At 38.0% G+C, this 115,343-nt stretch carries 99 protein-coding genes and 1 pseudogene (1 of these 100 running past the window's edge); 47 read left to right on the top strand and 53 right to left on the bottom strand.

The genetic code is table 11. The features are described 5' to 3' along the window. The first annotated feature begins 167 nt into the window (after positions 1-167). Positions 168-1,505, top strand: coding sequence for a dihydrolipoyl dehydrogenase family protein (locus tag PO903_RS16620; RefSeq protein WP_273594011.1), 1,338 nt, complete (start codon positions 168-170; stop codon positions 1,503-1,505). A 101-nt stretch (positions 1,506-1,606) separates the two neighbouring features. Here PO903_RS16620 and PO903_RS16615 read toward each other — a convergent pair whose 3' ends face one another. Further along, entirely contained in the window at positions 1,607-2,473 is an 867-nt protein-coding gene (locus PO903_RS16615) for a MurR/RpiR family transcriptional regulator (RefSeq protein WP_273594010.1), read from the bottom strand. 313 nt (positions 2,474-2,786) lie between these two features. Between PO903_RS16615 and PO903_RS16610 the strand changes: the two genes are divergently transcribed. Continuing rightward, a complete protein-coding gene (locus PO903_RS16610) occupies positions 2,787-3,773 on the top strand; it encodes a Gfo/Idh/MocA family protein (RefSeq protein ID WP_273594669.1) in 987 nt (328 codons plus the stop codon). A gap of 138 nt (positions 3,774-3,911) precedes the next feature. Here PO903_RS16610 and PO903_RS16605 read toward each other — a convergent pair whose 3' ends face one another. Both PO903_RS16605 and PO903_RS16600 read right to left on the bottom strand, forming a co-directional pair. Then, on the bottom strand, positions 3,912-5,408 hold the full coding sequence (locus PO903_RS16605; RefSeq protein WP_273594009.1) for a glycoside hydrolase family 43 protein: 1,497 nt from the start codon (positions 5,406-5,408) through the stop codon (positions 3,912-3,914). 124 nt (positions 5,409-5,532) lie between these two features. After that, positions 5,533-6,360 carry an AraC family transcriptional regulator gene (locus PO903_RS16600; RefSeq protein WP_069328848.1) on the bottom strand — a complete coding sequence of 276 codons (828 nt, stop codon included), beginning with the start codon at positions 6,358-6,360 and terminating at the stop codon, positions 5,533-5,535. 147 nt (positions 6,361-6,507) lie between these two features. On the opposite strand from PO903_RS16600, the gene PO903_RS16595 reads away from it, so the two are divergent. The 8 genes from PO903_RS16595 to PO903_RS16560 all read left to right on the top strand — a co-directional run bounded on the left by PO903_RS16595 (position 6,508) and on the right by PO903_RS16560 (position 13,202). Continuing rightward, entirely contained in the window at positions 6,508-7,278 is a 771-nt protein-coding gene (locus PO903_RS16595) for a sugar phosphate isomerase/epimerase family protein (RefSeq protein WP_069328849.1), read from the top strand. Between the two features lie 60 nt (positions 7,279-7,338). Further along, positions 7,339-8,358, top strand: coding sequence for a Gfo/Idh/MocA family protein (locus PO903_RS16590; RefSeq protein WP_069328850.1), 1,020 nt, complete (start codon positions 7,339-7,341; stop codon positions 8,356-8,358). Positions 8,359-8,693: 335 nt separating this feature from the next. Continuing rightward, positions 8,694-9,395 carry an SDR family oxidoreductase gene (locus PO903_RS16585; RefSeq protein ID WP_273594008.1) on the top strand — a complete coding sequence of 234 codons (702 nt, stop codon included), beginning with the start codon at positions 8,694-8,696 and terminating at the stop codon, positions 9,393-9,395. Between the two features lie 95 nt (positions 9,396-9,490). Next, a complete protein-coding gene (locus PO903_RS16580) occupies positions 9,491-10,069 on the top strand; it encodes a TetR/AcrR family transcriptional regulator (RefSeq protein WP_069328853.1) in 579 nt (192 codons plus the stop codon). 217 nt (positions 10,070-10,286) lie between these two features. Then, positions 10,287-11,033 carry a carboxymuconolactone decarboxylase family protein gene (locus PO903_RS16575; protein WP_273594007.1) on the top strand — a complete coding sequence of 249 codons (747 nt, stop codon included), beginning with the start codon at positions 10,287-10,289 and terminating at the stop codon, positions 11,031-11,033. A gap of 75 nt (positions 11,034-11,108) precedes the next feature. Then, a complete protein-coding gene (locus tag PO903_RS16570) occupies positions 11,109-11,504 on the top strand; it encodes a cupin domain-containing protein (RefSeq protein WP_069328854.1) in 396 nt (131 codons plus the stop codon). Between the two features lie 67 nt (positions 11,505-11,571). Beyond that, entirely contained in the window at positions 11,572-12,429 is an 858-nt protein-coding gene (locus tag PO903_RS16565) for an aldo/keto reductase (protein ID WP_273594006.1), read from the top strand. A gap of 221 nt (positions 12,430-12,650) precedes the next feature. Continuing rightward, positions 12,651-13,202, top strand: coding sequence for a TetR/AcrR family transcriptional regulator (locus tag PO903_RS16560; protein WP_273594668.1), 552 nt, complete (start codon positions 12,651-12,653; stop codon positions 13,200-13,202). A 104-nt stretch (positions 13,203-13,306) separates the two neighbouring features. Here the strand turns inward: PO903_RS16560 and PO903_RS16555 are convergent, their stop codons facing one another. Continuing rightward, entirely contained in the window at positions 13,307-13,876 is a 570-nt protein-coding gene (locus PO903_RS16555; protein ID WP_273594005.1) for a TetR/AcrR family transcriptional regulator, read from the bottom strand. Between the two features lie 162 nt (positions 13,877-14,038). Between PO903_RS16555 and PO903_RS16550 the strand changes: the two genes are divergently transcribed. From PO903_RS16550 to PO903_RS16525, 6 genes are all read left to right on the top strand, one after another. Beyond that, positions 14,039-14,479 (top strand): nuclear transport factor 2 family protein, encoded by a 441-nt coding sequence (locus PO903_RS16550; protein ID WP_273594004.1) that lies wholly within the window; start codon positions 14,039-14,041, stop codon positions 14,477-14,479. 360 nt (positions 14,480-14,839) lie between these two features. Further along, on the top strand, positions 14,840-16,369 hold the full coding sequence (locus PO903_RS16545) for a glycoside hydrolase family 43 protein (protein WP_273594003.1): 1,530 nt from the start codon (positions 14,840-14,842) through the stop codon (positions 16,367-16,369). Between the two features lie 108 nt (positions 16,370-16,477). Next, positions 16,478-17,191 carry a beta-glucanase gene (gene bglS / locus PO903_RS16540; protein ID WP_069328860.1) on the top strand — a complete coding sequence of 238 codons (714 nt, stop codon included), beginning with the start codon at positions 16,478-16,480 and terminating at the stop codon, positions 17,189-17,191. A 277-nt stretch (positions 17,192-17,468) separates the two neighbouring features. Next, the gene (gene gdhA, locus PO903_RS16535; protein WP_273594002.1) at positions 17,469-18,842 is read left to right on the top strand and encodes an NADP-specific glutamate dehydrogenase; all 1,374 of its coding nucleotides are present in this window, start codon (positions 17,469-17,471) and stop codon (positions 18,840-18,842) included. 509 nt (positions 18,843-19,351) lie between these two features. Beyond that, on the top strand, positions 19,352-20,653 hold the full coding sequence (locus PO903_RS16530) for an NCS2 family permease (RefSeq protein ID WP_069328862.1): 1,302 nt from the start codon (positions 19,352-19,354) through the stop codon (positions 20,651-20,653). Positions 20,654-20,943: 290 nt separating this feature from the next. Further along, positions 20,944-22,299 (top strand): glucoamylase family protein, encoded by a 1,356-nt coding sequence (locus PO903_RS16525; protein WP_273594001.1) that lies wholly within the window; start codon positions 20,944-20,946, stop codon positions 22,297-22,299. Positions 22,300-22,369: 70 nt separating this feature from the next. Here the strand turns inward: PO903_RS16525 and PO903_RS16520 are convergent, their stop codons facing one another. After that, complete coding sequence (locus PO903_RS16520; protein ID WP_273594000.1) at positions 22,370-22,900, bottom strand: TetR/AcrR family transcriptional regulator; 531 nt, start codon at positions 22,898-22,900, stop codon at positions 22,370-22,372. A gap of 196 nt (positions 22,901-23,096) precedes the next feature. On the opposite strand from PO903_RS16520, the gene PO903_RS16515 reads away from it, so the two are divergent. The 6 genes from PO903_RS16515 to PO903_RS16490 all read left to right on the top strand — a co-directional run bounded on the left by PO903_RS16515 (position 23,097) and on the right by PO903_RS16490 (position 32,229). After that, a complete protein-coding gene (locus PO903_RS16515; RefSeq protein ID WP_273593999.1) occupies positions 23,097-24,062 on the top strand; it encodes a poly(ethylene terephthalate) hydrolase family protein in 966 nt (321 codons plus the stop codon). Positions 24,063-24,312: 250 nt separating this feature from the next. Continuing rightward, a complete protein-coding gene (locus PO903_RS16510; protein WP_069328866.1) occupies positions 24,313-24,786 on the top strand; it encodes a hypothetical protein in 474 nt (157 codons plus the stop codon). A gap of 192 nt (positions 24,787-24,978) precedes the next feature. Beyond that, positions 24,979-29,742 carry an S-layer homology domain-containing protein gene (locus tag PO903_RS16505; RefSeq protein ID WP_273593998.1) on the top strand — a complete coding sequence of 1,588 codons (4,764 nt, stop codon included), beginning with the start codon at positions 24,979-24,981 and terminating at the stop codon, positions 29,740-29,742. 678 nt (positions 29,743-30,420) lie between these two features. Continuing rightward, a complete protein-coding gene (locus tag PO903_RS16500) occupies positions 30,421-31,032 on the top strand; it encodes a CPBP family glutamic-type intramembrane protease (protein WP_273593997.1) in 612 nt (203 codons plus the stop codon). Positions 31,033-31,189: 157 nt separating this feature from the next. Continuing rightward, positions 31,190-31,834, top strand: coding sequence for a sugar O-acetyltransferase (locus PO903_RS16495; RefSeq protein ID WP_273593996.1), 645 nt, complete (start codon positions 31,190-31,192; stop codon positions 31,832-31,834). 38 nt (positions 31,835-31,872) lie between these two features. Continuing rightward, on the top strand, positions 31,873-32,229 hold the full coding sequence (locus PO903_RS16490; RefSeq protein WP_273593995.1) for a hypothetical protein: 357 nt from the start codon (positions 31,873-31,875) through the stop codon (positions 32,227-32,229). 86 nt (positions 32,230-32,315) lie between these two features. Here PO903_RS16490 and PO903_RS16485 read toward each other — a convergent pair whose 3' ends face one another. After that, positions 32,316-32,975 (bottom strand): helix-turn-helix transcriptional regulator, encoded by a 660-nt coding sequence (locus PO903_RS16485; protein WP_069328869.1) that lies wholly within the window; start codon positions 32,973-32,975, stop codon positions 32,316-32,318. Between the two features lie 268 nt (positions 32,976-33,243). On the opposite strand from PO903_RS16485, the gene PO903_RS16480 reads away from it, so the two are divergent. Together PO903_RS16480 and PO903_RS16475 are read left to right on the top strand one after the other, a co-directional pair. After that, positions 33,244-34,560, top strand: a complete 1,317-nt coding sequence (locus PO903_RS16480; RefSeq protein ID WP_273593994.1) for an MFS transporter — start codon at positions 33,244-33,246, stop codon at positions 34,558-34,560. A 20-nt stretch (positions 34,561-34,580) separates the two neighbouring features. Next, positions 34,581-35,828, top strand: coding sequence for a macrolide family glycosyltransferase (locus tag PO903_RS16475; RefSeq protein ID WP_273594667.1), 1,248 nt, complete (start codon positions 34,581-34,583; stop codon positions 35,826-35,828). A 254-nt stretch (positions 35,829-36,082) separates the two neighbouring features. Here PO903_RS16475 and PO903_RS16470 read toward each other — a convergent pair. Then, positions 36,083-36,400, bottom strand: a pseudogene (locus tag PO903_RS16470) (GNAT family N-acetyltransferase); the annotation flags it as partial. Between the two features lie 108 nt (positions 36,401-36,508). On the opposite strand from PO903_RS16470, the gene PO903_RS16465 reads away from it, so the two are divergent. Next, a complete protein-coding gene (locus tag PO903_RS16465) occupies positions 36,509-37,174 on the top strand; it encodes a GntR family transcriptional regulator (protein WP_273593993.1) in 666 nt (221 codons plus the stop codon). A 17-nt stretch (positions 37,175-37,191) separates the two neighbouring features. Continuing rightward, a complete protein-coding gene (gene ilvD / locus PO903_RS16460; RefSeq protein WP_069328873.1) occupies positions 37,192-38,883 on the top strand; it encodes a dihydroxy-acid dehydratase in 1,692 nt (563 codons plus the stop codon). Between the two features lie 207 nt (positions 38,884-39,090). On the opposite strand, the gene PO903_RS16455 is transcribed toward ilvD, so the two are convergent. Continuing rightward, positions 39,091-39,375 (bottom strand): hypothetical protein, encoded by a 285-nt coding sequence (locus PO903_RS16455; RefSeq protein ID WP_273593992.1) that lies wholly within the window; start codon positions 39,373-39,375, stop codon positions 39,091-39,093. 400 nt (positions 39,376-39,775) lie between these two features. Between PO903_RS16455 and PO903_RS16450 the strand changes: the two genes are divergently transcribed. Both PO903_RS16450 and PO903_RS16445 read left to right on the top strand, forming a co-directional pair. Then, positions 39,776-40,585: a hypothetical protein gene (locus PO903_RS16450; RefSeq protein ID WP_273593991.1), complete on the top strand. Its 810-nt coding sequence runs from the start codon at positions 39,776-39,778 to the stop codon at positions 40,583-40,585. A gap of 4 nt (positions 40,586-40,589) precedes the next feature. After that, positions 40,590-41,315 carry a hypothetical protein gene (locus PO903_RS16445; RefSeq protein WP_273593990.1) on the top strand — a complete coding sequence of 242 codons (726 nt, stop codon included), beginning with the start codon at positions 40,590-40,592 and terminating at the stop codon, positions 41,313-41,315. 460 nt (positions 41,316-41,775) lie between these two features. On the opposite strand, the gene PO903_RS16440 is transcribed toward PO903_RS16445, so the two are convergent. From PO903_RS16440 to PO903_RS16390, 11 genes are all read right to left on the bottom strand, one after another. Beyond that, on the bottom strand, positions 41,776-42,054 hold the full coding sequence (locus PO903_RS16440) for a hypothetical protein (protein WP_273593989.1): 279 nt from the start codon (positions 42,052-42,054) through the stop codon (positions 41,776-41,778). 88 nt (positions 42,055-42,142) lie between these two features. Further along, a complete protein-coding gene (locus PO903_RS16435; RefSeq protein ID WP_273593988.1) occupies positions 42,143-43,240 on the bottom strand; it encodes a glycosyltransferase in 1,098 nt (365 codons plus the stop codon). A 27-nt stretch (positions 43,241-43,267) separates the two neighbouring features. Next, a complete protein-coding gene (locus PO903_RS16430; protein WP_273593987.1) occupies positions 43,268-44,797 on the bottom strand; it encodes a phytoene desaturase family protein in 1,530 nt (509 codons plus the stop codon). 50 nt (positions 44,798-44,847) lie between these two features. After that, on the bottom strand, positions 44,848-46,245 hold the full coding sequence (locus PO903_RS16425; protein ID WP_273593986.1) for an aldehyde dehydrogenase family protein: 1,398 nt from the start codon (positions 46,243-46,245) through the stop codon (positions 44,848-44,850). Then, entirely contained in the window at positions 46,232-47,740 is a 1,509-nt protein-coding gene (locus PO903_RS16420) for a phytoene desaturase family protein (RefSeq protein ID WP_273593985.1), read from the bottom strand. Before PO903_RS16420 ends, PO903_RS16425 begins: the two co-directional genes overlap by 14 nt. A gap of 70 nt (positions 47,741-47,810) precedes the next feature. Further along, the gene (locus PO903_RS16415; RefSeq protein ID WP_273593984.1) at positions 47,811-48,701 is read right to left on the bottom strand and encodes an alpha/beta hydrolase; all 891 of its coding nucleotides are present in this window, start codon (positions 48,699-48,701) and stop codon (positions 47,811-47,813) included. A gap of 1,214 nt (positions 48,702-49,915) precedes the next feature. Further along, a complete protein-coding gene (locus PO903_RS16410; protein WP_273593983.1) occupies positions 49,916-50,905 on the bottom strand; it encodes a hypothetical protein in 990 nt (329 codons plus the stop codon). Positions 50,906-51,698: 793 nt separating this feature from the next. Beyond that, positions 51,699-52,706: a GTP pyrophosphokinase gene (locus PO903_RS16405; RefSeq protein ID WP_273593982.1), complete on the bottom strand. Its 1,008-nt coding sequence runs from the start codon at positions 52,704-52,706 to the stop codon at positions 51,699-51,701. 698 nt (positions 52,707-53,404) lie between these two features. Then, positions 53,405-54,364 carry an L-threonine 3-dehydrogenase gene (locus PO903_RS16400; protein ID WP_273593981.1) on the bottom strand — a complete coding sequence of 320 codons (960 nt, stop codon included), beginning with the start codon at positions 54,362-54,364 and terminating at the stop codon, positions 53,405-53,407. Between the two features lie 37 nt (positions 54,365-54,401). Then, positions 54,402-55,592, bottom strand: a complete 1,191-nt coding sequence (locus PO903_RS16395) for a glycine C-acetyltransferase (protein WP_273593980.1) — start codon at positions 55,590-55,592, stop codon at positions 54,402-54,404. A 510-nt stretch (positions 55,593-56,102) separates the two neighbouring features. Then, on the bottom strand, positions 56,103-56,864 hold the full coding sequence (locus PO903_RS16390; protein ID WP_273593979.1) for an MBL fold metallo-hydrolase: 762 nt from the start codon (positions 56,862-56,864) through the stop codon (positions 56,103-56,105). 178 nt (positions 56,865-57,042) lie between these two features. On the opposite strand from PO903_RS16390, the gene PO903_RS16385 reads away from it, so the two are divergent. The 3 genes from PO903_RS16385 (at position 57,043) to PO903_RS16375 (ending at position 60,508) form a co-directional block, all read left to right on the top strand. Beyond that, positions 57,043-57,510, top strand: coding sequence for an Lrp/AsnC family transcriptional regulator (locus PO903_RS16385; RefSeq protein ID WP_273593978.1), 468 nt, complete (start codon positions 57,043-57,045; stop codon positions 57,508-57,510). 164 nt (positions 57,511-57,674) lie between these two features. Beyond that, positions 57,675-57,989 carry an ArsR/SmtB family transcription factor gene (locus PO903_RS16380; protein ID WP_273593977.1) on the top strand — a complete coding sequence of 105 codons (315 nt, stop codon included), beginning with the start codon at positions 57,675-57,677 and terminating at the stop codon, positions 57,987-57,989. Continuing rightward, positions 57,986-60,508, top strand: coding sequence for an FAD-dependent oxidoreductase (locus PO903_RS16375; RefSeq protein ID WP_273593976.1), 2,523 nt, complete (start codon positions 57,986-57,988; stop codon positions 60,506-60,508). Before PO903_RS16380 ends, PO903_RS16375 begins: the two co-directional genes overlap by 4 nt. 118 nt (positions 60,509-60,626) lie before the next feature. Here the strand turns inward: PO903_RS16375 and PO903_RS16370 are convergent, their stop codons facing one another. The 5 genes from PO903_RS16370 to PO903_RS16350 form a co-directional block, all read right to left on the bottom strand. Further along, positions 60,627-60,971, bottom strand: a complete 345-nt coding sequence (locus tag PO903_RS16370) for a darcynin family protein (RefSeq protein ID WP_137224308.1) — start codon at positions 60,969-60,971, stop codon at positions 60,627-60,629. Positions 60,972-61,049: 78 nt separating this feature from the next. After that, on the bottom strand, positions 61,050-61,628 hold the full coding sequence (locus tag PO903_RS16365) for a Crp/Fnr family transcriptional regulator (RefSeq protein ID WP_502921649.1): 579 nt from the start codon (positions 61,626-61,628) through the stop codon (positions 61,050-61,052). 247 nt (positions 61,629-61,875) lie between these two features. Further along, positions 61,876-62,547: an NAD(P)H-dependent oxidoreductase gene (locus PO903_RS16360; protein ID WP_206665607.1), complete on the bottom strand. Its 672-nt coding sequence runs from the start codon at positions 62,545-62,547 to the stop codon at positions 61,876-61,878. 203 nt (positions 62,548-62,750) lie between these two features. Further along, complete coding sequence (locus tag PO903_RS16355; RefSeq protein ID WP_137224302.1) at positions 62,751-63,197, bottom strand: MarR family winged helix-turn-helix transcriptional regulator; 447 nt, start codon at positions 63,195-63,197, stop codon at positions 62,751-62,753. 295 nt (positions 63,198-63,492) lie between these two features. After that, positions 63,493-64,194: an SDR family NAD(P)-dependent oxidoreductase gene (locus PO903_RS16350; RefSeq protein WP_273593975.1), complete on the bottom strand. Its 702-nt coding sequence runs from the start codon at positions 64,192-64,194 to the stop codon at positions 63,493-63,495. A 335-nt stretch (positions 64,195-64,529) separates the two neighbouring features. Here PO903_RS16350 and PO903_RS16345 point away from each other — a divergent pair, with 335 nt between their 5' ends. Beyond that, positions 64,530-64,994 carry a hypothetical protein gene (locus PO903_RS16345; RefSeq protein ID WP_273593974.1) on the top strand — a complete coding sequence of 155 codons (465 nt, stop codon included), beginning with the start codon at positions 64,530-64,532 and terminating at the stop codon, positions 64,992-64,994. Positions 64,995-65,063: 69 nt separating this feature from the next. On the opposite strand, the gene PO903_RS16340 is transcribed toward PO903_RS16345, so the two are convergent. Then, the gene (locus tag PO903_RS16340) at positions 65,064-66,275 is read right to left on the bottom strand and encodes a multidrug effflux MFS transporter (protein WP_273593973.1); all 1,212 of its coding nucleotides are present in this window, start codon (positions 66,273-66,275) and stop codon (positions 65,064-65,066) included. A gap of 194 nt (positions 66,276-66,469) precedes the next feature. Between PO903_RS16340 and PO903_RS16335 the strand changes: the two genes are divergently transcribed. Further along, on the top strand, positions 66,470-67,369 hold the full coding sequence (locus PO903_RS16335) for a LysR family transcriptional regulator (RefSeq protein ID WP_273593972.1): 900 nt from the start codon (positions 66,470-66,472) through the stop codon (positions 67,367-67,369). A gap of 1 nt (position 67,370) precedes the next feature. On the opposite strand, the gene PO903_RS16330 is transcribed toward PO903_RS16335, so the two are convergent. Next, positions 67,371-68,060, bottom strand: a complete 690-nt coding sequence (locus PO903_RS16330; RefSeq protein ID WP_273593971.1) for an NAD(P)-dependent oxidoreductase — start codon at positions 68,058-68,060, stop codon at positions 67,371-67,373. Between the two features lie 193 nt (positions 68,061-68,253). Here PO903_RS16330 and PO903_RS16325 point away from each other — a divergent pair, with 193 nt between their 5' ends. From PO903_RS16325 to PO903_RS16295, 7 genes are all read left to right on the top strand, one after another. Continuing rightward, complete coding sequence (locus PO903_RS16325; RefSeq protein WP_273593970.1) at positions 68,254-68,832, top strand: TetR/AcrR family transcriptional regulator; 579 nt, start codon at positions 68,254-68,256, stop codon at positions 68,830-68,832. A gap of 131 nt (positions 68,833-68,963) precedes the next feature. Continuing rightward, positions 68,964-71,750, top strand: coding sequence for a hypothetical protein (locus PO903_RS16320; protein WP_273593969.1), 2,787 nt, complete (start codon positions 68,964-68,966; stop codon positions 71,748-71,750). A gap of 11 nt (positions 71,751-71,761) precedes the next feature. Continuing rightward, positions 71,762-73,033, top strand: coding sequence for an efflux RND transporter periplasmic adaptor subunit (locus PO903_RS16315; RefSeq protein ID WP_069327576.1), 1,272 nt, complete (start codon positions 71,762-71,764; stop codon positions 73,031-73,033). Next, positions 73,030-73,725, top strand: coding sequence for an ABC transporter ATP-binding protein (locus PO903_RS16310; RefSeq protein WP_137224280.1), 696 nt, complete (start codon positions 73,030-73,032; stop codon positions 73,723-73,725). Before PO903_RS16315 ends, PO903_RS16310 begins: the two co-directional genes overlap by 4 nt. After that, the gene (locus PO903_RS16305) at positions 73,722-74,891 is read left to right on the top strand and encodes an ABC transporter permease (protein WP_273593968.1); all 1,170 of its coding nucleotides are present in this window, start codon (positions 73,722-73,724) and stop codon (positions 74,889-74,891) included. Before PO903_RS16310 ends, PO903_RS16305 begins: the two co-directional genes overlap by 4 nt. A 51-nt stretch (positions 74,892-74,942) precedes the next feature. Then, complete coding sequence (locus PO903_RS16300) at positions 74,943-76,412, top strand: sensor histidine kinase (RefSeq protein ID WP_273593967.1); 1,470 nt, start codon at positions 74,943-74,945, stop codon at positions 76,410-76,412. Further along, positions 76,409-77,101, top strand: coding sequence for a response regulator transcription factor (locus PO903_RS16295; protein WP_273593966.1), 693 nt, complete (start codon positions 76,409-76,411; stop codon positions 77,099-77,101). The genes PO903_RS16300 and PO903_RS16295 overlap by 4 nt, the downstream gene beginning before the upstream one ends. 85 nt (positions 77,102-77,186) lie before the next feature. Here the strand turns inward: PO903_RS16295 and PO903_RS16290 are convergent, their stop codons facing one another. The 4 genes from PO903_RS16290 to nfsA all read right to left on the bottom strand — a co-directional run bounded on the left by PO903_RS16290 (position 77,187) and on the right by nfsA (position 80,982). Continuing rightward, positions 77,187-78,290 (bottom strand): Gfo/Idh/MocA family protein, encoded by a 1,104-nt coding sequence (locus tag PO903_RS16290; RefSeq protein ID WP_273593965.1) that lies wholly within the window; start codon positions 78,288-78,290, stop codon positions 77,187-77,189. Beyond that, a complete protein-coding gene (locus PO903_RS16285; protein WP_273593964.1) occupies positions 78,283-79,632 on the bottom strand; it encodes an NtaA/DmoA family FMN-dependent monooxygenase in 1,350 nt (449 codons plus the stop codon). Before PO903_RS16285 ends, PO903_RS16290 begins: the two co-directional genes overlap by 8 nt. Positions 79,633-79,712: 80 nt before the next feature. Beyond that, positions 79,713-80,150: a MarR family winged helix-turn-helix transcriptional regulator gene (locus PO903_RS16280; protein WP_069327583.1), complete on the bottom strand. Its 438-nt coding sequence runs from the start codon at positions 80,148-80,150 to the stop codon at positions 79,713-79,715. Between the two features lie 91 nt (positions 80,151-80,241). Continuing rightward, positions 80,242-80,982, bottom strand: coding sequence for an oxygen-insensitive NADPH nitroreductase (nfsA, locus tag PO903_RS16275; protein ID WP_273593963.1), 741 nt, complete (start codon positions 80,980-80,982; stop codon positions 80,242-80,244). Between the two features lie 210 nt (positions 80,983-81,192). Here nfsA and PO903_RS16270 point away from each other — a divergent pair, with 210 nt between their 5' ends. Then, complete coding sequence (locus PO903_RS16270; protein WP_273593962.1) at positions 81,193-81,564, top strand: winged helix-turn-helix transcriptional regulator; 372 nt, start codon at positions 81,193-81,195, stop codon at positions 81,562-81,564. Positions 81,565-81,713: 149 nt separating this feature from the next. Next, complete coding sequence (locus PO903_RS16265) at positions 81,714-82,901, top strand: macrolide family glycosyltransferase (RefSeq protein ID WP_273593961.1); 1,188 nt, start codon at positions 81,714-81,716, stop codon at positions 82,899-82,901. Between the two features lie 42 nt (positions 82,902-82,943). Here the strand turns inward: PO903_RS16265 and PO903_RS16260 are convergent, their stop codons facing one another. From PO903_RS16260 to PO903_RS16215, 10 genes are all read right to left on the bottom strand, one after another. Beyond that, a complete protein-coding gene (locus PO903_RS16260) occupies positions 82,944-83,903 on the bottom strand; it encodes an SDR family oxidoreductase (protein ID WP_273593960.1) in 960 nt (319 codons plus the stop codon). Between the two features lie 235 nt (positions 83,904-84,138). Next, positions 84,139-85,086: an AraC family transcriptional regulator gene (locus tag PO903_RS16255; RefSeq protein WP_069327588.1), complete on the bottom strand. Its 948-nt coding sequence runs from the start codon at positions 85,084-85,086 to the stop codon at positions 84,139-84,141. A 148-nt stretch (positions 85,087-85,234) separates the two neighbouring features. Beyond that, entirely contained in the window at positions 85,235-87,295 is a 2,061-nt protein-coding gene (locus PO903_RS16250) for a serine hydrolase domain-containing protein (protein WP_273593959.1), read from the bottom strand. 144 nt (positions 87,296-87,439) lie between these two features. Continuing rightward, positions 87,440-88,726 carry an ATP-binding protein gene (locus PO903_RS16245; RefSeq protein WP_069327590.1) on the bottom strand — a complete coding sequence of 429 codons (1,287 nt, stop codon included), beginning with the start codon at positions 88,724-88,726 and terminating at the stop codon, positions 87,440-87,442. 3 nt (positions 88,727-88,729) lie between these two features. Next, complete coding sequence (locus PO903_RS16240) at positions 88,730-89,473, bottom strand: LytR/AlgR family response regulator transcription factor (protein ID WP_273593958.1); 744 nt, start codon at positions 89,471-89,473, stop codon at positions 88,730-88,732. Beyond that, the gene (locus PO903_RS16235; protein ID WP_273593957.1) at positions 89,474-90,526 is read right to left on the bottom strand and encodes a BtrH N-terminal domain-containing protein; all 1,053 of its coding nucleotides are present in this window, start codon (positions 90,524-90,526) and stop codon (positions 89,474-89,476) included. It abuts the gene before it with no gap. Next, positions 90,504-91,085 carry a beta-sandwich domain-containing protein gene (locus tag PO903_RS16230; protein ID WP_273593956.1) on the bottom strand — a complete coding sequence of 194 codons (582 nt, stop codon included), beginning with the start codon at positions 91,083-91,085 and terminating at the stop codon, positions 90,504-90,506. The genes PO903_RS16235 and PO903_RS16230 overlap by 23 nt, the downstream gene beginning before the upstream one ends. Positions 91,086-91,267: 182 nt before the next feature. Then, positions 91,268-91,735, bottom strand: a complete 468-nt coding sequence (locus PO903_RS16225) for a DinB family protein (RefSeq protein ID WP_273593955.1) — start codon at positions 91,733-91,735, stop codon at positions 91,268-91,270. A gap of 790 nt (positions 91,736-92,525) precedes the next feature. Continuing rightward, the gene (lipP1, locus tag PO903_RS16220) at positions 92,526-93,464 is read right to left on the bottom strand and encodes a LipP1 family hormone-sensitive lipase (RefSeq protein ID WP_273593954.1); all 939 of its coding nucleotides are present in this window, start codon (positions 93,462-93,464) and stop codon (positions 92,526-92,528) included. A 116-nt stretch (positions 93,465-93,580) separates the two neighbouring features. Then, on the bottom strand, positions 93,581-93,820 hold the full coding sequence (locus PO903_RS16215; protein ID WP_273593953.1) for a YkuS family protein: 240 nt from the start codon (positions 93,818-93,820) through the stop codon (positions 93,581-93,583). A 171-nt stretch (positions 93,821-93,991) separates the two neighbouring features. Here PO903_RS16215 and PO903_RS16210 point away from each other — a divergent pair, with 171 nt between their 5' ends. Beyond that, positions 93,992-94,723 carry a spermidine synthase gene (locus PO903_RS16210; RefSeq protein WP_273593952.1) on the top strand — a complete coding sequence of 244 codons (732 nt, stop codon included), beginning with the start codon at positions 93,992-93,994 and terminating at the stop codon, positions 94,721-94,723. A gap of 127 nt (positions 94,724-94,850) precedes the next feature. On the opposite strand, the gene PO903_RS16205 is transcribed toward PO903_RS16210, so the two are convergent. The 4 genes from PO903_RS16205 to PO903_RS16190 form a co-directional block, all read right to left on the bottom strand. Continuing rightward, the gene (locus PO903_RS16205) at positions 94,851-95,978 is read right to left on the bottom strand and encodes a 5-methyltetrahydropteroyltriglutamate--homocysteine S-methyltransferase (protein WP_273593951.1); all 1,128 of its coding nucleotides are present in this window, start codon (positions 95,976-95,978) and stop codon (positions 94,851-94,853) included. Between the two features lie 23 nt (positions 95,979-96,001). Further along, a complete protein-coding gene (locus tag PO903_RS16200; RefSeq protein ID WP_273593950.1) occupies positions 96,002-96,934 on the bottom strand; it encodes a LysR family transcriptional regulator in 933 nt (310 codons plus the stop codon). Between the two features lie 209 nt (positions 96,935-97,143). Beyond that, entirely contained in the window at positions 97,144-99,387 is a 2,244-nt protein-coding gene (locus tag PO903_RS16195) for a putative bifunctional diguanylate cyclase/phosphodiesterase (protein ID WP_273593949.1), read from the bottom strand. 412 nt (positions 99,388-99,799) lie between these two features. After that, positions 99,800-100,540 carry an SDR family oxidoreductase gene (locus PO903_RS16190; RefSeq protein WP_273593948.1) on the bottom strand — a complete coding sequence of 247 codons (741 nt, stop codon included), beginning with the start codon at positions 100,538-100,540 and terminating at the stop codon, positions 99,800-99,802. A 138-nt stretch (positions 100,541-100,678) separates the two neighbouring features. On the opposite strand from PO903_RS16190, the gene PO903_RS16185 reads away from it, so the two are divergent. Beyond that, positions 100,679-101,509: a helix-turn-helix transcriptional regulator gene (locus tag PO903_RS16185; RefSeq protein WP_273593947.1), complete on the top strand. Its 831-nt coding sequence runs from the start codon at positions 100,679-100,681 to the stop codon at positions 101,507-101,509. A 327-nt stretch (positions 101,510-101,836) separates the two neighbouring features. On the opposite strand, the gene PO903_RS16180 is transcribed toward PO903_RS16185, so the two are convergent. Then, entirely contained in the window at positions 101,837-103,375 is a 1,539-nt protein-coding gene (locus PO903_RS16180) for an acetate--CoA ligase (RefSeq protein WP_273594664.1), read from the bottom strand. Positions 103,376-103,587: 212 nt separating this feature from the next. Here PO903_RS16180 and PO903_RS16175 point away from each other — a divergent pair, with 212 nt between their 5' ends. The 3 genes from PO903_RS16175 to PO903_RS16165 all read left to right on the top strand — a co-directional run bounded on the left by PO903_RS16175 (position 103,588) and on the right by PO903_RS16165 (position 104,877). Then, positions 103,588-103,902: an ArsR/SmtB family transcription factor gene (locus PO903_RS16175; RefSeq protein WP_069327612.1), complete on the top strand. Its 315-nt coding sequence runs from the start codon at positions 103,588-103,590 to the stop codon at positions 103,900-103,902. Positions 103,903-103,971: 69 nt separating this feature from the next. Further along, positions 103,972-104,403 (top strand): DMT family transporter, encoded by a 432-nt coding sequence (locus tag PO903_RS16170; protein WP_083243468.1) that lies wholly within the window; start codon positions 103,972-103,974, stop codon positions 104,401-104,403. Positions 104,404-104,415: 12 nt separating this feature from the next. Then, positions 104,416-104,877, top strand: a complete 462-nt coding sequence (locus tag PO903_RS16165; protein WP_137224245.1) for a DMT family transporter — start codon at positions 104,416-104,418, stop codon at positions 104,875-104,877. Between the two features lie 168 nt (positions 104,878-105,045). On the opposite strand, the gene ascB is transcribed toward PO903_RS16165, so the two are convergent. The 8 genes from ascB to PO903_RS16125 all read right to left on the bottom strand — a co-directional run. Beyond that, entirely contained in the window at positions 105,046-106,509 is a 1,464-nt protein-coding gene (gene ascB / locus PO903_RS16160; RefSeq protein ID WP_273593946.1) for a 6-phospho-beta-glucosidase, read from the bottom strand. Between the two features lie 63 nt (positions 106,510-106,572). Then, entirely contained in the window at positions 106,573-108,471 is a 1,899-nt protein-coding gene (locus PO903_RS16155) for a beta-glucoside-specific PTS transporter subunit IIABC (RefSeq protein ID WP_273593945.1), read from the bottom strand. Positions 108,472-108,603: 132 nt separating this feature from the next. Next, on the bottom strand, positions 108,604-109,446 hold the full coding sequence (gene licT, locus PO903_RS16150; RefSeq protein WP_137224239.1) for a BglG family transcription antiterminator LicT: 843 nt from the start codon (positions 109,444-109,446) through the stop codon (positions 108,604-108,606). A gap of 175 nt (positions 109,447-109,621) precedes the next feature. Next, entirely contained in the window at positions 109,622-112,024 is a 2,403-nt protein-coding gene (locus PO903_RS16145; protein ID WP_273593944.1) for a bifunctional diguanylate cyclase/phosphodiesterase, read from the bottom strand. A gap of 300 nt (positions 112,025-112,324) precedes the next feature. Beyond that, complete coding sequence (gene rhaD / locus PO903_RS16140; protein WP_273593943.1) at positions 112,325-113,185, bottom strand: rhamnulose-1-phosphate aldolase; 861 nt, start codon at positions 113,183-113,185, stop codon at positions 112,325-112,327. A 222-nt stretch (positions 113,186-113,407) separates the two neighbouring features. Beyond that, positions 113,408-114,034, bottom strand: a complete 627-nt coding sequence (locus tag PO903_RS16135) for an RraA family protein (RefSeq protein WP_273593942.1) — start codon at positions 114,032-114,034, stop codon at positions 113,408-113,410. Positions 114,035-114,096: 62 nt separating this feature from the next. Continuing rightward, positions 114,097-114,912, bottom strand: coding sequence for an IucA/IucC family C-terminal-domain containing protein (locus tag PO903_RS16130; protein WP_273593941.1), 816 nt, complete (start codon positions 114,910-114,912; stop codon positions 114,097-114,099). Beyond that, on the bottom strand, positions 114,893-115,343 hold the 3' portion of the coding sequence (locus tag PO903_RS16125; protein ID WP_273593940.1) for an ABC transporter ATP-binding protein. 359 nt of this gene lie beyond the right edge of the window; 451 of the gene's 810 nt are visible here — the last part of the coding sequence; the start codon falls outside the window, past its right edge — the gene reads right to left on this strand; its stop codon occupies positions 114,893-114,895. Before PO903_RS16125 ends, PO903_RS16130 begins: the two co-directional genes overlap by 20 nt.

Genomic DNA, 115,343 nt, shown 5'->3' with positions numbered 1-115,343 from the left:
TTCGCAATAAAAAGGAGTGCAGACTTGGTTTGTACTCCTTTTGTATATCTAATTATCATTAACCCCAATTAATCGTGTGCGATTGATTGGGGTTGCTTTTGGTTAAGGTATAGATAACCAATCATATTCAAATATATCAATAACATTCGAAAATGGAGGAATATATAATGAGTAACTTTGATGTTTTATTTATCGGTAGTGGTCAAGGCGCGTGGAATGCGGCAATGCCACTAAGTATGTCAGGTCAAAAAGTAGCTATTATCGAGCGCGACAAAATTGCGGGAGTATGTACGAACTACGGTTGTAACCCAAAAATTATTTTGGATGGCCCTATCAAAGTGATGGAAGATGCTCAAACATATCATGGAATCGGTATGACAAGTGAAATGAAGATCAACTGGTCTGAATTAATGGCTCATAAAAATAAAGTTCTAGATGCATTACCTGTGATGTTAGAAGAAAATTTCAAAAAAGCAGGCATTGAAGTGATCAAAGGTGAAGCATCATTTGTAAATGAAAAAACGGTTGCTGTTAACGGTCAAGAATACACAGCCGACAAAATTGTTATCGCAAGCGGTCAACGTCCAACACCACTAGATATCCCGGGCAAAGAGTACTTAAAAACAAGCAATGAATTTTTATACTTAGAAGATCTTCCAGATCATATTGTATTTGTAGGTGCTGGTTATGTATCTATGGAGCTGGCTTCTATCGCTGTCAAAGTAGGAGCGACTGTACATGTGATTCAATCATCCGATCATATTCTGAATGAATTCCATCAACCTTATGCTCAAAAATTGCTTACAAAGATGCAACAAGACGGAATTCAATTCCATTTCAATGAAAAATTAAGCAAAGTGGAACAACAAGGAGAGCAATTACAGATCACTACAGAAAAAGGTCTAACCTTAACGACCCAATTAGTTATTAATGCTACAGGACGAGTACCGAATGTAGAAAATCTAAATCTTGAAGCAGCTGGTGTGGAGTATAACAGCAAAGGTATTATCGTTGATGAGTATCTACAGACGACACAAAAAGGCATTTACGCAAGCGGAGATATTCTTGATAAAAAACAACCACGTCTAACACCAACAGCTGTATTTGAAGCGAAATATCTAGCAGCTTCTTTCTTAGGTGCTCAGACTCAAGCTATTGAATATCCACCGATCGCTACGATTGCTTTTACAGTGCCACGGATTGCACAAATTGGGGTAACGATTGAAGAAGCAGAAGCGACAGGACTTACTATTAAGCCGATTGATCTAGGCAAACAATGGGACTTTGCAGGTCGTAATGAAACAGAAGCTCATTTGAATCTGGTATATGATCAAGAGCAAAAACTTGTAGGTGCGACAGCATACAGTCAGGAAGCACTTGAGATTATTAACAGCTTAACTCCTATTATCACATTAGGATTAACCTCTAAAGAGGTAGACAAATTGATCTACGCATTCCCTTCTTTTGAAACGATGATTCCAAGATACATGCAAGAAACGAAATAATGTATAACACAAACACCCCTACTTTGAGAGCAGAGTAGGGGTGTTTTGTGTACGCACTATATTAATGTATTCAGATGAAAGATGGTTTTTCTAGTGATCCTTTAGATATCATCGATCATATCACTACGATTGAATTTGTGTAATGATTCTTCGGTGTTCTTCATATGATGTTTATAATCGATTTTGTACATACAACCATAGATCACATTGAGTACATATTCGAGTGCAATCTGTGAGGAAAAGGTGCCGATCTTCGCTAGCTTGACTTCATCGTCAGGAAGCTCAATACAGATCGTACTGGATCTAGCTAATTCGCCTTGATGATTCGCTGTAATCGTAACCCAAGGAATCTGTTCCTGCTGTAAGTAACGAGACACTTTGATATAGCTAGGTGAATTGCCATGATACGTTAAAAATAGTGCACAATCACGAGGAGTCACATTCAGTGTATGATGCGCCCATTCGGACAGCTCTGTGGCAATCACAACATACTTATTGATTTTAAATAGTTTATTTTGAAAACTTTTGGCACGAATCTGTGAATCGCCTAGAGCATAAATAAAGATGCGTTCCGCTTGATCTAGTAACTCTGCTGTCTGTGAAAGTGACTTATCCTCGATTAAAGCCAGATTTTTATCAATCGTATTCTTCATTAGATCAGCGATTTCTTTAGCGATCTGTAGTGAAGATTCGCCCAGATTAAAAGGATAATTCACATTCACTTCAGACTCTTGTCCTTGCTGTTGTTGAAATTCGCGTGCTAGACAGATCGTAAATTCTTTGAAACCAGATAATCCCACCTTCTGTGTTAAGCGATGGATTGCCGAGTGAGAAGTATATGTAGCTTTGGCTAATTGCTGAATATTCAAATGAAGCATCTGTTCTTGATGAGTCAAAATATACGCAGCAATACTTTGCTCATTGGGTGTAAAGTGATCCATCTCCGCTAATTGTGAAAGTAATCTCAAAAACTCAACTCCAGTTCTTACAAAATACTTATATGGTATAACATTTTAGGATATGAATTGAACATTTTGTTCAGAAATTGTCGGTGATGTAGGCTAATAAATGGTCAAATATCCCGTTATGTGTCTGTTTTAATTATCTTGTGGATTCTTCTTTTATAATAAAGAAACATGTATATGAATAACCAGTCAATCATGGGCAATACGCAATAATCTCTCTATGCAATCTACACCGATAATAGCACAGATAGGAGGAACGATCATCAATCAACCAAAAGCATAAACATATTAGAACAAGAATAGAGAGGGTTATATGATGAAGTTAGGGATTGTAGGATCAGGAATGATTGTTGAAGATGTACTTAGCTTTATTAAAGATATTCCAGCGATTCGTCTACAAGCGATCTGTGCGAGAGCAGGTCATGAAGAGAAATTAGCCCAGTGGCAAGTTCAGTATCAGATCGCTCAGGTGTATATAGAGTATGATCAATTGCTTGCGGATCAGCAGGTAGATACCGTTTATATTGGACTGCCTAATCATCTGCATTATTCTTACGCCAAGCAAGCATTAGAACAAGGCAAACATGTGATTTGTGAGAAACCTTTTACATCGAATCTACAAGAGTTGCTAGAACTTAAAGAAATTGCTTTGCGTCAACATTTGGTACTGGTTGAAGCGATCTCTAATCAATATCTCAAAAATACGATAGCGATCAAAGAGCAATTAAAGACACTAGGCGATATCAAAATCGTACAGTGTAATTATTCTCAATTCTCGTCACGTTACTCCAGGTTCAAAGCAGGGGAGATGTTACCCGCGTTCAATCCTGCGATGTCAGGCGGAGCGTTAATGGATATCAATTTGTATAATATCCATCTAGTGGTTGGTTTATTTGGAGTTCCCAATGTAGTACATTACCATGCCAATATAGAGCGTGGTATCGACACCTCAGGTATATTGCTACTGGATTATGATCATTTCAAATGTGTATGTATAGGTTCCAAAGATACGAATGCACCTAATCAAACGCATATTCAAGGCGATCAAGGTTATATGACGATTGAAGGTTCGACTAATATCATGGATCATTTCGATTATGTCGCCCATTCAAAGCCTGCTGTACGAGTAGATGTCAAAGACCATCCTCATCGTATGTATGATGAATTTGTCGAGTTCGAACGGATCATTCAACAACAAGATTTGCTCAAAGTGTCTGAAATGCTTGATCATAGCGAGAAAGTAATGAATGTAATTGAACAAGCCAAATCTTCTGCTGGACTTGTATTTGGCGCAGATGTATAAGCCTCTCAAGCCATAATGATGTACTCCTAATATCACCAACAAGTCAAAAAGAGTACCGATCCTTGAATTTCAAGATCGGTACTCTTTGATTTTGTTCAAATGTATTCAATTGGAGTTGATTTGCTTATAGAGGCGTTCCTAATCGATATATTCACATTTGAAATTTGAAAATACAGCGGGATGACCTGCTTGTTGATGAGTAGCATACAATCCAATCAGCACACCTGTAAATCCTCCGGCAACTTCTGAAGACAGATACTTGGTCTGAGCTGTTCCTAGTAGAATTTCTTCACCTTCGATAACAGTAAAAAAGTGATAACAGGTCGGTTCAGCTTTGATAAGTAGTGAAGCACTATTACTTGTTAATACAACTGTTTGCTGTACCGATTTGATATCTTGCGTGTTGAGACGTTCGATCACTTCATAGTGATCCTGTTGCCCACGTATCGCTAACTCATAATGATGATGTTCATCCATATACAACGTTATGCCTGCTTCTCCATCGGTAATCTCCACATCACAAGTGATCACTGCACGGAAATCTTTTTGACGTAGACCGATAAAGGTTGGAGAGAGGGGGTGATCCAGTGTAATATCAGTTCCTGTTAGCATCAGACTATGATCAGTGAATTGATAGTTTTCAGTCTGCGGGAAGCGAAGATAACACCAATCGAGATTCCAATTCGTATTTTCAAACGTGAATATCCGCTGCTCATGTTGAATAATATCATTTGATATCCGATCGGTCTCAAAGCTAGATCGTGTTGTCCCATTATGCCCGGCGGTAAACCAACCTTCTTCATCAAATGTCACCGGCGTAAGAAAGACTTCACGTCCTAGATGATGATACGTCAACCATTGACCGATCTGACGAAATCCCAGATGATACAACCACCAATTCCCATTATTATCTTCGATCAGATCTCCATGACCCACAGCCTGTAATTCATAACCACCTAGATTGCGATTGGTTAAGACGGGATTATGTGCATAAGCTTCAAATGGACCTGACACAGACGTTGATCGTGCATAGGTCGCCATATGACCATATTCTGTACCACCTTCAGCTACGAGCAGATAATACCAATGGTTGATTTTGTACATATGTGGACTTTCAATATAGCGACCCCCTGAACCTTGCCAGATCATACGACTAGGTGTTAGCTTTTCACCTGTAGTGATATTAATCTGACACTGGACTACACCATGAATACCATTTTCATCTTGTCCATTACTCATAAAATACGTCTGATCTTCTTCAAAATACAAATCAGGATCAATACCGCCTTGATCCACTTCAATAGGCTCAGACCATTCCCCATAAATATCATCTGTCCAGACAAAAAAGTTCTGACGTGTGCTGTCATTGGTCGTTACCATATAGAATCGACCCTTATAATGACGTAGAGTAGGAGCGAACACACCTCCTGAACTTTTCACTTCACCTAGATCCACTTGAGTCGTACGAGTTAGACAGTGACTGATCTGCTTCCAATTGATTAGATCTTGGCTTTCAAAAATCGGTACACCGGGAAAATACTGAAAAGTACTGGTTGCTAAATAATACGTATCGCCTACTTTACAGACACTTGGATCAGGGTAAAAGCCTTTAATAATAGGATTATTATATTTCATAATAGATCACCTATGTAGAATGGATCACCAGCGTAACCATCGTACAGTTTCCTTTCCAGAGTAATATGACAGACTGATCATAGCATGATTACGCTTTCAAAAAAAGAAGATAAGGCATACTGCCTTATCCGTTCATTTGTTCTACCTTGTAGAGTTCTATTATAGGGTTAGACGCTCTGTATTCTACAGGAGACATACCGAATTGATTACGGAACACACGGTGGAAATAAGAATAACTGGCAAATCCACATGTCTCTGCAATATGTTCAAGTGTCATTTCGCTATATTGAATTTGCTCAATTGCAGCTTTGAGACGAATTTCAATCGCATATTGGATCATCGTTTTCCCATAATGTTCTTTAAATAATTTGACGGCTCTTGAAAGGCTAAGCCCTGCATATCTGGCGGCTTCTTCTAATTTAAAAGTCACTGTAGCATGTTCTTCGATAAACCGCTTTAGCAAAAGGGTTGCTGAGCCTTTACGATTCATTTGTACTGTATCGCTAATCGCACGATCAATATACAGACACAAGCTACGTAACAGTACATCTTCTAATTCAGTATCTTCTTCAGGAAGACCGCGCCGCTTTTCCAATAAAAGATTGTGCCATAATCCGATCAATTTACTTTCGGTTCCAATAGAGTATACAGTAGAGCGTGGTTGGCGTTGCCACCATTCATCGATCCATGTGCCTTGACAGAACAAGTAATAATCACCGCTAGATAATCCATCTTTTTTAGCCGGTTCTTGTACAACCAGATGATAATCATCTCCCGGTTTGAGTAACAGCAAATCGCCACTTTTTAATACATAACGATTTCCACAGGTGAAAGCTTCACAACTGCCCTCTGTCTGTAAGCGGAAAATGTAATGTTGTAATCCACTTTTTATATGATGATTGAATGCTTTGTAATGATATGAATGATCACAGATCAAAAGAGATGTGTCCAAAATAATCCCCCTAGCTAAAAGTTGAGCAAATAGTTCATGTTTTTACGATATTGTGTATGTTCATTTTAGCGTGTCTTGTTCTAAAATAATAGATGAAAGATAACTCTTACACATAGAATAAAAATAATCCAAAGAGGTGCTTTTGACATGACAACATTAAATATTGGTCTGCAATTATTTACACTCCGTGATGAGACAGCTAAAGATTTCCCGGGAACGTTACGTAAAGTTGCTGAGCTTGGCTATCAAGGTGTAGAATTTGCAGGTTATGGCGATATTCCGGCTGAAGAAATGAAGGCGCTTTTAGACGAACTTGGACTCAAAGGATTCAGTAGCCATGTTCCTTTACAATCGATGCGCGATAATTTGCAAAAAGAAATCGATTATTTAAAAGTAATCGGTGCTCAGTATATGATCTGTCCTTACATTATGCCAGAAGATCGTCCGCAAAGCAGTGAAGAATGGGGCGCATTATTTACAGAGTTACAACAATTTGGTGCAGAAGCAAGCAAACAAGGATTAACGTTTGGTTATCACAACCATGATTTTGAATTCCACGGTGCATTCAAAGACACGAACGCCTTTGATGGTATGTTTGCTGAGACGACTCCAGAAGCTGTACAAGTAGAAATGGATGTATGTTGGGTACAGTTTGCAGGACAAGATCCGTTAGAATATATTCAAAAATATGCAGGACGCTTGCCACTTCTTCATCTTAAAGACTTTGACAAAGATGAGCAGGGTCAAATGAAAACATTAGAATTAGGACAAGGAATTGTAAACTTGCCACAAGTGATTGAACAAGCAGGTAAAGCAGGCGTACAATGGCTCATCGTAGAACAAGATGTGTGTCAGAATCCACCACTTGAAAGCGTGTCCAACAGTTATAACTGGCTTAAACAAAATTACTTAAATTAATCGAATATCTGTCATTACACATACATCCAATCGATATCCAATAAAAGGAGACTATTATTTATGAATAAGATCAAAGTAGCTGTATTTGGTTGCGGAGCTATCGCTCAGCGCAGACATATTCCAGAATATGCAGAAAATCAACATGTCGAATTGGTCGCTTTTGCCGATCCTAACCTTGAACGTGCACAAGAAATGGTTGAACTATACGGCGGTAAAGCGTATGCAAGCTATGAAGAAATTTTGGCTAACGAAGATATCGATGCAGTCAGTGTATGTACACCGAACTATTTGCATGCTCCAATGACGATTGCAGCGGCTAATGCCGGTAAACACGTATTGGTTGAAAAGCCGATGGCTTGTTCGATTGAAGAAGCAGAGCAAATGATCGAAGCTGCTCACAAAAATAATGTATATTTGATGGTTGGACATAACCAGCGCTTAATGCCTCCTCACGTGAAAGCGAAAGAAATTTTGGATTCTGGCAAATTAGGTAAAGTCCTAACGTTCCGTACCTCTTTCGGACATCCAGGTCCTGAAGCATGGAGTGTAGACGGAGCAGATAGCTGGTTTTTCCGTAAAGAAGAAGCTATTATGGGCGCAATGGGCGATCTAGGCGTACACAAATCCGATTTTATCCGTTACTTGTTAAATGATGAAGTAGCTGATGTTGCTAGCTTTATTGGCACATTGCACAAAGAAGGTACAGAAGTTGATGATAACGCAACTTGCTTGTTACGTATGAAGAGCGGAGCAATCGGAACACTGGTAGCAAGTTGGACACAGTACAAAGGTGGAGACAACAGTACAATCTTGTGGTGTGAAAATGGTGTGATGAAGATCGGTACTGTGGAAGGTAACGAAGTCATTGTAGAATTAACAGATGGAACAGTAGAAACGTACCAAGTAGGTATGATGTCTACCAATGAGAAACAAGTTCCAAGTGGCGTTATTGATGCATTTGTAGAGTCTATTACTACGAATACACCTCCTACAATTTCTGGCGAAGAAGGTTTGCGTGCCGTTAAAGTGATTTTAGGTGCTTTTGAATCACAGAAAACAGGACGTGTCGTACAATTGTAATCTTTTAGTAAATAGTGCAGAAAGACCGTGACTTCTCTATAGAAGCTCGGTCTTTTTTTATATTTAACTACGTAGAACTACATTCTTAGTTATTCATTTGTTTATATGGAATAGAAATACAAACGTGACTACAACAAAACTTCTATATTTAGGGGGCATAGAAAAAGAACTTCAAAATAATAGTTGACTGATCGTTCTTAAATACACTATACTTTATTCATTGGGAACGATCATTCTCGAAAGAGTTTACTTTTAACTTATTCATAAAGTATTCGTAAGAAATTATTTTTTTAACCAATTGAGAACGATCATTCTATATGAGGAGTAGTGAAAAAATGGATATTTCAAAACAAGTTGTTATCGTTAGTGGTGCTAATCGAGGTTTGGGTAAACAGTTGGCTCTTGAGCTTTTGGCAAGAGGAGCTAAAGTATATGCAGGAGCAAGAAATCCAGAATCTGTCGATCTACCAGGAGCTATTCCATTACAATTGGATATCACCAATCCTCAATCTGTAATGACAGCCACTGAAATCGCAAGTGATGCAACAGTGCTTATCAATAATGCAGGGTCATCAACAGGAGCTTCTTTATTAACAGGCAGTTTAGAAGATATTCATATCGAATTTAATACTCATGCGTTCGGAGCCCTTTCGATGATTCGTGCATTTGCACCTGTTATTGAAAAAAATGGCGGAGGTTCAATCCTAAATATCTTATCTGTATTGTCTTGGGTTAGTACAGGTCAAGAAGGTGCATATGCTGCTGCCAAAGCTGCTGAATGGGGATTAACGAATGTGTTACGTCTTGAATTAGCGCCTAAAAATATTAAAGTCGCTGGATTACACGTAGGCTTTATGGATACCGATATGACTACTCATGTGGATGCACCAAAATCGTCTCCACAAGACATTGCTAAAATCGCAATTGATGGAATCGAAGCTGATCTTTACGAGATTATTGCTGATTCTATCAGTCAACAAGTGCAACAAGGGCTTGCTGGAGGAGTTCCTGCTCTATATCCACAACTATTTCAATAAAATCGGATCGTTAATCTATCAATACATTTCCTATTCGAAGCTTTCTTTACTTAACGTTCTCAATATGTTACATTCTTCGTATTGGGGGGAGTTTTGTGTCAAGAAGCAAAGAATTTGACGTTAATGAAGTATTAGATAAAGCTATGATTTTGTTTTGGGAACAAGGTTATGAGAAAACATCGATGAGTGATCTAGTCACACATATGGGTATTCATCGTAGAAGTTTATATGATACATTTGGTGATAAGCACTCACTATTTCTGCAAGCAATCACTCGTTATATGGGCAAAGTGCAAGCGAATCTCACAAGTGAAATCAAGCCGTCCCAAACGGCAACAGAAGCATTATATGCTATTTTTCAATTTATGGTTACAGATCAAGAGGATTTGCCATCCGGTTGCTTGTTAGTCAATTCAGTAACAGAACTGGCTGCCCGCGATGCAGAAGTAAATGCCAAGTCGATCGAATCATTTAAAGGAACAGAAGATATGCTTGAACAGATTATTCTGTGGGGTCAACAGGATGGCGAATTCACTACCAAACAGAGTGCTAAAGAACTAGCCGAATATCTGCATACCGTGTCGATCGGTATACGCGTGATGGGAAGATCTTCTGTAGACAAAGCCAAGTTATTGCATATCGTAGATGTATCTATAGACTTATTAAAAAGTTAACATTATATATTAATAAATTATTTATACATTTAAAGTCGCTCATGCAGCGGCTTTTTTTGCGTTATACGGGTCATAATATTCACCTCTAAAGGCATTAAGAGAATTAGGCAATCATTTAAGATAATCGGTATATTAAGATAAGGGTCTTATGAGTCATAATAGTCATATGGGGAAAGATACTATGACTTACATCAATACAAAGAAAGGATGTAGATATATGGATAATCATTATACTCATGAGAAAATGTTCCCAAATAATTTATCACCTTTAGCGCAAACAGATCCTGAATTTATGGAGCGGTTTGAACATTTTGCATACCATGAAGTAGTGAATCAAGATGATCTGGATGATCGTACTCGAATGATGGCGATCATCGCTACATTAATCGGATGCCAGGGAATCGATGAATTCAAAGGTATCCTTCCAACTGCCCTTCATGTAGGTGTCACTCCTATAGAAGTCAAGGAAATTGTATATCAGTCTGTAGCTTATCTCGGCATAGGACGTGTTCTACCGTTTTTACATGCTACTAATGATATTTTGACTGCGCAAGGTGTAGAGTTGCCTTTGCCTTCTCAATCAACTACTACTATCGCCAATCGTTTAACAGCAGGTATTCAAGAACAGGTAGATATTTTTGGTGACCACATGCAAGACTTTTGGAAATCAGGTGCGGAAGAAACTCAGCATATTAATGAGTGGCTAGCAACTAATTGCTTTGGCGATTATTATACTCGAACAGGTTTGGATCATTTGCAAAGAGAAATGATTACGTTTTGCTTTCTAGCTGCACAAGGAGGTTGTGAACCTCAATTAATCAGTCATGCGACCGCTAATATGAGGCTCGGTCAGAATAAATCTTTTCTGATTAAGATCATTTCTCAGTGTCTTCCTTATATCGGGTATCCACGTAGTCTCAATGCGCTACGATGTGTAGAAGAAGCCTCTCAGAAATCAGAATAACGAGATCGATGATTCGTTTGCAGTATTTGATTGTAACTACTATATAGAACCATAAATAGAAAGTAGGGATTGATGATGGAAAATGAACAATTACAAAACAGTACTATTTTTCCTTTAGGTGAAAAAGTAAAAGCCAACTTTGTAGGCGATGCTTATTTGCAAATGGTCTTTACAGATGCGACTCCTTTAAATACAGCGATTGGTAATGTAACCTTCGCTCCGGGTGCCCGTAATAACTGGCATTCCCATCATGTGGGTCAAGTGTTATTAGTCACTGGTGGTAAAGGATGGTATCAAGCCGAAGGACAGCCTGCTCAAGCGCTTCAGACCGGTGATGTTGTGAATATTCCAGCTCATGTAAAACACTGGCATGGAGCAACTAAAGACAGCTGGTTTGTTCATTTAGCGATGACTCCAGGAGAAACCGATTGGCTAGAGCCGGTAGAAGATGAGTGGTTCAACCGTTTATAATACAACAATCTTATAAATTGCTACTGTACAAAATAGAATTTCAAAATCATAGATGAGGTGAATCAATATGGAATACGTAACATTAAATAATGGAGTTAAAATGCCGATTTTGGGATATGGTGTGTATCAAATTCCCGATCAAGCAGAATGTGAACAATGCGTACTGGATGCTATCAGCGTAGGGTATCGTTCAATTGATACTGCTCAAGCTTATAGAAATGAAGAAGCGGTTGGTCGTGCAATTCAGAAGAGTGGAGTGCCTAGAGAAGAATTATTTATCACCACTAAAGTCTGGATTTCCAATGCAGGTTATGAAAAAGCGAAAGCTTCTATAGACGAATCTCTTCGCAAGCTTCAATTGGATTATCTGGATCTACTGTTAATCCATCAACCGTTTAACGACTATTATGGGACTTACCGTGCTATGGAAGAGTACTATAAAGCAGGCAAAATCAAAGCGATCGGAGTCAGCAACTTCTATCCTGACCGCTATATTGATCTGGTGAAATTTGCTGAAGTGGTACCTGCGGTAAATCAAGTCGAGACCCATGTCTTTAACCAACAAGTCAAAGCGAATGAAATTATGAAAAAATACAATACACAGATTGAATCGTGGGGTCCTTTTGCAGAAGGTAAAAATGATCTATTCACTAATCCTACTTTACAAGAAATTGGGGAGCAATATGGTAAATCGACTGCTCAAGTTGCCTTACGCTTTTTGATTCAACAAGGGATAGTCGTCATTCCCAAAACGGTTAACAAAGAGCGAATGGAACAAAACTTTAACGTGTTTGATTTTGAATTAAGCGCGCAAGATATGGAAAAATTAATCGCTTTAGATACAGAGAAAAGTTCATTCTTCTCTCACTCTGATCCAGCAACGGTTGAAATGTTAACCGATTATGCTAAAAAGGGATTGGAATAAGATCAATACTAACAGCATGCATAGTTATAGCATCGGATAACGTACAGAAGCTAGTAGAGTTGCTTTTAAAAAGCACTTTACTAGCTTTTTATGTATACCTATTAGAAAGAGTATTATAAAATAGACTACAATTGATGTTTTTACGACAACTGTCTATAATTTATAATCAATGTGTTGCATGTGTATTGTGAATGATATAGAGAAGGATGTGTTGAGTTCTGATTGTTAAAGTAGATCGAAGAGTACTGCGCACCCAAGAAGCGATTAAGAAATCACTTTTGGAACTGATGTCAGAAAAGAAATTCGATAGTATTACGATTCAAGATATTGCAGATCGAGCCAATATCAATCGTGCTACAGTGTATCTTCATTATCTGGATAAATTTGATCTGTTGGATAAAATGATTGAGGAGCATATTGTGAATATGTCTACGATCTGCGAGACAGAAGCTGATCTCGACTGGTTCGAATCCACAGTACACTGTATCGAATACTTAGAAGAAAATTATTTATTCTTTTCGACTATGTTAGCGAGTGAAGGAGCTTCTTTTTTCCGTAATCAATTTGTAGAACATAATATTAAAGAGTTCAAAAAAGATATCGATATCACTACAGGAAAAAATAAAGGGCAGAATGAAGAAATCCTTGCCGAGTTCGTAGCTAATGCTTATGTTGGCGTAGTGGAATGGTGGATCAAAAATGAGATGCCTTACTCACCTAGAGAAATGGCAGAAAAAGTAGGCGATCTATTGGAAAGAGTTGTAGAATCTTAAATCTAGGGCTCTAGCATAATAACTCATCACATCAAAAAGAACGACTCCATATAGGCAGTCGTTCTTTTTTGTCGTAGAGACGTAACGGAGTAACAAAGTTGAAGCTAATGAATGACTTGATTACGCTTTAATAGTCCCCACAATTGATCAGATATCTCATCAGGTGACTGAGGCATCTGATTGACAATCCACCATTCGATCGTGCCTACAAAAGCAGAAGCCATAAAATGAGTAATAAATTCTTTATTATAGGGTTTATTATCATCTTCCATATTAATATGCATTCTAATATTCTCGATCACAATATCCAGTAAGCGCTGACGGAAAGTAGGAACCCCTTTATTCGCAAACATAGAAGCATAGAATGTATAGTGTTCTTCAAAATAATGAACAATCGGGAGCAACGAAGATTGTAATAGATCGATCGTGTCTCCATTAGCATCAATGGTTGTACTTACCATACTCATTTTATTCAAGTAGACCTCGATACACCGATCCAGTAAATCATATTTATCTGTGTAATGAAAATAGATCGTCCCTCGATTTACATTAGCTCGCTCAGCAATTTCATTGATTGTAATCTCTTCGAAATTCTTTTCCGCAATCAAAGAAAGAAACGATTGAAAGATAGCATCCTTTGTTTTGACGATTCTTCGATCTACTTTTGTACTCATGTCTATTCCTCCATTCCAAGATATCTAACAGATCGATGGCTTCTGTTGAATATCCTACAAAAAGCGCTAGATTAACGATTGAACGTATTCCAATACTTCTTATAATAAGCAATAGGACGTACATCTGCAAAACAAATATACCATTTAAAGGAGGGTGACATCATGTCACTAAAACGTTTAGAAGCCGTATCCGAATTAAGAAGCTTGGTCGATGATTATGCCATTTTAACTGATGAGAAGAAGATTTCAGAGCAAATGAATTTATTTACACCTGATGCGAAATTTACTATTTATATAGGTGGTCAATTGATTTCAACCATCACTGGAACAGAATCATTAGAAAAAGAATTTATGACCCATGTGAATGAGATCAAGTGTTATTTTACTATCAATGGACAGCATAAAGTAACCGTGAATGGAGATACTGCCGAAGGAATCGTATTTTCGCAAATGAAAGTCATTCGAGAAGAACAGGGAGTCGATATTCTATCCGATTATAGTATTCGATATGATGACGTGTATGTACGTCAAAACGGAACATGGTTAATACAAGAACGCACAGAATACATGATTATGATTGAATCTAGACCATTACAATCTTAAACTAAAATCCTAAACAAAAGAGCTGATGGATAACTTCCTCGGCTCTTTTTTACGTTATTTTCTTATTGGTTTTAGATAGCGTTATTTTTATATGTCAGAATGTTGTTATATTGCATAGGTCATGTTATGATTATGCCGAATAAAACATTATCTTCAATTTAATACATATTTAACCTTTTTGAATTTACCCATGCGCTGATCTTCTTGGATGCGCTTTTTATATGCATGCAAATGTAAGCGTTATCAAAGTGTATTTTAATGTCTATTTTCTCGCAGGTACAAGTCTGAGTATATTCTTTGCTATACACAAAGTAACGAATATCTCAGCTTTATACCATATAAAATAACGGAGGTATTCAGATGATCAGAAAATGTTTCGGTTTGTTCCTTGCTTTCGCTTTAGTATTCAGTGTCTTTTCTACATTACCTGTAGATGCTGCAAATCGACCATTAGCCAAGCTTCCTGGTAATTCCAATCCTTTAATGGATCACAAATTAGGAGCTGACCCTTATTCATTGGTCTATAACGGAAGAGTCTATGTTTATATGTCCAGTGATACCTACGTGTATAACAGTGATGGCTCGATTAAAGAAAATGATTTTAGTTCACTTGATCGTATTCAAGTCAGCTCTTCCGCAGACATGGTCAATTGGACTGATCATGGAACAATACCTGTTGCTGGAGTAAATAACAAAAATGGTGGCAAAGGTATAGCGAAATGGGCTGGCAATTCATGGGCTCCAGCAGTAGCTACCAAAAAAATAAATGGTAAAGATAAATTCTTTTTATATTTCGCTAATGGTGGATCAGGAATTGGTGTTTTGACCGCAGACTCACCGATTGGACCATGGACAGACCCACTTGGCAAAGCGCTATTAACCCAAAGTACACCGGGCATGGCAGGAGTAACATGGCTTTTCGATCCTGCTGTTCTTTTAAATGATGATGGTACAGGATACTTGTATAGCGGAGGCGGTATCCCTAATGAATCTAATCCAGCTTCTATCGCTAATCCAAAAACAGCTAGAGTGATCAAATTAGGAGCCGATATGATCAGTGTCAATGGTAGTGCGACTACAATCGATGCTCCGTATATGTTTGAAGATTCAGGGATTCATAAATACAACGGAAAATATTACTATTCGTACTGTATCAATTTTGCCGGTACCCATCCTGCACAATATCCAGCAGGGGAGATCGGTTATATGGTAAGTGATAATCCGATGGGACCTTTTACGTATAAAGGTCATTTCCTGAAAAATCCGTATAACTTCTTCGGCGTAGGTGGGAACAACCATCATGCTGTCTTTAATTTTAAAAACGAATGGTATGTCGTATATCATGCGCAAACCGTAAGCAAAGCTCAAATTGGCACAGGAAAAGGATATCGTTCTCCACATATCAATAAATTAGTACACAATGCAGATGGCAGTATTGCTGAAGTACAAGCGAATATGGCTGGAATCGCTCAACTATCGAATATCAATCCTTATACCCGGGTGGAAGCAGAGACGATTGGATGGCAAGCAGGTATTGCTACAGAGCCTACACAAGCAAGCGGTGGCCCGATTAGCAATCTCAATGTAACCAATATTAATAATGGAGATTGGGTCGCTGTAGGTAGAGCAGACTTCGGTTCTAATGGAGCCAAAACATTCAAAGCGAATGTAGCGACGACGGGTGGAGGCAATATTGAAGTACGACTGGATAGTGACACAGGTCCTCTGGTAGGGACTTTGAAAGTAACTTCCACTGGAGGTATGCAGAACTGGAAAGAGATGCAGACAACGATTAATAATGTGACTGGTATTCATAATGTATACCTCGTATTTACAGGCTCAGGAAATGCGAATCTATTCAATCTCGATTACTGGCAGTTCGCTTCCTAATAGATCCAACTGATGTTTTACGATTGGGTCTCTGGTAGACGATCTTCGATGTTGCTAGAGACCCTATTTAGAATATGGATTTTATCTCATATTAAGATGGAGGTATTTATGAAAAAGAAATCTTGGGTAACGTTGGCAGCTACAGGGGTTATTTCACTATTTGTCTCGGTAAGTGCATTTGCAGGAACAGTCTTCTGGGAACCACTGACTTATTTTAATGCAAGCACATGGCAAAAAGCAGATGGATACTCTAATGGAGATATGTTCAATTGTACATGGCGTGGTAATAATGCTAATTTTACAAGCGATGGTAAGCTTAGACTAGGATTGACAAGTTCAGCAGCTAACAAGTTCGATTGTGCAGAATACCGTTCGACTAACAAATACAAATACGGTAAGTATGAAGTGAGTATGAAGCCTGCCAAAAACACAGGTATTATATCTTCTTTCTTTACGTACACAGGACCTACAGATGGAACACCGTGGGATGAGATTGATATTGAGTTTCTAGGTAAAGATACGACTAAAGTACAATTCAATTATTATACCAATGGCGTAGGGAATCATGAAAAAGTCATTAATTTGGGATTTGATGCTTCACAAGGCTTCCATACGTATGCTTTCGACTGGCAGCCTAATTCAATCAAATGGTATGTCGATGGCGTACTCAAGCATACCGCAACCACCAATATTCCAACCAATGCAGGTAAAATTATGATGAATATCTGGAATGGTAAAGGAGTAGACGACTGGTTAGGATCTTATAATGGAGCGAATCCATTGTATGCAGAATATGATTGGGTGAAATACACCAGTAATTAATGATGATAGAAGAGATGGCCTTATAGGGCTGTCTCTTCTTTTTTTGGAACAAATTAAACGGTTTTATATAGCTTTTATCATTACATGTTGTTTATAACGGATACGTAGCTTTACGGAAAAAAATCTGCATTACATAAACATGTGGATGCTGTAGATTATAAAAATAGTTTATGCGTGTACAAACAAATGATTGCGTATATAGGTGTTACTATCTATAATAATTTAAAGCTTACTTGAATCTTACATGATAATAAATATCAATAAGGGGTGCATACTTATGAGTCAATTGATAACCGAAGTCCAACCAGATGTTGAAACCTACATACAATCTATTTACCAAACAGTCGTCCAACGCAATCCTCATGAGGTCGAGTTTCATCAAGCTGTCAGCGAGTTTCTGGAAAGTATGGCACCTGTGATTAAAAAGCACCCTGAATATCAGAAATATGCTATTTTAGAGCGAATTGTAGAACCCGAACGTCTTATTTCATTTCGTATTCCGTGGGTAGACGATCAAGGAAAAGTACAGGTGAATCGTGGATTTCGTGTGCAATTCAATAGTACACTTGGACCTTATAAAGGAGGTCTACGTTTTCACAAAAGTGTAAATGCTAGTATTATTAAATTTCTTGGATTTGAACAGACTTTTAAAAATGCCTTAACTGGTCAGCCCATTGGTGGCGGTAAAGGTGGTTCTGATTTTGATCCGAAAGGGAAATCAGATCTTGAGATTATGCGTTTCTGTCAAAGCTTTATGACAGAGCTATATAAATATATGGGTTCAGATGTCGATGTCCCTGCTGGAGATATCGGTGTAGGTGGACGAGAGATTGGCTTTCTTTTCGGGCAATACAAAAGAATCCGTAGCGGTAATGAACCTGGTGTATTAACAGGAAAAGGGATTGGTTATGGTGGTAGTCTAGGTCGGACAGAAGCAACGGGTTACGGATGTATCTACTTTTTACAAGAAATGCTTGCTTCACAAGGTTTAGAATTAGCGGGTCGTCAGACCGTTGTATCAGGTAGTGGGAATGTTTCGATTTTTGCTATACAAAAAGCTCAAGAACTAGGCGCACATGTTGTCGCTTGTAGTGATTCTAATGGTTATATTTTTGATCCAAATGGCATTCAGTTGGATACGGTGAAGCAGATTAAGCTTGTAGAGGCAGGAAGAATTAGCGATTATACACTTCATCATCCAGAAGCATCTTATTATGAAGGAAGTACAAACATTTGGAATGTGGATTGTGAAATTGCACTTCCATGCGCCACACAAAATGAATTGAATGAAGTAGCAGCACGTCAGCTCATCGATAACGGTGTAATTGCAATCGCTGAAGGGGCGAATATGCCAACCACTTTGGAGGCGGTTCATATTCTTTTAGCGAATAATATTCTATTTGCTCCTGGCAAAGCAGCCAATGCAGGGGGAGTAGCTGTATCTGCTCTTGAAATGGCTCAAAATAGTATGCGCTTATCATGGAGCTTCGATGAAGTAGATGGACGTCTCAAAAAGATTATGCAACATATTTATCAAGATAGCATTGAAGCAGCCGAAGACTATGGATTCGAAGGGAATCTGGTTGCAGGATCCAATATTGCAGGTTTCAAAAAAGTCGCTGAAGCAATGATTGCTCAAGGTATTGTTTAAATAAAAGAAAATTTATATGATAAATGATTTCAATCTCCCAAAAACATTGTGTAAACTATACAAGTAATTAACAACAAGCAAAAAAGAGACAGTCTTTAAAGATTGTCTCTTTTTTGCTTGCAACTAAACAGAATATATTACCGATTAATATAGGCGCTGCCTACCAATCTATAGATGAATAATGATAGATATGTATTTATAATTGATGACGCTATAATATAATGTAATAAAGAAGTGAAAAAACGAATAAAAAACATAAAAATAAATAGATAGTTCGTAAATAGCGATCTAAAAAACAATATTTCATTGACAACACCTATGAAATTCATTAAAATTCGAAAGGGACATCAGCTTCAAAACGAATCATAAATATAATTGCCTTGAGTTTATTCATAAATATATATGTTAATCCTTATCACTATTATAGGAGTACCTACCACATATTCCTATAAGAAAATCAGGATTTTTTAGCTTTTATGAATAGATACGGCGTGGAGGATGGCTTGACCATGGATAACTGGTTCAAACTCAAAGAAAGAGGCACGACCGTTTCAACCGAAATTATTGCAGGATTAACTACATTTTTTACAATGGTCTATATTGTTATCGTCAATCCGGGAATACTCAGTAGCACCGGAATGGATTTTAATGGAGTATTTATTGCTACTATTCTAGCAAGTATAGTAGCGACTCTAATTATGGGATTATGGTCTAACTATCCAATTGTGCTCGCACCGGGTATGGGTCTAAATGCATTTTTTGCTTATAGTGTTGTAGGCGGATATGGTGTCACCTGGCAAGTTGCTCTGGGTGCCGTATTTATCGCAGGTATATTGTTTATTATTCTATCTGTGACTTCATTCCGTTATATGTTGCTTGATGCGATTCCAGCCAGTTTGAAGCATGCTATCACAGCAGGGATTGGACTTTTTATTACAACAGTAGGTCTACAGAACTCGGGTATCATTATTGCTTCCGAATCCAATCTAATTACGATTGGTAATCTTACAGAGCCAATGACATATCTAACAATTATCGGGTTATTAATTACGGTGGTTCTGATGGCGTATAATGTAAAAGGTTATCTGTTTATAGGTATGGTCGTTACAGCTATTCTGGCTTGGATCTTAGGATTGTTCCAATTGCCTGCATCTATTATGGCTATGCCACATGGATTAGCAACGACTGCTTTCCAACTGGATCTAGCAGGTGTGTTCTCAAATGGTCTATATACGATTATATTTACCTTCTTATTAATTACCTTATTTGATACGACAGGAACAATGCTTGGTGTTGCAGAGCAAGCAGGGCTTCTTAATAAAGATGGCAAGTTCCCACGTTCCCGCGGTGCGCTTTTAGCAGATGCAGTAGGAACGACAACAGGTTCTTTGCTAGGAACAAGTCCAACTTCTGCTTATATTGAATCAAGTACAGGTGTTGCAGCAGGCGGTCGAACAGGGCTTACAGCGATCACAGTAAGTATATTGCTTGCCCTTACGTTATTCTTTGCACCTATCGTAAGTGTAATCTCCGGTATTCCAGCTATTACTTCACCAGCATTGATTATTGTTGGTTACTTTATGATCAGTGTGATTAGCAAGATCGACTGGAAAGACCTTGAAGTTGCTTTTCCTGCTTTCTTGATTATTATCTTAATGCCATTAACACATAGTATTGCAACAGGGATTGGCTTTGGTTTTATTTTCTATCCATTGCTCAAATTGCTTCGTGGTAAAGGAAAAGAAGTTCATCCTGTTTTCTATGTTTTTGCAGTGTTATTCTTGATCCAACTTGTATTTTTAGATCACTAGAATATGAATAACTACAAAGAAGAGGACGGTCTATTATAGATCGTTCTTTTTTTGTATTACCAAATACTTTAGTACAGCACATCAAAGTCATGTTGAATCGGTAAGACCAAAAAGCCAATGTAGCTACCTATTATAGAGTGAAAAAGAAACGTTTCGCTTCTATAGCTCAAAAGGAATTATTCATTTTTCCTTTTAGTAAGCGTTATCAATTAACAGTTTACGGTAGTTAAAGGTTCATGGTATTATAAATGGCGAAACGTTTCAATTTGAATTTGAAAGGAGAAAAGTCAATGAACAAAGTAAAAACATGGAGTCTATTTTTAACTTTTTGTCTGTTAACCAGTTTAACTTTAACTCCTATGGTTGCAACTGCACAGCAAACAAGTAAAAAGGCTGCTTTTCATTCTGAATTGAAAGCGGTTGCAAATAAAACATACGGGTACTTTAAAGACTATACGGATCCTAATACTGGTTTAACTTATGATGAAGTCAGAACAACAGAAAAGGGAACAGAAGAAGCCAAACGTACTTCACCTACAAATATTGCAATGTATATGATGAGTACTGTTTCTGCCGAACAGTTAGGTATGATTAGCAAAAAAGAAGCAGTAACTCGTTTGCAAACGACACTTAATTCTCTGGAAAAAATGGATAAATGGAATGGTTTATTTTACAACTGGTATAACACAAATGATGGATCTTTGAAAAAAGATTGGGGAGAGTTTATTTCGCAAGTCGATAATGGCTGGATGTCAGCAGGTCTAATTGTTGTAGGTCAGGCTTATCAGGAACTTCATGCTCAGACGAGCCAACTGGTGAATGCGATGAACTATACAACACTATATGATCCCAAAGTTGGTCAATTCCGCGGTGGGTATGATGTAGCTAAAGGCGAGCTGACAGAACATCATTATGGTTCTTTTTATACTGAACCGCGTGTAGGAAGTTATATTGCGATCGGTAAAGGCGATGTTCCCAAAGAACATTGGTGGAAAATGTACCGTACCATGCCAGCAGAATTCGATTGGCAATCTCAAGTTCCTCAAGGTAAAACCGTCAAATACGATGGAGTAAAAGTTTTTGAAGGAAGCTACGTCTATAAAAAACAAAAATTTGTACCTAGCTGGGGCGGTAGCATGTTCGAGGCGCTAATGCCAGGTATGGTCATTAAAGAAAAAGAATTGGGTACTCGTGCACTTGGACTCAATAATAAACGCTATGTACAATTACAAATTCAATATGCTAAAGACAAAGGGTATGCTGCATGGGGGTTCTCGCCTGCTGCAACACCGACAGGGTATAGTGAATTTGCAGCGACTCCGCTAGGTATTTCCGGTTACAAAGATGGAGCAACGGTCACCGCTCATGCAACGTTCCTTGCACTAGAATATGCTCCTGAAGCAGCTCAAAAGAATATCAAAGCACTCCAAAAATTGAAAATGGCTGGGAAGTATGGCTTTTACGATTCGGTGAATGTGAAGACCGGTGAACTTGCCAAAGCTTATCTTGCTCTTGATCAAGGAATGATTATGATATCTATCGCTAACTATCTAGAAGATGGCGTTATTCGTGATTATTTCCACAGTGATCCAATCGGTAAGAAACCAGAGAATTTGCTGAAGAAAGAGGTCTTTTCGATTCAGTAAATCAGTAAAAAGGGTAAGTAAGAATTAAGCAGTAAAAAGAACAGCTATCCATGCTGTTCTTTTTTTATGTTTATTTTTCATCCTGCGGATTTTTAATTCCTGATGAAAGTGTATCTATGATATGTTTTTGGATTTGCTCAGGTGTCTCATCAAAATCATACTTTATCCATTGATAGACAACGCCAAAATAACCGTAAGAAAAAAAGGACATAAGGTAAGAAAGGCTTTTATCGTAGATTTCTTCAGCAGGTATCAATTGTTCAAAGAGATGCATAATGAGGGTAACCAGTCCATTGTTATTTAATAAAGTAAACAGTCGCTTATTCTCATAGATATAGTTCAACATGGCAAAACCCTTATCTTTTTTTACGTCTTCTTCGTGTTGTTCGGCATAATATTCCCATTCGTAATTAAGTTTGAACATCAAAAGTTCATCTTTACTCTTTTGATGATTAAGATGTCTATAAAAAGTTGTTCTTCCCACTCCAGCTACTTTACAAATCGTATTTACGTTAATCGTATCATAGTCTTGTGATGCCATCAGTTTGATAAGAGCATCTGCTAGACATAATTTTAGAAATATCGTTTGATTCTTTTTCATAAAGGTACATATTCTCCTTTTTGTTCCGCATAGCGTGTTTACGATCATTTTCATGCTATTACGTATTCTCAAATCAAGAAAACAATGATTATAATGATAAAGTAATAAACAGATGTACCGAAATGGAACAGTTGTTTCATTACTATATCTAATATAAAACATTTCTTGATCCACGGAAAGGAAAGTAAAGATTAATATGAAAAAGAGTATAAAGGTAGTAGGAATAACGTTGTTAAGTCTGTTCATTGTAGCTATTATTGCAGTCGCTTTTTTACTGATTAAGAATCATATAGATTCTAAAAAGCCGATGATAGAAGATATGTATTATAAGAATTTTCAATCTAAGGCTATATTAGAAAAAAAATATGCCGGATTGGGAAGTTACGAAGTATCGCAAGTTAAGCTGAAATCAGAGGACAATCTGATCAAAGAGTACAGCATCTGGTATCCGAGAGAACTCGAAAATAAACAGCAAATGTATCCATTGATTGTAGTAACAAATGCTAGCAATACAGCCGCTTCTGTGTATGAACCTTTTTTCGAACGACTTGCTTCATGGGGATTTATTGTAGTAGGTAATGAAGACAAGCAAGCAGGATCAGGCTTAACGACTTCAAAAACATTAGACGATGTATTAGCACTAAATAAAAATGCTGAAAGTGTATTATACGGAAAGATCCAGCAAGACCATATCGGTGCTCTTGGATATTCTCAAGGTGGGGCAGGAGCATTAAGAGCTGTTACAGAGTACAAAAACAGCTCTAAATATAAAACGATATTTACTGGAAGTGCTGCCTATCCGCTTCTTGCCAAAAATATGGGTTGGAGATATGACATTTCCAAAGTTAACATTCCTTATTTTATGTCAGCAGGAACAGGTAAATCTGACGACTCTGGTGAAGATTCAAAAACCAGTTTTGGAGGTGTTGCACCACTTTCATCTCTTATAGAGAACTACAATAAAATTTCAAATAACGTATTTAAAATTCGTGCAAGAGTTAGCGGAGCAGAGCACTGGGATATGAATAGAGCCGATGGATATATGACAGCTTGGATGTTATATCAGCTACAAGATGATCCAGAAGCAGGATCAGTATTCTTGGGAAAAAACGCTGAAATATTAAGAAATTCTAACTGGCAAGATATTCAAAAAAACAAATAGGAATAGTATAGAAAAGTTATACTGTAATTTAAAGAAGATAGAAAATATAATGATTAATCAAAGAGGTAGAATTTGCTATAAGAGCAGGTTACTCCTCTTTTTCTTCTTCATTTACATACAAAACACTATATTTAGTTATTTTTATGTTAAATATGTGCTGAATTTACGATCTGCATAGTAATGCAAATATATGATAGTATAATTACAGGTATACAAATACATAAATATGGGGTCAACCCAGGTGAATATAATGAGTTTAGAACATGAGTTTTTTCTTGTGAACAACAATTTTGATATGGATATAAATTATATTTATGAATGGTATAGCTCTAATAGGTATACATGGAAGCAAAAAGTAAGCGTATCTGATCATTTGATTTTATACCTAATGGATTTTTTGAATTGGATACCTACTTATAACCCTGCAACAAAACAAAACACAAGCGGGTTAACTTATTATGGCTTAACTGTTATTTCTGCAACAGAGACTGGAAAGTTAAAGCAAATTTTAGAAAAATGGCTTTGCTTTATAGAAGAAGCTCCAGATAGATTTAGTTTGAGAGGTCAGACAGTTTGGAGAGAAACTGAAGACGAAGAAGGCTATTGGGAAAGTACAAGAACTCAAATACATCGAGAGGCTTTACAACATGAATTACATTTATTAGTAAATTTAACCATTCAAGCATCAGGTGGTAATAAATCTATTCTTCATTTTGGCATTTAAATAGAATTGTAATCATATTTATGGAATTGCTAATGATTGAGAATACTTTTTATTATAATTCCCTTTGCTTTTTTTCTAAAATGCAGGTATGATAAACTCAATTAAATGAAGTTACGAGGAAGCACCTCGCTTGTAGATACTTTGTATCTATGGCGAGGTGCTTTTTTTTGTTTTCATAAAGGAGCATATATGGTGAAAAAATCAAAAAAAATTATGGATAAACAATCTATACAAACTATTTGCAGTGAATTACCTCGCTTGGTAGCTCATCGTAAACTACTGCAAACTTCTTTAAGCATTCTTATTTTAACCTCTGTATTCGGTCCGATCCCCAGTGTTCATGCTGCAAGTGTGACAGCTGATATTACATCTGCAAAAGCTGATACTAACTCGGTTTCATTGAACTTTTCTGTAATTATGCCAGATAGTGAAGTGCTGTATAAAACCAATTTCGAATCTAATACATTTTCCACCTATTACGGTAGTGGCAGTAACCAAGGTAATCAATCTTATGTTCCTACAGATAAAGGCACCTCCTTACAAATTACTGATACTATTACTAACCGTAAAGGTAATGCTTATGGATATCCTACTACATCTAGCGATACAAGCTTGGCTCGAACTTCTATCTCCAGTCTTCAGCAAGGAGCACGACTTCAGGCTCAGTACGATATGCGTTCTTTGTCTGGATCAAAGAATCAAAGTGCAGTCCAATTTAGTGATATTCGTGGGAAAAAAGGGCTTCAATTGACAGACAACAGTGGAAGGATGATCCGCTTTAAAAATACCACCTCTATTGTTCCGGGCAAACCAGCAAATACGCCTCAAATTATTCCTGTATATGTAGATGGAGGAACTCCTGATTGGCCTGACGGACAATTTCTAACTATACTTAGTTCAGCCAATACCGATTGGCACTGGGCAGTTGCTTATTACAAATATCAAGCCGCAACTCAGTCGCTGGTTCTTGACTCTTCTAATTCTTCTTTCTGGTATACAACGATTGGAGCATCGGGTATGACTAACAATGGAGAGTATACATTTCAACCGGGAGATTCCCTGATTACGTTCCCATATGGAGATTTTGGTACCGGTATGTCTGATATAGGGTATCATCCAGATTGGGCAACTTACAGCCGTAGTCTTGATATTCCGGCAGATACGACACAGTTTGACTTAGGTAAATATGGAGCCAATCTTAGCTTCACCTCATCTACTAACGGTGTTATGCAAGTGGATGAGTTCAAAATCGGTTATGCTCAAAAAGCAATAATCTACCGAAATGGTCAACAGATTTATGCAGGTTATGATTCAAATTATAATGATAATAGTGCTGTAGATACGGAGAAACCTAATCAAGTAGATAGCCTGAGCTATACATTCGTTCCTTCAAATAAAAATGTCGTTGTAACATGGGGAGCTCCAATAGATAATGGATCAGACTATACATACAGCATTCAAGGTCAATTACGAGATGGTTCGTTAGGTTCAATTCAAGATCCTACTCAAGTTAAAGTCACTTCGGGTATAGCAGGATATATTGTAACTCAGGATAATAATTCTAATGGAACCATTACATCTGGATCTATGACGACTTCTGCGACTCATATAGCAATCACTCCTGATGTTACTACTCCATTTATTCATGTAGCAGCAATCGATAAGAATGGTAATATCGGCCCAACACAGACGGTCACTTTAAATGATACTAGCCAACCCGAATTGAATTTATCACTTGCTTCCAATCAATTGAATCGTCATGGGAATACGATCTATGTATCTGCTACTGATCCAGACACATGGATTACTAAGACCATGCTTCCGAATGGTAATCATGTAGAGACAGGAGTTACTTCGTATAATGTAACAGAGAATGGTGATTATACATTTACTACGTATGATTGGATAGGGAATCCGTCTTCCAAAACAATCACAGTTGCAAATATAGACAAAGAAGGTCCGGTAATTTCATTTACACCAGATGGATCTGAGTGGCAAGCTAAGCAGGTTGATGTACATATTCTAACTGCTGATCGATCATTACAATCTATTCGTTATATGGTTAATCAACAGAGTATTCGTCCAGACATTAACGAGCAGTGGATAGAAGGTACCAAGAACTTTTCTCTTACATTACCAGCCGAAAAGCAGGGCATTTGGTATGTTCATGTCCTTGCAATAGATTCAGCAGGCAATGAGTCTTATGGACGCTCAAAAGAAATCAAAATTAAAGCTCTGCCAGAAAAAATTGCTCATAATGATATTCAGTTAAGCTCTTCATCATCAAGCAGTATTCAAGGGATATTGCCATCAAGAACAGACGAATCGTATGAAGTGATCAATCAACAAACAGGAAATATATTAAATATACCTGCTGGTAGCAACTCATTTACAGATACGAATTTAACACCGGGCACTTCATATACTTACATCATCACACCTATTAATGTTTCGGGTAGAGGGGAATCTGTAAGCTATAGTTATACTACTATTCCTGCTGCTGCAAGAGTGGAAGGTGCCTATCCATTATCCGAAACTTCTATGCGTGTACAGCTAGAATCTATTCCATCTGCTACCCATTACTTATATGAACTTGCTGATAAAAATGGAACGGTTATTTTCAAAGGAATAATGAATACAAGTCGTGTATTCGAACAACTTGCTCCTAATAATAACTATACCTTGAGTATTCATGCAGTGAATGAATCGGGTCAAAGTCTGGAAAGTCGCTACACCTTTTTGACTTTACCTTCGCTTGCTGGTTTACATGTATTAGGGGTTGGAACTCATTTTGCACAGCTATCCTGGGACAATGTAACCGGAGATGTTTATTATGATGTCAAACGTGATGATAAGCATATTGTTACCGTTACTGAAGAAACGTATACAAGCGTTACAGATAGCACCTATAACGAATACCATGTAGCTTATCCCAATTCAAATGTTCTATTTACTGATCATAATCTCATTTCAGGCACACCCTACAATTACTCTATTGCTGTCACTAATACATCCGGACAGAGTGATTTTAGAAATATCTCGTTGTGGACATTACCTGTTGCAACAGAGTTGATCAAGAAAAACATAGCTATAGACTCTGCTACTTATGTCTGGAGAGATGTACGAGGTGCCAAAGGCTATGATATCTATCTAGATGGTATCAAAATAGCAACAACAGATCAGGCAAGTTATGCGTTTACTGGACTGAATTCAGGTAGTGCGCATGTTGTTTCTGTTGTTCCTTTTAATGATTCTGGCACAGGAGAGGCCGCAAATGCGACGTTTATTACACTGCCTGAATCGATTAATGAGGATTTGAATGTTGAGAATATTGCTTATACCTCAGCACAAATAAAGTTTAGACCTGTAAAAGGAGCTTCTACCTATATTGCTACTATCAATGAAAAAGAATATACAAGTTCAACTTCAGTTATTGATTTAAAATATCTAAAAGCTGGTGAGATCTATTCAGTACAGGTATATGCTGTTAATGAAAGTGGAAAGTCTGCTGTAAAATCTCTTCAATTTCAGACAATACCGCTCGCTCCTGAATCGGGAAAAGTATATGCCAATACTAATGATCATCTTCAATTAGCATTTTCACCTTCTGAGGGTGCTCTATACTACCATATCTATGATACGTATGGACATTTGATCCAAACAACCACTGACTTAAGTGCAAGCTTACCTAGCCCAGATGCTGGAGTTGTATCATCTTTTGGGATTGCAGCTGTAGGTAAAAATGGCGAGAGCCCTGAGCGTTTATGGATAGAATATCAGGGAGCACCTATTCCATCTCAAGCGAATGTGCTGAATATTCTAGATCTACAGTCTGATTATGCCACTATAGGTTGGGAACATTTTAAAGGAGCGGTTTCGTATCATGTGTATGATGGTGATAAGTTGCTCTACACCGTTCAAGACAATCAGATGCGCCTAGATCATCTAACAAGTAGTACAAAATATAATAACTTTGGCATTCGTGCCGTTAACGCAACAGGAGTCATGGGAGACTTGTATAAGTTATCTTTCGAAACGCATCCTTTTTCAGGATTTCAATTAGATACAGCAGATATCACTACATCTTCAGCCACTATACACGCGCGAAATGGAAGCGATCTAGACACCTTTATTTTTGCAGACGGTAAACATGAGATGCAGCGATCATCATCACCAATGATTGAACTCAAGAATTTGTCAGATGCACATCGATACACCATAAATGTATGGACAGAAAATTCGGCAGGCATTCCATCGGAAGTACAAAGTATAACTTTTAAAACGAAAGAAAAAGCAGTAGGTAATGTGCCTTCTACTGTTTTGAATCCAGCCGTGACTATAGACCATCAGCATCCGGATAAAATAGCAGAGAATGATGCATCAGTATCTGTACGTCCGTCTGCTAGCGATAATAATCTAGTCAATAGATTTATTGACGTGAAGTCTCGGTATTCGGAAAATGCCATTAATGATCTAGCTGATCGTGGTATTGTAAAAGGTGACGAATTAGGTAATTTTAATCCTACAGCAGGCATTACCAGAGCAGAATTTGTAAGTATATTGCTTCGTTCTAGCAATGAACAGCCTGACGTTTCAGCTGACTCTTTGCCAGTATTCAATCTATTTAATGATATCGACGGAAAATGGTATTCAGATGATGTAATGAAAGCAGCTCAGTTGAATTATATTGAAGGCTACCCCGATGGAACGTTTAAGCCAGATCGAGTAATCACTAGAGCAGAAGCAGCTAAAATTTTGCAAAGCTTTATGAAGTATCAGGGAGATGCTGTATATCCATTTACCGATGAAAAGAATATTCCTTCATGGGCAAAAGTAGCAATTAATAAACTAGGAGGAGAACTTTTTATCGGTTATGAGAATGGTCAATTTAAACCCAATCGGAAGATTACAAAAGAAGAAACAGCTGTGGTGGTTTATAGATTATTGCATAAGTAATAACATGAATAAATAGTAGGTGTTGCACATTATAGGTAGCACCTGCTTTTCTTCACACATTGAGTATCAAGGCTTTTAAAGTCTTGGTGCTTTTTTTATTTATGTACAAAATGATCTGCAATCCGAAAGAAGCAGACTGGTGGATGATAGATCATACAATAGAGTGTAGGAAAATCCCAACAGTATTCTGGGTAGGTTTATGCCATCTAAATCTAAACATTCCTAACGAATATGTTTTTGGCAAAGCTGGATTACTATTAACTATTGCGAATAAATAAGAATTTACAATAATAGATTTGAGAATAATATTTATATTTTAGAATTTTATTCCATATTGACTATTTTATTGATGATAAATATACTCTTTATAAACCATCTTGTTAATCTGTTGTTATTTGCTTTAACTCTATTTTTCCAAATAAAATAAAGTCGCATTCTAAATACGAATTCACCTAAGGGGAAAATAACTATGTTGCATATTACCGAATCGTATACTATTAAAACCTATCATACAGATACAAATCGATACATACTGAATGATTTTAAAGTTTGGATAATAGAGATATCTTCTTACTTAGCTGTTTTAGTATAGTCTCAGCTCCAATCCAAGCTATTATGGAGCCAATTTTCAAAGTCTGGTCGTGATTCTCTATGACTTCAAGTAACGACAGGGTAAATATGAATAGCATCAGAGAGTTACCTATTTCCAATATTCGTGTTCTTATAGGTGCTCTATTTCTTATTGCGGGTTTTAGTAGCTTAATGCTTATTTCATGGGCATGGTGGGGACTGTTTTTAGGTGGAATTCTAGCATGGATCACTGTTTTCGGAAAAGATAGCAAAAAAGCATTTGTAGCTCCTCGTGCATTATGGTTGATCCCGATAGGTGCAGTAAGTTATTTGATTTTGGGAATGCTTACTGGATTATTGTCTGTACAACTTGGTTTTGAATGGAGTGCTAATCCAGCATCAGGTCATTTGGGTCAACTGGCTTTGATGATTCCATTTATGCTGATGGGGGAAGAATTGCTAGGAATAGGGATATTAGAAGCTGCGAGAAACAAAGGGCTCTCATTAGTTAGCAGTACGTTATGGAGTGCATTGATTTTTGCATTTCTTCATATTCCCTCTTATTGGGATGGCTCTTTCTTTTCAACATTAGTACACGTTATTTTGTTACAGGGTGTAGCACGAATTATTTTTAACTTTGTGTATATAAAAACTGGAAAAAGTATTTGGGGATCATGGTTAACGCATATGCTCGTTGATTTTTTTGCCTTATTATTCTAAAATGTTGAATCAAATTATAACCCTAGTTCAAACAAATGTTTAGCTAGGGTTGTTTATAGAGTATAGTAAGGGAAGATATACATACGCATTGAACTGTAGATACTTTGTAAAGGATAGTTATAAAGTGTCTATACATACTTTTAAAAGGAGATGTCCTATGAGTGAAGAACAACGCATTTTTGATGGATTATTGTTTAACCCTGGTCATCCGGATCTAAAAAAAATTAAATTAAATGCTCACAAACTCAGCCATCAGTATAGTGACACTTATGAAGATCAGGTCGAAGAGCGTGAAGCATTGCTTAGCGAGCTGCTTGGAAGCAAAGGCGAACGGTGTTTCTTACAGGGACCTATCTTTTTTCATTATGGTCTTCATACTGAAATAGGGAATCACTTTTTTGCCAATTATAATCTTACGGTTCAAGATGATGCCAAAGTCACGATTGGACATCATACTAGTTTTGGACCCAATGTTACTATTGTTACACCTATTCATCCATTTATAGCTTCTGAACGTCGACAGATGCTAGATCAGCACAATGTGCCGAATTCTTTATGTTATGCCAAACCTGTGCAGATCGGGAATGATGTATGGTTGTCTGCAAATGTAACAGTATGTGGTGGAGTCACCATTGGAGACGGATGTGTTATTGGGGCAGGTAGTGTCGTGACTCAAGATATTCCGGCACATTCTTTTGCAGCAGGGGTTCCTTGTAAAGTGATTAGACCGATTACAGAATCAGACAGCATGAAGTTTAAACCAGAAGTATTAGCAGACTGCGATATCTTAGATAATAACTAGAAAAAGTGAGGTGGAATTACAGAAATAGAGGTGTGAAAATGCGCAAAAGAGTGATTAAATGGATTCTGGTAATTAGCGTACTATGTGTGATTTATATAGGGGTAGAAGTACTGCTCCTTTATAATCACACTCCTACTTTATACTCTACGGTAAAGCGTCTCCAAGCTCATGCTCCAAAGATCGAAGCGTATGGGGAACAATGGACATATAAAGATACGGTGGATCTGAAAGAGGCGAAGCCCACAAAGTTTACGCAAGGAGAAGGAGCTTACAAAGACCAGATGTATTTTTACCCGGGTAGACCTAACTCTCCTGCAAATATTTTTATTAAAAAGCAAGGAACCGAATATTATCGATACATGCGCTCAACGATTATATTTTTTCATGGAGTATGAACAAGGTGAATAGGCTCATAAATAATAAGAAAAGGGACATACTGGTTATACTAAAAGAGCAATCTCTAATGAGGTTGCTCTCTTAGTTATGGTTTATTTTGTCTAACCGTATATATGCAGTTTCTTCCTCCTGCTAAAATGTATTCCCCTCGTTCAATATGAACATTATTTCCTAGAACCGTTTGAAATAAATGTAACTCATTCTTGCATAATCCAGTACATACAGCAGCAGCTTCACAAATCGGACAATGCTTCTCAATGAATAAAAAACTACCATCATCCTGTGTCTTAACCTCAGCCATATAACCTTCGATGGTTCTTATCTCGGCTAATTTCTCCAGTTTCTCCCGAATATCTGATGTATCACCAAGATGCTGAAGATATTGTTCTTGCATATTTTTATTTCGAACATCCAGCAGTTTATCCAGCCCTTCATTGCCAAAAGCTTCTTTGATCGAATGAATAAGGCTGACGGATAAATCTGAATAGCCACTTGGGAAAAAACGGTTAGCGGCGGGAGTTAATACCCATAGTTTGGCGGGTCGGCCCATCGGACGGGATTCTTCCACATTCATAACCAATCCTTCTTCTTTGAGCGCATTCAGATGTTGACGAATCGCCATTCCTGACAATGAAAATTGAGAGGAGAGTGCTACAACATCCATTCCTCCTTGCTCCTTTAACAGATCAATGATCCCTCTTCGAGTACGGGTGGAGACATCCTTTTTGATTTGATTCTTGCTCATGGTACATCTCCTTTTGAATCAAGTTATTCTACATGACTCACTACATTTTAAAGAAAAATGTTGACAAAGTCAAAGCTGAGATGTAGTTTAGACTTTGTAAAGAAAAATGTTTACTAAGTATCTAGGTACAATGTATACATATCCATTTTTTGCTATTTAAAAATCATTTGTTCACTTTACCAAATTATCTGTTATGGAGGTGTAGGAAATCAATAACAATCCGATTGGCATTTTTGATAAGCAACATAGGGCATTGACGATTGGTATTATGCTAGTTCTAACAACGGTAGCTTTCGAGGGACTGGCTATTACGACAATTGCAGCGAAAATGGCACAAAGCTTACAAGGTATTCATTTATACGGTTGGATTTTCAGTGCATTTTTGTTATCTCAGCTTGTTGGGACTCTGGTTATGGGGCAGCAGGTTGATAAGCGTGGCGTTTTTACATCTATGCTTGTATCATTTAGCATTTTTGTACTAGGGACTGTAGTTTCGGCTGTTTCTTTTGATATGCACATGCTTATTGCAGGAAGAGCCTTTCAAGGTTTTGGGGCAGGAGCTCTGATTACCTGTGTATATACCTGTGTAACACTGCATTATTCGGATTCTCTTCGTACTCAAATTTTAGCGGCATTTTCTATGGCATTTGTCTTGCCTTCTTTAATTGGGCCTTATCTGGCAGGTCTTATTGCCTCATATATGTCATGGCGATTTGTTTTCTGGATAGTTTTGCCCTTGATTGGCTTAGCATTGAGTCTCACATTCCGCTCTTTCCGTGATCTACAGCTTCGGCAAATACTGACAGACTCAGTCCAAAAATCTGATTCGAAGACTCTTTATGCGATCCTACTTGCTATTGGAACAGGGCTATTACTTACAGGACTTGGTATGATCACGGATTGGATAGGAATAGTGCTTACTTTAGGTGGATTATTCATCATGATCCCACAAATGCGAAAACTTCTTCCTAAAGGTACTTTTACAGTGAAAAAAGGATTGCCTGCTACATTGGTTTCTAGAGGGTTGTATGTAGCTTGTTATTTTACAACAGAGAGTTTTGTGATCTTGGCATTAACCGAAGTAAAGGGACTATCAGCAGATCTTGCTGGTCTTATTGTAGCAGCAGGTTCTTTGAGTTGGTCCGCCGCCGCATGGTTGCAAGCCAAGCTTGATGTACGAGATCAAGGTCGTGGTCGCAAAGGTAGAGTGATGGGAGGTATCGGGATTATGATCGCAGGAACTGTAATTGTGATCTTAGCCCTTATGTTGTCAGATGGTGGAATTATACTTATTCTGCTTTCGCAAATGATTACCGGATTCGGTGTTGGACTGGCTAATCCTACAACTGCGGTCATTGCTTTACAGCATGCGGCCCCTAGAAAAGAAGGAGAAATGTCTGCAAATCTGCAATTCGTAGATTCCTTCTATATAGGAGTAAGCATCGGAGTTGGAGGTGCTCTAATCGCTTTGTCAGAAACGTTACATTGGGGCATATCGACAGGCGTAATGATAGTGCTAGTCCTCCAATTACTTTGGGTCTTATTGAGTTTTTTAGCATCTTTACGAATAATAGAAAAAAATTAGAGTGATGGGAGTTGGACACCATAGCACGTGTATTAGTTGTCATTACTCCGGCTGAAGGTCATGTGAATCCGTCGTTAGGATTGGTTACTCAATTGGTTGATAATGGTGAGCAAGTTGTCTATGTGTGTATAGAGGAGTATCGTTCCCGAATTGAACAGACTGGAGCTCTGTTGATTACATACCCATTCCCACAAGATGCCTTTTCGCATGATCCAGTGTTAAAACCACAGGAGTACAAGCATCCTTATCAGTTCACTTATATGATGGTAGCGGGTATCATTCAGAGGATTATACCCGAAGTACTTCGAGTGATCGAAAATCAAAAGTTCGATTATCTGATTTTTGATTCACTGATGGGCTGGGGAGGAACTATTCTTGCCGAAAAACTAGGAATACCTGCGGTGTGTTCGATTGCTTCCTTTGCTTTTATCAATCCATTGGGAGCCGAAGAAGGCGTGAAAGAACTGGACACAGATACGAAGGAACTGTATGAGGCTACAATGAAGATAACGCATGCATTAGCGCAAGAATTTCAAGTAAGCGTTCCTTCTATAGAGGAGATTCCAGCACATGCAGGGGAGTTAAAACTTGTGTATACAAGTCGTTATTTTCAGCCATATGCAGAAAAAATGGATAATCGCTTTATTTTCACGGGGCCTTCGATCATACCTCGTCAAGATGTTCAGACGTTCTCGTTTGAGCTCCTTCGCGAACGTTACCCGCAAACGGTGTATATTGCTATGGGGACTATTTTAAATAAAAACTTGGAGTTTTATCAGCTTTGCTTTGAAGCCTTTGGGGATATACCAGTAAATGTGGTGCTGTCTTCAGGAAGACACACAGATATGGAGCCATTGGCTGATCAAATTCCTTCTAATTTTATCGTCATGCCGTACATTGCACAGTTGGATATGCTACAGCATACGGATGTTTTTATCACTCATGCCGGAATGAATAGTGCGAGTGAGGCGCTCTATTACAACGTTCCGTTAGTCATGATTCCACTAACGTCGGATCAGCCGCTTGTAGCCAATCGAGTAGAGGAATTGGGAGCAGGTATTACTTTAAATAAACATAAGCTGAGTGCAGCTGATATGAGAGAGACCTTATTAGAAGTTCTAAGCAATCCATCTTATAAACAGCAGGCTTGCATCATCGGTGAATCTTTACGTCAGGCTGGCGGTTATAAGCGAGCCGCTGAAATGATTATGAGTCATATGGCTTCATTTCATAGCAAGATCTCGAATACGAAGTTGACTAATAAATAAGTTGTTCGTGCATCAGGAACTTTCATTCGAAGTAAGATGTATTAGTAATCGAAACTCAAACAGCAGTAGGTTTTGATCGAGTTGAATGGCTAGAACTTTGAGAGTTGTTCTTCATAAGAACAACTCTTTTATATTGCTATATAATTATGTTTATTTAGCATATTACTTAACTGAGGAATGTGAGAGGAACCGACCAGAAGAACGTCAAATAGAGAGCTTCCAAGCTATGATAGGATGGTCAATGTAATGCTAAGAGTTAGAATATTATTTTCTGCAATTTCTTCCAGTGATGTAACGATTAATTTACCGAGACCATATTGGCGATAAGGTTTTAGGATACATATTCGATCTAATTTACCTATACCATCTTAAATAATAATTCTGCCTGTTCCGGCAGGCAGTTCATTAAAATAGACCAAGATGTGCTCACACTGTCCATCTAAACTATCATGATCATCAAACTCAACTTCAATGGGTACATTTTGTTCTTTCACAAACACTTCTTCTCTTATTTGAAAAGCGATGTTGGGCCCCTCAATGGAGTCTATTTTTTTGATTTCATTTCTTATCATCCTTTCAGAAATTCATTTTGTAATTAAAAAAAATTAAATAACAATTGCTTCTCATACTTGTATGCGATATATTGCATATAATAACAATTGTAAAAAGGATGAAAACGCATGCCAATTCCTCAAGATTTTGCCTTACCTGTCCGTATGTCTGCAAAGGAGAGAGCATTTTCTCAGATTCAGCGTTGGATTATTGATGGAACCCTGCAACCCGGTGAAAAGCTGATTGATGCGGAAATGGCTGAATCGCTTGGAGTTAGCCGGACACCGGTTCGTGAGGCATTTCAATTACTTGAAGTTCAAGGTCTCGTGTCGATGCATCCAGGCAAAGAAACAAAAGTAACGACTATTGAGAAAAATGATATTTTTAAGATGTATTCAACGATGGCGGCTCTTCAAGCTTTAGCTGCTGAAATTGCCGCTCCAATTATTATTCCAGAACAGATCGAGAAATTAAGATCCATCAATTCGGAATTTGCAAGTTCTATTAAAAGTGGACAAGTGTATCAAGCAATGGAGGTCGATGAGCAATTTCATAATTATATTGTGGAGCTCTCAGAGAATTCTTACGTGGCTACATTTAATACATCTCTTCAAATTCACATTAGACGTTTCAAATATGTGTTTTTAAAACAACCGATCACAGCTACACTGGCTTCAGTCGAAGAACATGAGTTGATCATTAAAGCTTTTGAAAGTAAAAATAATGACGATGCTCATATACTAATGAAACAAAATATTATTCGTCCGATGCAGGAACTGTACGATATATTTTGAAATGAGGAGTAAACAATATGGAAAATAAAAAAGATCTTCGTATTCGAAGCAAGGTAATCAGTGAAGGAGCTAACCGCGTACCGAACAGAGCGATGCTACGTGCTGTTGGTTTTCAAGATGAGGATTTTAAAAAGCCAATGATCGGTATAGCGAGTACGTGGAGTGAAGTAACACCATGTAATATGCATATTAATGATTTGGCAGTACAAGCGAAACAAGGCGCACGTAATAACGGCGGTGCTCCATTGATTTTCAATACGATTACCGTGTCTGATGGGATCTCGATGGGTCATGGCGGGATGTTGTTCTCACTGCCAAGCCGGGAAGCTATTGCTGATTCGATTGAAATTGTGACCGGAGCTGAGCGTTTTGACGGCGTGGTTGCGATCGGTGGTTGTGATAAGAATACGCCTGCATGTCTGATGGCTATTGGACGGATGAACATTCCTTCCGTGTATGTATATGGAGGAACTATTCAACCCGGTAAACTCGATGGTAAAGATGTAGATATCGTTTCGGCTTTTGAAGCAGTAGGTCAATATCAAGATGGTAAAATAACAGAAGAACAGCTGCATAAAGTTGAATGTAGCGTATGCCCGGGTCCAGGGGCTTGTGGCGGCATGTATACCGCTAATACGATGGCAGCAGCGGCAGAAGCACTGGGCATGTGTTTACCTGGTTCTTCTTCGACATCAGCTATTTCAGCAGATAAAGCTTTGGAATGTGAAGCAGCCGGTAAACAGGTCATCTCACTTCTTGAACAGGAAATCTATCCAAGAGACATTATGACCAAGAAAGCATTTGAGAATGCGATCACCGTTGTTATGGCTCTAGGGGGTTCAACCAATGCGTTTCTCCATCTGCTAGCTATTGCACACTCGGTAGAAGTAGATCTAACCTTGGATGATTTCGAGCGCATTCGCTTGCGTGTTCCTCATTTGGCGGATCTGAAGCCAAGTGGTCAATATGTAATGCAGGATTTGAATGATATTGGCGGCGTTGCAGGAGTAATGAAGCTATTACTTGCTGGAGGATTACTTCATGGAGATTGCCTGACAGTAACAGGTAAAACGTTAGCAGAGAATTTAGCGGAATCTGCTCCACTTCAGAATGATCAAGAGATTATACGACCGCTTAATAATCCACTCAAGCCCAATGGACCACTGGTTGTACTTCGAGGAAACCTTGCTCCTGAAGGTGCTGTTGCCAAAATGTCAGGCATGAAGATTCAGAAGTTCTCCGGTCCGACCAAGGTTTACGACAGCGAAGATGAAGCGACAGTAGCAATTATGAATGATGAAATTAAAGAAGGAGACGTCGTGGTTATACGCTATTGTGGTCCGAAGGGTGGACCTGGTATGCCTGAGATGCTTTCCGTTACAGCACTCATCGTAGGAAAAGGACTTGGTGGGAAAGTCGCCCTCATCACAGATGGTCGATTCTCGGGTGGTTCACATGGATTTGTAGTCGGCCATGTATCACCTGAAGCACAAGTAGGCGGACCAATCGGTTTGCTGCAAAATGGGGACATTATTACGATCGATAGTGATATCCAGGAGATGAAAGTTGAGGTATCAGAAGAGGAGTTAGCCACTCGAGCGCAAGCGTGGATACAACCGCCGCTGAAAGTAAAATCCGGTGTACTTGCCAAATATGCCAAATTAGTTTCTTCTGCTTCTAAAGGGGCAGTAACTGATTTGATGGAATAGAATATAAAACAAAAGCAGCCGATTATCATGATCGGCTGCTTTTGTTTATTTCCGATTCTTTCAGTGCTACTAGTAGGATGATTACTTGAGAATCCTTATCTTCTTGTACGAGATAGCGAAAGATGATGCCAGTAACAATTTTTTGTCATTGAAGTCGAGTGTGAAAAATTCGGAGAATATGATGAAATCGTGCATAAGTCATTCTATCTAAAGTAAGGAAAGCAACGATGTATAGCGAGGGTTTCTAAGCCCAATCGCTATAAGAGCTTCTTGTAATTCATAGTCAAAATCATTCGAATCAATGCGTCCTAACTCAGAAGGATGTAATAAAATATCAATTAAAATATCGAACGAATCGTCTCCAAAAGTATCATAGATATCCGTTTGCATTTTAAGAAAATCCTCATAGGAATCCATTTTTTGGAATGGCCCAATTCCATCGCATAAATGTTTGATACCCTCTACAATTGTATCTCTGTCGTTTCTTATCATATATAAATCTCCTTTTAACGTACTATTCTTCCGTTACATCTACTTATATTTATTATATTCATAAACGTTTAGTAATGAATAGCAGGGAAGGGAGGTGAAGAAATTAGTGTTCCTCTCTAGAAAGAAGCTATTAACATGAGAGATCAAGCGTTTCCAAATACAGCCCTCAAGTGTAGTATGGATTATAAGCAAACAACTTACGTCTAATGCTATCTAGGAGCAAAATCTTCAGATAATACAATTCCTTTAGGAACAAGTGTGAGATCATTTTCTTCTAGTCTATTGAAGTACACTAAGCTGAAAGTTTACACTATATATGGTGATTATAAGAATCTACTAACACAATGGATCTTCGATGATTCATTATAGTTAGCTATTCATTATATAAGGAGAGATTTAATTGAAATCTAAAAAAGAAATGATAAAAAGAAAAGCGCTCATTTTCATTGCATTTACTATAGGGCTATATATCATTTTGAATATTATTTTTGTAGGTTACCCTTCTATTATTGTAAGGGGTGTGTTTACAGAATTCACCAAGCATGATTTCATAGCAAAAAAAGAAATGCTAGGATATCTTTCTGAGAAATACAATGAGTCTTTTGAAGTTGTAGATTTAGATAGTGCATTTTTAGAGACTGATTATATTGGTAGCGTCGCTCCGTCTTCTAACAAATCTGAAATTTTTACTGTTATAGGAACACCTATTAAGAATGCAAATCTTCATTACAAATATATAGATAATTACATGAAAATTAAATGGAAAAAAGAAGTAGGTACAGATATTGATCCTCTTTTAAATAAATATTTGCCTAGCAAATCTTATGGAGAAATAGAATTACCTAATCTAACTGATTATAGTCTTTACGATAATACGACCTTACCATTCAAAACATTCCAAAAGATGCAACCTAATATTGCGGAAATAAATATTGTACTTGTTTACACATTAAACAAGGGGAAAGAAAAAGAATATATTTCAGAAGTTAATCAGTTAATTATTCAATTGAAAAAAAGCGAAATAAAAAATATTTCATTAGAGTTGTATTTAATAGATGCTCAACATTTTAAAAGTACGAAGGAAGTTAAATCTCTCATTAAAAAGTCTGGAGTGTATCCATTTTTGTCTGAGTATTCATTCGGGATTATTAAGCAAGCTCAATTTGATATAAATCAAAACTATAATCTTAATCAAATACTTGGAGGTTAGTATATTGTCATCAAAGAAAAAAAAGTGGTTTATTATTATTGGTTTACTTGTACTTATTTTTATAGCATATAGAACGGCTTATCCGTTTATAAGAGAATATCAAGAGGCTAACGTCACTAAAGAAACTCAGCAATATCTTTTCAATAAATATCAAGAAAAATTTGTCGTAACTGATATTAGAAAAGAACCTCTTATGCAGAAATACTATTTAGTCGCAGCTCGTGCAGAAGACCCTGATATTAATTTTAATGTTGTCAGAAGTATTGAGAAACCTTTTGTATATCAAGATGACTATATAGCAGAAAAGTGGTACTGGCAATCAAGTACGATATTAAAACCAATTCTAGATAGAAATATTAAACAAACAGGTTATTCTTTTATAATAAATCAACGTTTTCAGACAGAAAAATATAAAGGGATTAATGAAGATTTTATAAAAGCTCAAGTTCTTCACCCAGAACTTTCTGAGGTTTCACTCTATATTTTATATATTATAAATAAAGGAGAGGAATCAAAATATAAGTCTACAATTGATAACTTAGTAAGTGATATTAAAAAAAGAAACATCAAAAGTTTATTATTAACAGTTGAGTTCTATGATTTATCTAAATATGAAAACAAAGATGATTTTGAGAAACAATTAAAAAAAATTAAAAATCCAACATTATTTTCTGTGCATAAGGAAAAAACATTGCTTAAAAAATATAACATTAAAATAGATAATAATTAGATCTTGAGGAGGAAACAAAAGAGCAACAGGTTAGAACACTTAGAAATTACTGAGAATCCATATGAAAATGATAAAACTCAACTTTTTATTCCGAAGAGCTAATAGCGTTTTTTTAGATACAGAAAGAGACTAAGTCGCTCTATATATACATATGTACAAAATACGAGTTTTGTGATTATGTGTAAGATATTTGAGGATACTTATGTTTTATACTATTTTATATCTATAGTTATTACTCATATATTGTATATCCTGCTAGCTTTTTATTATTTAATAATTGCTAATCTTAATTTTCTTATTGCCGCTATTTGATACTTTCAATATCTAAATTAAATAAACCCTATGCAATTTACTTTTATGATTACTACATAAGGTTTATTTAATTGTATTGGTTACTAAAGTTATTATATTAGAATACTTATTTATTCTTTAATTTAATCCATCTAGTAATTCTAGCAAATTACTGATCATTTTTTCTATGTAAAGCTACTAGAAATTTTTGTGAATTATCTAAAAAGATATTACGCTCTCCACGCTCAATTTTGTACCTTTCAATGGACATTATCATTATTCCATCCTGCTCCACATCCAATCCAACATAGTTATCACTCGATGAATTGAACTTCACAGCTACAAAGACGCCATCTTTTGAGGCTAATCTGTAATAATCAAAATTTGTATGATTTGGGTAATGCTTGTTAGACTTTGGTGAAGCTTGATATTCAATTGTTATGTTCATTATATAAAAAGACCTCTTGTAAGTTCAAAAAATGTACAAGAGGTCTCCCAAAAAATTGATTTAATAATTAGCTTACATCACGCAGTCTTCAGACTTTGATTTTGCGACCTTTCCAACTCACGGAACGGAAAACATTCACCCTGATAAAGGAATATAAATAGATGCCTATAAAAAACGCAAACCATATCGGGTAAACAATAAAAATCGCTTTTTTGAAGTCTCCGACTCTGCCGGCAAACCATCCTGTCTGAATGGCATACAGGACATACAATATCCCGCTCAACAGGATCGCAGCAGGATTCCATCCTATTAGGGAAGAAACTAGAGCGGATGCAGCAATGAAACTGCCGGATATCCATAAGATGACCATGAACATGACCACCGGATGCGTCGATTTGGAACCGACGGCAAAACTTTTACACCAGCCCTCGATCAGACTGCCAATGCCTTCGGGATACATGCGCAGAGATATAATATCTTTCCCCCCTAGGCAGCGTACAGGAAGATTTTGTTCAAGAAACGCCTCTCCTAGTGCCAGATCATCCATGATGGCTCCTTCGATTTTCTTATGCCCTCCAGACAAAAAATAATCATCGCGATTGCATAAAATACACGGACCGAACGAACCGGCCGTTTTAAAACGCGAACCCCAAATGGTAAACAGATTCATTCCGGTTACAACGATAATGTTAAAAATAACAGAAAGATGTTCATACAAGCGCTCTACCGTATGAAAAGGTTGTAGCGCTGTAATACCTCTGGCTCCCTTTTCCTGATAAAACTGAAGCAGCTTGTTTAGCCCCTCTGGGCTTTCGAATTTGGTATCCGCGTCCAAAAATAATAACCAGCTTCCTTTAGCTTGTTCGGTGCCGTACCAGCAGGCTGAGGATTTCCCCGCTCCTTCGTTCTGCAACACCTTTGCACCGAAGCTTTCCGCTACAGCAGCGGTCTTGTCCGATGAATCGTCATCCACAACCAGAATTTCGAATGAGGTAAACCGTTGCTCCTGTAGGGACCGCAGTAAAGGCACGATCCTGCTTTCTTCATTTCTAGCAGGAATAATAATAGATAGAAATGGTAGATTGGTTGCACCCCTGGAGGAGGAAAGAGGTACAGGCAGCGACCAGAACACAAGGAAGCCGACTATCACTGTTCCGAATCCAATCGCTAGTTTGATAATGTCCAAAGTCGTTATAACATTCGCCCCCTTTCTTTATTTCACCGAATAATCAAACAGCTTGCCTGTATCATCTTGGATCAATTCTTGGGCGGCAATTTTGGCAGACAGAAGTACGATTGGAACGCCAGCGCCGGGATGTGTACTGCTTCCAGTAAAGTACAAATTTTCGCAATCGCTCGCTTTGCTTTGCGGACGGTAGTGGTTGCTTTGTTTTAAAATAGGCTGCAAACCAAACGAAGCACCATTATACGCATTGAACTTGGAACTAAAATCCAGCGGTGTGATATGCGTTTCGGTCACAATCTCATTATCCACATTTTCAAAACCACGAATCTTTTTCAATTCATTTAAGATGTAACTGCGATAATAAGCAACCGTCTCCTCGTCCCACTCATAATTGGATTCGGCTGCATTTGATACAGGCATCAGAATATACAATCCATCTGTTCCTTCAGGAGCCATGGAAGGATCTGCTTTTGACGCAATATACACGTAAAAAGAAGCATTCGTCAGTTTTTTTCCATCAAAGATATCATTGAGATTCTGGTCCATATCCTCATTGAAAATAAAATTATGCACATGGTCAGTTTCTTCATACTTGCGGTTCATACCGAGGTACAGCAAAAAACAGGAGCAAGAATATTTCATGCTGTCGACTTTCTCGTCGGTATACTGTCCTTTGGCAGACTTGTCTTGTACCAGATGTTTGATTGCATAAGGAAAGTCTGCGTTGCAAACAACATAGTCCGAAGAAATGTTTTGTCTGTCCACGACAATCCCTTCCGCTTTTTGATTTTGAATAGATATCTGCTGTACATCTTGGCCGTAATGAATGATTCCTCCAAGCTCTTTGAAGAGCCTTTCCATCGATAAAGCCATCGTATACATCCCCCCCTTAATAAACCATACTCCATATAAAAATTGAAGCATCGGAATCATTGTATAAAAAGAAGGGCTAGTTAGAGGTGAAATGCCGATATATAACGTTTGAAAGCTGATCATCTGTCTCAGCCTTTTGTTCTTGATATACCGACCGACAAATTTATCTGCGGTATCGTAAGGTTTTAATTTTATTGCCTTTTTCAGCATTGGGAGGTTATAAAAGTCACTCCTTTTACGGAAAGGTCTGGGAAGAATATAATTTTTAGCGATGATGAATTTTTGATAAATTTCATGCAGATACCGAAAAAAGCCTGCTGTATCTTCTTCACTGATCGCTTCGATCGTTTTGGTCAGCTTGGTCATGTCGGAGGAAATGTCAAAAGGCTCATCAGGAATGTCACTAAAATAAGCCCGATAAATCGGATCTAGTTTTTCCATAGGAATATAATCGTCCGGGTTGCGGCCGCACACTTCGAATAGTTCCCGATAGATTTCTGGCATCATCACGATGCTAGGTCCTAAATCGAATTTGTATCCTCCGTCCAGTTCGATCCGGTTCATTTTACCACCGGGTGTCAAACCTTTTTCGTAAATTTCTACTTGGTAGCCAGCAGCCTGAAGCCTGATGGCAGAGGCAAGACCCGCCACCCCGCTTCCGATGACAATTACCTTTTTACTCATACAAAATCCTCATTTCCACATCCTATTTTCTTTGTTCCGATACCGATTGTTTACAGAATCCTCTTTCTCAACTTCTTCAAAGCTTTCATGTTTCGTTCCGAATAAGGCGGGAATTTGCCCGGAAAGCGTAGATAATGGTACGTTCGAACGCTCGTTTTTTCATAGCTAAAAGCCAAAAATCCAGCTTTGCCATGGTAAGCGCCGTATCCGCTTTGGCCAACTCCGCCAAACGCAATATGGGGACTCGCCGCATGATGAATGACTTGATTAACGCTGATCGTCGAGGAACGCATATATTCGTTAAATCGCCCAATCTGATGTTTGTCAGTGCTGAATATGTATCCAGTAAGAGCATCGCGCTGAAGACTGCCACCGGATAATAACGAATTCAAATCGGTATAGGGAATAACCGGAAGAACCGGACCGAAAATTTCTTCTTCCAGAATGGAACTTCCCGGCTCAATATCCGTCAACACGGTTGGAGCGATAAACCGGTCGGCTTGATCATACGCACCTCCATACTGAACTGTGCCCTGTTCGATAAAATTTATCACTTTTTGAAAATGGGCTTCGGTACAGATTCGCCCATAATCTTTGCTTGTCTGAGGCTGCTCTCCATAGAAATCAGAAAGCACCGTAGAAATTTCAGCCAGCGTTTTTTCGTAAACGGAGCGCTGAACAAAAAGGGTATCCGGCGCAATACAAGTTTGGCCGGCATTGATGAATTTTCCCCATACAATGTCCTTAACAGCGGCTGCCGAAAAACCCGTTTCATCAAGAATACACGGGTTTTTCCCGCCGAGTTCCAAAATTACTGGCGTGAGCTGCTTGGCTGCCTGATCCGCCACCCGCTTACCAGTTTGCCCGCTGCCTGTGAAAAAAATCAGATCAAACGGTGCTGTAGTCAGCAGGCTGGCGGTTTGCGAATCTCCTGTTACCACGTGCAGTTGTTCAAGCGGAAATACCTGATTGATGATTTCTTTTAGCAGCTCGGCTACTGCTGGCGCATATTCGGACGGCTTGATAATACAAGAGTTCCCTCCCGCGATAGCTCCGATCACAGGCATTAGGGTAAGCTGGACCGGATAATTCCATGAACCGATAACCAGTACGCTTCCGTACGGATGTCTCTTTTTTCGGAGTGATTCGATATAGCCTAATTTCAAGTACCGGGAACCTCGGGTACGATTCCATTTATTGATATGCTTGCAAACGTAATCGATTTCATTCAACAGAACGGCAATCTCCGATGAAAAAGATTCAAATGCCGGCTTACCCAAATCGGAATAAAGCGCATCCGTTAATTCTTTTTCGCGTTCCACAAGAATATTTTTCAGCTTTAAAAGCTGTTTTTTACGCATCTCGTTTGAAGGGCTGCCTTGGCGCAGTAATTCTTCACGCTGCTTTTCAGGCAAGGTCTTCAGAAAATGATTTTCATTGTCCGGCATGTGAAACATCCCTCTGCACAATTTTTTTGCTGACTAGCTGGCCGCTTAACGTAACCATCGGCATTCCACCGCCCGGGTTTACCGTTCCGCCTACAAAATATAGATTGGTATAGCGTTCGCTTTGTTTGGCATGCTTGAATCCTTTATTTTTTTTACGATTTGATACCGTTCCGTAAATAGCACCGCGGTCAGAGCCATACATCTTTCTGATATCTTCTGGTGTCCACATATCTCTGGTCACGATATTGGCTCGCAGATCGTGTAAGCCCATTTTTTCCAATTTGATCAGAACTCGCTCGGCAAATTGCTCATAGTCCTGCTGAGTGAATGGTTTCTGATCCCGTATGTAAGGAATATGGGGCAATACTTTGATATTTTCATGTCCTTCAGGAGCCTGCGACGGATCGGTTTTATTAACATTAACCAAATAAATAACCGGGTCCTCGGGCAGGGTATGTTCATGGAAAATGGATTGCATTTGCTGCTTCATATTTTCCGCAAAAAAGAAATTATGATGGTGAAGCTGAGGGTAGCTTTTTTTCACGCCTAAATGCAAAACAAGACCAGAACTAGCCGGTTCGAATTTTTTCTTTAATTTGTCTACAAAGCGGCTGTCTTCGTCCAGTAACCGTTCGTAAACCGGGATGACCTCCATATTGGAAACGTAATAATCCGCAGTCAGCTTTGTTCCGTCTTCCAAAAAAGCTCCCGTGATTTCGTTATTGTTTTTTTCGAGTTTGACGATGGGTGTCCCGAGATGGAAATGAACTCCCACTTCTTCAGCCAGCTTCACCAAACCGTTTCCTAGTTTATTCAATCCACCGGGTACATACCATAATCCCTGATCATGCTGCATGTAAATCATCATATTCAAAACGGCCGGGGCGTCGTAAGGCGAAGAACCTACATATTTGATGAAGTAAGACAGCATATCGCGCAATTGTTTATTGCTGATCCGCTTGTCGATTGCTCCATGAACAGTAGAAAACAAATCGAAATTTTTTAACGCACCAAACAGACTCGTATGCTTCATAATTTCACTTATGTTATCTACACCATGCTTAAAATAGGTTTTGTCCGTCATATTGTAGATCCTTTTGGAATATTCAAGCAGATCCTGATACTCGCGTATATCTTTTTCACTCAGGGAGTCGTTCTTCTCCTTCATGTCCTGTAGATTTTCATATAAGTCGATGATGTTTCCATCAGGAAAAAAGGAACGCCATTGATGATTCAGCTTTTCGATCTGCACATAGTCCTTCATTGATTTGCCACTCGCAGCAAACAAATTCTCAAACACTTGAGGCATTGTCAGAATAGACGGGCCCAAATCAAAACCGAAACCGTCCTGGTCCAGTCGGTTCAACTTCCCTCCGATGTGATTGTTCTTTTCATATAAAGATACCTCATATCCTGCCTGTGCCAGAGAAATTGCAGCTGACAGTCCTCCAAGTCCGCCTCCGATAACCACTACGTTTTTGTTTGTCGTTTTCACTTGTCTTGTTTCTCCTTCCATCAATCAAGAATGGTGTTCATTGTTGCGCCAAGCTGGCACATGTCTTACTTTATTCTGCATACCGCTCATTCGCCGTTTCTCTGATTTTACGTGCAATCATTTCCCAGGCTTCCTCCGCTTTTTCTTTTGGACCCAGTTGGGTAAAAGCGTGCTTGCAGTCTTTGAATACTTTTTCCTCAATATGTACCCCAGCTTCCTTTAATTTCTCTGCATAACATTCCGCTTCTGGCCTGAAAGCATCATGTTCTGCGATGAGAATAAGGGCAGGTGCCAAATGGTCGCTTACGACAGCGCGAACCGGAGAAGCGAGAGGATGTTCGGCTTGACCTTTTTCCGGGACGTAGCACATGTTCAAAAAGTGAGCGGCCTGGGGATATCGTGCCCGCCATTTGTCCGTTTCCGGCTTGTTGGCATGCGGAGTCGCAAAATCCAGCATCGGGCATGACAACACTTGAAGCAACGGTTGCTTTTCCTTTTTTTCCTCCAAATAGAGACAGAGCGCAGCGGCCAGATTGGCTCCTGAACTTTGTCCGCCGACCATCATTTTTTCCGTGTCAATGTTCAAATCGTCGGCTCTGCTCTGGATCCATCGAAATACTTCATAGACTTGTTCGAGTGCGTTGGGAAAAGGGTACTCCGGCGCTTTTGCGTACTCCACATTCGCAATGATGCATGCTGTCCGGTTGGCCAGATAACGACAGTACGGATCGTCCATCTCCTTTTCGTGCATGATGAACGCTCCCCCGTGAAAATTAATATACAACGGGAGTTTTTTCAGTTTGGATTCCGAGGGATAGTAGAAGGAAATATCCGTGAGTTTTACAGATGTCTCTACTTTCATCTCTTTTTTTTCCTTCACTCGCTCGAAGGGGAGCATGGGCGTCTTTTTCGCCTGATTGGGGAGAAGACGAAGTAACCTTGCAGCTATACGGGTGAACATTAGGATAACCTCGCTTTTTTACCATTTAAACTGGAAATGAATCGTTTCTAACATTGGTTCTCTAATACTATTACCCTTTTTTCCTTTAGAATGTACTAACTTTTAAAAAAAAGCGTCAAATACTGATTAATCAGCGTTTGACGTGACATCTTTGTGAAGAATATCTTATATTATATTGCGCATATCTAGAGTTACAGTGCCATTCGTTTACGTATTCTACGATTCCTATGTACATAATAGTCGCCCGGCTTAATCATGGCTCTTTTCTACAATGTTGTTATATAATAAGGCTAAAAATGATTTTATCATGACTAAAAGAAATACGAGTTTTGTGATTATGTTTTAGTAATTTAAGAATATCTAAACTTTTGTTTACTATTGTATCTCACTTATATATTTTCCCATTAGCAATTTATCTATACTTTTTATATGCAGTTAGTTTACAATGTTATTCTTTTGGACTCACATCATCTCAAAGCTTGCACAACAATATTCTATTTGTTCTAATACTTTTGAATAACTCTTAAATAAAAAAACTCTGTATCGTGTATTTTATAATCACTCTACAAAGTTTTTATTTCGTATTAATATATCATATATATTCTGAATATTCATTGACATCTGTTCAATGTTAATCATGCTTATAGTAATCATAAGGTTCATTATAATAATTCACAAAATAATCTGTAATAAAAAATTCACGTAACGCCCAACCTCTTGCAACAGCTTTTGCTACTACATGTATACTAGCTTTGATCCTCAATAATTTCCAATTGGACAGCATATCCTTCATCATCGCCTTTAAGTCATAGTGGGCATGAAATCCCTATTCTCTTGCATCTGCCGATGCATCAACCAGTATGAATCCGCTCCCATGAAGTCACTGATAGCATCAAGTACATCTGGCATATACATCATGTCCATACGGGAGTATTTCGCAATATACGATGTGTATCTTTCAGTTGTCATGACTGCATAATAGATTTCCCTCGCATCCGCTTTACCCTTGTTCTTCCTATCCAAGATTAGTATAGAATCGACTTCTTGTTTTCTTTGATCTTTATCTATCCTTGTTCTTCCATAGTATTTCATGTTCCTATAACGTTCCTGTATTCACAACCCGACGCATTTCAGGTGTCTGTCGAATGCCGGACCGAGGACGAATTTTGGAGGCGTGAATATTATATGAGGTAATGTTAATTGTGTTCTTTGAATCAAAAGTCTCTATTAGGTTCAAAATTATAATAAGATCCAAATCTATCATAAATTCGATCTACTGCAATTTCAAAATCTTTAATGATGACTTTAAGTTTTTTGTCATTAATACTTACATCTATACCTCCCTCATGAACAAATGTATTTCTTAGATCAACGGTTTCTTCAATAGAATTAAAAAGAGAACTTTTTCTATTTGATATTGGCTTGTTTAAGACAGTAAATATGTCTAATTTTTCATCAAGCTTTTTAAAATTCTCTGCAACTATTTGTGGTCTTTGGAATGAAAACTTTTCAACTAAAGCCTTCTCAATCGAGATATTGCCAGCAGAAATATCTTTTAGATTATTGACCGAGAATCGTGCCTCTTTAAAAAGCTTGTCTCTATTATCTGTATATTTTAATAGTACAATAAACGATTTCTTCAAGTAGTCTTCCCAAGTTGCTACCAAGTAAGGTATCAACAAATTATTAGAAAAAAACCTTGGGTTTAATTCGTCTATAAATGAAATACCTGTGTATTCTTCTCTTGAAATATCACTTTTTAAATTTCTTGAATCTAAATATATTTTAGGTTTAATAAGCGCATTATTATAAACCCATCTAGCTATAAAGAGTCCTGCTTCCAACTCAGTAGGCACATTTTCATCAATTATAAAATAACGATTTTTTCCTTCATCTGTAGAGAAACTCCCTTTGAAATAATCTTTTATATATTTAATAGTTTTATTTTGATGTTCTAAATCCCAATAACTTCTTCCCGCTCTAGTTCTGGTATAAACTAAAATATTACTATTTTCTTTATAAATATCGAGTTCTACTCCAACATATGATCTGTAATTTTTATGTTCATACCAAAAATAACTTCCCAATACGCCTTGAATTTTAAATTGATTTCTTTTCTTTGTATAACCTAACAAATTTATTAAATTTATTAATTTGTTATATGAAGTACCTTCAGGAAGAATATTTTCTGAATTAAAACTCATCTTTGAACCCTGCTCCTTTGATCAAAAATAGAACCAAACAATTAATTTTACTAACGTTCCTGTATTCACGACCTGACGTATGCCGAACCCAGGGCGTATACCCGTAGCGTGAATATTATAGAATGTCTGCGCCTTCTTCGAATTGCTTTAAACTAATCACTTTATATATTGCTTGAATTTCTGTTCCATTTTAATCAGTTGATCTTCAAAAATCGATATAATATCATTAATTATTTAAGTTATTTCAGCCTCTACTTGTCGTCTAAAATTGATTGATTCTAAAGGTACTTTGGCGTTTGTTCCAAACTCATCATCAGCAATTACGAGTGAAATTAATGGATCGTTAGCTGATTTAAGAATACAGTTATCTTTTCGTTCTCTGATTTCTTTCATTTTTTCATAAAGAGCGCCTTCAATTTTATTTCCTAATTCTGCAGCTGAATTGACTGTACTTGAAATTAAACCAAAATAATCTGACGGACGCTCATACTGCGCTACACCTTTAAGTTTAACCTTCTTGGGGAACTCATCAATATATTTTGCTTTGTTTGTGCGTTAATTGTTTATCTCACACCAAGAAACGACACAGACTATGGCAATAATAAACTTATTGTTCATATTTTTGTCATCTCCTAAATAACATTTTCTGTATTTGAGTTTTAGTGATGATTTCATATAACGTTCCTCTATTCATGACCCATAGGGGGTGTCTGCCGAAATCCATCTCGCAGACCTAGGCTCCAAAGGAGCCGCTACTTGAATATTATGTTATACACTACTTGCGCTTCATCGCTTAAACATTCAAATACCTATCTCTTTGTTTTTTCTTTAATTCAATTACGCTATGTGGGAACTCAGAACATCTATCTTCCCAATAGTGATCATTTGTTAAATCCAGTATATTTCTAACGACTCCACACTGACTCCATCTAAGTTCTTCTTCGTCAATATGACTATCCATATTGCCTTCAGGGAAAACCTCCCGCTCAAATTCTGGTAATAATTTCTTAACTTTAACGTATGATTCATTCAATTTTTTTAAAGAAACTTCGTAGCGGATTAATTCATCCAATAAATCTATGGTTTGATAGGTTTCTTTGACTCGATCCGCAAAATTAAAATCAAGAAAAGCTTGAAGACTATCTAAATTAAGTTCTTGATTAATATTAAATTGTCCATTGTTAATCATATCATTACGATATTTTTCACGTTCAGCTCGAAGAATTTCAAACCTATCGTCTGCAATCTCAAACAATGCACTTAATTGAAATAAATTCCTTTGGAATAACTCTGGAATATGTTCTTTCTTTTTGTAAGATAGCTTATGAGAGATATCTGCCCAAGCATGCATCAATATCGTTCGTACTTGAATTTCAGCTTTTATACCTTCTAATCCTCTGTAATTAGGAACTTTTAACCATTCGTGTTTTAGAGTTACAACAAAATGATAAGATCTATATCCAAATTTGTCTGGTTCGAGATGATCAACCTTATCTTCTGAATTCACAATGACAAATTCTTCGGCTATTATTTTTTTAATTAGTAAAATATCAGAAGGATAGTAGCAAACAATACGCAAACCACAAATATCTTCAATTTGATCGAAAGGTTTTTTATATTCTTTCCGATCTATCTTATCAAAAAATGAATCAAACTCTTTAACTCTTGAATATACGTCTAAATATGGAATATTACTTTCTTTAAGTAAAAATTTTAGAGATTCCATCAGGCTAAACGATAGACGTTGATATAATGGATTAACTTTCAAAAATTCTTGTTTTAAGGTTTCTTTGTTTTCCATTTTATTATTCCTTTCATTCTAAGAATTCGTATAAATTCTTATTCCTGAACTTCCTTTATATCATCTTCGATGCGGTATTCCCGAACTTCTCAATATCTACTCCTACTGCAGTACTCACAAACCTGCCCCTATTTCCATTCATCAGCGCCCTCCATTCGATCGAGCGAACTCTGAATATAACTCAGATCAATCCTATTCTCCAACAAATGCGTCACAAAGAAATGTCTCAGCGAATGAATACTCACTTTTTTTAGAGTTCCCTATTCGGAAGCGCTTTTTCAAACGCTTTTTGCGCGGATCGTAATAAATCAGCTCAATCCTCATCTTGCTTGTCTCCTCATATTATCATCATATGGAAATTTTGGGAAACGCATTTCCGTATAAAAAAGGACCCTAAGATGGATGCCCATCCCAAGGCCCTGATTCTTTCGGCACTGATCGTTACGTATACAATCATCATATCCACTTCAAAGCATTTCTGAAATATGATCAAATAGAACCAGCAAACTAGAAAGGATTGAACCATGAAAATGATCACGCCACTATGATTTACGAGAAATTTTCCAACCCTAGCAAAACATACATTGTCTATCCCAACTCTGCTTATATTCTGACATTAAGCCCAAACAACAGATCATTTTCGAAGACACCGAACATTTTCTTAACACCTTAGATTAGAACATGTACTTCACAAAGCTCTAAGCCTTACGAAGTATATATCTCTCACTCAGCTTGGACAGCATATCCTTCGTTATCGCCTTCAAGTCATAGCGAGCATGAAATCCCCATTCTCTTGCAGCTGCCGTTGCATCAATAGAATGCGGCCAACTATCTGCGATCGCTTGTCTCTTGGGGTCCACATTATAATCAAGGACGAAGCCAGGAATCTCCTCTCGAATCGCCTCAGCGATTGCCTCTGGGTCAACACTCATTGCGGTGACATTAAATGAGTTCCGATGTACTAACCGACATGAATCCGCTTCCATTAAATCAATGATAGCGTCTAGCGCATCTGGCATATACATCATGTCCATATTCGAATCCTTCGCAATATATGATGTATACCTTCCAGCCGTCACGGCTGCGTAATATATTTCTACTGCATAATCGGTTGTTCCTCCACCGGGAGGTGTCATATAAGAAATTAAGCCGGGGAAGCGTAATCCTCTTGTATCCAGACCATATTTATGAAAATAATAATCACACAGCAGTTCACCCGATACCTTATTCACACCGTACATCGTATTTGGTCTCTGGATGGTATCCTGCGGGGTATTATCTCTTGGAGTCGAAGGACCAAAAACTCCGATCGAGCTAGGTGTGAAGAATTGGCAGCCGAGCTCTCTAGATACCTCAAGTGCATTCATCAATCCGCCCATATTCAGATTCCAGGCAAGCAAAGGCTTCTCCTCTGCCGTTGCTGACAGCAATGCAGCCAAATGAATGACAGTATCGACTTCATATCGCTTGGCGATTTCGAACATTGCCTTATCATTCGTCACATCTAGCAGCTCGAATGGTCCAGAGCGAGTGATTTCGTGGGTAGATGACTTGAGATCTGTAGCAATAATGTGATCCGAACCATATAGCTCACGTAACTTCATCACTAACTCTGAACCGATCTGACCGAGTGCTCCCGTTACCAATATCTTTTTCATCAGACATTCCTCCCGAAGTAGACTCCCACGTATGCATCTAGATCAGATTCATTTCCTTACCGACTTTCTCATAAACAGAGATCACCTGATCTAGCATTTCCTTCGTATGGACAGCCGTTGGCATATTACGTATTCTGCCAGTTCCTTTTGGAACAGTTGGGAATACGATGGCCTTGGCATAGACACCTTCTTCATAAAGCCGCTTGCTGAACTGCTGAGTAGTCACTTCATCGCCGATGATACAAGGGGTGATCGGCGTTTCGCTTTGACCTACATCATATCCAAGCTGACTCAAGCCATGCTTTAACTCCTTGCTATTCGCCCATAGCCTCTCAATCAGTTCTGTATCACTCATCAAAATATCAACTGATGTGCTACAAGCAGCGATTGCAGCCGGTGGTAGTGAGGTCGAGAATAAGAATGGACGGCTTCTCAGCTTCAACCATTCGATCAGTTGTTTCTTACCAGCGACATAACCGCCAACAACGCCGATCGCTTTGGATAACGTACCGATTTGAAAATCAATGTGGTCGGATAATCCGAAATGCTTGACGGTTCCTGCACCTGCTCCTAGAACCCCCGAGCCATGGGCATCATCCACATACGTAATCAGATCGAATTCTTCGGCTATTTTTGCGATTTCGGGTAGCTTAGCTATATCACCATCCATAGAGAACACGCCATCGGTGATGACCATAATTTTATGATATTGTCCTGATTCTGTAGCTTCTTTCGTCTTTTGCCTTAGATCATCCATATCTGAATGCTTATATCGAATCACCTTGGCTCTCGATAAGCGACAGCCATCAATAATTGAAGCATGATTCAGCTCATCTGATAGAATCGCATCATACTGATCCATTACCGCAGATATTGCAGCCATATTACAATTAAATCCCGATTGATACACGATAACAGCTTCTGTCTTTTTGAAATGCGCAAGCTTATCTTCAAGCTCAATATGCAGATCCATCGTACCATTGATGGTTCGCACAGCTCCTGCGCCAGCACCGTATGTCTGCGCCGCCTTTACTGAAGCATCAATCAGGCGCTGATCGGTTGCGAGTCCTAAATAGTTATTGGAAGATAAATTGATCAGAGACTTTCCATCAATCTGAATAACAGGCCCATTCGCACCCTGTAGCGTGTCAATGACGTTATATAGACCTTTCGTCTTTAGATCCTCGATATTCACAGTCAAAAATTGTTCTAATGCTTGACTCGACATTGCATTCCCTCCCTAACATACAAACGTCCTTTTCCAAGAGACAATATTTTGCTTAGTAAACGCTTACAATACATGTATTATGCTGATTTCAATGTATCATCTTTTTTGTTTTTTGTACACACATGAAGGACATATCGTATACACACCCCTCTCATCAGAAAGAAGCACTTTTTTTAAATAATCTTGTAACTCCAGTATAAGAATGATCATCTAATCTCTAACGTTAAAACCCTAAATCCTCAGTTAACCACATCATTCACATGAATCGTATATCCAGTGATCCAAAGTGCTTTATCACTCATCAGTAACTCGAATACATGATTGGGTATGATTGCCCATAAACTCTTAAATTATCAATAAATACTATGATTGGTGGTACTTATACGATCAACCTACCTTGCGACTGTGAACTGTATATTTAGCTTAATAAACAAAAATAAGAGCAATCCGCAAGGGATACTCTTATTTTTAGATTGATTATTAGTTAGACGATACACTCTCAGAATTGCCTCAGAACGTATACGATTCACCATCATTAGGTACATGAACGTTAGCAGACATTCCTTTTTTAATAGCAAAGTTTCTTAGATCTTCTCTTGAGAGATTCCAATGATTCACGGCTTCCATATGAACAGAGATAATTTGAGACTTTGGAGTAGCTTGATATACATTGTAAATGTCTTCCTCGTTCATAACCAGTGAACCGCCTTGCATAAACTGGTTATCTCCACCGTTCACTACAATGATTTCGGGTTGATGCGTCTGAATAGTCTGTTGAACTTCTTCATACCAGACCGTATCTCCAGCGACATATAACGTTTTTTCAGTGGGATGCTTGAATACTACACCGCATACTTTGCCTGCCATATTCAGAATTTCTCCACGTCCGTGCTCGCCTTTTGTTTTGATTAATTGAATACCTTCGTATACGGTATCTGTTTGTAACACTTCAACATTTGTAAAACCAGCGCTTTGGATTTCTTGAGCATCTTCTTCGTTTTGTGTAAAAAGCTTTATTGCTTTCGGTAGAGCTTCTTTAGCTGCATCATCCCAGTGATCGATATGCAAGTGCGTGACAATTACTGCGTCTACCTCGCTAATTATTTCCTCGATTGAAAGAGGTAAAGCGACTAGAGGATTTTTTTGATCTTCTCTAGCGGCATTAGGAAAAGCAGGAAGTGTGCCCTTTTCAGATAAAAATGGATCGACCAGAAATTTCTTACCTGCATATTGAACGATAAGAGTAGCATTACGGATTAATTGAATATTCATTTTATAAGACTCCTTTTATTTAGATACGATAAGTACATATTAAAATTTGTAGAAATAGGTATTTCATTTCTGTACAACTTTTAGCGTATAATCAAATGATAAAGGTTATTTGGATTTCGGAAAACAACCTGACGAAACCATTTCGTAATAAATCATTTCAAGATGAAAGGATTTCTATATGCAACTTGATCACACGGATTATCAGATCCTTCGAATATTAGCAGAAAACTCACGTATTCCTTGGAAAGATCTTGGAGAACAGATTCATATGACCGGACAAGCGGTTGGCAATAGGATCAAAAAGCTTGAAGATAACGGCGTGATCCACTCCTATTCTTTGATTGTGGATGAACTCCAGCTGGGTCTTGCTTATACAGCGTTTGTTATTATTACGATGAATAGTGCCAATCACAAATCTTTTATACATTTTATTGATGAACGGGATGAAGTTATCGAAGCACATCGCATTTCTGGCGAAGGTTGTTATCATTTAACATTGAAAGTCAGTTCGCAAGACCAGTTAAATGATTTTCTGGATGCGTTACTTGTCCATGGCAATTACAGTTTGAATTTATCGATCCAAAAAGTTAAACAAAGCGATTCATTAACAGCCATATTAAAAAATAAAAGTAACTCTTATTTATAATCTTTATACAAAAAGGAGCCTGCAACAATGGGCTCCTTTTTATTGATTATCTCATATCCAATGACAACCTCTCTCTATCATCCTAATCTCTCTTTTCAAACTACATTTGACTACTCATTCCTTATATCGTATTATTCTAATATAACGATATAAGGAGAATTCATATGGACGCTACTGCTTTTGATGTAAAAGATCTAAAACAATTTGATGAACCTGCCAATCTATTAAAAGCTTTATCTCACCCTATTCGCTTATGTATCGTGCGTGGACTGATACGCAAACGTAAATGTAACGTTTCATATATGCAAGAATGTCTGGATATTCCACAATCGACGATTTCGCAACATTTACAGAAGCTTCGCAGTACAGGCATTGTCACAACAGAGCGGAGCGGACTAGAAGTGAACTATCTGCTTGCAGATCCACGAATTGAACAGATCGTCCATATTTTATTTGGAGAGGAAGATTGCGAGTCATGAGTCCAAAAAGTCAAAAAGTATTGATTGTTGGCGGTGTCGCTGGAGGAGCATCGGCTGCGGCACGTTTACGCCGACTTGACGAGCACGCCGAGATTATTATGTTTGAAAAAGGACCTCATATTTCTTTTGCGAACTGTGGTTTACCTTACTATATTGGGGGTTCTATTACTGATCGTGAACGTTTGCTTGTACAAACGCCAAAAGGAATGGCAGATCGCTTTCAAATCGATGTGCGGACACAAAGCGAAGTGGTTGCTATTCATCCACATACACGTACGATCCAGATCCAAAGTCTTGAAAAAGGATTATATGAGGAAAGTTATGATAAGTTGATTCTCTCACCGGGTGCTCGTCCTTTTATTCCAAATCTACCGGGCAATGATCATCCACTCCTTTATACGGTGCGCAATGTAACGGATATTGAGCGTATCAAAGAAAAAGTTACTGCTGAAGATACACAATCTGCTATTGTCGTCGGTGGAGGATTTATCGGTGTAGAAATGGCAGAGAACTTGCGCGAAGCAGGTCTAGATGTAACCATGATTGAAAGTAATGCACAGCTACTGGCTCCGTACGATCCTGAATTGGCAGTGTTACTGGCACAGGAAATGGAGCAACACGGTGTGAAGCTAATGTTCAAGCAACGGGTTATAGGCTTTCATTCCCATCAGTCAGGTATCGGGGTTGAACTTGAAAGTGGGCAAAATCAACATGCTGATCTAGTGATTCTTGCTATCGGAGTTACGCCAGATACTACCTTTTTACAAAGCAGCGGTATTGCTCTTGGAGCACGTGGACATATCCTTGTAAATGAAGCGCTTGAAAGTAGCTTGCCAGATATCTATGCTGTTGGAGATGCTATTGAGGTTAAAGACTATATTCATGGAAATCAGACAACGATTCCGCTCGCAGGCCCTGCCAATAAACAAGGTCGTATTGTTGCTGATCGGATTGCTGGATTGAATTCTACGTATAAAGGAACCATGGGCACATCGGTTATTAAAATATTTGAATTGACTGCTGCTTCTACGGGGAGTAACGAGAAAACGTTAAAACGTCTTGGGATAAACTATCACAGTGTTATTGTTCATCCTTCTTCCCATGCTTCTTACTATCCCGGTGCTAGTGCCATTACACTCAAGTTGCTATTTACGCCGGAAGGTACCATTTTGGGCGCTCAAGCGATCGGTTATGAAGGGGTAGACAAACGCATCGACGATATCGCTACAGCTATTCATTTCAGAGGGTCTATTCATGATCTGGCAGAACTTGAATTAAGTTATGCTCCGCCCTATTCTTCGGCTAAAGATCCGGTCAATATGGTTGGTTATGCAGCTGAAAATATAGTTTCTGGACGTGTACAGGTCTTTACCTATGATCAATTACCAGAACGTCGCCCTGATCAGACGATTCTGCTCGATGTACGTAGTGAACTGGAACATAATAATGGACATATTCCCGGCTCATTGTCTATTCCGGTCGATGAACTTCGTCAACGACTTAGCGAACTGGATATGTCTAAAGAAATCTGGGTGTACTGTCAGGTTGGACTACGTGGTTATACAGCTTCACAGATTTTGCGACAATATGGGTTCAATGTGAAGAACTTGAGTGGTGGTTATAAAACATACCGTATAGCTCAATTCCAGCCAACTCCTTTTTCATCCGAAAAATCAGACAACAATAATAGCCACAAGAAAGAAGACAATGTACAAACATGGACTGTAGACACAAATACATCGTCTAACAATGAACAGAAGTCTATCCAACCTATGCATATAGATGCTGAACTCGATGTACGTGGTCTGAGTTGTCCGGGACCTTTAATGCAAGTGAAAAAATCGATGGATCAATTGCCCGATGGACAGACATTGCGTATACAAGCTTCTGATCCCGGATTTTACGAAGATATCCAAGCATGGGCTACAATGTCTCGCTCGAGTCTACTCAAGTTAGAGCGTGGTAACAGTGGTGTGATTGAAGCTGTGGTCAGTAAAAATATAGTACAACCTAATCCTGAACTTGTAAATGCACATGCTTTAGAAGCCGATCCTGCGAGTACCATGGTTGTCTTTAGTGGTGATCTGGACAAAGCGATTGCTTCTTTGATTATTGCTAATGGTGCAGCTGCAAGTGGACGTAAAGTCACAATGTTCTTCACGTTCTGGGGATTGACTGTTATTCGTAAACAATCGCCACAACCGATATCCAAATCAATGATCGGTCGTATGTTCGATATGATGCTTCCTCGTAGTAGTCGTAAGCTACGTTTATCTCAAATGAACATGTTGGGTGCAGGTCCTAAAATGATTCGTGGTCTAATGAAGCATCATAATGTTCCTTCTCTAGAAGAACTGATACAGGGTGCTGTCGATCAAGGGGTAGAAATGGTCGCTTGCCAGATGTCGATGGATCTAATGGGCATTCACCGCGATGAGTTAATGGATCATGTTAAAAGTGTTGGCGTTGGTTACTATTTGGGAGAAGCTTCGCAAGCGAATCATAATCTTTTTATATAAATGGAATAAAATTGCAGTAAACGTAAAAAGGAGTGCTCATGGAGAGGCACTCCTTTTTTATTTAATCCTATGCTATAGATCAATCATAAATAAGCACATTTCATACAAAATGATGTTGTTATTCCGAATGCATTTGTAATGCTTCTTGCTCATAAGATTGAAAAGCATTTTCCAAGCCCATAATCACATCTTTTATTTTCATATATCCTTTGGTGTATGTCTCAGAATCTCGAATTTCTTCCCACATATAATGATACTGCTTGATATCTTCGGTCTCACAGACGACAAAATCGGTATACTCTTTCCCCGGTAAAGCTTCCGCATCAAAAAAACGTACTGTTGTGGATGAACGATACTTATTGATAATTTCTTGCAACCCTGCTGCATGTTCTCGGCGCTCTTCTCGTGGTAAGGCTAACCAAGAAGGATAAAACTCCAGTAAAACAATCATCATTTGTCGCATACTTCTTTCACCTCATCTAAGTAATAGTTGCTATATCCCCAGTCTAACGTGCAAGATTTCAAACTGCATTAACATAGGTTAATGATTCTCATGCAGGATTCGGCTAAGTGAAACAGGTGAGATGCCTAAGTAAGAAGCGATATGATATTGAGGTATCCTTTGCTCAAGTCCTGGATATTTTACTAAAAAAGCGTGATAGCGTTCTAACGCTGATAGATATAATAATTCTCGTTCACGTTCTTCTTTACGGATATAAAGTCGTTCTATAGCTGTTCTAACAAATCGTTCCCAATTATGGCTTCGATCCATAAGGTTTTGTAAAGTAGAATATGGAATCTCGATGACAATAGAATCTTCTATAGCCTGAATCGTATATTTCGAAGTTGATCCAGTGATCATAGCTCCATAAGAGGTTGCAAAATCATTTTCTAACGTAAAAGCAACATTGTATTCTCGTCCATCCGGTAATATGTAATACAAGCGAAACAATCCTTGTGTGCAAAAATAAGCATGCTGTACAGGTTCATCCGATTGAACAATTGTCACTCCACTAGGAATAGACCTCACACTTGTAGCATGAACAAACCATTCCCATTCTGTAGAAGATATTGAAGCTTGATCAGCCATAGCTTGTAGTGTTAAGTAATGTTGTTGCATCGTAATTTCCTCTTTCTTCAGTAAATGACATACCTTATATAGCATTATTGTAATCATATACATAAAAGAGCGCTATATTAGCGCTCCTAAATGAAGTACGGTATAGATCATTTGCCCATAATGCAGCCGTACATATAACTACGATACCGATTAACATGACTAGAATAACACGCTACTTTTTCAGCATATTCTGTCCTTCTCTGGTTGCATCATCAAGATCAAGCGCGTCTTTTGACAAAAAAATAATTTATTTCCATACCACAATGTCTTCTAACGATTGTCTTGTTTTGGAACGCTTTGGATCTTCTGTGCGATAACCAAAAGCAACAAGACAAGCAACCCCAAATTCATTTTTATCTATAATGCCTTCATCGTGAAATAAAGAAGTTACTTTTTCTCTATCAATTCCTTCAATTGGACAAGAATCAATACCAATATGAGCGGCGGCTGTCATCATGTTTGCCATTGCAATATAACTTTGTTTGCATGCCCACTCGTGAATCCATTGAGCATTATTTTCTAATTCAACTTCTGTGAACATTTTATACATGCTTGAAACAAATGTTACGACTTCTTCTGGCATTTGTTGAATATTGCTCATCATATGAGTGACATACTCAGAATCGAAAGTTAACTCACTTGCTCTTTTTGCTAAAATAAAAACCAAATGACTTGAAGTCGGTATCTGCCTTTGAGCACCACCTGCAATAGGTTTTAACTGGTCACGAAGTGCTTTCTCTTGCACTACAACAAATTTCCACGGTTCCAAACCAAAGGAACTTGGAGATAATCGTGCTGTTTCTAAAATGAACTGAAAATCATCATCTGAAATTTTTAAGTCAGTGTTAAAGTTTTTACATGCATGTCTAAATTGATAAGCACTTAAAAGTTCATTCTTTTTATCTTTGATCATATTCATAGGATTATTCCTCCGGAATTATATTTGTTGACATATCAACGTTGATGTATCAACAAATATATGATAAAAGCTCCTGAATAGCAAGAATTAATCTTTCTTTTTACAAAAAGATAAAAAAGTCGATCAGTATAGACCGACTTTTTATCCATATTTATCTGTATATTAGTATCTAATCGTATGCCTTACTTATTAGATATATCCTCTTATGCATTGTCTTTCATGTGCTTCACATTTTTATCTAACTGGTCTAATACTTTTTTGAGCGTATTAAATTCGGTCTCACTGATATTGGTTAATAGTTCACTTGCAAAATGCTCTTTCTCTGTTTGCGAAGTTTCAATAACTTCTTTACCATAGTCAGTTAATTGCACTAAAATAATACGATTATCTCCATCTTTGCGTCTTCGTGAGACTATCTTGTTATCTTCAAGCTGTCTCAAATGCCTCGCAACAGCTGCTTTATCAATCGTCACTTTTTTTTGTAAATCACTTTGGCTAATTTCAGTTTCCTGATATAGTAAGGCAAGTATTTCAAAGCGAGATTGGCTGATACTAATATAAGCATCGAATGTAGTATTGATGGCATTGTTTACACGATACATTTGGTATAACAACGCACTTTCTTCTGACCAATCTTTCCTCAAAACCATCCCATCTTTCATCATTATATTTGCTGACTACAGGTAGACAGTGTATTAGACAATATACAACTTAAATTCCTTTTTTACAAGTAAATCAGCACTTGATCGTTATGCTTATATATACGAAAAAAATGTAGAATACAGCTACATAATAACCCTTTAAAAGGTATGTAAATTCACTATAAACAGCTTGTTTACTTACTAATGCACTTCTCTATAGATAAAAACCTCTTTCTTTAGCTAAGAAAGAGGTTTTTTTTTAAAAGTACGTGTTCTATCTTTATAAAATATAGGTCTAGCTAGATCAGTATACAGATAACGTCCCATCGTAATTGATCACCTGTCCATTGTGATTCTCATCATCTAATACATAATTAACGATAATCTCAGCAGCTTGAGCAGTTGTTTTCACAAAATCTCCTGTCATATTGCCATTTAGATCCGTAGATACGGCTCCTGGCATAACAGCGAAAATTTCGACCGATATATTTTCTTTCTCAAAACTCATTCCCCATGATTTAGTCATCACATTCAAAGGAGCTTTTGCTGTCTGATAAGCAAAGGCATTAAAGAATGATAATGGCTCAATAGGAATACTGATATTTTGAATGGTACCTTTATTTGCAATTAACAAAGGTAATAATCCTTTAGAAAGTGCAAATGGGCCGATAAAATCCACTTGATGCGTAGTCACAAGTTCTTCCACTTCAAATTCCCAGCCCACTTTATGCATATCCCCTGAAATACCGGCATTGTTTACCAGCAGACTTAATTGTGGATAGTTATCATTAATCGTTGCGACAGCTTGATCAATACTTTGCAGATCAGCGACATCGATCAATAACAACTCTGCATCACCAAATGCTTTAAGCGTATGAACAGCTGTTTCTCCACGTTCCTGATCTCGTGCGCCAACCAGAACATGGTACCCTGCTTGTAATAAATGTTTGGCAATTTCAAATCCAATGCCTTTATTGGCTCCTGTCACTAATGCGGTTTTGTTCATGTTTATTCTCCTTTTTCACATCTCATGTGCATCAAAATAAAAACTGTTGATTAATCAACGATTGATGTATCAACAGTTTATAATATGTTTTATAGGATAGCAAGTACTTTTTATTTTATAATATAAAAAGAATAATTTAACAATTAAGGTATATTAATGAAAAAGAAATTATTATATAATTTATTTGTAATTCCAACATCTATGTATTAATAAATAAAGGGGGGAATTGAGTACATACTAACTCTATTTTACGTTTGAAAGGTTGTAACTACTTTGAACATGGCTTTATGATCTGACTTGCGTAATTCAACTACACTTATACTGGAGGTTTTATAATGAAAAAATTATCATCTGTATTATTATCTGCTACGTTATTCGCTTCTATTCTCCCGATGACATCGGTATCTGCGGCAGATATTGATCAATCTCAAGTGGTATCAAGTCCAGCAACAACAGGCGATCAAGCCCAATCGTTGCAATCTTCTTCTGCTCAAGCATCAGTGAACTATCATAGTATCCGTTTCTCTATCGACTTTATGGATACAATTATGGCAGGTGATAGCGAACCTCGTGGACGTTTTTTCCAAGCTGTTGAAGAAGCTATAGGAGCACCTGTTATTTTTTATGATTTTTGGAGTGAATTTATAGTAATCAAAGTCATGGATAAGCAGTTGTCTCCTGAAGAAGCAGAAGTAGTCAAAAATAAATTGAATAGCTTGAAATGGATCAACGAAACGTATGGTATTCCATTAGAGCAAGATATCATTACCGATATTCACTGGTTTGATCGCTGGTCTTAATTGGTAATATAACAAAAGCGTGGAAGCAGATAATTGTCTGCTCTTCCACGCTTTATTTTTTTCTGTTTTTTACTGGTTATTGATGACTTTGCTTGTAGATGCAGAATTTAAACCTTTATAGCATATCAGAGATAATAAGCTCACTATAAAAATAACGATTCCGAATGGCTGGGCAGAATATTCTCCAGAAAGTCCTACCAGTGGAGAAGTAAATGAACCTAATAAAAAAGGTAACACACCCAGTACAGCTGAAGCACTTCCAGCGATATGACCTTGCGATTCCATAGCCAAAGAGAATGACACAGGCCCTATCAATCCAATCGAAAAGCCAAACCAAAACAGAGCGATGACTAATCCGATCAACGATCCGTAAGATAACGTCATCACAAGAATAACGGCACTGGCTACAAAAGCAGACATCAATCCAATCGCAAAAATGCGCCGTTCCGCCATATGCCCTGCCAGATACTTTACCAATTGCGATCCTAACATAATCGCTACTCCATTTAGTGCAAATAGAATCGAAAATACCATAGGCGAAACTCCATAAATATTCTGATAAATAAACGGAGTTGCTGATACATAAGCAAATACTCCGGCAAACAAAATCCCATTCCCCAGTGCATAACTCATAAATAACCGATCACGAAATAATTCTTTATAATTTCCAATCACTTGTCCAAAATGACCAGCTACACGCTTTGAAGCAGGTAAAGTCTCGGTTATCCCCCATATCGTTAACAACGTAAGTGCAATACCCAACAGCCCCAAAACGATAAATATATGATTCCATGAAGTATATGCGATCACTCCACTGCCAGCGAGCGGTGATATAAGTGGAGCAACATTGCTAATCATCGTTAACAGTGAAATGAATTTAGTTAATTCTGATCCATTATAGAGATCCCGTACAATTGCACGAGAAATAACAAGCCCTGCCGAAGCTACAAACCCTTGAACAAATCGAATACCGATAAACAGTTCAATATTAGGCGCAAAAGCACAAGCGATTGAAAAAATAAAATAGAGAATCATCGAAATTAATAAAGGATAACGTCGTCCATAGATATCACTCAAAGGCCCCATCACCAACTGACCGATTCCCAAACCTAATAAACTAGCGGTTAATGTCGTTTGAATCATCGATGTATTGGTTTGAAAATAGCTCATAATTTCGGGTAGAGACGATAGATACATATCTACAGTAAATGGCCCCAATGCAGAAAATGAAGCTAACAACAATGCAAATCCAAATGTATTCTGTTTAGTAGTGACTTTCATTTTTTTCTCCTAGTGATACATAGATTGATTTTTGAAATGATATGAATATGCTTTAGCCGGCTAAGAATATTCTGTGTTCGTTCTCTGCTATTTATTGTAGCAACCTCAATATATATAGCAAATACTCATATCTTATACTATGATATGCTTATTAAGCATTTCTAATTATGTAAATATACAAAGGAGGAATAGGTATGGAGATCAGAGTGTTACGTTATTTTTTGGCTATTGCAAGAGAAGGAAGTATTACAGGGGCGGCGGCATCATTACATATGACACAACCTACGTTATCCAGACAATTGAAAGATTTGGAACAGCAATTAGGCAAAGCACTATTTGTGCGTAGTAGCCATCATGTGATTCTGACAGATGAAGGTATATTACTCCGAAAAAGAGCAGAAGAAATTATAGAAATGGTCGATAAACTAGAAGCTGAATTTCAATCTATGAAAGAAACAGTACGTGGTGATGTGTATATTGGTGGTGGAGAAACAGAAGCTATGAAGCAGATTGCACGAGGAGTTAAGCAATTACAGTTGAACTATCCTGATATCAAGTACCACCTCTATAGTGGAAATGCGGAAGATGTAACCCAACGATTAGATAAAGGATTACTTGATTTTGGCATTTTGATTCAACCGGTCAATATATCTAAATATAATTACATCCATATCCCTGCTACCGATGTCTGGGGCGTCGTTATGCGTAAAGATAGCCCGCTTGCTCAGAAAAAAACGATCCAACCAACCGATCTGATAGACTTACCGTTGATCTGCTCAAGGCAAGTCATCAAGCAATCGTTTACCCAAAATGAATTTGTAGATTGGTTTGGGGGTCTATTTGATACATTGAATATTGTGACTACGTATAATCTTGCTTACAATGCCGCCATTATGGTAGAAGAAGGCATTGGATACGCCTTAATGTTAGACAAGATTGTGAATACGTCTAGCGAGAGTCCACTTTGCTTCAAACCACTTGAACCCCGACTGGAAACGGGTTTAGTGATGGTTTGGAAAAAAGATCAGATCTTTTCAACAGCGGCAGATACATTTTTAAAAGAAATTCAGGCTAGCTATGGAAAGAATACTTAGGTTATGATTGCCCAACATTAATGATCTTTTTGATCCATGATGGCTCACTGGTTGCTGCTCGAACAAGACAGTCTGCGCAGTCTACAAAGGATAAAGGACGAAGTGGCGCAATACGTGTTAAGGGGCCTGCTGTATATGTTATAGAGTTAGCGGTATGACTCAGTACAGAAGGACGTACAATTACCCAATCCAGCTCACTTTCGATTACTGCATGCTCAGCGATCGTTTTGTCTTTGATTGCTTTTGAGAAAATAAATCGCATAGTACGCACTGCACTCTGATTTACAGCCGAAAGTTCTTTTCCATTACTCAAATTAATCCCGCTTTGCATCACTAGACGTTGAACCCCTGCCTGCTGACAAGCAGATAAAATATTCGGTATCCCTTCTGACATCACAGTACCCGGTGAAAAATTGGCTGCAAGAACATTCAAGAACCCTTTGGACAGCGGATGACGTGATGAGAAGTTGGTCGTTGGGCCGATGCAACTGATCACTACGTCTGCACCTATCATAGCTTGGATCATACTAGATGTATTGTACACATCTCCCTGATAAACATGGAGTTGCTCGGTAGGTGCAATTACTTCTGGTCGACGAGCGACAGCGGTAACTTCATGATCTAATTCAAGTAAACGCTCTACCACTTTCTTACCTGTGGCTCCTGTCGCTCCAATAACGGTAACTTTCATTTCTATATTCCTCCTTAGGTGATTACATGAATACATTCGGTTCAAAAATGCACACTCGTGCATTAAGGAACAACTATGTATAATAGTAAAGAGAACTACAGCATTTACAATGATTAAAAATATAATTTCCGTGTATTAGTTCACATTCTTTTTAGAACTGTGCATTAAGATAAAGAAAGATGGTGCTTCAGATATGATACAGATCGATCGAAGAGTACGAAAATCGCAAAAAGCTATCAAATCAGCTATTATCGACCTCATGATTGCCAAAAAGTTTGACCAGATTACGATACAAGATATTGCGGATCAAGCAGATGTTAGCCGAAGAACAATTTATTTGCATTATACTGACAAATTCGATTTGTTAGATAAGCTGATTCAAGAACATATTGAAGAGATGCAAGAAATTTGCAATACAGAAGACATGAATGCTACTTATATGGAGTCAGCATTATTATGGTTCGAATACTTTGAAAGTCAGTATTCATTCTTCTCTGCCATGCTAGCTAGTAAAGGAAGTTCTTTTTTTCGTACTCGATTCTTAGATTTTTTTCTTCAAGAATTAGAACAAGGCATAATAGAAGAAGGAGGGCGAAAATTAACAGAAGGCGATTATGTAGATATTCAGTTTTTAGGAGCGGCTATTCTAGGTGTAGTGGAATGGTGGCTCAAGAATAAGAAACCTCACCCTCCCTCTTTTATGGCTGAACGATTGGGATTATTACTTGAGCATCATTTTGAATTATATGTATATCCATCTCCCAGTTTATAAAAAGTTTATATTTAATTTAACTCCTGTACAGAAATAGTTTGCTTTTGTTTATGTGTAATTTAACTTTATCCTCTAAGATCAATCTATAATTCAACCTTTATACGGATGATGAAGATCAGGAGGAACAAGATATGAAGAAATACCCTGCATATTTAGTAGTACTCGCAGGCATGGTTGCACTAAGCCAGACGATCAATAACCCTGTACTTGCAGCTCCCACGCACCTTTCAACTACTCAGAGCACCACTTCTACGAGCGCTTCGTTAAAAGCCCTTTCTTCCATCTCGCTTCAATCTGGAGTGAGTGTGAAAGTAACAGATATCCAATTAGCTAGTAAAAATACAGGTAACATTCTAACCTACACACTGAGCTATACTAACCAAACATCCAGTCCATACAAATTAATGAATAGCTTTTCTAGAGTGAAAACAACACATACTTCTCCCGTCAAAGGAATACCGATTCCCGATCAGAAAGATCAAGTGACGATTTCACCAAAGTCTACTCAAGCGATCACATACTATGTAGATATGAAAAAAGACAATACTTTAGCCAGCAGTCAGATCATTATGTATGGTTGGGATTTCAATAGTTCCAATTATGAGAAAAAGCTAGGTACATTTACGATCCCTTCGACATATTCGCCTGCGATAGCTCAAGGAAAAAGCAAAAAAGTAACGATCGGTAATTTACTACTTAATCTCAAGCCACAACAGTTACAAATCGTCCGTTTTAATAATAAGTTATATGCTCGTCTAGCTTTACAAGTAACCAATCTAAGTACAGAAGGATTAGATCGTCCTCCGTACCATACGTATTTACAATCGTCTAATCGCTCTAATTTTGAAATGCAGTTAGATTACGCTAGCCGTGATATCTCGATTCAACCTGGTGATACCAAAAGTGTCGGTTATATCGTTGCTATCCCTGCTTATCTCAACACAACCAATATGTCGCTACAGATCACTAGCAATACCGCTCAAACGGATACCAAAAGTGAAACTTCAACTACCAGTACGACAACGGATATCGAACTACCTATTGTAGCGTTTAAGCTACCTAAAGTAAGCCCTTCGAGTCTAACTGTTCCTGCATCCGCATCTCGAAAAATAACTGTCGATGGTATCACGATTGAGACGCAGTTGAAAAAAGCGACGATTTCTACAAGCGGAGATAAAGCGGTATGGACGATGCAATTTAGAGTCAAAAATATAGGCAATCAAGCTGTCCTTTTACCTACTTATGAAGCATCGATAAAAACAATTGAAGGATATACCTTCCCAATTAATACCAAAGCATTAACCAATCTAGCACTCAAACCGTTACAAGAAAAGCAAATTCAACTATCTGCTGAAATTCCAGCGCAATTAAAACAGCAACAACTACTTTTGCAGTTGTTAGAATCGTCAGCCCCCACTCCGAGCAATACGACGACTAATACGCAGGTATCTGATCGTACCCAAGAATCAAGTCCGATTATTTTACCGACTGCTTTTTATATGATTCCTTACAGTCAGGAGCAGAATCAATCGGCTCAAACAGAATATACTTTTGATAATAATGTGGGTAGCTTTGGTGTGACTCTGGAATCGTTCCAACGTATGCCATGGGCAGCTGAAGATATCGTAGTAGCCAAAATTCGTCTACGTAATGCAGGTACTTCTTCGGTTACATTACCTACTCTGGGCGGATCGATCAAAGCACAAAATAATCGAATCAGTAGCCCTGTGCAGATCATTGCGGAACAAGCAGATAACTCACTAGATGCAGGACAAAGCAAAGTTTACTATCTGGTTAGTCATTTCAGTGCGGATCTGGATCTATCGCAACTAAAAATTGAACTTTATCCTACGGTAGATACTGCCAACAATGATACAAACAGTACTACAGCCAATACAACGAATCCGAATACTAATTCACTGGATAGCGATAATCCATTTTTATCTCTTCAAGTCGGTCAGATTAATTCTAATATTGCCAAAATAGCTCCCGGTGCTTCTTTCCATATCCAGACTACAGGTAAAAAAGCAGAAATCAAAGAGCGACGTACGATGATGTATGAAGGCACAAGTCAAAAGATCGCTTATACCGAACTTGAAATGAAGAGTGAAGAAAAGCGTACTTCGACCCCTGCTCGTCTCGTTGCTTATTACAAAACACCAAATAATGAATATTATGAAGCAACAGTGAATCAATCCGATAAATCGGTCGGACCGGATGGTAAAAACTTGATTACTGTATGGAGCAAATTACCGACTTCAATCAATACCTCTGGACTCACACTATATCTAGGTGAAGCGATTAATGATGGCAAACTGTCTACTGCAACGACAACACCGACAGGATATATCAATGCAGTTGAACTGGGGCTTAACAAACAGACTCCACCGGTTGTGGCTAGTGTAAGTAGTGAGATGGAGTTGTTCCCGTACCGCTTTGCGATTACAGGTGCAACAGGTTCATTAGCAGAAGGTCAGGAAAGTATCGCTTTGAATATGACCTATAACTTTAGCAAAGACAACACCTACAATATGGGTACGTACGGGCATAATCTGATTATTCAGTGGGTTGATCCGTCCGGTCAAATGCAAGAGAAAACGATGGTACCCGGAACCGATTTAACTCTAGGCAAATCAGTCCCTTATTCCACTACACTCAATAGCAATGTATACAAAACAATGAAAGGTGGTCGCTTCTTAATCAATGTGTATGATGAATTTGAAGGAGAGCGCATCCTTCTCGGTACACAGAGCTACAGAATCGATTACACAGCAAATATCGTAAATACACAGCCATCATCACCTGTCGATAATCCAACAACCAATCCAAGTGTACCTCCGACAACGAGTCCACCGGATTCATCAGATCCAAGTCCTAGCACCAAACCAAATCACTCTACAGATCCATCTGCTAAATAACGGAGGAACCTATGAATAGTAAAAAACGAATTTGGATTACACTAGCTATTATTATTGTTTTAGCCGCTTCGGCGGTTACTGGTTATGTTCTCTGGCCGAAGTCGCAAGAAGAAATAGTCGTTGAACCCACTCCTTCTATTCCTGTACAAAAAGGAGAAATTACCGTATTGATCAAAGGTGCTGGGTCAATTAAACCAACAAGTCAGACTGTCGTCTATGCGGATCATGAAGGTAATATTAATCAGGTTAATGCTAAGATCAATACCCGTGTTCAAAAAGGGCAAGTCTTATTCACGTATAAAAACAAAGATAATGCTAAAGATATCACCCAACAGACCAATACACTCAAGCAACAACAAAGCGATCTACAAGATAAGCAAGAACAGTACAAACAGCTTGTTATGAACAACGCTACACCTACAGAACTTGATAGTGCTCGTCTAGGTATTGAAAAAGGAAAAGACGATATCACAGTCACAGAGACCGAAATTGCACGTTTGCAAAAAGATCAAGCCGCTCCTGCTCCATTACTGTCTCCAATCAGTGGCACGATTACCAAAATGAGCGTTTCTCCAGGTGGGGCTGTAAGTAGTGGCGCAGAAGCATTTACGATTATTGATTATCAAGATTTGAGCGCTACGATTCAGGTTGACGAATTAGACGTTCTCAAAATTCATCAAGGATTAAAAGCTACCCTTCAGCTCGATGCTATTCCTGATCAAACGTATCATGGCAAAGTATCTATGATTGCGAATGAAGGTGCGATCAAAAATGGTGTTTCTACTTTTGGTGTAACTATCCATCTTGATCAACCAGGTGAGATTAAAGCAGGAATGTCAGCTCAAGCTACGATTTTGGTAGAACAGAAAAAAAATATTCTTGTGTTGCCTATTGAGTCGGTGATTCAGCAAGGGAATCAATATGTGGTTCAAAAAGCTAGAGTATCGGCTGGAACGCAAAATGCACAACCAGATACCACTACCGAGCAGAAAGTAAGTATCGGTATTCACGATGATAGTCAAATTGAAATTAAAAGTGGTCTAAAAGAAGGAGATCTGGTCGTTATTCCATCCAGTGATATGAGTGGACTGAGTACATCTTCATCAGCAAGTACGATGTCTAATATGGGTGGATCAGATGATAGCAGTTCTACCCCAACTTCAGATAGTAGTTCGACCGATAGTTCTTCTACAGATAGCAGTAGCAACACGTCAACAGATAGTAGCAATACAACGACTGATAATAGTAGCGATAGTTCTTCTACAGGCGGTGGCACACCATGAGTCAGGAGCCACTGATACAGATCAATCATATGAATCATGGCTATATGATGGCAGGACAACGAATGCCTATTTTACAAGATATCTCGATGACAGTGAATCACGGTGAATTTGTAGCGATTATCGGCCCTTCCGGATCAGGGAAATCAACATTAATGAATATGATCGGATGCCTTGATCTGCCCAACAGCGGAGAATATATACTCGATGGGCAAAATGTACGCAAAACATCGGATAATCGCCTTGCCAAAATTCGTAACGAGAAAATCGGGTTTATTTTTCAAAGTTTTAACCTGTTGCCCAAGTTATCGGCAATCGAAAATGTAGAACTCCCTCTGATCTATCGTGGATTGTCTTATCGTGAACGTAAAAAAAGAGCAAGTCAGGCATTAGAGCAAGTTGGATTGCATGAACGGATGTATCATCGCCCGAATCAGTTATCGGGTGGTCAGCAACAGCGTGTAGCGATTGCTCGTGCTCTTGCCGGCGATCCTCCTTTGCTACTGGCAGATGAACCGACAGGTGCACTCGATACCCATACAGGTAAAGAAGTGATGCAAATGATTAAAACACTGAATCAACAAGGTCATACGATTATTCTGATTACCCATGATCTAGATATTGCCGATCAAGCCAAGCGAGTGATTCGTATTCAAAATGGGGTGTTGACTGAAGATCGGAGGAATCCTGAATGATCTTTTTTCAAAGTGTACGTATGGCTTTGCTCAGTGTGATTAGTAATAAAATACGTTCTTTTTTGACCATGTTAGGTATTATTATTGGAGTATCCTCCGTTATTCTGGTCGTGTCTGTGGGGATGAGCTTTAATGGTCAGATTAGTGACCAATTTGGCGATATGGGAACCAATTTACTTTCGGTGAATGTTATGGGGCGAGGAGTTACCAGTTCGCTTACGTATGATGAAGTGATTGCCTACAACAAGATCAAAGGGGTATCCGGTGTCTCTCCTACCCTTTCAGGTAATGTCACTGCCAAGCACCGTAACAACAATGTCGATGTATCCTTAGAAGGTGTTATCCCTGCCTATGAGCATGTGAAAGATTTCCATGTACAATCGGGACGATTCGTTCTGAATATCGATAGTCAATATCGGCAAAAAGTAGCTGTGCTTGGTTCTTCTACAGCAACAACTCTATTTGGCAGTGAGAATCCAGTCGGTCAGGATATACGTCTTAATGGAGAAACATTCAAAATTGTGGGCTTGTTACAAAGTAAAGGCACTAGCTTGATGGGTTCTAATGATGAGAAGATTCTGATCCCGCTGGCTACAGCAGAACGCTTTTTGCAGACCAAAGGTATTCAAACGTTTGAAGTCAAAACGGTGACTGAACAAGATATTCCTACGGTCAAAGCCATGCTTGCTAACAGCCTTGAACAAAAATTCAAAGATTCTTCTGCTTACGATATATTTGATGCTCAAGAAATGATCAAATCGATGGAAAAAACCAATGCGTTAATGTCAGCATCTTTAGCAGGAATTGCCGGTATTTCACTGATTGTGGGTGGAATTGGGATTATGAATATTATGATCGTATCGGTAAATGAACGTACTCGTGAGATTGGTATTCGTAAAGCGATCGGGGCGAAAAAGAGTAATATTCTGATCCAATTTATGATCGAATCGATATTTTTAAGTACTCTTGGCGGATTACTGGGTATCGGTGTAGGGCTTGGATTGGTATGGATTGCTGGCAAGTTCACTCCATTCCCAATTCAATATGCGTGGAATATGGTGACGATTTCTTTTGTATTTTCATTTGTGATCGGTGTACTGTTCGGGATTATTCCTGCCAATAAAGCTGCACGATTACGACCTATTTATGCGCTACGTACCGATTAAATGCTACAATACATCCGTAATCACTTATACACATTAAAAGGAGTACGTGGTATGACTATTAAGCAACGCCTGATCATTTCTAATATTTTGATGATTGTCATACCTGTACTTATTTCGGCTATTATTATCGGAGCAGGACAATATCTATCGTACCAGTATTGGAAAAATCAATATAACAGTGAAAGCTCGATTTATGATGTGCCTGAAAAAATCACTTCTGTGGCTACCGAGCTTATTCAAAATCCTCAGAAACAAAAAACAGCTGAGAAAAAGCAATTAGAAGACTATTTACAAAAGCATTCTATGCGATTGACGGTACACGATTACAATTCTCGCACGTTATTATTAAATATGGGCAAGCTTGATATCGATCCTAATAATAAAATGATAAACGCGATCTGGTCTTTGAGTGGAGAAGGCAGTATCTATCTTTCCGAAGAAGATGTGTATAGCAAAAAAGTCGCTATTAATAATCAAACGTATGTTATTTCGACATTCGATTCTTTTCACGAAAATGGAAACAGTGATGATGGGTATTATAGTCAGTACCAGATGTTAATCACACTTTTTATGATTTTATTTGGTATAGGCATTATCGTCACGATCTTTTTTACCAATCGCTTTCTCACCTATTTTGTATTCAAACGAATCAGTCAACCACTGGATACACTGGTTGTAGGTGTGCAACAGATCAGAGATGGTAATCTGGATACACGTATCCAATATGAGAGTAAAGATGAATTTGCAGCGATATGTCATGATTTCAACGATATGGCATTACAATTAAAACAGTCGATGCAGTTAATTCAGCGTCAAGAAGAAAGTCGTAAAGAACTATTAGCAAGTATTTCCCATGACCTGCGCTCTCCACTGACTTCGATTCGTGCCTATTCGGAAGGTTTGCTAGATGGCGTTGCTAATACACCTGAAGCGCAACATAAGTACATTACGATGATTCAGACCAAAGCAAGAGATATCGACCGAATGGTTGCCAAAATCTTTCTATTTTCCAAAATGGATCTGGGTAATTATCCGTATGATCCTGAGCTATTAGATGTGAATTATGAGTTGGAATCGCTAGTCAAAGCCACAGCCGAAGAATATCGGAGTAAAGGCTTGTATATCACCACTTCCTTTTCAGATCAGAAAGCTGTTATTTTTGCAGATCAATTGCAATTAGATAGTATATTTACGAATATTGTAGAAAATAGTTTAAACTATAAGCATAAAGAACGTGGATGGGTGCATATTCAGACTCGTGTTGATCATGATCAGATCACGATCAGTATCAGTGATGATGGACCCGGTGTCCCTGAACAATCTCTACCCCAATTATTTGATTTATTTTATCGAAGTGATCCTTCACGTAATAATCCTAACAGAGGTAGCGGATTAGGGCTTGCGATTACATCCAAAGCAGTCGAACGTATGGGTGGCACGATCAAGGCTATGCATGCATCATCAGGTGGACTACAGATTATTATCGAGCTGCCATTGATTAAGCAGGAGGATATACGATGAGAAAAATACTCATTATAGAAGATGACGAAGCGATTGCATCGATAGAACGGGATTATCTTGAAATTAATCATTTTGCAGTCGAAATTGCAGACAATGGAATCACCGGTGCAGAACAAGCATTATCCGGACAATACGATCTGATTCTACTTGATCTGATGTTACCCGGTGAAGATGGATTTTCCGTATGTCGTAGATTACGCGAAAAGCTAGATATTCCGATTCTTATGGTGACCGCCAAGCAGGAAGATATAGATAAGATTCGAGGATTAGGTCTGGGGGCAGATGATTATATTGTCAAACCATTCTCCCCTAATGAGCTAGTGGCACGAGTGAAATCTAATCTGGCTCAGTATGATCGTATCAAAGGAAAAAACGATTCCCCTCGAAGTAGTCATATTGAAATCGGTTCGTTTGTGATTAATACTCAAGCTCACCGTGCTTATCTGGATGGTAAAGAACTAGAGTTGAAGAAAAAAGAGTTCGACCTGCTCTACTTTTTGATTATGAATGCCAATAATGTATTTAGTAAAGATACATTGTATGAGCGTATCTGGGGATTCGAATCCATTGGTGATAATGCTACAGTAGCTGTCCATATTAATCGATTACGTGAAAAAACAGAAGAAGATCCAAGTAACCCTCGCTATATCCAGACGGTATGGGGTGTAGGTTATCGCTTTCAACCTTAACTACGAATATCTAAATCATAGTGAACAAAAAAAGAAGGACTAATCATCAAGGATTAGCCCTTCTTTTTCTATGAGTAAAATGAACTTAAAGATATTGACGTTCGCCTGTTTGTGCCGACTTTCGTATCGCATCAATCAACTGATGAACTTTGACTGCATCTGCAAAATTTGGTGTTAATGATGTTCCTTCTTGAATATCTTGAGCAAATTTATGATAGACCTGAGCAATATTGAGAACATAACCCGGATCATTTTTGAGAGACTCAGGTACAGAGTAATATGAATCTGGAATCGTTAATTCTTGAAGCTCTGCATCTCCTACTCCTGCGCCTAGCAATTGATGTGATCCAAATTGAATCGTCATTGGTGCTGTTAGAACAATACTTCCTTGATCTCCAAAGATCTCAAGTGTAACGCCTTTAGGATGTTTGACTCCGCCTTGAATATGGATACTAGCAGCAGCACCATTAGTCAATTTTCCTGTAACTAGAATTTGATCATCTGTTGTTTTTTCGATGACTTTCTGGATATCTTCTAATTGCACTTCAGCAAATTGTTGTGCTGTTGTCGCTGAAAGTTCTGCAAAATCGCCGAGCATATACGTAAATGCATCGATATTATGTCCACCTACTATAGTCAGCAAGTTACCGCCAGATGTGCGATCAAACAAGTAAGCTGTAGATTTATCAGCTTTAGCACCCATACCTTGCATCGACACTCTTAATTGCGCAGACAATACTTTTCCTACATATCCTTCCGCAATAAGGTCTTTCACATAGTTGATAGCAGGAGCTTGTCGCGCTTGTAAACCGATTGCTGTTGGAATATGATGTGTTGCTACCCATTCTTGCATTTCAATAGCTTCTTCTGTCGTAGATCCCAATGGCCATTCGCTATAAATCGGCTTACCTGTAGGAATAATAGTTTTGACTGCATCATAATGCTCTTTGACATTGATACTAACAACTACCATATCTACATCATCATGTTGAGCCAGTTCTTCGATTTGATCAAAACCATGAGTGGCTTCAAAAGCCTCTGCACTTTTTTGAGCACTTTCTTTATTACTTGTTCCTACTGCTGTTAGCTCATACTCCTCAAGATGCTGAAGAGCTGGAATATGTGTACCACTTGCCCATCCGTTATTAATAGACCCACCGATAATACCTACTTTTGTTTTTTTAGTCATGTTTATAATCTCCTTTTTGTACTCCATATTGATAAGGAACTTTCATATTTTCACGCAAGGTATTTCCTTCGTATTCTTTATGAAATACACCACGTTCTTGTAAAATAGGAACGACTAGATGAACAAAATCAGCCACTCCATCAAACGATGCATCCGGTACAATCGAAAATCCATCGCATGCCCCAGCAAGAAACCATTCTTCTAAAAAGTCAGCCACTTGCACAGGTGTACCTGCCACTACAGGATGATAATTGATTACTCCATGAGCGAGCACATCCCGAATAGATAAGCCTTGTTGTAGCAATTGTAACGCTTTGGGTGCACGAGGGTCCATCGGGCTTGCATAAGCATATTGAAGTTGCTCGGTTGTTAACGGTTGATCGATATCTACCGAATGTATAGATAACGGTACATTAATCATAGAACCGAGATAACTAACTCTACCTGGAATCTCTTCAGGATTGAAATCCATAAGTTGTTTGCGACGCATGAGTGCTTCTTCTTCTGTAGCTCCTAATGAAAACATAAACCCTGCAAACATTTTAATATCATCAGGATCACGACCGAATTGGATAGCACTTTGCCGAATAGCTTCTCTGTGTTCTTTTGCAGATTGAATATCGTAAGGATTAGCATAGACCCCGGAAGCGAATCTCCCTGCTAACTCTAACCCTTCCTGACCTCCTCCTGCTTGAAAAATAACAGGCTGTCCTTGCTCAGATGGTGGAATAGGCAGTGGCCCACGAGTCGCATAGTGTTGACCTTGAAGATGAACCGGTTGGATTTTGTCCATATCTGCAAATTGCCCTGTCTCTACATCCAATGTCCAGGCATCCTTTTGCCAACTTCCCCATAAAGCTTGAACTATTTCTATAGATTCATGCGCTTTTTCGTATCTTTCTTGACGATTAATAGGCTTGCTTCCAAAGTTAGCGGCTACATTAGGATCGGATGTGGTCACAGCATTCCAGCCTACTCGTCCATGACTGATCACATCTAATGCTTTGAATTGACGTGCTAGATTGTACGGGTAATTAAAAGTTGTAGATAGTGTAGCAACAAGCCCAATGTACTTGGTTTCTCTAGCGACAGCCATCAAAGCCAGCATCGGGTCCATCGGAAACATAGGTGTCTTATGACTCAAGCTACTTGTTAATGCTGGTGTGTCTGCGATAAAGATCATTTGGAACTTACCTTGCTCGGCTAACTTCGCACGTTCTACATAACTATCTATATTTGTATAGGCAGCTGGATCGGCACCGGGCATTCTCCAAGCATTGAATTCAGCGCCATACCCTGAAACCATTTGTAAAGATAACTGCATTTCCTTTTTCTGTTCCATATTTATCTTTCCTTTACTTAGCAAGCTAACTATATTTTGAAATAAAATGATACATTTGCAATGATTTAAGGAAGAACAACTTAGGATAAGTTGCTCTCCATTTGTTTTAAAAGCCTTCTTAAAAACACACGCTCTTCTGGAAAGATAGAGTCTAGTAACTTTTCCTGTTGCTCTTTCCATTTCTGATCTACTGGTTTTTCCAACAATCTTCCTTCATCTGTCAAAAAAATGCGCATCACACGAGCATCATGTTCATCACGCTTACGATATATAAATCCATTTTGTTCAAGAGACTTGACCATATTAGTTACAGTAGGTGGTTCACATTTTAAATGCTCACATAATTGCATTTGTGTGATACCATCCCCTAACCATAATCGATATAATAATTTATCTTGACCTGCATAAAGATTAATTTGTCGCAAAGATTCATTATAGTCTCGACGCATTTGGGAAGAGACACGATCTAACGACTGGCGGATATCACAATCCACTTGATCTTTGACCGGTTCGTTCATCTATCCATCATTCCTTATTTCTTCAATAGTAGTTAGCGGGCTAAATATAACATGAAGAAATTAATGTGTCAATTGACTGTAGCAGCGACATTTATTTTTTGGCGTATCCCATTTTATTTAAATAATTCATCATATCAGGCAGGATGCTTCTTTCTAAATGATCTTGAATATGATCGCTCCATCCTTTAACGGTTTTGACTGTGAAAGGCGCGCGAATCGGGCGAGCTTGATAATATTTTTTCACTGTATCATCATAAACAGCCAATTGTTCTGTGTCCAATGGTTGGTATTGATTGTCAAACAGTACCATGGATTTCGGTAAGCGTGGTTTAAGACCTGCTTTCTCTCCTGCTGGAACACCAATGCACAAGCCTACTGCTGGAATTACGTATTTAGGTAACTGAAGCAATTCAGATAATTTTTCAATATTAAGCTTAACTCCACCGATATACACACCACCAAGCCCCATCGATTCAGCCGCAGTTAGAGCATTTTGTGCCATAAGCCCAGCATCCACTAAGCCAATCGTTAGAAATTCGATATATTCGATATCTACTTCAGGAGCGATTTCATGATTGCGATGGAAGTCTGAACAGAAAATCCAAAACTCGGCTGCTTCACCGATATAAGGTTGATGACCACAAAGCTCCATAACTTCTTGACGAAGCGCTGGATCTGTAATGCGAATAATAGAGACGGCTTGTAAAAGACTAAATGATGATGTTTGCGTAGCTGCTTGAAAAATGGCATTGCGTTGTTCTTCTGTTAATGGTTGATTGGTGTAAGAACGTACAGATGAATGGTTATGAAGTAATTCTAACGTTTTATTCATGATTGCTTTCTCCTCTAATTTTCAATAATATGATACACTATTACTTAGCTTGCTAAATATAAAATTAATATTTCAAATCATATTCAGTTAGTAACTATTGTTGCTCATCGCTTACTGAAACTATCATAAAATGAATAATTCAAGCTGTATAGAGGGCAATTTAAATGAACATAGTACATTTTTGTGTACTTAGGGAGGAATCAGATTACGATGAGAGTGTGTAAAGATGGATTTCAAAGAGAATTTATAGAAGACAAATCAGATATGTATACTATTGCGTTTACTCAAAATATTTTATCCGGGCGCTGGAAATACTTTATCCTATGGTACTTAAAAGGTCATACACGTCGTTATTCAGATATCAAAGCGTTTCTAGGTGATCTTTCGCAAGGTTCTCTTAGTAAACAGCTTCGAGAATTAGAAAAAGATGGTGTGATTAAGCGTAAAGTGTATCCCGTCGTTCCACCGAAAGTAGAATATTCGCTTACCGAAAAAGGCACCAAACTCATGCCTATTTTAGATGCTATGGAGTCTTTTGGTAAAGCGTATGGTGAACAGCCAGATGATACTTCACTTGTATAAATGTTGATTGCAATAGAGTCTATCGCATCCCAACTAAAGAGTACTTAGGACGATATAGATCGGCAAAATTGGAAAATGAACCATTTATTGTTATCATAAAATAAGTACCATATATAACATTCTTCATATACCGAAAAGGAGTGATACAAATGCTACGTATTTTAATTGTAAATTTTCCAGCAGAAGGACATGTGAATCCAACATTAGGAATCACTCATGCTTTTACATCGCGCGGGGATGAGGTTCATTATATTACGACTGAGAAGTTCAGAGATCGAGTAGAAGCCGTTGGAGCGATTGTTCATGTTCATACTGATCTGCTTCGAAATGCGTCTATCCATGTAGGTAGCCCCAACGGAATAAATGAATTTTTAAACATTCATATTCAGACTTCGTTACACATTTTAGCATTAACCGAACAGCTATCGCAGACCATGCAGTTTGATTTTGTATTTTACGATAAATTCGGAGCTGGTGAATTAGTGCGAGATTTTCTGAATATTCCGGGTATTTCCTCGTCTCCATCTTTTTTGATATCTAATAATCAAATGACTAAACGAATTTTCCCGAGTCATGTGGATACGACTTCTCAGATTGCCGAGAACATTCAAGCTGGATTATCGCTAATGAAAGAGAAATACAACGTTATGCCTAAAGAAATGGGTCAATTTATGAACAATAACGGCGCTCTAAATGTTGTTTATACAAGTAAATATTTTCAACCCAATGGCGATCAGTTTGGCAATGAACATCTTTTTATTGGACCTAGCTTTCCAAAACGTACTGAAAATACTTCATTCCCACTTCATCTTCTTAAAGATCAAAAAGTACTATATATTTCAATGGGAACCGTTCTGGATCAGACCGAACAATTCTTTAACACTTGTATCGAAGCTTTTACAGACTTCAAAGGTATCGTAATCATTGCTACAGGTGAGAAAGTTGATGTTACAAAGATTAACCCCGCCCCTGAACATATCATGATTTTACCTTATGTTCCTCAGTTGGAAGTGTTACAGCATGCCGATGTATTTATTACGCATGGCGGGATGAATAGTGTTAATGAAGGTATTCATTTTAATGTTCCTTTAGTCGTTTTACCTCAAGATAAAGATCAGCCGATGGTCGCTCAGCGCCTAACAGAACTGCAAGCAGGTTACCGTATTACCAAAGATCAGATCCATGTGCAATCGCTCAAAGAAGCCGTACAGGAAGTACTATCGAATCCGTTATATAAAAAAGGTGTGCAGGAAATTAATAAAAGCTTCCAACACACAGTCGGTCCCCAAGAAGCACTAGATCGAATCGATGCTTATCTTGAACATACCAAAGTTTAAATAATTATAATAACTAAGTCAGTATTATAGCTCCAATATATATTAAAAGTAATGGCTGTGCTCCATATCTGTAAATAAATCAGGATGTTGTATCTTCCAGTCTAATCGCTCTTGAGTGAATGCACTGGAAACATAATTGTCTACAGATACAAAAGCACCTAGCCAACCAAAATGAGAACCAGCTTGTTCTTTCTTTATACTCGATACAGGTACATTTAGATAACGACCGATGGCATGAGCAATATCACGAAAAGGCACTCCTTCTTCTCCTACTGCATGGAATATAGAACCAGCTGAAGCGTGTTCCAAAGCGAGTCTAAAAAGACGAGCTGTATCTAATCGGTGTACAGCTGGCCATCGATTTGCTCCGTCTGCTACATAAGCCGATACGCCTTTTTTACGAGCAATGCTAATCAAAGTCGGTAATAGACCGCTTTTATCACCTATGCCATGTACAAGTGGGGCTATACGAATAACAGAAGAACGAACCCCGTGATTTGCGAGTGTCAGCGTTGTTGTCTCTGAAATCGTCCTTCCGCCTCCTACTGATTGAGGATCGGAAGGATCATTTTCAGTTGCTAAGGAACCAGCTCGTAGTGCCATTGTTGGAAACGCCATGACAAGTGATCGATCTTCTCCCGAAAGTGCTTTTCCAAGCGTTTCAATCGCACGTCGATCCGTCTCCGTAGCAATTGCCATAAATCGAGATGCCGCATGACGAGGATTACCACCCAATACAATCTTTACACGTGTAGATAAGCTGGCATGCGAGAATTTATGAAAAAAAGCAGTATGAATCACGCCATCTGCGTTGTCTACTCCTCTACGTAAATCTTCTACACTTTCCACGTTTCCTTGTTGGGCTGTTGCTCCAAGCGCGGTCAGCTTATGAGCTCCTTCTGTAGAACGGACAAGCCCTGTTACTTGATGCCCTGCTTGAATCAACTCTTGAATCACTGCTGTGCCTATAAATCCATTCGCCCCTGTGACAAATACACGCATCATTTATCCTCCTAAGATCGTTATTGATCATTTTAATGTTCTTGTTTGCTATAGCTATATATGGGATCTATTTTTAAGTCTTTTGTAGTATAGGATAGATTGTCGGGTGAACTTTGCCTATTCTGCGTGAATTCTTGCCTATTTTGCTAGAAAGTCTATATATACCAAAAAAACCTGCAAAGCCAGTAGCCGCAGGTTCTATTGCATAGGTGTATTTAAATGATATTCTTATCGCTTAACTGTTCATCTGTTGACGCCATCTATTCATATCCCTACTAGGAGGACTTCCAAAAAAACGGCTATAGTCTCGACTAAACTGCGAATCGCTAATATATCCAACCATCCGACAAGCCGTAATAGCATCCATACGACCGGACAACATGAGTCTTCTTGCTTCTTGTAGACGTAATGCTTTTTGGTATTGTAACGGACTCATCGAAGTAATTGCTTTGAAATGCTCACGGAAAGAAGATTGACTTAAATGAACCATATCAGCTAACTCGGGAATTTTTAAAGGCTGTGCAAAATGTTCTTGAAGCCAGCGAATCGCTTTGGCGACTCGTTGTACATTAGATTCTACAAAAACAGTCTCAGCCACAAATACACCGATCGGACTACGCAGAAGCCGTATAAAAATTTCATCCACAATAAGTGGAGCAAGTAATTCACTATCGTTAGGATGAGCAAGACACTCGACCAAACGGGCAACCGCATGTATAAAGGCTAGATCCCCCGGTATCATATATCCAGCACTGCGCTCTGTCACTTTGGGCAATCCTTGAGGGTATACTTTGGGTACTAATTCAGCAATTCTTTGTGGATCAAGATATATCCCTACCCCGAGAAAAGGCTCAGTGGGACTCGCTACGATCGTTTTCATCATGACAGGTAAAGCGACCGGAGCGACAAAGATCGTCGAACCACCATATTCGAAATGCTCATCCCCGACCTGAATTACTTTTTTGCCTTGAGCCGCTATACCTACTGTAGGCCAGTACATGGTATGCGTATAATCTGCTTTTTCCATTTGAGAGAAACGATTAAAGTATAATCCTGAAATCTGCTCAGCACCGTAACTTCCATCTTTAGTCGCATTGATCGAGATCAAATCTGCTAATCGAGCCGTTTCAGCTTCCAATGCTTTTTGACTCTGTTCTGTAGAATGAATCTCTAATTTATTCATCGTCTCCAATGCCTCTCTCAGGTACTTATATATTTACTAGAAGATTATAATACAAAACAAGAAGTACGCATAAACATTCTTTCTGTTTGTACGTACTTCTTGTTTATTCTATTCTTTATTTAGATTATTTTATTTAACTAGTATTGTTTTACTTTTTACCCCATGTTACTTTCAACACATCGCCTGCTTCACCACCAAAAACAATCAAACCGTTTTGAGGAAGAACCACTGATTTTTTGTGATTAATAATAGAAGATTGGACAACCATTCCTTTATCATCGTATACAACAAAGCCTGCATTGTTGGCATAATCGACAGTGATTGATTTACCAGCTGTCGTTTTATCTATTTTGAACCACTTTACATGTCCATTGGAAGCGATCGTGACTTTGGAAGCATTTTGTTTAGATAAAGGTTGAATCGCATCTTCTGGAATATATAGTTGTTTGACTGCTTTTAGATATTCCACATTATTTTGTTTGACAAATTCTAGATCGAAAGTATCTCTGCCGGTCATAACAGGAATCTGTGCTACATTGACAGCATTATTCTGATCGATGATTCGATCTCCATTGACATAACCATTTGTAGCATCGACCTTCAATGTTTTAGTCAAAATAGACGGTGCTATATAAAAAGCAGAATTAATCTTTTCGTCTACAGCATAATATTTTTTACCATCACGTGCTTTCCATGCTTTTTGTACAGCAGTCGAAACTTTATTTTTACTTAATTTTTGATATTCATAAAATACCATGACGGTTTGTCCTAACCCCGGAAGACTTACATTTGCGTTCACTTTGATATAGGTTTTTCCATTCTTTTGTTTATCAAAGCTTACTATTGCACTTCCATCTTTACTGGTGAATTGTTTCTTGCCTGTGTACACATACGTCTGAGCAGGGATAATTCCACCTAATATATCAGGTAGTGCTATTTTCCCTTTGCTAATATCCAATGTTAATGTGTTATCTAATGTGCCGTATAATCCACTATATTGCTTGAGTTCAGCAGGCATTTTGACTTGAACAGCAGGTTTGAAGGTTTGATCAGGTAATATCTTTTTGATTTTACCTTGATCTTTCAATTCTTGTAATAACAATTGAGTTGCTAATTGTGTATTGTATATAGAAGATCCTCCCGCAGAAACGACGGCAGCAGACATATCATATTCTGGCAAAGAGATCAGATCCGCATGATACATAATCGTATCTCCGCCTTTGGATAAAGCTTTGATCCCATAATCGCTAAAAGGCGCTAAATTAACAGCATCCCAACCCAATCCATAATTAGTTGTATTTCGTTCTTCTGGAACCCAAATTCCATTCCGATACTCATCTTTTTGCATAGCTTGAGCAGATTTTTCTGACAAAAGGTCGGTCTTATTTCCCATCAACACGTCACCAAATGTAGCTAATTCTTCTGCTGTAGAATAAATACCGCCTGTCCCTAATATATTCGCGTTTTCTACAGGTAATGCACTCGCGATGCCCGGGAAATATGTTTTGGATAGTTGATTGCGATCAAACGTATCTAATGGCGTATGTGTAGATTTGAAATTCATTGGCTCACTAATATGAGTTTTGACAAATTCAGAATAACTCATTCCACTTACTCGTTCGACTAATACCTCAAGTAATTGAAAACTATCGTTACTATAGACTGAAAATGCTCCCGGATCTGCTTTGAGACGTTCTGTTTGTAGCTCTTTTAATAAGTTATCGTAGTTCTGAGTATCATTATCATCAAATAAAATACTATTATGGTAATGTGACCCGTATAACCCTGAAGAATGATTCATTAATAGGCGAGGAGTGATTTTTTTGTAACGCTCATCTGCCATTTTAAAATCAGGAATATATGTCGTTAGAGGTTGATCAATATCAATTTTGCCTGCATCCACTAACATCATCACCGCTGAAGTGACATACATTTTACTAACAGACCCAATTCCAAACATCGTGTCCGGCGTAATCTGTTCTTTCGCCGCTTGGTTTTTGATGCCTGCATGACCGGATAAAATTACTTTACCATGATCGACAATTGCATACTGAACACCACTTGCTCCATAATCTTTTACCACTGTCGTAGCTAATTGTTTGGCTTTTTCTTCGCTAGATAGACTAGCTGTACTTCCCTGCGCAAACGTCTGACTCATCGGTACCACGGTTAATACAGCCGCTAATAGTAAACTTCCTATCTTTTTCATTCGGTATAGCCTCCTGTAATATATTCAGATGTAATCAATAACTGTATCTTACCTATAAAAATCAGAATTATAGCCAAAAGGGGCTGAAACGAAAAAAACAATCCCTCAACGACATCGATAAGAGATTGTTTGGATAGAAATCATTTATTGAAAAGGAATAACCACCATATTATTAAATACTTGATGTTTGCTTTCGATTGTCATATTTCCACCGTATTTATTACAGATACGATCAATATTGGTGAGCCCTATCCCATGATAATCAGGGTTAAGCTTCTGACTTTGCAATTGCCCTGCTCCTTGTTCCATATGATTCAAGATATGAATCGATAAGTGAGACGAACTGGACTGGATTTTGATCAATATATAACGGTCTTCTGCTATTTTAATTTTTTTAGAAGCTTCGATTGCATTGTCTAACATATTGCCCAGTACCACGCACAGATCATAGCGTTCGATCTGTATATGCTGAGAATATAGTTGTAACTGAGTATCGATCTGAATGCCATTGGCTTGCCCGATATTGAGCGCATTGGTCACTAGCGCATCAACGACTAGATTGCCTGTATTAACACGCTGATATGCATCCTCGACCTTATTAAGGGTGGTTTGAATATGTTGCTTGGCTTCTGCTAATTCATTTTTTTCGATACATTGCTCAATATAAAGAAATTGCTGATGCGTATCATGAATAATGCGTTTAATCTGTTTAAAACTATGCACAGTTTTCTCATAATTAGCATCTTGATAATCCATTTGATCTTGCAACTGCATATTTTCATGCATTAATTGAAATTTCTCAATCATATTATCTAAAATGTACATAATAAAAACATTCAAAAAAAGAAAGCTAAAAATCGAGATAAAGTAATACATATTCTTCTCACTATACATCGACAATACATTGACTTGATAAATACTGATCGCCGGTATAGTCAGAAATAGTAGATAGTACCGATAATGTAAAGGAAAACTTCTACGCTTTACCACAAACCGAATAATAAGAATAATCACAAACATAATCAGGCAACTGAGCAATACACTTTTGGATAAAATAACATATTCTGCAATATTCACAGGATTGGAAACACCTAGATTTGCAGCATTGAATGGATACAAAATATACAGGGATATAAAATTAACCAACGTTAACAATACAGCATATAGAATCGAAAAAACGATTTTCATTTTGAGTTCAATGTGATAAGAAATCGACAAGCTAAAAATAACTATTAATGCTAATACCGAAGACAATACAGACGATGTATACGAATTTAAGTAAACGAAATCAAGTACACCAAAAACAATAAAATAGATCCACCGATTTGATCCCTGCTGAGCTTTGCCAAAAACAGCATTAAAATAAAAATTAATTTGATAACCCATCACTAACACAATACACGCATTCAGTAACAATAATTGATTTTCCATACGTTAATTCATACCTGTAATCATAAATTTAGTATAGGCATCTTTAACTTCTTTCACTTTAGAACGCCCGATCGGTAGTTCTTCTCCATTGGACATCAATACCATGCCTCCTGCGAATTTTTTGACATGGAGTAAATTGATGATAATCGAACGATGAATTTGTAAAAAGTGATACGACTTCAGCGCTGTAGCATAGTTCGAAATAATGCCTTTGGTCGTATGCGTTTGCTCAGAAGTCACTACATGCAATTTGTTTTTGATCGTTAAGCTTTTGACCACTTCAATCGAAATAATATCATCGTGTTTAAGTACAACTTCTTCATAGTCTGATTTGATAATCAATATTCTTTTATCTAGCGCTTGAAAATACTGACACAGCTTAAGCATCTTTTCTTCAAAAACATCAACTGCGATAGGCTTAAGCAAGTACTGAAAAGTCACTACATCAAAGCTTTCTATCATATAGTCAGGATAACTGGTCAAAAATACAATCTGTTCATCCAGATGCTTGAGATCTCTAATACGTTGAGCCGTCTGAATTCCATTAATCCCATTCATTTCAATATCCAAAATTAAGATATGGAAAGGTTCTTGACCATTCTGGTAATGAGATACCAATGATTCGCCTGCTTCAAAATATTCAATTTCAAAATCAATGCTGGTTTTCATAGATAATGTCCTCAGCATATGTTGGACAAGTTCTCGTTGCTGCTGCTCATCATCACAGATAGCCACTCTATAGGTCATTTATAAATACTCCATTTCTATCTCTTGATCATTTTTTGCTAGTATCATGTGGCTGATTTCGATCAGTTCACTTTCTAACGGACGAACATCTTCTAATTTGTGCAAAATGCGTACAAGCATATGTTGACGTTTTTCCCCTTCGATATATTGGCTTTTGAGTGCCATGTTAGAGACTAGCTTCCAACGCTGAGCCACATACTGGTACTTGTAAATCAATTTTTCGATAGATGGATGGTAAGATATACCTTGTTGCAAAAAGTAGGTAAACAAATAGCGATTGTTACTCATTCTGGATAAATCTTGATACATTTGTTCAACATAATCATCCGTTAATAATGTAACATCTGCGGTACAGTGACGAATATGATCTATATATCGATCTAATGCTTGTAAGCCTGTATACGCATTCACTACAGGTTGTCCATGATCGGTTGTGAGCACATTGGAATACTGACTCTCCATCACCTCTAGATTCATTTGGATCACATTATAGATATCCGGTTCTTGCACATCCATAACCGCTTGAGTACTATCCACCACATTATAGACATATTGCGTGCCTTCTTCAATCATTTCGGTCTGTGTCAGATCGAGTGCGTTAATCAAGGTCTGTTCATCGATCGTATCTTTAAGATGATAAAATTCGTCTATAAATTCAAATTGTCCGTCTGCATAACCTACAAGTAACAAACAATGTGCAAAATGACGCAGTTGATATAAGGAGTTATATTTCATATCAAAAACATCCAACCAGACAATCACAGGTTCCCCTTGAAGAAGCAATTGTTTGATATGGGATACCACACTACTCTGATCATCTGTCCGATAAATCTGTAGATAGATATGGTGAATATGTTGCAAATCCTTTTCAGTAGCCCTATAGATTGGAGAGATTCGAGCTATCTCCTCTGTTCCTTGTTCTATATACACCAATCCGCATTGTTTCCATACACTACAAAAGTCAGGAACTTTGTGGTATGCCAAAATACTGCTAACACATAATGTAAAGCAGTCTTCACCTTCTTTGGGTTCAGGTCGTGGTTGCATGTTCATTCGTATTCTCCTTTTTTAGGGTTATGGCGAATAGGTGCATACAAGGATTATCCGGTAATACGATAGCATTGATATGAATAGGATGCTCAAACTGAATCGTTTGTAGCCAAATGGTAGTTTGTTTACTTGTTAACAAAGATCCTTTCTGTGTATATATACCACTACAACGATAGACTACTTTTTCATTGTATTTGGGCATATGATCGGTCCAATTGGTCAAAGCTAACGGCATCTGATGTACTAATGTATCGTTCAAACGATACTCAACATTTTCATCATAAGAGCCATTATCTGCCGCACCCAAAATAAACATTGCGGTATAGTGATGTTCCTGAACAGATAACCGCTGATTTTCTAATTCTATATTATTAAAAGTAGACTTAGCCTCTGGAAATAAAAACGGAATATCTTCAATAATGAGATCTTTCTGATCTGGGATCTCATCTCCAGGATAAGAGGAGCCAAATGTAGTGAAATTACCTATTCGTTGTTCTAGATCATAACTAAACCCGTTGTTATTGTAATAATCGTCTAAAGGTAAAGGATAATATTTTTCCATCAGGCTCACCTCGAAGATAGTTTATTATGTAATAATATTCCAATTAATTCGAATGTTACGTTATTTTATAATGATAGTCAATCTTAATGTGAACGCTCACTTTATTTACACTAATATAACCAAAAAAGGACTACAGCTGTATATGCTATAGTCCTTTTATCTATGGCTATATCTATTAGATATTAAGCTTGTTTGACCAATTTAGACATCGCATTGACCATACCTGAATGTGAACTTTCGTGCATCGTGTTCAACTCTAACAGATCGCCGATCGTATCTGCTTTGGCAAAGTTCTCTTTGTTCGCTACAGGTTCATTGATCTGTCCTGCAAATGTTTCGCGTACCAGATGAGTTTGCTTAGCAAATAGATCAAGCAATTCTTCCCATGCTGGTGCTTCTGTAGTCCAATCGGCTGGTTTGGTACCTGGTCCGAAGAATGTTTTGTACTCAGCAGGAACCTCGCCACTTTTGCCTGAAAAACCAAATAGAATCATATCCGTAACCACCATAATATGACCCAATTGCCAGTGAATATTATTGTTGAACCCTGTAGGAACAATCGAACGTTGTTCTGGAGTCAACTCTGCCGTATAACCAAGAATACTTTTGCGTGTTCTTTCAAATAATCCAAATATAAATAAGTCTGACATGATGATCCTCCTAATATAAAAATATAATCTAATCTCCATGCTTTTATAGAAAAAAATAAAAGCAACCTTTTAAAGTCTAACTTTAATCCATTTTAAATTCAACTTTGCTACTAAATAAAACATTAAAAAAGCTAAAAATAATCAGTAAATGTAAGCGAAATCAAGTGTGAGTGATCTGAGTAAGCTAAATGAGATTTTACAGTCCCAAAACAAACTTTACTCCCCTTTAACTTTTGAAAAGATAGGTTTATTATAAAGACATCACCAAGAGGTGCTGCATCACATAAGCAACACACAAGCACCAATCAGGTGATAGTCTCATTTCCGTATTAGTAGTTAAGATATACAGGAAGGGAGCAGGATTCCGTTGGAAAATGTTAGCGAAGTATACTAGAATCGATAACACGCAAGAAAAGCGTCAGTGAAAACGTTTTTCGTGAGATCGTGGGTATACGGGAAATCATAAGCGACATGATTTGGATGGAAGCCGGATATGCTTGATGAAGTTCTCCAAAACTTGAAGATTGGAGGAACGGATATCGCTATCTCCTTTACGTAGAGTTTGGAGGTAAGGCGAACAAAGAAATGCTTTTTTATCAAATAAGTATAACAATCAGTACAACGATTATTGAAATGGTGAAGACCTAATGATCGGCAACATGGAAAATATGAAAGTATGTGCCATGTCACGCAGGAGGATTGTTTCAGGAGGAAAAATTTAATTGTATATTCAAAATAACACGTAAAACCCCACACTCTTGATATTCAAGGATGCGGGGTTTTATGTGTTTTATATATTAAAAATACGTTTTAACGCTTCTGCACCTTGTAGTACACCTGCTGTTGCTTTATCGATCTGTGGCATACTCATAAAACCATGAATCATTCCTTCGTAACACATATATTCTACAGCAACACCTTGTTCTTGTAGCTTTTTGGCATAAGCTGCTCCACCATCTCGCAATGGATCATATTCAGCTGTAATAATCATCGCCGGAGGCAATCCACTCAAGTCTTCATATAATAATGGGGCTGCATACACATGCTGACTTTCCTCTTCTGTATTAAAGTAATGTGTACGGAACCAATCCATCATATCTGCTGTAAGCAAATACCCTTTTTGATTGTCACGATAAGAATCTGTATCTTTCTCATTGCCTACAGACGGATAATATAGCAATTGATATTGAATAGCAGGTACTCCGCCCCGTTGCTTCGCAATAATACAAGCTACCGTAGCTAGATTGCCACCTGCACTATCTCCACTTACTGCAATTCGCATCGGATCGATCTGGAACTCTTCTGCATGTTCTGTCAAATATACTAATGCATCATACGCATCCCATACCGCTGTGGGAAATTTATATTCTGGTGCTAAACGGTAATCGACAGCAATCACGGTACAACTAGACTCATGCGCAAGCCTACGACACATTTCATCATGAGAATCTAGACTTCCTACTACCCATCCACCACCATGATAAAAAACAAGTGCTGGACGTGGTCCTTCTACTGCGATTGGTCTGTAGATACGAATAGCAAGGTCACGATCTTTCAAAGGAATCACTTGATCTTTCACTTCATGTAATTCTGTTTTATTTGCCATAAAAGGTAATGTCATCATCTTCTCCATATCGCGATAGTCTGATGGAGAGATCGTATTAAATGGAGGCATAGGAAATTGATTGATCATATTAAGCAATTGTTGAACTTGAGGATCGACGGGCATAAGTGAGTACATCCTTTCCGAATGTAGATTAACGTACATACTATCTATTATATATGAAATCTGCAGTGAACAAAAAAACTGACCCTTGAAACAAGGATCAGTTCGGTATACGTTGATTATTTGGAAAGTTCGATATAACGTTCTACTTGTGCAACAACTTCTTCAATAGATGCACCTTCTACGCTCACGATTGGGAAATCATACAATCCAGTGTCACCATCATTTTGAACACGAACAACACCTACATCGTATCCTTTTAATTCTTGATCGCTGTTGACTAGATCAACTTGATGTCCTTTAGCTTCTAATACTTCTTTAATATCGTCAAATGGTTTTTCTACAGCAATTTTAGCCATGATAGTTACCCTCCAAATGTATATTTTTATATTTCGTGATGCTCTATTCTATGATTCACCAACTATATGTATAATGAACCATATTGTGCAATTTGGTATACTAATGTGAATTGTATTTATCCATTTTCGGCTATAGTGCGGATAACTTAATATAGTAAGGAGTTTAGGATAGTGAAGGTATTATTTCAAAATGAAGCGCAACTCTCTGTATATGAAACAAACGAATTTTATCATGAAAAAGGATGGTTTCGGATTCTTCAATTTGCGAATGAGGATATACAAGGGGCAATCGATCTGCATCATCCAGAGCGTATCCTTTTTGAATATCCACGTGCTATGATTCATCTCATGGAGCTTAACAATTCAGAGTTTCAAGATGTGTTTGTGATTGGTCACGGAATAGGAACGATTGCGAGTCACTATCCAGACAAGACTTTTCGCATTGCTGAGATTGATCCTTTGGTAGTAGAACTGAGCCAGACTTATTTTAATTATGCGATAAATAATGTACGCATCGGAGATGGCAGAGCATTGCTTTCGTCAGAGAACGATTATCAGTATGACTATATTATTTTAGACGCTTTTACGACAGAAGGTACTCCGCAACATTTGATCTCTTTATCATTTTTTCAAATGACTGCTACCAAGTTACATGATAAAGGGTACTTGATGATCAACCTGATCGGTAAAGCGAATCATGATCGGCTTATCAATGCGATCTCAACGACGTTGTATGAGGTCTATCCACATCTAGAATGTTTCGCTCTACCTACTGAAGGAACATCTGATATGCAAAATATGATTATGATCGCTGGTTATCAGCCTATACGATATCAGGGTCGTCATATGGCTGGTTTTGAGAGTAAGTCACTAGGACAGGGCTATATTATTGAAGATGAATAAAAGGATATCGAAACACAAAAAGGACTTGCTATGGTACAGACGAGCAAGTCCCTTTTATGTTTCTGGTTTTTACACAGAGTATATGAATGTGATTTGTAAAAGGAACAGGGGTATTGTATAAAGCATATTATGAACCGTTCTGAGTCCATACTTCATTCGCTGTCTCGATCACCAGACGAATCTTATCCCACTGTTCTTCTTCGGTTAACATATTGCCTTCTTCAGTCGAAGCGAATCCACACTGCGTGCTTAGACAAAGTTGATTCAGATCTACCACTTGTGCGGCTTCAGCGATTCTAGCTTTGAGCATTTCTTTGCTTTCAAGTCCACCATGTTTGGTAGTAACTAACCCTAGAACAACAAACTGATCTTTAACAAATCGTAACGGCTCAAATCCACCAGAACGTTCGTTATCATATTCTAGAAAAAAAGCATCGACTTGTGCATGTGCAAATAAAGTCTCAGCAATCGGCTCATACCCGCCTGCGGCAAACCATGTGGAACGAAGATTACCCCGACACACATGTAGCGCAATCGTCATGTCTTCTGGACGATGAGCTATACTTTCATTAATTAACCGTACATAATCTTCGGCTAATTGATCAGGATCAAGTCCACGACTACGCAAATGAACACGATGTCTACCACTGCATAGCGTTCCCCATGTGGTATCATCTAGTTGTAAATAGCGACAACCGGCATCATAGAATGCTTGAATTGCTTGTTGATAGACCGCAATAATGTCTGTAAACAGTTCTTCTTGATCCGAATAGACCTCATTACCGTTATAGTGTTCTACAAAATGAAATAGCGCTGGTGAAGGAATCGTCATTTTGGCTATACGATCTCCAGACAACTGTTGTAGTTCATGAAAATGAGCTAACATCGGATGATTAGCAAAAGAAATTTTATCTACAATTTGAAAACTTTCTGTGCGTGTTTTGCTATCTTGTCCACCTGTGCCTTGATTGAGATAAATTTTCTGAGTGCCTTGAATACCCAGAAAGAAATCTAGATGCCACCACGAACGATGAAATTCTCCATCTGTAATCACTTGTAGTCCTAACGCTTTTTGCTTTTCTACTAATTGAGCAATTTCTTCATATTCAATCACTGCTAATTGATCAGCTGTAATTTCGCCTTGTTCATATTGCAGACGAGCGTCTTTCAGATCGTCCGGTCTAAGAAAGCTTCCAACGATATCATAGCGAAAAGGAGGCTTATTTCGTTTGGTGCCGATGACTGGATTGAGCATAGAATCCTCCTGTATAAGTGTAATCATAATAAGAATTGATTCAGATCAAGTAAGTTCTGAGAGATCATATCATTCAGTAGTTCGATATATTGAGCGGTAATATCACTAGGTTGTCGATCTTTATGAGCAATCCAACCAATCGTTACCGTTTCATTGGTTTCGACAGGAACAGAGATTAACTGATTTCCATTAAGTTCGGATACTAAAATACCTGTTCCTACAGTATACCCATCTGTGCCCATTAATAGATTAGATAATGTAGCTCGATCGCTCACTTTAATACTTTTCTCATTGCTCCGAATACTAAGCATTTCTTCTGAAAAGTGTAATGAATTATTAACCCCTTGTTCAAACGTAATATATGGAAAACCCAACAAGTCATCCATTTTCACGGTTTCTTTCTGCGCCAAGGGATGTGTACTGCGAATCAGAATATGAGGACTTGTATTAAACAACGGGGTAAATTTGAGATTTCCGTCACTAAATAGTTTATTCATCACTTTGAAATTACGTTCATTGATATACAAAATTCCAATATCACTTCGCAGAGAACGAACATCCTCAATAATCGGATATGTCTGTGTTTCTCTTAAATGAAAGCTATATTCGCTGACATCACTTTGCTTCATGAGTTTAACAAAAGCGTCTACAACAAAAGCATAATGTTGTGTAGATACAGAGAAATGAATTTGTGTGCGATTTTTACCATGATAGCGATTCTCGATTAATTCAGTCTGTTCAATAATCTGACGTGCATAACCCAGAAATTCCATTCCATCGATAGAAATACTGATTCCTCGATTGGTACGATCAAAGATAATAATACCTAACTCATTTTCAAGTTCTTTAATCGCATTGGAAAGGCTCGGTTGAGAGATAAAAAGACGTTTGGCTGCTTCATTCATTGAACCGCAGTTAGCGATTTCGATAGCATACCGGAGCTGCTGCAATGTCAACCGTATTCCTCCTTTTCCATCCTTTTTCAATATTTATGATAGAGTACTTCTAGTCTGATCCTGTATTTACATCTAATCGTAGCATATATGTTCAACTGTAAAAAATCAAAAGCTTTTGTTATTTCTCTATTGATCCACTGTATGACAAAACAAAAAGCAGTTCTCCTTAATGATCGAAGAACTGCTTATCTATTTTATTCTGATGTAATTTATAACGCCTGATCAATCCGAGTATTTTCTTCTAGATCACGATATAGCTTTCGCTCGATATCTTTTGCTTTCATCGGCTTACCATAATAGTAGCCTTGAATTTGAAAACATCCTAATTGAGATAACAGTTCTACTTGCTCTTCTACTTCTGCTCCTTCTGCTATCACATTCATATTTAACTGTTGAGCCAATTCTATGACTGAACGGACAACAGCAACATTACGTGGATTGGTACCAATATCATGGATCAATGAACGATCGATTTTGATAAATTGAAAAGGAAAGCGTGTAATAGTTCTCATTGAGGAATATCCTGTCCCGAAATCATCAACAGCTAAAGCAATGCCCATATCGACAAGCGATTTACATACTTTTAGAATTTGATCTTCTTCACGAATGGCTTCGCTTTCTGTAAATTCGAGACATAGTAGATGAGCTGGCAACCCGGTTTCTTTGAGAATACATTCTACTTTTTTGGCAAAGTTAGGATCACTTAGTTGACTAGCTGATACATTGACCGACATTTGCAGATCAGTATGTCCTTGTTTGATCCATAATGCCGCTTGCTGAGCAGCTTCTTTCATCACCCATTCTCCAATTTGCCGGATCGCTCCATTCTGTTCGGCTATCGGAATAAAATCTACTGGTGACACAATCCCTAGATCAGGTGAACTCCACCGCAATAAAGCTTCTACGCCAAATACTTGTTGAGTATGGCTATTCACTTGAGGTTGATATACAAGCGAAAATTCTCCACGATGAAGAGCATTTTCCAATCCTTGTTGTAGCAATAAATGTTTTTCAGCTAATCGTTTCAATTGTTTGGTAAATAAGTGATATTGATTTCGACCTGAGCGTTTGGCGACATACATAGCTGTGTCTGCATGACGTAGTAATGTTTCTGAATCTTCGCCATCATCCGGAGAAATACATATCCCGATACTACAAGAAACTCTATAATATTTTCCTACAATCACCACTTGCTCTTCAAAAGCATGAAGAATCTGATTGGCTATACCAATAGCAATCTCTTCACCTTCATCAGGAGCCAGTTCAATCATAATCGAAAATTCATCTCCACCCATACGAGCGACAACAGCATGAGGAGGAACATATTGTTGTAACAACTGAGCCACATGTCTTAACAAAATATCTCCAGCTGAATGTCCCATCGTATCATTGATCCATTTGAAATGATCCAGATCAATTTGCATAACAACCACTTTATTACTCTGCTGATTGATTTTATCTACAGCCATCCATAATTTACGGTTAAATTGAAAGCGATTAGCTAGTCCTGTAAGTGGATCATTGTAAGCTAGTTCGATTAGTTGAGCTTCATTTAGCTGTTGAGCTGTAATATCACGTACTAATAGATAACAATACAGTTCACCATCAATCTCCAAAAAGTCATTATTCACTTCGACAATGTAAGACATTCCCGTCAAATTGCGGATCTGTACTTGAGAATTCTGTAATATTGTACGATTTTCAAATGCTTTTTTTAAACGATCTCGATAATTATCTTTATCTTCATGCTGAATCATTGCCAAAATATCAATTTCACCTTGAGATTCAGATACCGCTGTTAATAAGCGAAATGCAGGATTAGCTTCTACTGCGATACCATCTCGATTCATCAAAGCAATACCGCTACTCGATAATGTAAATAAAAGCTTATACCGGCGTTCAGCTGCTGCCAAAAAGTTATATTTGTGCATTGCAATATGAAGGGTAATAGCGAGAATCATCCCTGCGTATGCGGGCAAACTTGCGATAGGAAAAAAACTGATCTCGCCGCAGAAAGAAGTATACACAAAAGTAACTACTAACCATATAGCAGCCACAATACTTCCTCGAATAATCGTTGCCATCATACGTTTCTCACGTTGATACAATAGTGAACCGTTCATCTTGCGGTAACTAAGGACTACAAATGTAATAAGAGTAGTCAAGCTATAAAGAGCAATAATAATAAACATCAAATCAAATGACAACGTACGTTCTTCGACGCGCCAGTATTCACTTTGTGTAATAGAAATATTAAATAAGTAAGGATATCCATTTAGCAAAGGAATACCTATAAGTGGAATACAAGCTAGCAAATGAACAATGTATTTAGGAATAAGCAAACGACTCAAATTAGCAAAAAAGTAAATCAGTAAAGTCATTGCTAAAAAAGATAGATTATAGCCTAAAAATGAAAAAATCATTTGTCCATATTGAAACTCTAAAGTATGCATTAAAAAATCACTTAAAAAAATTAATCCCAATGTAAACATAACCAGCATCGTTAGTCGATGCAAAGAATGTTTGGGGTTTCTCAAAATTACATTTATCGCTAAAGTCGTAAGAAATAAAAAGGGTAAAAACAAGCTCACTAAACTGATCAAAAAAATAAACATAATCGTATCCTCCAACCTAACGTTACTATAACGTTATATCTTAAATATCGAACAATATAGACAAAAAGATTAGGGTTAGAGGCAATTTTCGACATACTTCGATCATATTTATATCTTTTAATCCTTTTTATACCATAAAAGTATTAATATGTATTACATTATTCATTTATTTATGGGTGTCCAAAGAAAAAAACTACCTCTAATTTAAAGGTAGCTTTGATCTTATTTCAAAATAATATGTTGCACTGATTTATGATGAATGTGTGCCTGTTGGTCTTACTATAATCTCATTAACATCTACTTCTTTTGGTTGCTGTATTGCATACAAAATAGCGTTAGCAATAGCATGAGCTGGTATGGAGATACGGCGATATTCGATCATCGCTATACGAGCTTGTTCATCTGATATGCTATCAGCCAATTCAGATTCAGTAACCCCTGGAGAAACCAGTGTCACTTGAATATCTCCACTTGATTCTTGACGCAATCCTTCTGTTATTGCACGTACGGCAAATTTAGTAGCACAATATACTGAGGCGGTTGGACTCACTTCGTAAGCCCCTATAGAAGCTATATTTATAAAATGACCTGATTTTTGTTGTTCCATAACCGGTAAACCGGCTGCAATTCCATGTAATACTCCACGAATATTGACGTCAATCATTCGATTCCATTCTTCTACTTTATAACTATTCAATGGAGACAAGGGCATGACCCCAGCATTATTGATGAATACATCAACTTTTCCAAATTTTTGCTTGGCAAAATCGACGAATGCTTTCATCTCCTCTAATTGTGTTACATCAAGAGTATAATACTCTGCCTGTCCTCCTGCTGCTCTGATTTCTTCGACGACATGTTCTAAGCGATCTGTACGTCGTGCTCCTAATACTACATAAGCTCCTGCTTCAGATAATACCCGTGCAGTGGCTTCTCCAATGCCACTACTAGCTCCTGTAATCAGTACAACTTTTTTTGAAATCATATTCATTTTTATCATCCTCCCTCATTCTTGAACCTAGTGTATAATAGGAGAACTCTGTTAAATAGATGAGCATTTATACTAGGATTTTTTATCCCAGTCTATTCATATTGAATATATGTATAAAATAATTTATAGGAGGTTACTATGCTAGAATTAGATCGTCAATTGGAATTAGGAGCTTTTCTCAAAAATCGTCGTGCTCGGATATTGCCTGCACATGTAGGATTACCTGAAAATGGACGTAGACGTACCCCCGGGTTACGTCGTGCTGAAGTGGCTATTCTGGCTGGAGTAAGTATCGATTGGTATACCTATCTTGAGCAAGGAAGAGATATTCAAGTTTCTAATCAAGTCTTAGAAAGTATTGCTCGTGTTCTTCAATTAGATGATTCTGAACGTAAGCATCTCTTTTTGTTAGCTCATCGTCAATTACCACCGGAGACAGAACGCCCTCCTTTGCAAGTGAGTGATACGTTGCAACGTTTTCTAGATCAATTAGGTCATGCTCCTGCTTGTGCTATAGATGCGAAGTTAAATATCGTAGCCTGGAATAGAGCCTTCTCAGTTGTGTATGGCGATTATGATCATTTCAATACACGAGAACGTAATTTATTATGGCAAACTTTTATGTCTCCTGCATTTTTGGCTTTAAAAGGATCTCAGTGGAAAGATCATGCTCTTCGCCTTGTTGCTCAGCTTCGTGCACACTATGCCCGTTTTATCGAAGATAATTGGTATGCTGATTTTATTCTTGATCTTCAACAGCACAGTATAGAATTTCAACAATTATGGGAATTGCATGAGGTTTTGGATGCTCCTGAAGGACGTAAACTGATACATCATCCTGTAGTTAAAGAATTAGCATTTGAACATATTTCATTTCAATCTATAGATGTTCCAGATGTACAAATTTTAGTAAATATAGCGTTGCCCGAATACGATACAGCTCAAAAATTAGCGCTATTACTGAATTAGAAGTAGTTAAACACTACTTTTATTCAGTAATAGCCGTATTATTTTGTATTTGTATCTATTATAGAGATGTGTTATTCATTTTTTCTGGTTGAGCGTCGAATTTTTCTTGATTTTGCGTATGATGCGAGTAAATTTGGTTTTATTATTGTGAATTTTTCATATGTTGAAATTATATTTATAGTCGTTGGCATATCGTTAGCGATCGAAAAAAATGCTTATTTATTAGAATTGCTCCCTTTTTCTAACAAAAACAAAAAAACCACTGAAAATAGCTAAATATGAGCTATTTTCAGTGGTTTATCATTTAATTATTCTATTTTCTAGCAATTACACGCTATTATTCTTCTTTTCTTGTTCTCTTAGCTCAATTCTGCGAATTTTGCCAGAACTAGTTTTCGGTAGATCGCTCACAAATTCGATTTTACGTGGATATTTATAAGGGGCTGTCCACTCTTTGACGTGAGTTTGTAGCTCTTTGATCAATTCGTGAGTCTCTTCGACTCCATCTTGTAGCACGATAAATGCTTTAACTACATGACCACGAACTTCATCAGGACTGGCGACTGCTGCACATTCTTTCACTGCTTTGTGCTTCATCAAAGCTTCTTCTACTTCAAAAGGCCCTATCGTATAACCGGAACTGATAATAATATCGTCGCCACGACCTTCAAACCAGAAATATCCGTCTTCGTCTTTCCAAGCACGATCGCCAGTTACAAAATAATCGCCATGAACGTTGACCTGTTTACGTTCTGGATTAAGGTAATACGTCTGGAACAATGCAGGCATATCCATTCGTACAGCGATATCTCCTACTTGTCCAGCTTTTACAGGTACACCTTCTTCGTCTACTACTTCTACTAATCCTGGTGACATCGATTTACCCATAGAACCTAAGCGAATTTCGGTATCGATCAAGTTCCCGATCAACAAGGTACTTTCAGTCTGTCCATAACCATCACGAATCGTGATATCGAAATGTCGCTTAAACGTATGAATGACTTCTTGGTTAAGCGGTTCGCCCGCAGAAACAGCACTACGCAAGTTAGGTAATTTATGTTCATCTAACCCTTCGATTTTGGCCATAATCCGATACTCTGTCGGTGTACAGCAAAGCACTTGGATATTGTAATCATGAAGCAAGTGCAAGTAACGTTTGGGATGAAATGTTCCATTATAGACAAATCCAGTCGCTCCATTACCTAGAACCGATAAGAAAGGACTCCAGATCCACTTCTGCCAGCCCGGTGCCGCTGTTGCCCATACACTATCGGTATCACGAATATCAAGCCATGGTGAAGTAATACGAAGGTGAGCATATGCCCAACCATGAGTATGCACTACGCCTTTAGGATTACCTGTTGTGCCTGAAGTATACGCTAGAATCGCCATATCATCACGGCGAGTATCTGTAGCTGTAAATTCTTCAGATTGTCCATTCATCAGTTCATCCAGTCCAACCCATTGATCTGACAAGGCAATCTCTTCATTAGATACAGCAATACGATGCTTCCAAGAAGGTAACTCGTCTTCAATTTTGTCGACTTCATTCATCACATCAGACCATGCAATCACTGCTTTGGCTTGAGAATGATCCAGACGATACGCTAAGTCTTTAGCGCGTAGCATCTCTGAAGAAGGGATAATCACTAATCCGCTTTTTAGACAAGCCAGATAAATGACATAAGCAATAATCTGTCTTGGTACCATGACCAATACACGATCTCCTTTTTCCAACCCTAACTTAACTAATCCATTTGCCAAACGATTTGCCTTTTTCAACAAATCACCATAAGTGATCTCAGCATAATCATCATGCTCATTTAACCATTTCAAAGCAATCTTATTAGCATCATGACGTTCCATTTCTGACGTCAGGTTATATTGTTCGGGTGCAATCCATTTTTGATAATCCAAATGAGTAATCTCCTTTATTCAACCATAATATAAGTGTTCCCACTTCTGAATAGTATATCACGTCTTAAGACCAGGTTCTAATATCAAAAGTCATAATTCTATCTATACTAACAGAAAAGATCCAATTTGACATATCGGTATTATTCGATATAATAGCTTTTATGACAGAAATCGATATCTTTAAAGCTCTTTCTAATGAGACACGTCTAAATATATTGAAATGGTTGAAAGAACCTGAGAAGAACTTTCCCCAACAACAAGCACACTTGCCTAAGGAGGTCAGTATCAAAGGTGGCGTATGTGTAGGCGATATTCATGATAAGGTGAATTTATCTCAGTCAACAGTTTCACATTATTTATCTATTATGCAAAAGGCAGGTCTTCTAGAAGCAGTGCGTTATGGGCAGTGGACTTATTATCGTCGTAATGAAGACACAATTAAGAAAATAGCTAAGTTCTTAGATGAAGACATTTGAACAAAGCTAGTTTCTTTTTTTGAATGTATATCGATTATTCGAGATATTTATATAAAAGGAGTGAATAATGTGCGTAAAGTACTGATTTATCTAGCGGCAATTATCGCTGGTATGTCTCTAAGTATCGAAGCTGCGATCGGCGGTGCGCTAGGTGAACACGTAGGTGAATTAGAAAGTACGTATTACATTTTTATTATCGGAGCTATGGCTACTTTTCTAGTGACTTTATTTTTTGGTAAAGGTAACTTGGGTGCTATCTTTACAGTACCGAAATGGAATCTTCTTGGCGGTCTGCTAGGTGTTGTATATCTTGCTCTACTCGTTATTAGTGTAACGTTAATCGGTGTAGGTATATCGATCACAGCCGTTATTATTGGACAGATTGTGATCAGTATTATTATTGAGCACTTTGGACTGCTTGGTTCTCCCAAAATCAAATTTAATGTCAATCGATTGGTAGCTGTTGTTTTGCTTACTGTGTCGTTTTTCTTAGTCTTATAGGAGGTCAACTTTATGAATATAGTGATGTTAATTCTTCCTTTACTAGCAGGTATCGGATTAGGTATTCAATCAGCTATTAATGGTACACTCGGCAATAAGATCGGAACGATAGAAAGTGCTTTTTTCACTTTTTTCACAGGAGCGATTTTCTTAACGATTATTGTCAATTTCTTTGGACAAGGTAATATTTTGAATATCCATGAAGTTCCCAAATGGCAGTTACTGTGTGCAATCTTTGGAGTCATTTATCTGTCATTGATGGTGTTGGCTGTTCCTAAGATCGGTGTTACGGCTGCTGTTATCTCGGTTATTGTTGGTCAATTGATCGCTAGTATGGCTATTGATCACTTTGGATGGTTTGAAAGTGCAACGATTCACTTTGGTATTAAGCGTCTAATCGGAGTAGTATTAATGCTTATCGCTTTATTCTTTGTTTTCCGTGAGAAAACGTCGACCAAGACGACTACATCATAAGTCATTGATTTGTACTCATGAATAGACCGTATATATGATTAGCCTGCTCTACGGCATAATCTGTATGATTGCATATAGCTTTCAATAGAAAAGACCCTAAGCTCTGTATACCACAGAACTTAGGGTTTTCTTTTTAGAAATGATTTGGATATTTATTGTTCTTACCTTTTAACTCAAATCTTCACCATTACTAGCAATCACTTTTTTATACCAATCAAAACTTTTCTTTTTAAAGCGCTTCAGTGTACCTTGTCCTTCATTATCTTGATCAACATAGATAAATCCGTAACGTTTAGACATTTCAGAGGTAGAAGCACTGATAATATCAATAGCTCCCCAGCTGGTGTAACCCATCACATCTACTCCATCTTGAATAGCTTCTTTCAATTGCCCTAGATGCTGTCTGAAATATTCAATTCGGTAATCGTCGATAATCGTACCATCTGCTTCAAGTACATCTGATGCGCCAAGACCATTTTCAACTACAAATAAAGGCACTTGATAACGATCGTACATTTCTTTGAGCGCATAACGTAAACCTTCAGGGTCTAATTGCCATCCCCACTCGGTTACTTCTAGATATGGATTTTTGACAGTGCTAAATAGATTCCCACCGGTCACTCCATAGTCTTCTGGTGTTACAGTAGAAATCAGTGTCATGTAATAACTAAATGAGATAAAGTCTACCGTATATTTTTTCAAAATATCTTCGTCTTCTGCTTCCATCTGAATCTGAATATCGTTTTCAGCGAAAAAGCGTTTGGTAATCGGCGGGTAGCTTCCTCGTACCTGTACATCTGTATACATCAGATTCATTTGATTATCGAATTGACACTGTATCATATCGGCTGGCTTGGAAGTCGCAGGGTAATGTAACATCCGTGCTAACATACAACCGATTTGAAACTCAGGATTAATTTCTTTCGCACGCTTTGTTACCAGACTACTGGCTATAAATTGATGATGCAATGCTTGATACGCTGCTTGTTGTGGGTTCTCTTCTCGATCAGTAATAATTCCTGCTCCTGTAAAAGGTTCGATAATGGTCGTATTAATCTCGTTAAACGTAAGCCAGTATTTCACCAGATCTTTATAACGAGTCATCACCGTTTCTGCATAACGTTCAAAGAATCCAATCACTGCGCGATTTTTCCAACTACCATATTTGAGTACCAGATTCATCGGCATTTCATAATGAGAAAGAGTCACTAAAGGCTCGATATTGTATTTACGTAACTCGTTGAACAAATCTTCATAATGCTGTAGCCCTTGCTCATTAGGCTGTGCATCATCTCCATTTGGGAAAATACGTGTCCATGCAATCGATAAACGAAATACTTTAAAGCCCATTTCAGCAAATAATGCAATATCTTCTTTGTAATGATGATAAAAGTCGATCCCGTAACGCTTCGGATATCCTTCGGCTGATGGATCTTGCAACGCTTTCTCTATCGATTCGCTAGAACGATGCATTAAGGAAGCAATATCACTGTAATTTTTCGTTTTGGTATACGATACCATATCTGCTGTAGATAGCCCTTTGCCATCAACATTAAAAGCTCCTTCTGCTTGATTCGCTGCAATCGCTCCGCCCCACAAAAAATCCTTTGGAAAAACGTGTTCTGTTGTCATATAAGTAGCTCCTTTATATTAAAATGCTTATCATTTTAGAATGAAATGTTAGATCGTGATTCATTATAGATTTAGCTGTAATACCGGTTGATTGATCTGAATATTGCCTTTTTGAATTGGTTCAATCTGTTGATAATCATTGGTATTCGTCACAACCATCGCTGTCGTAATATCATATTGTTCAGCGATTTTATCCAGTTCAAATGTCAGCAATAGATCACCTGCATTTACTTGATCGCCTGTCTTCACATGAGCTTCAAAGTACTCTCCACGTAACTTGACGGTATTGATTCCTACATGAATGAGAATCTCTGCTCCATGCTCACTACGTATCACCATCGCATGTTTGGTTTTGAATACATTCAGTACTGTGCCTGTCACTGGCGATGCCAAAATACCTTCAGAAGGTACAAAAGCAATCCCTTTGCCCATCATTTCATCTGCAAATGTAGGATCGTTCACTTCTTGCAACGCAATCGCTTGTCCATTCATCGGAGACATGATCTGTTCAGATGCTAAAGTAACAGGTGTAGAAGTAGCGATACTGTCCGATTCTACGGGTACAGAAGGAACAACTTCTTGCTCTGCTGGATGCACTCTGTTTTCTTTGATACCTAGAATGTAAGAGACAATCACTGCGACGATAAAAGCGACTGCCATACTGAGTAAAGAGTACACGAATGTAGGCCCTATCAAAGCAGGCAATCCTGGAATACCACCATTACCCGCCAGTACATAAGCATTCGCTCCAAATCCTAAAGCAATTGCTCCCCCTGCCGCACTACCGATCAGTCCTGCTAGAAATGGCTTTTTATACGTAATATTGACACCATAGATCGCAGGTTCAGTTACACCCATTAGCGCTGTTAATCCTGTAGACAATGCTAATGATTTTAACTTTTTATCTTTTGTCCGGAAAAACACACCGAATGTAGCTCCTGCTTGTCCCATATTAGCGATATAAGTAATCGGCAAAAATTTATCCACACCGAACTTCGCTAAATTACTGATAATGACAGGCACAAGCGCATAATGCATACCAGTCATCACTAATAACGACATTGTTCCACCGATAAGTATACCTGCAAAGATTCCGCCTTTAGCGATCAACCAGTTGATCACACCAGACAATCCATCACCGATAAACGTACCTAAAGGTCCAATCAAAATAAGAGTAATCGGCACAACGACCAATAATGTAATCAGCGGTACAAATAGCAATTTAAGTGAAGAAGGCATATACCGATCTACATACTTTTCCACATAAGACATTAGCCAGATCGATAATAAAATAGGAATAACTGATGAAGCATAACTTACAGCCGTAACAGGAATCCCGATAAAGCTTACTCCATTACCAGACGACAATAACGCTCCCATATCTGGATATAACAATGATGCTCCAACCGCTACAGCTACATAAGGATTCGCTCCAAATTTACGAGCAGCACTTACAGCTAGTAGTATTGGTAAGAAGTAAAATACTCCATCACCAATCGCTGAAATAATACGGTACGTATCGGTACCTGCGGACATCCATCCTAGAGATACCAGTAAAGCGATTAATCCTTTGAGTAAACCAGCTCCAGCAATCGCTGGCAAAATCGGTGCAAACACACCAGAAATCACATCAAAAATACTGGAAATTACATTTTTCTTTTTGGATGAAGAAGGGGTACTGTCTTCTTTTGAAGTGGTTTTCTCACTATTTTGTAACGTCGGATACTGTTCTACGAGACTGTCGAATACTTTAGGAACATCATTACCGACAATCACTTGAAATTGATCTCCTGATATATTGGTGCCCATTACTTTATCTATTGATTTCAAAGCGTTTGAATTGACTTTACTATTATCTTTCAGATCGAATCGTAGACGTGTAATACAGTGAAACACCGAATTAATATTGTCTGTTCCTCCTACAGCTTCGACGATTTGTTTGGCTGTTTGTGAATGGCTCATATGCTCATCTTCTCCTATACTCTTATATTGGTGTGATTTTGCCAATAAAAAAACCTGAACGAACAGACGTATCCTAGATAGGTCTAATCATTCAGGTATTGCCTGCCAGAGCAGTAACAAGCCTTGGTTATTTTATTGTACCGGTTTATTTTTGACCAAACGCTCTACATGTAAGGTAAGATACAATTGTTCAGAGTGGGTCATCGTATAACCGTAATTTTTCAGAATAAACGTTTTGATTTTGCGAATACAGTTAAAACTTTCTTGATAATTCTTTTTCACGACATCATACAGATACTCTTCTGCATCATCATAGCTAGCATGGGTAATCACCCGCTGACAGAAGTACTTGAGATGTGTAATAAAGCGGAAATAACTAATACTGTCTTCATCATATTCGATATTGAAATGATACTTAATAATATTCATAATCTCCTGAAGCAACTGCATCAAGTGAGTGACATCATTCATCGAATCGTTCACTTCGGCATTGATAAAATGCAAAGCAATATTGCAAATCTCTTCTTTGGGAAATGCTATATTCAATCGTTCTTTGAGCAGTGTCAATGCTTCTTTGGCAACATCGTATTCTGCTTTGTAGAAGTGTTGTACTTCCCAAGATAGCGGATTACGAACAATCATATTTTGCTGAATACGTTCTGTTGCAAAATGAATATGATCGGATAAAGAGACATAAATGCCATCACTGATCGTTTTATTTAACTGTGTACGTGCCAGACTGACAATATCATCAGTCACTTGCAAAATTTCAATCGGAACCTGCATCACAGTTGCTTTGAATTTCTCATAAATCGTTGCATCTTGTAAGCGAAATATCTTCTCAATCTGATTCTCATGGATCGCATCGCCTACATGAGAGTTAAATCCAATACCCCGGCCGAGGATAAGTAATTCTTGATGATTATCATCGAGTGTACTTACAATATTGTTGTTAAAAATTTGCTTAATGATCATATTCAGTCACCTACTTCTTCGACTATCTTTCATGTGAAAACACGAAAAAGGGCAAAACAACAAAAGGAATACAAAACTGTATCCTCATGTGGTTTTGCCCGCATTACCGGTAACAAGCCTTGCCTTTACGTTATCATGATCTGAAAACGGTGTCAATCCCTATTCATGCTTGTAGTTATGATACACGGCTATGAATAGCATTCTCTGGTGAAAGCGGACGGCTGTAATAAAATCCTTGTACATTATAGCATTTCCATTCTCGCAGTAATGCCACTTGTTCTTCCGTTTCTACACCTTCAGCAATAATTTTCAAACCTAACTGCTTCGCCATCGAAATAATCATTTCAGCAATTGCACGACTGTCTTTATCGATAGTAATTTTACGAATAAAGGAACGATCAATTTTGAGACAACCAATCGGCAAATTATGCAAATAACTAAGTGAGCTATATCCTGTACCAAAGTCGTCCATCGATACCGATATACCGGACTCCTTCAATTTACCCAGAATATCGATTACATGATCTTCATTATGCATCATAGCACTCTCAGTAATTTCAATTTCTAACAAAGTCGGATCAAAATCGAGTTCTTTTAACGTTCTAATAATGGTCTCGTAAATATCTGGTTTCATTAAATGGATAGGTGATACATTAACAGCGATCGGTACCGCATCATACCCTTCACACTGCCACTGTTTGCTTTGCAAACAAGCTGTACGTAACACCCACTGTTCTAACGCAATAATCATCCCTGACTTTTCTGCTAAAGGTATAAAAGAAAGCGGTGGAATCTCACCTAGAATCGGATGATACCAACGAATCAATGCTTCATACCCTATAATCAATCCAGTACGGATATCGAACTTCGGTTGATAAACTAATTTTAATTGATTATTATCAATCGCTTGCTCTAGATCATTTTCAAGCATAATCTGTTCCAGACTGCTCTGATCGGATACAGCATCATAAAACTGATATTGAGAGCTACCATTTTCTTTGGCTGTATACATCGCTGTATCAGCACGTTGTGTCAATACACCTGCGGATGCTCCATCTTCAGGGAAACGAGCAATACCGATCGATGCTGATAATTTAACTGCATGTTTTTCGATATGAAAAGGTTGCACAAATCGATCAATCACTTTGCTTGCGATCGCTTTGATTTCTTCAATATCAGATAATCCCGGTACAATAACGGTGAACTCATCTCCACCCATCCGAGCTACAAAGCTATTTTTAGGTAAGCAGCTTTTGAGCACCAGACCGGAATGACGAATGACTGCATCTCCAAAAGCATGACCAAACAAATCATTAATACGTTTGAAGCGATCTAAATCAATAAAAAATAACGTAAATGGTGAATGATGATTATCGACCATCGTATACATGGATAGTCTAGTTTCAAAAGAACGTCGATTCGCAAGCCCTGTCAATTCATCATGGTAAGCAAGGTGACGGATCGTTTCTTGATCTCTTTTGCGCTTAGTAATATTTTTGGCAATGGTATAAGCACCAGCAATTTTGCCATGGACAAAAATAGGAATAGACGTTAATGCAATTGATAATATGCGACCTTGCTCAGAACGTAATTCTAGATCAATCGTACTGGAATGTCCGCTTAATACTAACTCAAGGTGATCTTGAGCCAGAGTTTTCTGTTCCCCTTCTAATAGATCTGTAGCACGTACTCCAATTAAAGGCTTGCCTATTTCTTTAGACATTTTCTCTGCTCTACGATTGATGCCTGTAATCACACCATGAATATCAAATTCGATAACACTATCCGGGTTCTGCTCATACAATGAACTGTAGTATTGCTCCCGTTGTATCATTTCACGATTTTCTTTCTGCTCGCGTACAAAGATAAAACTATCAGGTATAGCATATAGACTGGTTGCTACAAAAATCATGAAGATATAAGGAATAAGGTACGATTTATCAGTCAATCCCATTTGTTCAAAAGATAATACGGAATATGCACAAATTAAAGGTATTCCTGCAAGCCCTATACCTGAAGTAACGATTCCAAAAATCATTGTAGGTGAACGTAGACCATGTTCCCGATTACGACTAGATAATGAAAATAAGCGCATAACCGCCAAGCAAATAGAAATAGCTATCGGAATCGTCATCCAAATCAATTCAGGATTCCACATTAAAAACCCTCGAAATAGATACAATGTATTGGCATAATCAAAAACTAAAATAGTAACAGCAACAATCATACTGGTCATAAAAAATTGCATGGATCCGCGCCATGAAGAAAATGCATACCGTGAAGCAGCATAGACTGCTCCATAACAACCCAAAATCGTAAATATAAGATGTAATCCATAATATTTCATCGTAATCGGTACATTCATTGATATAGGGATCAAAATATGAGACGTACTAAAAGCCAGTGCGCCAATAAGAGCAATTATTCGCTGTCTTTTTTTCATATTTTGATTACGCAACGAAGAGCTAGACCACGAAGAGCCAATAACTATGACAGCACAACCTACCATAGAAGCTAAAGCGGCTATACACACATATAACCAGTGGACGGGTATCGTCGTTTCCAAAATCGTATTCATTTTTCTGCCTCTTTCGTTACGTTTCTATGCTTCTATCTCTCATTAGTTCTTTAGACTAATTACTATGAGTCTTTTATCATATAAATTTAAACCAAAAGTAAAGACTTTAAACTCATTTTACATAAAAATTGTTAATAAAGTATGAAAAAATTTTATTTTTCGCTAATTTTCGCATAAAATTTTAAGTTTTTTTCGTTTATTTCATTTTAAAGCTGAAAATTAAATCAAAAGTCCTAATTTTCGGTATAAAAAAAGCAGACCAATATCAAATTGATCTGCTTTTGTAAATGCTATATTTACTTAAAATGATGATGTTATGGTTTGTAAAATCCCTTCCTGTGGAGTCACTCCGAATGCATGTGCCAGATCAGCTAGTTGTTGATCGGTAATTTTTTGACGAATCGAATGATTTGCGATAAGCATATAAATTTGAGCGGCTTTTTCAATCGTTTCAATCAGTCCAAAAGCTTCGTCGATCGAGTGCCCTGTGCCAAATATCCCGTGATGCGGCCATAATACAGCATGGTGATCCCTCATCTTCTGTGCTGTAGCTTGCCCGATCTCATTCGAGCCTGGAACCATCCATGGAATCACACCAATGCCATCTGGAAAAACAACAATACATTCAGTACACATTTCCCATAACGTTCTGGTGAACTGATTTTCATCCAGATCATGAACAAAACTCATTGCAATCACATTGGTTGCGTGATTGTGTATTACAACCCGGTGCTTAGGATCTACTTTTAACCGTTCAATATGACTCATAAAATGCGAAGGTAATTCGCTGGTGGGTACAGCACCATTTTTGAAACCCCATAATACTTCTAATTGCTCTCCATTAGCCGATACACGTAAAAGCCCCAAATTGGCTTCAGGATTATCAATCACATTTTTAAAGTATTTACCTGATCCGGTTACGATAAAGTACTTACCTGCCAATTCGTGTACAGCAAATGCAGGTTGAATCGTATATTTCACTTGCTGAATATCTATATACTGCTCTACTTCTGCTTCATCCAATATACAACTTACATTTCCACCATTACGTTCATCCCAACCGAATTTCCACATATTATAGGTCGTCTCTGCCATTTCACGTACAAAAGGAATATCGATCCCTACCCTTGACTGCTGTTGAGAAACTGTCACTGTGTTCATGTTACATCGCTCCTATTCAATATGGTTAGGATGATACATAAAGTAAAATGATGATTTAAACCCTTCAAATTCATACTTTGTGAAAATTAGAACTAACTTATAAATCAATATTAGCTCTAGCCTTAAATAAAGTCAACATAAAAAGACATAAATAAACAATAATAAAGATTAATACCCTTATTAAATGTTTGTTTATGTCTTTTTCACGATTCTATTCAGTTATCATATAGGATATGGCTTAATAAGATCATATCCATATTTTTGACGATTTATAGCTTCTTGTGCTTGCTTGGCTAATGCTTGTTCTCCTAGTGCTTGAGCATGTTGAGGACGAACAACACATACACCATCATCATCGCCTAGTACGATATCGCCGGGATGTACAGTAACACCACCTACACTAATAGGTGTATTCACTTCGCCTTCCAGCTCTAAGCTACGCGTTGTTAATGCGCTAGTTCCTAATGCAAATACTGGAAAGTTGAGTTCTCGCACTACTTTAATATCGGTAGCACAACCTGAGATGACTACGCCTGCTACTCCTTTTTTCATCGCTACATATGTACGAAATTCTCCCCAACAGGCTCGAAAATCATCTCCTGACATATCGACTACGATTACATCACCAGGCATTACGTGTTGTAGTGCATGCCTTATCGCCGTAGAATCCAGATGAGGAATACGTACAGTAACGGCATTACCTAACATTCGAATTGGGCGAAAAAGAGGCTGTATTCCTCGTAAAAAGCCAAAGTCGGTTAAATGTCCCAGTGTAGAAGGTTGAAGCTGTTTATAAAGTGTTTGTAACTCTTCAGTGAAGCCTTGTACTCGTGGCTCGATACGTATCATACCGTACCCCTCCTTATTTTTGTGTTGTCTAACTCTAGTTGAATGATCAGCATCTGCTTAGATCAACTTTTGCAAATTTTGGGACAGGTTGGACAATAATCTGTTGGAGCCGGTAATTCATAATGAGCACAACATGTTTTGCGTACACGTTGAGGTTGTTCTGAAAGAGGAACTACACGTTTGGGTGTGTAAAACTGAGCTAATGGATTACGCTTTTCGCCAAAACAATCAGCTGGTGCTTGCTTGGTAAGATAGTCTAGATCATGTTGTATGCGTTCCCGTTGATCTTCGCTGACTTCTTTTAATATCCGATTTTCATATAAGACATACACATAGATCGCTATATTTTCCCATAGTATCGTTCGTGAAATAGATGAGACTTCGGATATATTTTTTAAAATCGGTTGCAGATGGTCTGCAAAAATACGTCGTACAATATCTTCTCGCTGTTGTATGTACAGCTCATTATTTTCTGCATGTATGGATTGAAGTTCATATACACTTGGATCACGCAACCATAGATTAGGCATCCACGTTTTGCGTGTAGGCAATTGGAAATAAGCTGATTCTAACTGACAATTGTCGATAGTAAGAGAAAATGTTTTGCGATATACGCTCATGGCATACAACATAGGGCATACCATCATAAAAGCATAACGCTTTGAAAACATTGAAGCTGTAAGTGACCGTGAAGAAGAACGATACAATGGTTGTAGACGATCCAGATAGTCTGCACATTGCTCGGGGTCTAATAGTTCAGCAGAAGTAACACTATACGTATTATCTTCTGCGATCTGATCTGTTAATCTCAATTCTTGATTCAGATAGTTCCATTCTTCAGGTTCCCAAGTTGTAGGATTAGACAGAAACGGACTCATGTAAGATCCTCCCCTTTCCATAAGGTATAAGCATCGGTGTGCCGAACAAAGGATCACGTGCAATCTGGCAACGCATTTGAAACACCGATTGTACATTTTCGACAGTCATAATCTCTTCAGGGCTTCCTTGTGCGTAAATACCCCGGTCATGGACAGCAATCATATGATGGGCATACCTGCAAGCGAGATTCAGGTCATGCAGTACCATAACGATCGTGCGTCCTTCTCGTTCATTCAAGTCAAATAGCAAATCCAAAATTTCCACCTGATGGGTCATATCTAGATAAGTGGTGGGTTCGTCTAGCAATAATGTATCTGTTCCTTGCGCCAAAGTCATCGCAATCCAAGCACGTTGCCGTTGTCCTCCGGATAATGAATCCACTGTACGATGAGATAGTTCTAGCATATGTGTTAATTCCAATGCTCGTTGT

Source organism: Paenibacillus sp. PK4536 (assembly GCF_028594455.2).
GTDB classification, from domain to species: Bacteria; Bacillota; Bacilli; order Paenibacillales; family Paenibacillaceae; genus Saccharibacillus; species Saccharibacillus nuruki.
Note: the sequence above shows the minus strand (reverse complement) of the source record. Positions and strands in the feature narration are given on the sequence as shown.

Excerpts from the sequence above, each read along its gene's own strand:
- PO903_RS16620 (WP_273594011.1), top strand. The coding sequence starts at position 168 with ATGAGTAACTTTGATGTTTTATTTATCGGTAGTGGTCAAGGCGCGTGG.
- PO903_RS16610 (WP_273594669.1), top strand. The coding sequence starts at position 2,787 with ATGAAGTTAGGGATTGTAGGATCAGGAATGATTGTTGAAGATGTACTT.
- PO903_RS16605 (WP_273594009.1), bottom strand. The coding sequence starts at position 5,408 with ATGAAATATAATAATCCTATTATTAAAGGCTTTTACCCTGATCCAAGT.
- PO903_RS16595 (WP_069328849.1), top strand. The coding sequence starts at position 6,508 with ATGACAACATTAAATATTGGTCTGCAATTATTTACACTCCGTGATGAG.
- PO903_RS16590 (WP_069328850.1), top strand. The coding sequence starts at position 7,339 with ATGAATAAGATCAAAGTAGCTGTATTTGGTTGCGGAGCTATCGCTCAG.
- PO903_RS16585 (WP_273594008.1), top strand. The coding sequence starts at position 8,694 with ATGGATATTTCAAAACAAGTTGTTATCGTTAGTGGTGCTAATCGAGGT.
- PO903_RS16575 (WP_273594007.1), top strand. The coding sequence starts at position 10,287 with ATGGATAATCATTATACTCATGAGAAAATGTTCCCAAATAATTTATCA.
- PO903_RS16570 (WP_069328854.1), top strand. The coding sequence starts at position 11,109 with ATGGAAAATGAACAATTACAAAACAGTACTATTTTTCCTTTAGGTGAA.
- PO903_RS16565 (WP_273594006.1), top strand. The coding sequence starts at position 11,572 with ATGGAATACGTAACATTAAATAATGGAGTTAAAATGCCGATTTTGGGA.
- PO903_RS16555 (WP_273594005.1), bottom strand. The coding sequence starts at position 13,876 with ATGAGTACAAAAGTAGATCGAAGAATCGTCAAAACAAAGGATGCTATC.
- PO903_RS16550 (WP_273594004.1), top strand. The coding sequence starts at position 14,039 with ATGTCACTAAAACGTTTAGAAGCCGTATCCGAATTAAGAAGCTTGGTC.
- PO903_RS16545 (WP_273594003.1), top strand. The coding sequence starts at position 14,840 with ATGATCAGAAAATGTTTCGGTTTGTTCCTTGCTTTCGCTTTAGTATTC.
- bglS (WP_069328860.1), top strand. The coding sequence starts at position 16,478 with ATGAAAAAGAAATCTTGGGTAACGTTGGCAGCTACAGGGGTTATTTCA.
- gdhA (WP_273594002.1), top strand. The coding sequence starts at position 17,469 with ATGAGTCAATTGATAACCGAAGTCCAACCAGATGTTGAAACCTACATA.
- PO903_RS16530 (WP_069328862.1), top strand. The coding sequence starts at position 19,352 with ATGGATAACTGGTTCAAACTCAAAGAAAGAGGCACGACCGTTTCAACC.
- PO903_RS16525 (WP_273594001.1), top strand. The coding sequence starts at position 20,944 with ATGAACAAAGTAAAAACATGGAGTCTATTTTTAACTTTTTGTCTGTTA.
- PO903_RS16520 (WP_273594000.1), bottom strand. The coding sequence starts at position 22,900 with ATGAAAAAGAATCAAACGATATTTCTAAAATTATGTCTAGCAGATGCT.
- PO903_RS16515 (WP_273593999.1), top strand. The coding sequence starts at position 23,097 with ATGAAAAAGAGTATAAAGGTAGTAGGAATAACGTTGTTAAGTCTGTTC.
- PO903_RS16510 (WP_069328866.1), top strand. The coding sequence starts at position 24,313 with ATGAGTTTAGAACATGAGTTTTTTCTTGTGAACAACAATTTTGATATG.
- PO903_RS16500 (WP_273593997.1), top strand. The coding sequence starts at position 30,421 with ATGAATAGCATCAGAGAGTTACCTATTTCCAATATTCGTGTTCTTATA.
- PO903_RS16495 (WP_273593996.1), top strand. The coding sequence starts at position 31,190 with ATGAGTGAAGAACAACGCATTTTTGATGGATTATTGTTTAACCCTGGT.
- PO903_RS16490 (WP_273593995.1), top strand. The coding sequence starts at position 31,873 with ATGCGCAAAAGAGTGATTAAATGGATTCTGGTAATTAGCGTACTATGT.
- PO903_RS16485 (WP_069328869.1), bottom strand. The coding sequence starts at position 32,975 with ATGAGCAAGAATCAAATCAAAAAGGATGTCTCCACCCGTACTCGAAGA.
- PO903_RS16480 (WP_273593994.1), top strand. The coding sequence starts at position 33,244 with ATGCTAGTTCTAACAACGGTAGCTTTCGAGGGACTGGCTATTACGACA.
- PO903_RS16465 (WP_273593993.1), top strand. The coding sequence starts at position 36,509 with ATGCCAATTCCTCAAGATTTTGCCTTACCTGTCCGTATGTCTGCAAAG.
- ilvD (WP_069328873.1), top strand. The coding sequence starts at position 37,192 with ATGGAAAATAAAAAAGATCTTCGTATTCGAAGCAAGGTAATCAGTGAA.
- PO903_RS16455 (WP_273593992.1), bottom strand. The coding sequence starts at position 39,375 with ATGATAAGAAACGACAGAGATACAATTGTAGAGGGTATCAAACATTTA.
- PO903_RS16440 (WP_273593989.1), bottom strand. The coding sequence starts at position 42,054 with ATGAACATAACAATTGAATATCAAGCTTCACCAAAGTCTAACAAGCAT.
- PO903_RS16430 (WP_273593987.1), bottom strand. The coding sequence starts at position 44,797 with ATGAGTAAAAAGGTAATTGTCATCGGAAGCGGGGTGGCGGGTCTTGCC.
- PO903_RS16425 (WP_273593986.1), bottom strand. The coding sequence starts at position 46,245 with ATGCCGGACAATGAAAATCATTTTCTGAAGACCTTGCCTGAAAAGCAG.
- PO903_RS16415 (WP_273593984.1), bottom strand. The coding sequence starts at position 48,701 with ATGTTCACCCGTATAGCTGCAAGGTTACTTCGTCTTCTCCCCAATCAG.
- PO903_RS16410 (WP_273593983.1), bottom strand. The coding sequence starts at position 50,905 with ATGAGTTTTAATTCAGAAAATATTCTTCCTGAAGGTACTTCATATAAC.
- PO903_RS16405 (WP_273593982.1), bottom strand. The coding sequence starts at position 52,706 with ATGGAAAACAAAGAAACCTTAAAACAAGAATTTTTGAAAGTTAATCCA.
- PO903_RS16400 (WP_273593981.1), bottom strand. The coding sequence starts at position 54,364 with ATGAAAAAGATATTGGTAACGGGAGCACTCGGTCAGATCGGTTCAGAG.
- PO903_RS16395 (WP_273593980.1), bottom strand. The coding sequence starts at position 55,592 with ATGTCGAGTCAAGCATTAGAACAATTTTTGACTGTGAATATCGAGGAT.
- PO903_RS16390 (WP_273593979.1), bottom strand. The coding sequence starts at position 56,864 with ATGAATATTCAATTAATCCGTAATGCTACTCTTATCGTTCAATATGCA.
- PO903_RS16385 (WP_273593978.1), top strand. The coding sequence starts at position 57,043 with ATGCAACTTGATCACACGGATTATCAGATCCTTCGAATATTAGCAGAA.
- PO903_RS16380 (WP_273593977.1), top strand. The coding sequence starts at position 57,675 with ATGGACGCTACTGCTTTTGATGTAAAAGATCTAAAACAATTTGATGAA.
- PO903_RS16375 (WP_273593976.1), top strand. The coding sequence starts at position 57,986 with ATGAGTCCAAAAAGTCAAAAAGTATTGATTGTTGGCGGTGTCGCTGGA.
- PO903_RS16370 (WP_137224308.1), bottom strand. The coding sequence starts at position 60,971 with ATGCGACAAATGATGATTGTTTTACTGGAGTTTTATCCTTCTTGGTTA.
- PO903_RS16365 (WP_502921649.1), bottom strand. The coding sequence starts at position 61,628 with ATGCAACAACATTACTTAACACTACAAGCTATGGCTGATCAAGCTTCA.
- PO903_RS16360 (WP_206665607.1), bottom strand. The coding sequence starts at position 62,547 with ATGAATATGATCAAAGATAAAAAGAATGAACTTTTAAGTGCTTATCAA.
- PO903_RS16355 (WP_137224302.1), bottom strand. The coding sequence starts at position 63,197 with ATGGTTTTGAGGAAAGATTGGTCAGAAGAAAGTGCGTTGTTATACCAA.
- PO903_RS16350 (WP_273593975.1), bottom strand. The coding sequence starts at position 64,194 with ATGAACAAAACCGCATTAGTGACAGGAGCCAATAAAGGCATTGGATTT.
- PO903_RS16345 (WP_273593974.1), top strand. The coding sequence starts at position 64,530 with ATGAAAAAATTATCATCTGTATTATTATCTGCTACGTTATTCGCTTCT.
- PO903_RS16340 (WP_273593973.1), bottom strand. The coding sequence starts at position 66,275 with ATGAAAGTCACTACTAAACAGAATACATTTGGATTTGCATTGTTGTTA.
- PO903_RS16335 (WP_273593972.1), top strand. The coding sequence starts at position 66,470 with ATGGAGATCAGAGTGTTACGTTATTTTTTGGCTATTGCAAGAGAAGGA.
- PO903_RS16330 (WP_273593971.1), bottom strand. The coding sequence starts at position 68,060 with ATGAAAGTTACCGTTATTGGAGCGACAGGAGCCACAGGTAAGAAAGTG.
- PO903_RS16325 (WP_273593970.1), top strand. The coding sequence starts at position 68,254 with ATGATACAGATCGATCGAAGAGTACGAAAATCGCAAAAAGCTATCAAA.
- PO903_RS16320 (WP_273593969.1), top strand. The coding sequence starts at position 68,964 with ATGAAGAAATACCCTGCATATTTAGTAGTACTCGCAGGCATGGTTGCA.
- PO903_RS16315 (WP_069327576.1), top strand. The coding sequence starts at position 71,762 with ATGAATAGTAAAAAACGAATTTGGATTACACTAGCTATTATTATTGTT.
- PO903_RS16310 (WP_137224280.1), top strand. The coding sequence starts at position 73,030 with ATGAGTCAGGAGCCACTGATACAGATCAATCATATGAATCATGGCTAT.
- PO903_RS16305 (WP_273593968.1), top strand. The coding sequence starts at position 73,722 with ATGATCTTTTTTCAAAGTGTACGTATGGCTTTGCTCAGTGTGATTAGT.
- PO903_RS16300 (WP_273593967.1), top strand. The coding sequence starts at position 74,943 with ATGACTATTAAGCAACGCCTGATCATTTCTAATATTTTGATGATTGTC.
- PO903_RS16295 (WP_273593966.1), top strand. The coding sequence starts at position 76,409 with ATGAGAAAAATACTCATTATAGAAGATGACGAAGCGATTGCATCGATA.
- PO903_RS16290 (WP_273593965.1), bottom strand. The coding sequence starts at position 78,290 with ATGACTAAAAAAACAAAAGTAGGTATTATCGGTGGGTCTATTAATAAC.
- PO903_RS16285 (WP_273593964.1), bottom strand. The coding sequence starts at position 79,632 with ATGGAACAGAAAAAGGAAATGCAGTTATCTTTACAAATGGTTTCAGGG.
- PO903_RS16280 (WP_069327583.1), bottom strand. The coding sequence starts at position 80,150 with ATGAACGAACCGGTCAAAGATCAAGTGGATTGTGATATCCGCCAGTCG.
- nfsA (WP_273593963.1), bottom strand. The coding sequence starts at position 80,982 with ATGAATAAAACGTTAGAATTACTTCATAACCATTCATCTGTACGTTCT.
- PO903_RS16270 (WP_273593962.1), top strand. The coding sequence starts at position 81,193 with ATGAGAGTGTGTAAAGATGGATTTCAAAGAGAATTTATAGAAGACAAA.
- PO903_RS16265 (WP_273593961.1), top strand. The coding sequence starts at position 81,714 with ATGCTACGTATTTTAATTGTAAATTTTCCAGCAGAAGGACATGTGAAT.
- PO903_RS16260 (WP_273593960.1), bottom strand. The coding sequence starts at position 83,903 with ATGCGTGTATTTGTCACAGGGGCGAATGGATTTATAGGCACAGCAGTG.
- PO903_RS16255 (WP_069327588.1), bottom strand. The coding sequence starts at position 85,086 with ATGAATAAATTAGAGATTCATTCTACAGAACAGAGTCAAAAAGCATTG.
- PO903_RS16250 (WP_273593959.1), bottom strand. The coding sequence starts at position 87,295 with ATGAAAAAGATAGGAAGTTTACTATTAGCGGCTGTATTAACCGTGGTA.
- PO903_RS16245 (WP_069327590.1), bottom strand. The coding sequence starts at position 88,726 with ATGGAAAATCAATTATTGTTACTGAATGCGTGTATTGTGTTAGTGATG.
- PO903_RS16240 (WP_273593958.1), bottom strand. The coding sequence starts at position 89,473 with ATGACCTATAGAGTGGCTATCTGTGATGATGAGCAGCAGCAACGAGAA.
- PO903_RS16235 (WP_273593957.1), bottom strand. The coding sequence starts at position 90,526 with ATGAACATGCAACCACGACCTGAACCCAAAGAAGGTGAAGACTGCTTT.
- PO903_RS16230 (WP_273593956.1), bottom strand. The coding sequence starts at position 91,085 with ATGGAAAAATATTATCCTTTACCTTTAGACGATTATTACAATAACAAC.
- PO903_RS16225 (WP_273593955.1), bottom strand. The coding sequence starts at position 91,735 with ATGTCAGACTTATTTATATTTGGATTATTTGAAAGAACACGCAAAAGT.
- lipP1 (WP_273593954.1), bottom strand. The coding sequence starts at position 93,464 with ATGCCCGTCGATCCTCAAGTTCAACAATTGCTTAATATGATCAATCAA.
- PO903_RS16215 (WP_273593953.1), bottom strand. The coding sequence starts at position 93,820 with ATGGCTAAAATTGCTGTAGAAAAACCATTTGACGATATTAAAGAAGTA.
- PO903_RS16205 (WP_273593951.1), bottom strand. The coding sequence starts at position 95,978 with ATGCTCAATCCAGTCATCGGCACCAAACGAAATAAGCCTCCTTTTCGC.
- PO903_RS16195 (WP_273593949.1), bottom strand. The coding sequence starts at position 99,387 with ATGCATACTTTAGAGTTTCAATATGGACAAATGATTTTTTCATTTTTA.
- PO903_RS16190 (WP_273593948.1), bottom strand. The coding sequence starts at position 100,540 with ATGAATATGATTTCAAAAAAAGTTGTACTGATTACAGGAGCTAGTAGT.
- PO903_RS16185 (WP_273593947.1), top strand. The coding sequence starts at position 100,679 with ATGCTAGAATTAGATCGTCAATTGGAATTAGGAGCTTTTCTCAAAAAT.
- PO903_RS16180 (WP_273594664.1), bottom strand. The coding sequence starts at position 103,375 with ATGGAACGTCATGATGCTAATAAGATTGCTTTGAAATGGTTAAATGAG.
- PO903_RS16175 (WP_069327612.1), top strand. The coding sequence starts at position 103,588 with ATGACAGAAATCGATATCTTTAAAGCTCTTTCTAATGAGACACGTCTA.
- PO903_RS16165 (WP_137224245.1), top strand. The coding sequence starts at position 104,416 with ATGAATATAGTGATGTTAATTCTTCCTTTACTAGCAGGTATCGGATTA.
- ascB (WP_273593946.1), bottom strand. The coding sequence starts at position 106,509 with ATGACAACAGAACACGTTTTTCCAAAGGATTTTTTGTGGGGCGGAGCG.
- PO903_RS16155 (WP_273593945.1), bottom strand. The coding sequence starts at position 108,471 with ATGAGCCATTCACAAACAGCCAAACAAATCGTCGAAGCTGTAGGAGGA.
- licT (WP_137224239.1), bottom strand. The coding sequence starts at position 109,446 with ATGATCATTAAGCAAATTTTTAACAACAATATTGTAAGTACACTCGAT.
- PO903_RS16145 (WP_273593944.1), bottom strand. The coding sequence starts at position 112,024 with ATGAATACGATTTTGGAAACGACGATACCCGTCCACTGGTTATATGTG.
- rhaD (WP_273593943.1), bottom strand. The coding sequence starts at position 113,185 with ATGAACACAGTGACAGTTTCTCAACAGCAGTCAAGGGTAGGGATCGAT.
- PO903_RS16135 (WP_273593942.1), bottom strand. The coding sequence starts at position 114,034 with ATGATACGTATCGAGCCACGAGTACAAGGCTTCACTGAAGAGTTACAA.
- PO903_RS16130 (WP_273593941.1), bottom strand. The coding sequence starts at position 114,912 with ATGAGTCCGTTTCTGTCTAATCCTACAACTTGGGAACCTGAAGAATGG.